General features: G+C 57.3%; 116 protein-coding genes (1 of these 116 cut by a window edge). 62 read left to right on the top strand and 54 right to left on the bottom strand.

The annotated features are described in order from the left end of the window. From AC2FHW_RS11275 to rpsD, 3 genes are all read left to right on the top strand, one after another. On the top strand, nt 1-436 hold the 3' portion of the coding sequence (locus AC2FHW_RS11275; protein ID WP_282021539.1) for a helix-turn-helix domain-containing protein. Its footprint begins 572 nt before the window's first position; only the last 436 of its 1008 coding nucleotides appear in the window; its start codon lies off the left edge, out of view; its stop codon occupies nt 434-436. A 282-nt stretch (nt 437-718) separates the two neighbouring features. Next, the gene (locus AC2FHW_RS11270; RefSeq protein ID WP_282027585.1) at nt 719-1222 is read left to right on the top strand and encodes a hypothetical protein; all 504 of its coding nucleotides are present in this window, start codon (nt 719-721) and stop codon (nt 1220-1222) included. A gap of 213 nt (nt 1223-1435) precedes the next feature. Next, on the top strand, nt 1436-2056 hold the full coding sequence (rpsD, locus tag AC2FHW_RS11265) for a 30S ribosomal protein S4 (protein ID WP_058279997.1): 621 nt from the start codon (nt 1436-1438) through the stop codon (nt 2054-2056). Between the two features lie 129 nt (nt 2057-2185). Here the strand turns inward: rpsD and AC2FHW_RS11260 are convergent, their stop codons facing one another. After that, the gene (locus tag AC2FHW_RS11260; RefSeq protein ID WP_142636466.1) at nt 2186-2647 is read right to left on the bottom strand and encodes an Lrp/AsnC family transcriptional regulator; all 462 of its coding nucleotides are present in this window, start codon (nt 2645-2647) and stop codon (nt 2186-2188) included. A gap of 103 nt (nt 2648-2750) precedes the next feature. On the opposite strand from AC2FHW_RS11260, the gene AC2FHW_RS11255 reads away from it, so the two are divergent. The 4 genes from AC2FHW_RS11255 to AC2FHW_RS11240 all read left to right on the top strand — a co-directional run bounded on the left by AC2FHW_RS11255 (nt 2751) and on the right by AC2FHW_RS11240 (nt 6950). After that, nucleotides 2751-4166: an aminotransferase class V-fold PLP-dependent enzyme gene (locus AC2FHW_RS11255; RefSeq protein WP_282027584.1), complete on the top strand. Its 1416-nt coding sequence runs from the start codon at nt 2751-2753 to the stop codon at nt 4164-4166. A 65-nt stretch (nt 4167-4231) separates the two neighbouring features. Further along, complete coding sequence (hisC, locus tag AC2FHW_RS11250) at nt 4232-5317, top strand: histidinol-phosphate transaminase (RefSeq protein WP_271949150.1); 1086 nt, start codon at nt 4232-4234, stop codon at nt 5315-5317. After that, the gene (locus AC2FHW_RS11245; RefSeq protein ID WP_271949152.1) at nt 5314-6234 is read left to right on the top strand and encodes a prephenate/arogenate dehydrogenase family protein; all 921 of its coding nucleotides are present in this window, start codon (nt 5314-5316) and stop codon (nt 6232-6234) included. The genes hisC and AC2FHW_RS11245 overlap by 4 nt, the downstream gene beginning before the upstream one ends. Further along, nucleotides 6231-6950 carry an extensin-like domain-containing protein gene (locus tag AC2FHW_RS11240; protein ID WP_282021535.1) on the top strand — a complete coding sequence of 240 codons (720 nt, stop codon included), beginning with the start codon at nt 6231-6233 and terminating at the stop codon, nt 6948-6950. The genes AC2FHW_RS11245 and AC2FHW_RS11240 overlap by 4 nt, the downstream gene beginning before the upstream one ends. Here AC2FHW_RS11240 and AC2FHW_RS11235 read toward each other — a convergent pair. Continuing rightward, on the bottom strand, nt 6947-7948 hold the full coding sequence (locus AC2FHW_RS11235; protein ID WP_142636475.1) for a DUF2125 domain-containing protein: 1002 nt from the start codon (nt 7946-7948) through the stop codon (nt 6947-6949). The two genes, AC2FHW_RS11240 and AC2FHW_RS11235, sit on opposite strands and share 4 nt — an antisense overlap. Before the next feature lie 67 nt (nt 7949-8015). Here AC2FHW_RS11235 and AC2FHW_RS11230 point away from each other — a divergent pair, with 67 nt between their 5' ends. The 3 genes from AC2FHW_RS11230 to AC2FHW_RS11220 all read left to right on the top strand — a co-directional run bounded on the left by AC2FHW_RS11230 (nt 8016) and on the right by AC2FHW_RS11220 (nt 11480). Next, on the top strand, nt 8016-8546 hold the full coding sequence (locus AC2FHW_RS11230) for a gamma-glutamylcyclotransferase (protein WP_142636477.1): 531 nt from the start codon (nt 8016-8018) through the stop codon (nt 8544-8546). Between the two features lie 69 nt (nt 8547-8615). After that, nucleotides 8616-9797, top strand: coding sequence for a biopolymer transporter ExbB (locus AC2FHW_RS11225; protein ID WP_142636479.1), 1182 nt, complete (start codon nt 8616-8618; stop codon nt 9795-9797). 3 nt (nt 9798-9800) lie between these two features. Then, nucleotides 9801-11480: a peptidoglycan -binding protein gene (locus AC2FHW_RS11220; RefSeq protein WP_271949158.1), complete on the top strand. Its 1680-nt coding sequence runs from the start codon at nt 9801-9803 to the stop codon at nt 11478-11480. 137 nt (nt 11481-11617) lie between these two features. Here AC2FHW_RS11220 and clpA read toward each other — a convergent pair whose 3' ends face one another. Both clpA and gloB read right to left on the bottom strand, forming a co-directional pair. Then, the gene (clpA, locus tag AC2FHW_RS11215; protein ID WP_142636483.1) at nt 11618-13942 is read right to left on the bottom strand and encodes an ATP-dependent Clp protease ATP-binding subunit ClpA; all 2325 of its coding nucleotides are present in this window, start codon (nt 13940-13942) and stop codon (nt 11618-11620) included. A 174-nt stretch (nt 13943-14116) separates the two neighbouring features. Beyond that, a complete protein-coding gene (gene gloB / locus AC2FHW_RS11210; protein ID WP_271949161.1) occupies nt 14117-14884 on the bottom strand; it encodes a hydroxyacylglutathione hydrolase in 768 nt (255 codons plus the stop codon). A gap of 61 nt (nt 14885-14945) precedes the next feature. On the opposite strand from gloB, the gene AC2FHW_RS11205 reads away from it, so the two are divergent. The 7 genes from AC2FHW_RS11205 (at nt 14946) to AC2FHW_RS11175 (ending at nt 21314) form a co-directional block, all read left to right on the top strand. Beyond that, nucleotides 14946-15680 carry a class I SAM-dependent methyltransferase gene (locus tag AC2FHW_RS11205; protein ID WP_142636487.1) on the top strand — a complete coding sequence of 245 codons (735 nt, stop codon included), beginning with the start codon at nt 14946-14948 and terminating at the stop codon, nt 15678-15680. Nucleotides 15681-15990: 310 nt separating this feature from the next. After that, nucleotides 15991-16551: a F0F1 ATP synthase subunit delta gene (locus tag AC2FHW_RS11200; protein WP_142636489.1), complete on the top strand. Its 561-nt coding sequence runs from the start codon at nt 15991-15993 to the stop codon at nt 16549-16551. Further along, on the top strand, nt 16552-18090 hold the full coding sequence (gene atpA, locus AC2FHW_RS11195; protein ID WP_271949164.1) for a F0F1 ATP synthase subunit alpha: 1539 nt from the start codon (nt 16552-16554) through the stop codon (nt 18088-18090). Between the two features lie 15 nt (nt 18091-18105). Continuing rightward, a complete protein-coding gene (locus AC2FHW_RS11190; RefSeq protein ID WP_271949166.1) occupies nt 18106-18981 on the top strand; it encodes a F0F1 ATP synthase subunit gamma in 876 nt (291 codons plus the stop codon). A gap of 20 nt (nt 18982-19001) precedes the next feature. Further along, on the top strand, nt 19002-20426 hold the full coding sequence (gene atpD, locus AC2FHW_RS11185) for a F0F1 ATP synthase subunit beta (protein ID WP_142636495.1): 1425 nt from the start codon (nt 19002-19004) through the stop codon (nt 20424-20426). A gap of 12 nt (nt 20427-20438) precedes the next feature. Beyond that, nucleotides 20439-20849, top strand: a complete 411-nt coding sequence (locus AC2FHW_RS11180) for a F0F1 ATP synthase subunit epsilon (protein WP_142636498.1) — start codon at nt 20439-20441, stop codon at nt 20847-20849. A gap of 114 nt (nt 20850-20963) precedes the next feature. Further along, nucleotides 20964-21314: an H-type lectin domain-containing protein gene (locus AC2FHW_RS11175; RefSeq protein ID WP_142636499.1), complete on the top strand. Its 351-nt coding sequence runs from the start codon at nt 20964-20966 to the stop codon at nt 21312-21314. A gap of 14 nt (nt 21315-21328) precedes the next feature. Here AC2FHW_RS11175 and rpiB read toward each other — a convergent pair whose 3' ends face one another. Beyond that, complete coding sequence (rpiB, locus tag AC2FHW_RS11170) at nt 21329-21781, bottom strand: ribose 5-phosphate isomerase B (protein ID WP_142636502.1); 453 nt, start codon at nt 21779-21781, stop codon at nt 21329-21331. Nucleotides 21782-21841: 60 nt separating this feature from the next. Then, nucleotides 21842-22861: a ribose-phosphate pyrophosphokinase gene (locus tag AC2FHW_RS11165; protein ID WP_142636504.1), complete on the bottom strand. Its 1020-nt coding sequence runs from the start codon at nt 22859-22861 to the stop codon at nt 21842-21844. A gap of 108 nt (nt 22862-22969) precedes the next feature. On the opposite strand from AC2FHW_RS11165, the gene AC2FHW_RS11160 reads away from it, so the two are divergent. Both AC2FHW_RS11160 and AC2FHW_RS11155 read left to right on the top strand, forming a co-directional pair. Next, nucleotides 22970-23572: a 2-hydroxychromene-2-carboxylate isomerase gene (locus AC2FHW_RS11160; RefSeq protein ID WP_142636506.1), complete on the top strand. Its 603-nt coding sequence runs from the start codon at nt 22970-22972 to the stop codon at nt 23570-23572. A 9-nt stretch (nt 23573-23581) separates the two neighbouring features. Further along, entirely contained in the window at nt 23582-24394 is an 813-nt protein-coding gene (locus tag AC2FHW_RS11155; protein WP_271949171.1) for an alpha/beta fold hydrolase, read from the top strand. A gap of 16 nt (nt 24395-24410) precedes the next feature. On the opposite strand, the gene AC2FHW_RS11150 is transcribed toward AC2FHW_RS11155, so the two are convergent. From AC2FHW_RS11150 to AC2FHW_RS11120, 7 genes are all read right to left on the bottom strand, one after another. After that, nucleotides 24411-25445 (bottom strand): threonine aldolase family protein, encoded by a 1035-nt coding sequence (locus AC2FHW_RS11150; RefSeq protein WP_271949172.1) that lies wholly within the window; start codon nt 25443-25445, stop codon nt 24411-24413. After that, nucleotides 25445-25918 (bottom strand): YcgN family cysteine cluster protein, encoded by a 474-nt coding sequence (locus AC2FHW_RS11145; protein ID WP_142636512.1) that lies wholly within the window; start codon nt 25916-25918, stop codon nt 25445-25447. Before AC2FHW_RS11145 ends, AC2FHW_RS11150 begins: the two co-directional genes overlap by 1 nt. Beyond that, a complete protein-coding gene (locus AC2FHW_RS11140) occupies nt 25915-26847 on the bottom strand; it encodes a bifunctional riboflavin kinase/FAD synthetase (RefSeq protein WP_271949173.1) in 933 nt (310 codons plus the stop codon). The genes AC2FHW_RS11145 and AC2FHW_RS11140 overlap by 4 nt, the downstream gene beginning before the upstream one ends. 58 nt (nt 26848-26905) lie before the next feature. Next, on the bottom strand, nt 26906-27349 hold the full coding sequence (locus AC2FHW_RS11135) for a MaoC family dehydratase (RefSeq protein WP_142636516.1): 444 nt from the start codon (nt 27347-27349) through the stop codon (nt 26906-26908). Nucleotides 27350-27449: 100 nt separating this feature from the next. Then, entirely contained in the window at nt 27450-28325 is an 876-nt protein-coding gene (locus AC2FHW_RS11130; protein ID WP_142636518.1) for an HAD family hydrolase, read from the bottom strand. A gap of 126 nt (nt 28326-28451) precedes the next feature. Next, the gene (locus tag AC2FHW_RS11125; protein ID WP_281972652.1) at nt 28452-29372 is read right to left on the bottom strand and encodes a manganese-dependent inorganic pyrophosphatase; all 921 of its coding nucleotides are present in this window, start codon (nt 29370-29372) and stop codon (nt 28452-28454) included. A 100-nt stretch (nt 29373-29472) separates the two neighbouring features. Next, entirely contained in the window at nt 29473-30453 is a 981-nt protein-coding gene (locus tag AC2FHW_RS11120) for a TraB/GumN family protein (RefSeq protein WP_271949178.1), read from the bottom strand. 136 nt (nt 30454-30589) lie between these two features. On the opposite strand from AC2FHW_RS11120, the gene AC2FHW_RS11115 reads away from it, so the two are divergent. From AC2FHW_RS11115 to AC2FHW_RS11090, 6 genes are all read left to right on the top strand, one after another. After that, on the top strand, nt 30590-31264 hold the full coding sequence (locus AC2FHW_RS11115; RefSeq protein WP_142636525.1) for a DUF2161 domain-containing phosphodiesterase: 675 nt from the start codon (nt 30590-30592) through the stop codon (nt 31262-31264). Between the two features lie 151 nt (nt 31265-31415). Further along, on the top strand, nt 31416-31703 hold the full coding sequence (locus AC2FHW_RS11110) for a co-chaperone GroES (RefSeq protein WP_120632017.1): 288 nt from the start codon (nt 31416-31418) through the stop codon (nt 31701-31703). Nucleotides 31704-31758: 55 nt separating this feature from the next. Further along, nucleotides 31759-33399, top strand: a complete 1641-nt coding sequence (groL, locus tag AC2FHW_RS11105; protein WP_142636527.1) for a chaperonin GroEL — start codon at nt 31759-31761, stop codon at nt 33397-33399. 239 nt (nt 33400-33638) lie between these two features. Next, nucleotides 33639-34481: a DMT family transporter gene (locus AC2FHW_RS11100; protein WP_281972653.1), complete on the top strand. Its 843-nt coding sequence runs from the start codon at nt 33639-33641 to the stop codon at nt 34479-34481. Nucleotides 34482-34519: 38 nt separating this feature from the next. After that, entirely contained in the window at nt 34520-35293 is a 774-nt protein-coding gene (locus AC2FHW_RS11095; protein ID WP_496821921.1) for an esterase/lipase family protein, read from the top strand. Next, on the top strand, nt 35290-36441 hold the full coding sequence (locus tag AC2FHW_RS11090) for an alpha-D-ribose 1-methylphosphonate 5-triphosphate diphosphatase (protein ID WP_496693885.1): 1152 nt from the start codon (nt 35290-35292) through the stop codon (nt 36439-36441). The genes AC2FHW_RS11095 and AC2FHW_RS11090 overlap by 4 nt, the downstream gene beginning before the upstream one ends. Nucleotide 36442: 1 nt before the next feature. Here AC2FHW_RS11090 and AC2FHW_RS11085 read toward each other — a convergent pair whose 3' ends face one another. The 4 genes from AC2FHW_RS11085 to AC2FHW_RS11070 all read right to left on the bottom strand — a co-directional run bounded on the left by AC2FHW_RS11085 (nt 36443) and on the right by AC2FHW_RS11070 (nt 39051). Further along, complete coding sequence (locus tag AC2FHW_RS11085; RefSeq protein ID WP_142636535.1) at nt 36443-37510, bottom strand: 5-(carboxyamino)imidazole ribonucleotide synthase; 1068 nt, start codon at nt 37508-37510, stop codon at nt 36443-36445. A gap of 2 nt (nt 37511-37512) precedes the next feature. Then, the gene (locus AC2FHW_RS11080) at nt 37513-38268 is read right to left on the bottom strand and encodes an NAD(P)-binding domain-containing protein (RefSeq protein WP_496701497.1); all 756 of its coding nucleotides are present in this window, start codon (nt 38266-38268) and stop codon (nt 37513-37515) included. Further along, complete coding sequence (purE, locus tag AC2FHW_RS11075; RefSeq protein ID WP_271949196.1) at nt 38265-38750, bottom strand: 5-(carboxyamino)imidazole ribonucleotide mutase; 486 nt, start codon at nt 38748-38750, stop codon at nt 38265-38267. Before purE ends, AC2FHW_RS11080 begins: the two co-directional genes overlap by 4 nt. Before the next feature lie 76 nt (nt 38751-38826). Beyond that, nucleotides 38827-39051, bottom strand: a complete 225-nt coding sequence (locus AC2FHW_RS11070) for a YdcH family protein (protein ID WP_037308505.1) — start codon at nt 39049-39051, stop codon at nt 38827-38829. Between the two features lie 163 nt (nt 39052-39214). Between AC2FHW_RS11070 and AC2FHW_RS11065 the strand changes: the two genes are divergently transcribed. The 4 genes from AC2FHW_RS11065 (at nt 39215) to AC2FHW_RS11050 (ending at nt 41695) form a co-directional block, all read left to right on the top strand. Continuing rightward, complete coding sequence (locus AC2FHW_RS11065) at nt 39215-39628, top strand: Hsp20 family protein (protein WP_142636541.1); 414 nt, start codon at nt 39215-39217, stop codon at nt 39626-39628. Between the two features lie 5 nt (nt 39629-39633). Further along, the gene (locus AC2FHW_RS11060; protein ID WP_142636543.1) at nt 39634-39858 is read left to right on the top strand and encodes a DUF1150 family protein; all 225 of its coding nucleotides are present in this window, start codon (nt 39634-39636) and stop codon (nt 39856-39858) included. Nucleotides 39859-39950: 92 nt separating this feature from the next. Beyond that, nucleotides 39951-40835 (top strand): PhzF family phenazine biosynthesis protein, encoded by an 885-nt coding sequence (locus AC2FHW_RS11055; RefSeq protein WP_142636545.1) that lies wholly within the window; start codon nt 39951-39953, stop codon nt 40833-40835. After that, complete coding sequence (locus AC2FHW_RS11050) at nt 40835-41695, top strand: glycosyltransferase family 10 fucosyltransferase (RefSeq protein ID WP_142636547.1); 861 nt, start codon at nt 40835-40837, stop codon at nt 41693-41695. Before AC2FHW_RS11055 ends, AC2FHW_RS11050 begins: the two co-directional genes overlap by 1 nt. 57 nt (nt 41696-41752) lie before the next feature. On the opposite strand, the gene AC2FHW_RS11045 is transcribed toward AC2FHW_RS11050, so the two are convergent. From AC2FHW_RS11045 to trxB, 4 genes are all read right to left on the bottom strand, one after another. After that, nucleotides 41753-43471: a bifunctional sulfate adenylyltransferase/adenylylsulfate kinase gene (locus AC2FHW_RS11045; protein ID WP_142636548.1), complete on the bottom strand. Its 1719-nt coding sequence runs from the start codon at nt 43469-43471 to the stop codon at nt 41753-41755. 217 nt (nt 43472-43688) lie between these two features. Then, nucleotides 43689-45359, bottom strand: coding sequence for an adenylate/guanylate cyclase domain-containing protein (locus AC2FHW_RS11040; protein ID WP_271949208.1), 1671 nt, complete (start codon nt 45357-45359; stop codon nt 43689-43691). A 60-nt stretch (nt 45360-45419) separates the two neighbouring features. Then, nucleotides 45420-45887 carry an RES family NAD+ phosphorylase gene (locus AC2FHW_RS11035; RefSeq protein ID WP_271949211.1) on the bottom strand — a complete coding sequence of 156 codons (468 nt, stop codon included), beginning with the start codon at nt 45885-45887 and terminating at the stop codon, nt 45420-45422. A gap of 4 nt (nt 45888-45891) precedes the next feature. After that, a complete protein-coding gene (gene trxB, locus AC2FHW_RS11030; RefSeq protein WP_281972663.1) occupies nt 45892-46833 on the bottom strand; it encodes a thioredoxin-disulfide reductase in 942 nt (313 codons plus the stop codon). A 225-nt stretch (nt 46834-47058) separates the two neighbouring features. Between trxB and AC2FHW_RS11025 the strand changes: the two genes are divergently transcribed. Continuing rightward, nucleotides 47059-47559 (top strand): Lrp/AsnC family transcriptional regulator, encoded by a 501-nt coding sequence (locus AC2FHW_RS11025; protein WP_142636556.1) that lies wholly within the window; start codon nt 47059-47061, stop codon nt 47557-47559. Nucleotides 47560-47675: 116 nt separating this feature from the next. Here AC2FHW_RS11025 and AC2FHW_RS11020 read toward each other — a convergent pair whose 3' ends face one another. The 4 genes from AC2FHW_RS11020 to lgt form a co-directional block, all read right to left on the bottom strand. Continuing rightward, nucleotides 47676-48458: a Hint domain-containing protein gene (locus tag AC2FHW_RS11020; protein WP_271949219.1), complete on the bottom strand. Its 783-nt coding sequence runs from the start codon at nt 48456-48458 to the stop codon at nt 47676-47678. A 726-nt stretch (nt 48459-49184) separates the two neighbouring features. Continuing rightward, a complete protein-coding gene (pgeF, locus tag AC2FHW_RS11015; RefSeq protein ID WP_271949221.1) occupies nt 49185-49943 on the bottom strand; it encodes a peptidoglycan editing factor PgeF in 759 nt (252 codons plus the stop codon). Further along, nucleotides 49940-51007, bottom strand: coding sequence for a class I SAM-dependent methyltransferase (locus AC2FHW_RS11010; protein ID WP_271949223.1), 1068 nt, complete (start codon nt 51005-51007; stop codon nt 49940-49942). The genes pgeF and AC2FHW_RS11010 overlap by 4 nt, the downstream gene beginning before the upstream one ends. Then, nucleotides 51007-51888 carry a prolipoprotein diacylglyceryl transferase gene (gene lgt, locus AC2FHW_RS11005; RefSeq protein ID WP_271949224.1) on the bottom strand — a complete coding sequence of 294 codons (882 nt, stop codon included), beginning with the start codon at nt 51886-51888 and terminating at the stop codon, nt 51007-51009. The genes AC2FHW_RS11010 and lgt overlap by 1 nt, the downstream gene beginning before the upstream one ends. A gap of 97 nt (nt 51889-51985) precedes the next feature. Between lgt and AC2FHW_RS11000 the strand changes: the two genes are divergently transcribed. The 5 genes from AC2FHW_RS11000 to AC2FHW_RS10980 all read left to right on the top strand — a co-directional run bounded on the left by AC2FHW_RS11000 (nt 51986) and on the right by AC2FHW_RS10980 (nt 55176). Then, complete coding sequence (locus AC2FHW_RS11000; protein WP_142636566.1) at nt 51986-52234, top strand: accessory factor UbiK family protein; 249 nt, start codon at nt 51986-51988, stop codon at nt 52232-52234. A 308-nt stretch (nt 52235-52542) separates the two neighbouring features. Beyond that, nucleotides 52543-53043 carry a type III secretion system chaperone family protein gene (locus tag AC2FHW_RS10995; protein ID WP_142636568.1) on the top strand — a complete coding sequence of 167 codons (501 nt, stop codon included), beginning with the start codon at nt 52543-52545 and terminating at the stop codon, nt 53041-53043. Nucleotides 53044-53079: 36 nt separating this feature from the next. Next, nucleotides 53080-53895 carry a pyrroline-5-carboxylate reductase gene (proC, locus tag AC2FHW_RS10990; protein WP_271949228.1) on the top strand — a complete coding sequence of 272 codons (816 nt, stop codon included), beginning with the start codon at nt 53080-53082 and terminating at the stop codon, nt 53893-53895. Then, entirely contained in the window at nt 53888-54226 is a 339-nt protein-coding gene (locus AC2FHW_RS10985) for a tRNA-binding protein (protein WP_271949232.1), read from the top strand. Before proC ends, AC2FHW_RS10985 begins: the two co-directional genes overlap by 8 nt. Continuing rightward, nucleotides 54226-55176: a 2-hydroxyacid dehydrogenase gene (locus AC2FHW_RS10980; protein ID WP_271949234.1), complete on the top strand. Its 951-nt coding sequence runs from the start codon at nt 54226-54228 to the stop codon at nt 55174-55176. Before AC2FHW_RS10985 ends, AC2FHW_RS10980 begins: the two co-directional genes overlap by 1 nt. Here the strand turns inward: AC2FHW_RS10980 and AC2FHW_RS10975 are convergent. Next, nucleotides 55173-55751, bottom strand: a complete 579-nt coding sequence (locus AC2FHW_RS10975) for a thymidine kinase (protein WP_142636576.1) — start codon at nt 55749-55751, stop codon at nt 55173-55175. The two genes, AC2FHW_RS10980 and AC2FHW_RS10975, sit on opposite strands and share 4 nt — an antisense overlap. Nucleotides 55752-56104: 353 nt before the next feature. Here AC2FHW_RS10975 and AC2FHW_RS10970 point away from each other — a divergent pair, with 353 nt between their 5' ends. After that, nucleotides 56105-56566 carry a hypothetical protein gene (locus AC2FHW_RS10970; protein WP_142636888.1) on the top strand — a complete coding sequence of 154 codons (462 nt, stop codon included), beginning with the start codon at nt 56105-56107 and terminating at the stop codon, nt 56564-56566. 220 nt (nt 56567-56786) lie between these two features. Here the strand turns inward: AC2FHW_RS10970 and AC2FHW_RS10965 are convergent, their stop codons facing one another. Beyond that, on the bottom strand, nt 56787-57911 hold the full coding sequence (locus tag AC2FHW_RS10965; protein WP_271949238.1) for a beta-ketoacyl-ACP synthase III: 1125 nt from the start codon (nt 57909-57911) through the stop codon (nt 56787-56789). A 166-nt stretch (nt 57912-58077) separates the two neighbouring features. On the opposite strand from AC2FHW_RS10965, the gene AC2FHW_RS10960 reads away from it, so the two are divergent. From AC2FHW_RS10960 to AC2FHW_RS10950, 3 genes are read left to right on the top strand one after another with little or no spacing between them, the layout of a single operon-like run. Further along, nucleotides 58078-58545, top strand: a complete 468-nt coding sequence (locus AC2FHW_RS10960) for a MarR family winged helix-turn-helix transcriptional regulator (protein WP_496708115.1) — start codon at nt 58078-58080, stop codon at nt 58543-58545. Beyond that, nucleotides 58542-59579, top strand: coding sequence for an efflux RND transporter periplasmic adaptor subunit (locus AC2FHW_RS10955; protein WP_281972671.1), 1038 nt, complete (start codon nt 58542-58544; stop codon nt 59577-59579). Before AC2FHW_RS10960 ends, AC2FHW_RS10955 begins: the two co-directional genes overlap by 4 nt. Nucleotides 59580-59590: 11 nt before the next feature. After that, nucleotides 59591-62641 carry an efflux RND transporter permease subunit gene (locus AC2FHW_RS10950; RefSeq protein WP_281972672.1) on the top strand — a complete coding sequence of 1017 codons (3051 nt, stop codon included), beginning with the start codon at nt 59591-59593 and terminating at the stop codon, nt 62639-62641. A 60-nt stretch (nt 62642-62701) separates the two neighbouring features. Here AC2FHW_RS10950 and carB read toward each other — a convergent pair whose 3' ends face one another. Then, entirely contained in the window at nt 62702-66046 is a 3345-nt protein-coding gene (gene carB, locus AC2FHW_RS10945) for a carbamoyl-phosphate synthase large subunit (RefSeq protein ID WP_496710469.1), read from the bottom strand. Between the two features lie 177 nt (nt 66047-66223). On the opposite strand from carB, the gene AC2FHW_RS10940 reads away from it, so the two are divergent. From AC2FHW_RS10940 to aspS, 4 genes are all read left to right on the top strand, one after another. Continuing rightward, nucleotides 66224-67351, top strand: coding sequence for an aminodeoxychorismate synthase component I (locus AC2FHW_RS10940; RefSeq protein ID WP_271949252.1), 1128 nt, complete (start codon nt 66224-66226; stop codon nt 67349-67351). Then, on the top strand, nt 67306-67953 hold the full coding sequence (locus tag AC2FHW_RS10935; protein ID WP_496821918.1) for an aminotransferase class IV family protein: 648 nt from the start codon (nt 67306-67308) through the stop codon (nt 67951-67953). The genes AC2FHW_RS10940 and AC2FHW_RS10935 overlap by 46 nt, the downstream gene beginning before the upstream one ends. After that, entirely contained in the window at nt 67950-68621 is a 672-nt protein-coding gene (locus AC2FHW_RS10930; RefSeq protein WP_496821916.1) for a CPBP family intramembrane glutamic endopeptidase, read from the top strand. The genes AC2FHW_RS10935 and AC2FHW_RS10930 overlap by 4 nt, the downstream gene beginning before the upstream one ends. Before the next feature lie 79 nt (nt 68622-68700). Further along, on the top strand, nt 68701-70476 hold the full coding sequence (aspS, locus tag AC2FHW_RS10925; protein WP_496708118.1) for an aspartate--tRNA ligase: 1776 nt from the start codon (nt 68701-68703) through the stop codon (nt 70474-70476). 195 nt (nt 70477-70671) lie between these two features. Here aspS and AC2FHW_RS10920 read toward each other — a convergent pair whose 3' ends face one another. Beyond that, nucleotides 70672-71388 carry a response regulator gene (locus tag AC2FHW_RS10920; protein ID WP_496708119.1) on the bottom strand — a complete coding sequence of 239 codons (717 nt, stop codon included), beginning with the start codon at nt 71386-71388 and terminating at the stop codon, nt 70672-70674. A 134-nt stretch (nt 71389-71522) separates the two neighbouring features. Between AC2FHW_RS10920 and mce the strand changes: the two genes are divergently transcribed. Further along, a complete protein-coding gene (mce, locus tag AC2FHW_RS10915) occupies nt 71523-71927 on the top strand; it encodes a methylmalonyl-CoA epimerase (protein WP_142636596.1) in 405 nt (134 codons plus the stop codon). 17 nt (nt 71928-71944) lie between these two features. Next, nucleotides 71945-72220, top strand: a complete 276-nt coding sequence (locus tag AC2FHW_RS10910) for a DUF1467 family protein (RefSeq protein ID WP_142636598.1) — start codon at nt 71945-71947, stop codon at nt 72218-72220. Between the two features lie 3 nt (nt 72221-72223). Here AC2FHW_RS10910 and AC2FHW_RS10905 read toward each other — a convergent pair whose 3' ends face one another. Next, the gene (locus tag AC2FHW_RS10905) at nt 72224-72922 is read right to left on the bottom strand and encodes an EI24 domain-containing protein (RefSeq protein ID WP_496821914.1); all 699 of its coding nucleotides are present in this window, start codon (nt 72920-72922) and stop codon (nt 72224-72226) included. Next, entirely contained in the window at nt 72919-73497 is a 579-nt protein-coding gene (locus tag AC2FHW_RS10900; protein ID WP_281972678.1) for a nitroreductase family protein, read from the bottom strand. The genes AC2FHW_RS10905 and AC2FHW_RS10900 overlap by 4 nt, the downstream gene beginning before the upstream one ends. Before the next feature lie 136 nt (nt 73498-73633). On the opposite strand from AC2FHW_RS10900, the gene AC2FHW_RS10895 reads away from it, so the two are divergent. Then, nucleotides 73634-73909 carry a DUF167 domain-containing protein gene (locus AC2FHW_RS10895; protein ID WP_282027577.1) on the top strand — a complete coding sequence of 92 codons (276 nt, stop codon included), beginning with the start codon at nt 73634-73636 and terminating at the stop codon, nt 73907-73909. Here AC2FHW_RS10895 and AC2FHW_RS10890 read toward each other — a convergent pair. Continuing rightward, entirely contained in the window at nt 73900-74145 is a 246-nt protein-coding gene (locus tag AC2FHW_RS10890) for a DUF8831 family protein (RefSeq protein WP_282027576.1), read from the bottom strand. The two genes, AC2FHW_RS10895 and AC2FHW_RS10890, sit on opposite strands and share 10 nt — an antisense overlap. 122 nt (nt 74146-74267) lie before the next feature. On the opposite strand from AC2FHW_RS10890, the gene AC2FHW_RS10885 reads away from it, so the two are divergent. The 5 genes from AC2FHW_RS10885 (at nt 74268) to AC2FHW_RS10865 (ending at nt 76199) form a co-directional block, all read left to right on the top strand. Further along, nucleotides 74268-74975: a M48 family metallopeptidase gene (locus tag AC2FHW_RS10885; RefSeq protein WP_271949271.1), complete on the top strand. Its 708-nt coding sequence runs from the start codon at nt 74268-74270 to the stop codon at nt 74973-74975. Continuing rightward, nucleotides 74972-75340, top strand: coding sequence for a YigZ family protein (locus tag AC2FHW_RS10880; RefSeq protein WP_142636608.1), 369 nt, complete (start codon nt 74972-74974; stop codon nt 75338-75340). Before AC2FHW_RS10885 ends, AC2FHW_RS10880 begins: the two co-directional genes overlap by 4 nt. A gap of 64 nt (nt 75341-75404) precedes the next feature. Next, nucleotides 75405-75662, top strand: a complete 258-nt coding sequence (locus AC2FHW_RS10875) for a DUF6455 family protein (RefSeq protein WP_281994965.1) — start codon at nt 75405-75407, stop codon at nt 75660-75662. 10 nt (nt 75663-75672) lie between these two features. Next, nucleotides 75673-75945, top strand: coding sequence for a DUF6455 family protein (locus tag AC2FHW_RS10870; RefSeq protein ID WP_496821911.1), 273 nt, complete (start codon nt 75673-75675; stop codon nt 75943-75945). Then, a complete protein-coding gene (locus AC2FHW_RS10865) occupies nt 75942-76199 on the top strand; it encodes a DUF6455 family protein (RefSeq protein WP_271949278.1) in 258 nt (85 codons plus the stop codon). The genes AC2FHW_RS10870 and AC2FHW_RS10865 overlap by 4 nt, the downstream gene beginning before the upstream one ends. On the opposite strand, the gene AC2FHW_RS10860 is transcribed toward AC2FHW_RS10865, so the two are convergent. Then, nucleotides 76200-76442 (bottom strand): CDGSH iron-sulfur domain-containing protein, encoded by a 243-nt coding sequence (locus AC2FHW_RS10860; RefSeq protein WP_142636614.1) that lies wholly within the window; start codon nt 76440-76442, stop codon nt 76200-76202. 226 nt (nt 76443-76668) lie between these two features. Between AC2FHW_RS10860 and AC2FHW_RS10855 the strand changes: the two genes are divergently transcribed. Continuing rightward, entirely contained in the window at nt 76669-76857 is a 189-nt protein-coding gene (locus tag AC2FHW_RS10855; protein ID WP_142636616.1) for a hypothetical protein, read from the top strand. Nucleotides 76858-76988: 131 nt separating this feature from the next. Further along, nucleotides 76989-77345, top strand: coding sequence for a diacylglycerol kinase (locus AC2FHW_RS10850; RefSeq protein ID WP_496690995.1), 357 nt, complete (start codon nt 76989-76991; stop codon nt 77343-77345). Between the two features lie 34 nt (nt 77346-77379). On the opposite strand, the gene rimO is transcribed toward AC2FHW_RS10850, so the two are convergent. Continuing rightward, nucleotides 77380-78768, bottom strand: coding sequence for a 30S ribosomal protein S12 methylthiotransferase RimO (gene rimO, locus AC2FHW_RS10845; RefSeq protein WP_496821909.1), 1389 nt, complete (start codon nt 78766-78768; stop codon nt 77380-77382). Nucleotides 78769-78864: 96 nt separating this feature from the next. Between rimO and AC2FHW_RS10840 the strand changes: the two genes are divergently transcribed. Next, complete coding sequence (locus tag AC2FHW_RS10840; protein WP_496677666.1) at nt 78865-80823, top strand: AsmA family protein; 1959 nt, start codon at nt 78865-78867, stop codon at nt 80821-80823. A 31-nt stretch (nt 80824-80854) separates the two neighbouring features. Here the strand turns inward: AC2FHW_RS10840 and AC2FHW_RS10835 are convergent, their stop codons facing one another. The 4 genes from AC2FHW_RS10835 to AC2FHW_RS10820 are packed head-to-tail and all read right to left on the bottom strand — an operon-like array spanning nt 80855 to nt 85416. Next, entirely contained in the window at nt 80855-82351 is a 1497-nt protein-coding gene (locus AC2FHW_RS10835) for a phosphomannomutase/phosphoglucomutase (protein ID WP_281994962.1), read from the bottom strand. A gap of 14 nt (nt 82352-82365) precedes the next feature. Next, complete coding sequence (gene kdsA, locus AC2FHW_RS10830) at nt 82366-83199, bottom strand: 3-deoxy-8-phosphooctulonate synthase (RefSeq protein ID WP_496821907.1); 834 nt, start codon at nt 83197-83199, stop codon at nt 82366-82368. A gap of 5 nt (nt 83200-83204) precedes the next feature. Then, nucleotides 83205-84779 (bottom strand): KpsE/RkpR family capsule polysaccharide export protein, encoded by a 1575-nt coding sequence (locus AC2FHW_RS10825; RefSeq protein ID WP_271949292.1) that lies wholly within the window; start codon nt 84777-84779, stop codon nt 83205-83207. After that, the gene (locus tag AC2FHW_RS10820) at nt 84757-85416 is read right to left on the bottom strand and encodes an ABC transporter ATP-binding protein (RefSeq protein WP_142636630.1); all 660 of its coding nucleotides are present in this window, start codon (nt 85414-85416) and stop codon (nt 84757-84759) included. Before AC2FHW_RS10820 ends, AC2FHW_RS10825 begins: the two co-directional genes overlap by 23 nt. Nucleotides 85417-85644: 228 nt before the next feature. Between AC2FHW_RS10820 and AC2FHW_RS10815 the strand changes: the two genes are divergently transcribed. Both AC2FHW_RS10815 and AC2FHW_RS10810 read left to right on the top strand, forming a co-directional pair. After that, nucleotides 85645-86232, top strand: a complete 588-nt coding sequence (locus AC2FHW_RS10815) for a uracil-DNA glycosylase family protein (RefSeq protein ID WP_271949296.1) — start codon at nt 85645-85647, stop codon at nt 86230-86232. Next, nucleotides 86225-87013, top strand: a complete 789-nt coding sequence (locus AC2FHW_RS10810) for an SseB family protein (protein WP_281972684.1) — start codon at nt 86225-86227, stop codon at nt 87011-87013. The genes AC2FHW_RS10815 and AC2FHW_RS10810 overlap by 8 nt, the downstream gene beginning before the upstream one ends. 45 nt (nt 87014-87058) lie before the next feature. Here AC2FHW_RS10810 and yghU read toward each other — a convergent pair whose 3' ends face one another. Beyond that, nucleotides 87059-87937, bottom strand: coding sequence for a glutathione-dependent disulfide-bond oxidoreductase (yghU, locus tag AC2FHW_RS10805; RefSeq protein WP_496821906.1), 879 nt, complete (start codon nt 87935-87937; stop codon nt 87059-87061). A 246-nt stretch (nt 87938-88183) separates the two neighbouring features. Between yghU and AC2FHW_RS10800 the strand changes: the two genes are divergently transcribed. Further along, a complete protein-coding gene (locus AC2FHW_RS10800) occupies nt 88184-88702 on the top strand; it encodes a YHS domain-containing (seleno)protein (protein WP_496821904.1) in 519 nt (172 codons plus the stop codon). Between the two features lie 53 nt (nt 88703-88755). On the opposite strand, the gene AC2FHW_RS10795 is transcribed toward AC2FHW_RS10800, so the two are convergent. After that, nucleotides 88756-89418 carry a J domain-containing protein gene (locus tag AC2FHW_RS10795; RefSeq protein ID WP_496789635.1) on the bottom strand — a complete coding sequence of 221 codons (663 nt, stop codon included), beginning with the start codon at nt 89416-89418 and terminating at the stop codon, nt 88756-88758. 214 nt (nt 89419-89632) lie between these two features. Further along, nucleotides 89633-90499 carry a methylenetetrahydrofolate reductase [NAD(P)H] gene (gene metF, locus AC2FHW_RS10790; protein WP_496821902.1) on the bottom strand — a complete coding sequence of 289 codons (867 nt, stop codon included), beginning with the start codon at nt 90497-90499 and terminating at the stop codon, nt 89633-89635. 93 nt (nt 90500-90592) lie between these two features. Between metF and AC2FHW_RS10785 the strand changes: the two genes are divergently transcribed. Both AC2FHW_RS10785 and AC2FHW_RS10780 read left to right on the top strand, forming a co-directional pair. Continuing rightward, nucleotides 90593-91498, top strand: coding sequence for a LysR family transcriptional regulator (locus AC2FHW_RS10785; RefSeq protein ID WP_142636644.1), 906 nt, complete (start codon nt 90593-90595; stop codon nt 91496-91498). 96 nt (nt 91499-91594) lie between these two features. Continuing rightward, nucleotides 91595-92380 carry an inositol monophosphatase family protein gene (locus tag AC2FHW_RS10780; protein ID WP_142636646.1) on the top strand — a complete coding sequence of 262 codons (786 nt, stop codon included), beginning with the start codon at nt 91595-91597 and terminating at the stop codon, nt 92378-92380. 54 nt (nt 92381-92434) lie between these two features. Here the strand turns inward: AC2FHW_RS10780 and bhcD are convergent, their stop codons facing one another. Genes bhcD through bhcA form a run of 4 tightly spaced genes read right to left on the bottom strand, consistent with a single transcriptional unit; the run spans nt 92435 to nt 96777 of the window. Next, nucleotides 92435-93415, bottom strand: a complete 981-nt coding sequence (bhcD, locus tag AC2FHW_RS10775; protein ID WP_496677675.1) for an iminosuccinate reductase BhcD — start codon at nt 93413-93415, stop codon at nt 92435-92437. A 13-nt stretch (nt 93416-93428) separates the two neighbouring features. Further along, nucleotides 93429-94592, bottom strand: coding sequence for a 3-hydroxy-D-aspartate aldolase BhcC (bhcC, locus tag AC2FHW_RS10770; protein WP_496821900.1), 1164 nt, complete (start codon nt 94590-94592; stop codon nt 93429-93431). A gap of 11 nt (nt 94593-94603) precedes the next feature. Further along, a complete protein-coding gene (bhcB, locus tag AC2FHW_RS10765; protein ID WP_496821898.1) occupies nt 94604-95575 on the bottom strand; it encodes a beta-hydroxyaspartate dehydratase BhcB in 972 nt (323 codons plus the stop codon). Between the two features lie 11 nt (nt 95576-95586). Then, complete coding sequence (bhcA, locus tag AC2FHW_RS10760) at nt 95587-96777, bottom strand: L-aspartate--glyoxylate aminotransferase BhcA (RefSeq protein WP_496821897.1); 1191 nt, start codon at nt 96775-96777, stop codon at nt 95587-95589. Between the two features lie 189 nt (nt 96778-96966). Between bhcA and AC2FHW_RS10755 the strand changes: the two genes are divergently transcribed. Beyond that, complete coding sequence (locus tag AC2FHW_RS10755; RefSeq protein WP_496821896.1) at nt 96967-97809, top strand: IclR family transcriptional regulator; 843 nt, start codon at nt 96967-96969, stop codon at nt 97807-97809. On the opposite strand, the gene AC2FHW_RS10750 is transcribed toward AC2FHW_RS10755, so the two are convergent. Continuing rightward, nucleotides 97774-98517 (bottom strand): rhomboid family intramembrane serine protease, encoded by a 744-nt coding sequence (locus AC2FHW_RS10750; protein WP_496706652.1) that lies wholly within the window; start codon nt 98515-98517, stop codon nt 97774-97776. The two genes, AC2FHW_RS10755 and AC2FHW_RS10750, sit on opposite strands and share 36 nt — an antisense overlap. 42 nt (nt 98518-98559) lie before the next feature. Continuing rightward, entirely contained in the window at nt 98560-101961 is a 3402-nt protein-coding gene (gene putA / locus AC2FHW_RS10745) for a bifunctional proline dehydrogenase/L-glutamate gamma-semialdehyde dehydrogenase PutA (protein WP_496821895.1), read from the bottom strand. Between the two features lie 108 nt (nt 101962-102069). On the opposite strand from putA, the gene AC2FHW_RS10740 reads away from it, so the two are divergent. Together AC2FHW_RS10740 and AC2FHW_RS10735 are read left to right on the top strand one after the other, a co-directional pair. After that, on the top strand, nt 102070-102552 hold the full coding sequence (locus AC2FHW_RS10740; protein ID WP_271949327.1) for an Lrp/AsnC family transcriptional regulator: 483 nt from the start codon (nt 102070-102072) through the stop codon (nt 102550-102552). A gap of 30 nt (nt 102553-102582) precedes the next feature. Further along, nucleotides 102583-103149: a tetratricopeptide repeat protein gene (locus AC2FHW_RS10735; protein WP_271949329.1), complete on the top strand. Its 567-nt coding sequence runs from the start codon at nt 102583-102585 to the stop codon at nt 103147-103149. A 47-nt stretch (nt 103150-103196) separates the two neighbouring features. Here AC2FHW_RS10735 and AC2FHW_RS10730 read toward each other — a convergent pair whose 3' ends face one another. The 7 genes from AC2FHW_RS10730 to AC2FHW_RS10700 all read right to left on the bottom strand — a co-directional run bounded on the left by AC2FHW_RS10730 (nt 103197) and on the right by AC2FHW_RS10700 (nt 111308). Continuing rightward, nucleotides 103197-105086: a PhoX family protein gene (locus tag AC2FHW_RS10730; RefSeq protein ID WP_271949332.1), complete on the bottom strand. Its 1890-nt coding sequence runs from the start codon at nt 105084-105086 to the stop codon at nt 103197-103199. A 206-nt stretch (nt 105087-105292) separates the two neighbouring features. Further along, the gene (locus AC2FHW_RS10725; RefSeq protein ID WP_142636668.1) at nt 105293-106288 is read right to left on the bottom strand and encodes an ABC transporter ATP-binding protein; all 996 of its coding nucleotides are present in this window, start codon (nt 106286-106288) and stop codon (nt 105293-105295) included. Beyond that, a complete protein-coding gene (locus AC2FHW_RS10720) occupies nt 106285-107319 on the bottom strand; it encodes a Gfo/Idh/MocA family protein (RefSeq protein WP_271949334.1) in 1035 nt (344 codons plus the stop codon). The genes AC2FHW_RS10725 and AC2FHW_RS10720 overlap by 4 nt, the downstream gene beginning before the upstream one ends. Next, nucleotides 107316-108155 carry a carbohydrate ABC transporter permease gene (locus AC2FHW_RS10715; protein ID WP_271949335.1) on the bottom strand — a complete coding sequence of 280 codons (840 nt, stop codon included), beginning with the start codon at nt 108153-108155 and terminating at the stop codon, nt 107316-107318. Before AC2FHW_RS10715 ends, AC2FHW_RS10720 begins: the two co-directional genes overlap by 4 nt. A gap of 10 nt (nt 108156-108165) precedes the next feature. After that, the gene (locus AC2FHW_RS10710; protein ID WP_271949337.1) at nt 108166-109080 is read right to left on the bottom strand and encodes a carbohydrate ABC transporter permease; all 915 of its coding nucleotides are present in this window, start codon (nt 109078-109080) and stop codon (nt 108166-108168) included. Between the two features lie 65 nt (nt 109081-109145). Then, nucleotides 109146-110399, bottom strand: a complete 1254-nt coding sequence (locus AC2FHW_RS10705; protein WP_271949340.1) for an ABC transporter substrate-binding protein — start codon at nt 110397-110399, stop codon at nt 109146-109148. 24 nt (nt 110400-110423) lie between these two features. Then, the gene (locus AC2FHW_RS10700) at nt 110424-111308 is read right to left on the bottom strand and encodes an N-acetylmuramic acid 6-phosphate etherase (RefSeq protein ID WP_271949342.1); all 885 of its coding nucleotides are present in this window, start codon (nt 111306-111308) and stop codon (nt 110424-110426) included. Nucleotides 111309-111365 lie beyond the last annotated feature (57 nt).

The raw sequence follows: 111365 nt of genomic DNA, 5'->3' as shown, positions 1-111365 counted from the left end.
CCTGCGCGGGTTTATCGGCCTGTCCGAACCCAAGCGGGACTGCGAAAGCCAGCTTGCCAATCGCTTGATCCATCGTGCGGGCGGGGATCACCTGGTTATGTCAGCGGTTGAGGCAATGCTGAACCATGTCGAAGAGCCACTCAGGATCACGGATCTTTCGAACATGGTCGGCACTTCAACCCGGCAGCTTCAGAGACGGTTTCTGAACAAGACGGGGGCAAAACTTTTGGCCACATACCGAGAATTGCGTCTGGAACGTGCGCATAGCCTGCTGCGGTTTACGGATTTGCCACAAATCGAGATTGCCACCGCCACAGGGTTTTCGTCTACAACGTCACTGAAACGTGCTTTTCGAGACCAGTACAAGACGATGCCGGAAGATATCCGCAGCCTCCGCTTTACCGGTGGAATAGCGGATCGGGGGCTGGTGAACTGACAGCTCGTGCAGTGTGCCGATTAGGGCGCACGCATTTGAAATCTAAATCCGCTGTGGTTGGCGAATCGAAAAAAGCCTGATCAGACCGAATGCAGGGCAGACCGATATTCGGGCTCAGTATGATCCTTTAAGTCTTTGAAACGCGGATTTCTGCATCCGGATTCTGATTCTGTTCTGCAACATTCTCGTGATTGCTGCAATTCCGTCCCTTTTCTGCCGGAATCGTCACTGATAAACCCTTGGCCATCGGGCAGTGATTTGTTGAGGGGTACGGGCGGTAAAATGAATACCGGGGTAAACGGTCGTGTTGCCATTTCATGGTCGCAGACAGAGATTGATGGGCTAGAGGCGGCGCCTCTGGCATTTTTAAATGTAGGGTCGGCCTGGTCCTGGCGCGGTCAGGCATCGATGCTAGCAGGCAGCGCTGAAGTTGTCGGGCGTAAAAACGCATTTGCATCAGGTACAATCGGGCGCGTTATTTCTGCCACGACTTTTTCGGATAATGTCGTCGGAACGCTCGAGCTTATGAACGGGGCGCAACGGTTTTCAGCGTTACTGGTCGTTTCCGATGATGATGAAAGCCCGTCGCTGGTGTTTGAAAGCGGCTGTCCTTCACGCGATCAGGAATTCTGGATCAGCGCATATACTCAGATCAAGCATCAGAGTGGTGAAGTTGCAGAGCAGGACGGAACTGTCGTCGCGTTTCATCGCAAGGCCACTCAGTTCCAGTACACTGGTGTCGCGAACCTACGCGCAACTGTAAACGGTGCCACTTTAGCGGACTAAATCCCGTTAGTGGTGCCGTCTTTGAATCGAATTTCAGAAAGTTTCGGTTCCTTCCGTTCGGCATGTTGACTCTGCCAGCGCTGCGGATATAAGCGCGGCTTCATTGGTGTTGGTGGCCCCCGCAAGGGGAGGCCTGTCATGAGGGAAACCTCAAGAGGACAACGCCCTTCATAGTGGCCTATTAGGGCCTCGACCTTAAGAAGGAGATCAGCCGTGACCAAACGCACGTCTGCCAAGTACAAAATCGACCGCCGGATGGGCGAAAACATCTGGGGTCGTCCGAAATCCCCGGTCAACCGTCGTGAATACGGCCCTGGTCAGCACGGTCAGCGCCGGAAAGGCAAACTGTCTGACTTCGGTCTGCAGCTGCGCGCCAAGCAGAAGCTGAAGGGCTACTATGGCGACCTGACCGAAAAGCAGTTCCGCCGCATCTATGCCGAAGCTGTTCGTGTCAACGGCGATACCGGTGAAAACCTGATTGGTCTGCTGGAACGCCGTCTGGACGCCGTCGTCTATCGCGCCAAATTCGTCGCGACCGTGTTCGCCGCGCGTCAGTTCGTGAACCACGGCCACGTCACAGTGAACGGCAAGCGGGTCAACATCCCCAGCTACCGTGTCAAAGAAGGCGACGTCATCGAAGTACGTGACAAGTCCAAGCAACTGGCCGTTGTTCTTGAAGCTGCTGCTCTGGCCGAGCGTGACGTTCCTGATTACATCGACGCCGACCACTCGAAAATGACCGCGACTTTCGTGCGCGCACCGGGTCTGGGCGATGTGCCTTACCCTGTCATGATGGAACCGAACCTGGTTGTCGAATTCTACGCGAAGAACTAATCTTCGCCGAAATCGAAATTCGAAAGGCCGCGCGGTTGCGCGGCCTTTTTCGTTTTAGGGGGCTCTGCCCCCAATCACGACCAGCCGCGATGCCCCCCGAGCAATTTTTTTGACCAAATAAAGAGCGGATCAGATTGGCAAGGGTCGTCCTTCTGCAATTGCCTCCATCGCGAAATATGAAGTTACGCTGTCCAGCTCGACTTTTTCGATGAGGCGTTGATAGACCTTGTCGTACGAAGCCATATCCTGCGTAACAACCTTGAGCTGATAGTCGTAGTCGCCGCCAATGCGGTGGAAGTCCACGACCTCTGGTATCGTCAGAACATGCCTGCGAAAGGCCTGTAACCACTCGGCCGAGTGGTGCCGCGTACGCAGCATGACGAAGACCACAAGGCTCAGCCCTAGTTTTTCGCGCGCGATTTGCGCTGTCGATCCGATGATGACGCCCTGATCATTCAGGGCCTTCAGCCGACGCCAGCAGGCGTTTTGCGACAGCCCGATGCGGTCGGCCAGTTCACGTTGGGACAGCGTAGCGTCGGTTTGCAGTTCACGCAGCAGGCGGTGGTCAATATGATCTAGATTTTTGGACATTCCAAATCATATGACACAAGATTTATGAAAACCATCTAAAAATATGCATTATATACACAACACATATCAATCATATTTATTGGGAAACTTCGGAGTCCGTATAATGACACTTTCCCAATTTCGTTCTGACATTGAAGCTGCTGTTCGTAGCGACACGTTGCGCGATGGCTTAATCGGCGAGAATGTTATGATCCCGGGGCTGCGCGGGGACATACCTTTGGTTTACGCGGATTATGTCGCGTCGGGTCGCGCATTGAAGCAGGTCGAGGATTTTGTGGCCGCGCATGTGTTGCCGTTTTATGCCAACAGCCACACCGAGGCGTCTTATTGCGGGGCCTACATGACCCGACTGCGCCGCGAGGCCCGTGCGGAAATCTCCCGGATTGTTGGCGCCGGGGAAAATGATGCGGTGATCTTTACGGGATCGGGCGCTACAGCGGGTCTCAACCGGCTGGTCAATCTGTTGGGGATCGAGGCTGCTGCACGACCAGTGGTAATGATCGGCCCATATGAGCACCATTCGAACATCCTGCCGTGGCGGGAAAGCAAAGCGCTGGTGATTGAAATCCCCGAAGCACCCGAAGGGGGTGTCGATCTGTCGGCTTTAGAGCGTGCCTTGGTTGAAAACGCGGATGCGGATCTGATCGTCGGATCATTTTCGGCCGCTTCGAATGTGACGGGCATAATCACTGATCCCGACCCGGTTACGCGGCTGCTCAAGGCTAATGGCGCTGTAGCGGTTTGGGATTATGCGGGCGGTGGGCCTTATCTGCCAATGGAAATGGGCCCGGCGGATGCGCGCAAGGATGCGATCGTGGTCTCTCCTCATAAATTTGCCGGTGGGCCCGGCGCGTCTGGTGTATTGATCGTCAATCAAAACGTTGTGCAGCGCACATGCCCCAGCTGGCCCGGTGGTGGCACTGTGAGTTTCGTGTCCCCTTGGGGGCATGACTACAGCGCCGATCTTGCAACGCGCGAAGAGGCGGGAACGCCGAATGTCATAGGCGACATCCGTGCCGCGTTGGCTTTCATGGTCAAAGATGCAGTTGGCGCAGACGAAATCGCAAGGCGCGAGGCGCTTTACAACCAGATGGCATTGGAAGGGTGGGGAGATAACCCAGGTCTGACCTTGTTGGGCGCGGACAATCCACATCGGTTGCCTATTTTTTCCTTTCTTGTTCATGACAGTAAAGGTCAGCCGGTGCACCAGCAGTTATTCACCCGGATGCTGAGTGATGTTTATGGCATTCAAGCCCGGGGTGGGTGTGCTTGTGCCGGGCCCTATGCCCATCGGTTGCTGGGTATTGATCGTGCAGCCTCGGAGCAGTTGCATGCGGCGCTTGGTGCTGGAGAAGAGTTGAAAAAACCCGGTTGGGTGCGTCTGAACTTTTCATATCTGATGTCCCAAGAGACTGTCCGCTTCATCATCGACAGCGTCAATGACCTGTCCCGGCGGACCGAAGAGTTTACTCCCTTTTACGACGCCGACCCGGCGACAGCCCGCTTCAAGGCGGCATAAGGGAATTGCCGCTTTTCTCAACGCTTTGAGACGGGTATGAGGGGCTTCTAAATACGGAGCCTCTTATGACCCAGATCACCCCTCAACCCGGCATTATGGACATCGCGCTTTATCAGGGCGGCCAGTCGAAGGTGGCGGGGGTCGACCATGTGATCAAGTTGAGCTCGAACGAAAACCCCTTTGGCCCCAGCCCCAAAGCGATCGAGGCAGTACGGGACAGTGCGGCCACCCTGAATCGGTATCCCAGTACAGATCACGCCAGTCTGCGTAAGGCCATTGGCGAACGCCACGGGCTGGACCCAGTGCGCATTATCTGCGGCGTGGGCAGTGACGAGGTGCTGCAATTCGTGGCACAGGCTTATGCCGGTCCGGGGGATGAGGTTATCTATACCGAACACGGATTTTCGATGTACCCGATCATCGCTCGGATGGCGGGGGCAACTCCGGTGATGGTGCCTGAAACCGATCGTCACGTGGATGTGGACAACATTCTTGCCGCTGTGACTGACCAGACCCGGATCGTGTTCGTGACCAATCCGGGCAATCCGACATCGACCATGATCCCCGAGGCTGATCTTATCCGACTGGCCGAAAGCTTGCCGCAGACTTGTCTGATGGTGATTGATGGCGCCTATGCCGAGTTTGTCGAAGGGTTCGACGGAGGCCGCGCTCTGGTGGATCGGTTCGAGAATGTGATCATGACGCGGACCTTTTCCAAGATCTATGGACTGGGCGGGATGCGGGTCGGTTGGGGCTATGCGGCGCAAGAGATCATTGATGTGCTGAACCGGGTGCGCCAGCCCTTCAACCTGTCGCTGACTGCGTTGGCCGCTGCCGAAGCCGCCATAAAGGACGAAGAGTACCTGACCTTTTGCCACAGCGAAAATGCACGCTTGCGGGTTTGGCTTTCGGCCCAGTTGTCCAAAATCGGCGTATCTTCGGATGCGTCCAGCACCAATTTTATTCTCGCCCGCTTTAAGGATCAGGCCGAGGCCGAAGCGTGCGACGATTACCTCAAGACACAGGGTTTGATCGTGCGCCGCGTCGCGGGATATAACCTGCCAAATGCTCTTCGGATCACGGTTGGGGACGAGGAGGCTTGTCGCCGTGTCGTTGCGGCCATAACCGCTTTCAAAGGGGGCGCCGCATGAGCCAGGTTTATGACCGCGTTGCGCTGATCGGGTTGGGCCTGATCGCATCGTCGATGTTCTGGGCGATTAAACGTGCTGGATTGGCCGCCGAAGTAACCGGCTATGCCCGGTCCGAGGCCACGCGCGACACCGCGCGCAAGATTGGCCTATGCGACCGGATCTGCGACACCGCGCAAGAGGCCGTTGAGGGCGCAGACCTTGTGGTTCTATGCGTGCCGGTCGGAGCGATGGGCGCAGTTGCGCAAGAGATTGCCCCTGTCCTGAAACCGGGCGCGACCGTCTCAGACGTGGGCTCGGTCAAGCGGCATGTCATTCAGGATGTCTCGCCTCATATCCCGCAGGGTGTACATTTTATCCCAGCGCATCCGCTGGCCGGGACCGAGCATTCCGGCCCTGAATCCGGATTTGCCGAGCTGTTCGACAATCGGTGGTGCCTCTTGGTCCCGGTTGAGGGCTCGGACCCGGAGGCCGTCGCGCGCCTGCGCTCATTGTGGACGGGGTTGGGGTCGAATGTTGATGAGATGGATGCCGACCACCATGATCTGGTTCTGGCGGTTACATCCCATGCGCCACACCTTATCGCCTATACGATGGTCGGCGTAGCGGATGATCTGCGCCGTGTGACCGATAGCGAGGTCATCAAATACTCGGCCGCGGGCTTTCGGGATTTCACCCGGATCGCGGCCTCGGACCCGACTATGTGGCGCGATGTGTTTCTGACCAACAAGGATGCGACGCTAGAGATATTGGGGCGTTTCACTGAAGAACTGTTTGCGCTGCAGCGGGCCATTCGTACAGGTGACGGCGATCAGCTGTTCGATTATTTTACCCGCACACGTGCGATCCGGCGCGGGATCATTGATGCCGGGCAGGATACGGACGCGCCGGATTTTGGTCGCGGGAAAACCAACCCATGAGGCGCGGCTGGAGCGTTCTGTCGATTGGGTGGTTGGTACTTGGTGCCACAATGGGGAATGCAACGCCATCTGAACACCTGTTGACCCTCGATGACCAACCGGTTCTGGCCTTTGCCGCTCCGGTCGGGATGCAGCCAGAGTTGCAACCGAATACGCTGGTACAGCAGGTGCTGTTCAAAAAGCGTAAGCTGCGCAAAACATCGGTCTGCGGGAATATCGAAATTCAGGGCAAGCCGGTGGGTAATGTTCCCGGCAAGATCAAAGCCTGCGGGATCAAGGAAGCGGTACAGATCACCTCAGTTTCTGGTGTGGCGCTTAGCCGTCCGTCCACCATGGATTGCGGCACAGCAATTGCGCTGAACCAATGGGTCGAGAAAAGCGTGAAGCCCACCTTCAAAAGGCGCGGTCCCGTTGTCGAACTGCAGGTCGCGGCCCACTACGCATGCCGAACGCGCAACAACCGCAAGGGTGCGCGGATATCGGAACACGGTAAGGGCCGGGCCATAGACATATCAGGTTTCAAGATGGCGAATGGCGAGGTTGTGACCGTTCTGAACGGTTGGCGCAAGAACCCGTCAAAGAAGCAACTGACCAAGATCTGGCGCGCCGCCTGCGGGCCGTTCGGAACGGTACTTGGCCCGAATGCGGACCGGTATCACCGGGATCATTTTCACTTGGACACAGCCCGGTATCGCCGTGGCCCGTACTGCCGTTAACGCAGGATCAACCGCGGGGCCGGACCAAGGGGTAGCGGGCCAAGCGCCACATAGCCCTCACGGAAGTTCAACTGCAGATCCAGCGAATCGGGATTGCCCCCCAAGCCAGCCATGAATTTCAGGGCACGTGTCACAGGGTCTACCGCCTGATCGGGCAGGGCCCCTGCGGCGTTGGCCATGGCAACCATCTCACGCCAATTTTCGGCCTTGATCGAAATCTCTCCGGTAGGAATACCCTGATCGTCTACGTCCAGCTCTCCGGCAGCGAACAGGCGCAATGCACCCCATTTCATCTCAGCCAGACGCAGGTCGATCCGGGTGGGCTGAGGTCGGCTTTGTTCCAGTGCAGATCGATCCCACGGTTTGTCAAAGGTGGCGACCATATCCATTTCCAGCGCATCGAATGTCTGGGGCAGTGTGGTGGCGGAATGCATCATGGCGCGCAGATCATCGCCGGGGGAAAAGCCATCGATCCGCGCGCTGATCGCATAGGCTTGAGGATTTTCGGTTTGCTCCATCACCAGACCAAGCGTGGTTCCCGCTGCTAGCAAATCAGCATCATTGGCAACGGACCATGGTCCGGCAGTCAGAGACATTTTCTCTAGCACCAGCGCGACACCAGGTTGCAACTGCAGCTCGGCCTGCAGGTCAGCTGCAACGATGGTCGACGTTTGATCGAAATAGGACAGCAGCTGCGGCGTTTCCGCGAAACGCAGAACCTGTCGACCCGGCCAGATCGCGGGGCTTTGGAATTCGATCCAGTCGGCGCTCCAGGCGGTGCCGTTGACCGGGTCGGCCAGAGCGGGGCTGTTCAGTCGGGTGACGTGGTTGAATGGATAGCCTGCTGTGGCTACGTCCGAAAAATCGGCCAGCCAGCCTCTTTCTTGTTGGTTGTCGAACCAAGTTGTGATCGCGTTGCGCAATCCATATCCGGCGACGAACCAATAGGCGCTCCAGATCGCAGTGATGAAAATGACTACTCGTATTAGCCCGCGCATTGCTAATGGCCCTTTTTCCCGCCTTGAAATTGATGTTTATAGGCGCAAACGGGCAAGGACCAGTGCTATGACGATGTGGGTTTTCGGATATGGGTCGCTGCTGTGGAATCCCGGCTTTCCCGTGTCCCGCAGCGAACGCGCAACCCTGAATGGATATGCGCGGTCTTTCTGCATGAGTTCGATTCATCACCGCGGAACCGAAGAGAAACCCGGCCTTGTTCTGGCGTTGGATGAACAGCGTGACACCCTGTGCAAAGGTCTGGCCCTCGCCGTCGAGGCAGGCCACGAAGAGCGTACCTTGCATGAACTGCGCGAGCGCGAGCTGATCTCGTCGGCCTATGTCGAAAAGATGCTTGATGTGCATTTGGAAACGGACGAGGTCGTAACGGCTGTCACCTATGTTATCGACGCAGATCACGTGCAGTATTGCGGGGGCATGCCGTTGGAAGACCAGGCGCAGATCATTGCCCATGCTGTCGGCGGGCGCGGTCCAAATACCGAATACCTTTATAACACAGCTGAACATCTGACCGAGATTGGTCTGCGTGATCCCGATCTTGAGTGGTTAGCGCAACGGGTGCGAAGCATTACCTCATAAACCCTTGGCGTCACCGGCAGATTTTCGGTAGATTCGCGTCAGAGCAGAAAAGAACCGGGAAAAACGCGCATGGCGCAGGCACAACAGGGCGCGAGACCGCATTTCTCGCAACCCATTCGTCAGATCGTAACGATGCTTGTGGCGATCGGCCTGGCTGGTATGGGCATCTTCATGGCGCTGCCTTACGTTTTGCCGGTTTTCTATGCAAACCCGTATCTGAACGGTTTTATCCTTCTGGTATTTTTCGTCGGCGTAATTGCCTGTTTTTATCAGGTGACACAGTTGATCGGTTCGGTGCGCTGGATCGAGTCCTTCGTTGGTGGCGTTGTTCATGAGGACGCGCGCACGCCTCAGCTTTTGGCACCGCTGGCGTCGCTGCTGCGGGACCGGGGTGCGCGGTCGCAGATCAGTTCCAGTTCGACCCGGTCTATTTTGGATTCGGTGGCCGAACGGGTCGAGGAAGAGCGTGAGATCACGCGTTATATCACCAATGTTCTGATCTATCTTGGGCTTTTGGGAACGTTTTTTGGCTTGGCCACGACGGTCCCCGCTATTGTCGACACGATCCGCAGTCTCAATCCGCAGGATGGCGAAGAAGGGCTGGCCGTGTTCAATCGCCTGATGGTTGGCCTTGAAACCCAACTGCAGGGAATGGGCGTGGCCTTTGGGTCTTCGTTGCTGGGTCTTGCCGGATCACTGATTGTGGGGTTGCTGGAACTGTTCGCGGGCCACGGGCAGAACCGGTTTTATCGAGAGCTCGAAGAATGGTTGTCCTCGATCACCCGTGTCGGCTTTGCAGCAGGCGATGACGGCAGCAGCACCGAACTGGCGGTTCTGACACCGGTTCTGGATGCAATGTCCGAACAGATGAACGCCCTGCAGGACCTGTTTTCGGCGCAGGAAGCCGACCGGGCCGAGCTGTCGGGCAAGCTGGGGCATCTTGTCGGCGCAATCGGAGATATGAACCAGCGTCAGTCTGAGACCGAGAATGTCACCGCTGCGCTGGAACGTGTCGCACTGGGGCAGGACGCTCTGCTGGATCATCTGCGGGAACAGGGGACCAGCGAAGGAATAGACGCAGAAAGCCGCATGCGCCTGCGCTCGATGGATGTTCAGTTGCTGCGTATCCTCGAAGAAATTTCAGCAGGCCGCCAAGAAAGCATGAGCGAGCTGCGCAAGGACATCGAACTTTTGGTCAAAGCTCTTACATTGCCCCGAGGCGCCGTTCGAACCGCTCCGGAAGGAGAGTAATCCATGGCTCTGTCCCGTCGCACAGGTCAGCGGTTTCAGGGGTCGGTCTGGCCGGGTTTCGTGGATGCGATGACCGGGCTGTTGATGGTGCTGACCTTTGTGTTGACCATCTTCATGGTGGTGCAATTCGTGCTGCGCGAGACGATTTCGGGGCAAGAGGATGAACTGACCGCCCTGTCCGGCGAAGTGGCGGCCCTTGCTGGTGCGCTTGGGTTGGAAGAAAGGGAAAACAGCCGCCTTCAGGCCCGGTTAGGGGCGCTGAATGCGACCCTGACGCAGGCCGAGGAAGATCTGGCGCAGGCAGAAACCAGGATCACGTCATTCGAAGCACAGGTCGCATCTCTGTTGGCCGATCAGGAGCGGTCGCTGGGGGTTATCGCCTCACTGGAATCTGAGCGTTCGGAATTGCTGAATGAACAAGAGGCCCTGAACCTGGCCCTTGCCCAAAGCCGTGCCGAGGTCGATGCCCAGGCCGAGGCCGCCCGGCTTGATGCTGCCCGCCGCGAAGCGCTTGAAGCGTTGGTGGCGGATCTGGAACAAAATGAGGCCGCGCAGGCCGCATTGGTCACCGAGCTTGAAGGCCAGCTTGACGCCGAAGAGGCCGCGCGCCTGGCCGAAGCTGCGGCGGCCGAAAACCTGCGCAATCGTCTGCAGGATGCGGATGCGGAACTGACCGCTATGACGCTGGCTCTGGAAGCGCAACGCAAGCAAGCCGAAGAAACCCTGACCCTGTTGGCCGCTGCGCAAGCTGCTAAGGCCGAACTGGAGCGGCAGTTTGGTGAGCTTGATAGTCAGGAGTTGCAGGCCCAGCTGCAAGCGGCATTGGCCGCCCAAACCGACGCTCTGACAGCGGAACAGATACAGCGCACATTGGCCGAAGAACGCGCAGCCTTGCTGGCCGTTGCGCGTGAGGCAATCTCTGCCGAGAAAGCCGTTTCAGCAAAGGCGCAGCGTCAGACTGCCTTGCTGAACCAGCAGATGGCAGCCCTGCGCGAGCAGTTGGGTGGATTGCAGGCTTTGCTGGACGATTACGAAGACCGCAACGCCGCCGCTGATATTCGTATTCAAACATTGGGTCAGGATCTGAACGCCGCACTCGCCCGCGCCGCCTCGGAAGAGCGTCGCCGCCGTTTGTTGGAAGAGGCCGAGCGCGCCCGGCTTGAGGCCGAGGCCGAGGCCCTTTCGGGCCAGAACCAAGAACTTACGGCGCAGGCCGAGGATCTTCAGCGATATCGCTCGGAATTCTTCGGTCGGTTGCGCGATGTGCTGGGTAATCAGGAAGGCGTTCGGATCGAAGGCGATCGGTTTGTGTTCTCGTCCGAAGTACTGTTCGATACAGGATCAGCAGTGCTGTCGCCCAAGGGTCAGCTTGAGATCGCCAAGGTGGCCAATATACTGCGCGGTGTCGCGGCTGAAATTCCCGAAGGCCTGAACTGGGTTATTCGCGTGGACGGCCATACCGACAATGTCCCGCTGGCCGGAACTGGCCGCTATCGGGACAACTGGGAGCTTAGCCAGGGACGCGCCTTGTCGGTTGTCCGTTATATGGTCGATGCGCTGGGTATTCCACCGCAACGTCTGGCGGCCAATGGCTTTGGTGAATTCCAACCCTTCAACCCCGCAAACACCCCAGAAGCGCGCGCTCAGAATCGCCGGATCGAATTGAAGCTGACCGAGCGCTAATTGCAGCAAGGAAGGCCCATTGTCAGAGTTGGGTGGTTTTCCGGGCGCCCCTGAGGTTTTCTTTTGAGACAGGTGACACGGCTTAGGCAAGAAAAAAGCCCGGCGTAGAAGCCGGGCTTTGATTTGATGCGCTGCTTTTAATCTGCAGTCAGAAGCGGGGGTTTGTCGCCAGGGATGCGCGGTTGATCGGGGCCAAAAATGTCCAGATCCAGCTCTCCCTTCTTGACCGAGACGCGAACGACACCGCCCTTGGCCAGCTTACCGAACAGCAGCTCCTCGGCCAGAGGTTTCTTGATGTGTTCCTGAATGACGCGTCCCAATGGGCGTGCGCCCATCTTGTCGTCATAGCCTTTGTCGGCCAGCCATTCGGCGGCTTTTGGCGTCAGGTCGATGGTCACATTGCGGTCCAGTAGCTGTGCTTCAAGCTGCAGCACGAACTTCTCGACCACCTGCAGGATGACCTCTTTCGGCAGCGGCGCGAAGGAAATGACAGCATCCAGACGGTTGCGGAATTCCGGTGTGAACATACGTTCGATCGCGGCGGTATCCTCACCTTCGCGGCGGTCGCGGGCAAAGCCGATGGCCGCCTTTGCCTGTTCTTGCGCCCCTGCATTCGAGGTCATGATCAGCACCACGTTGCGGAAGTTCACCGTGCGACCATTGTGGTCGGTCAGCTCTCCGTGGTCCATCACTTGCAGCAGGATGTTGAACACGTCCGGGTGGGCTTTTTCAATCTCATCCAGCAGCAGAACGCAATGCGGATGCTGGTCGACGCCATCAGTCAGCAAACCGCCTTGGTCGAACCCGACATAGCCCGGAGGCGCACCGATCAGGCGGCTGACCGCGTGTTTCTCCATGTATTCCGACATATCAAAACGCAGCAGTTCCACTCCCAGCGTATCCGCCAGCTGTTTCGCGACTTCGGTCTTTCCCACACCGGTTGGGCCAGCAAACAGATAGTTGCCGATGGGCTTTTCCGGCTCGCGCAGACCGGCGCGCGCCAGTTTGATGGCGCTGGACAGCGCCTCAATCGCCACGTCTTGTCCGAAGACCACCCGTTTGAGCGACTTTTCAAGGTCTTTCAGAACCTCGGCATCGTCCTTGGTGACGTTCTTGGGTGGAATGCGGGCGATCTTGGCAACAACGGCCTCAATCTCTTTGACGCCGATGGTCTTGCGGCGCTTGCTTTCAGCAACTAGATGCTGGGCTGCACCGGCTTCGTCAATCACGTCGATCGCCTTGTCGGGCAGCTTGCGGTCATTGATGTAGCGTGCTGACAACTCGACCGCGGTTTTAATCGCGTCGGCTGTATATTTGATCTCGTGATGCTTTTCGAAATAGGGCTTCAGACCGCGCAGGATTTTTACGCTGTCCTCGACCGAAGGTTCGTTCACGTCAATCTTCTGGAACCGGCGGCTGAGCGCGCGATCCTTTTCGAAATGCTGGCGAAACTCTTTGTAGGTGGTCGAACCCATAGTGCGCAGTTTTCCACCCTGAAGGGCCGGTTTCAGCAGGTTCGAGGCATCCATTGCCCCGCCCGAGGTGGCACCGGCACCGATGACGGTGTGGATTTCATCAATGAACAGAACCGCGTCTGGGTGATCCTCAAGCTCGGTCACGACCGCTTTCAGGCGTTCTTCGAAATCACCGCGATAGCGGGTGCCCGCCAGCAATGCACCCATATCCAGCGAATAGATGGTGGTTTCTGACAGGACATCGGGGGCCTCGCCAGAGATGATCTTAAATGCCAGTCCCTCTGCGATTGCGGTTTTGCCAACGCCCGGATCACCGACCAGAAGCGGGTTGTTCTTGCGCCGGCGGCATAGCACCTGAATGCAGCGCTCAACCTCATCGGCACGACCGATCAGCGGGTCGATATCGCCCGCGCGCGATTTCGCGTTCAGGTCGATGCAGTATTTCCCCAGCGCGCTTTCTTTTTGCTCGCCATCGGCGGTGCTGGCCGGAGTTTCCTCTTCTGCCTGATCCGCGCCCGATACCGAACGGCTTTCGCCGTAGGCCGGGTCCTTGGCCACACCATGGGCGATGAAATTCACCGCATCGTACCGGGTCATATCCTGTTCCTGCAGGAAATAGGCTGCGTTGCTTTCGCGTTCGGCAAAGATCGCGACCAGAACATTCGCCCCGGTCACTTCGGTCCGGCCCGAACTTTGAACATGGATCGCAGCGCGCTGGATCACACGTTGGAAAGCGGCTGTCGGTACAGCCTCGGACCCGTCAATATCGGTGACAAGGTTCGATAGGTCTTCGTCGATGAATTCCACCAGAGTGCTGCGCAATTCGTCAAGATCGACGCTGCAGGCTTTCATCACGCGGATCGCATCGGGCTCTTCCAACAATGCCAGAAGCAGATGCTCCAGCGTTGCGAATTCATGTCGCCGTTCATTCGCAGCCGCCAGGGCCGCGTGGATGGCTTGTTCTAGTGTGCTCGAGAATGAAGGCACGCGGGTGCTCCTCTGTCTTGGGTCAGAAGGGGGCGGGCTGAAGGCCGGATCCCCATCCCAACCATGTCCTCATACTATTAGAGTTTGGTTGATCAGAGCCCGGCTTCAAGGGTTTTCTTGCTCTTGACAGTCACATTTGTTGTGACCGTGGCTGTGAAGTAGGTGAAATAGGTATCAAAACCGATCTTTTCTAGCCCTGATTTCAGCAAAAATTTTGGCTGGTTCGGCGCCTGCCATACCCAGGTGCGCCTGAATCGCCGGGTCAGCAGCGCGCAGGAAGGGGTTAGTGGCCTTTTCCAACGCCAGAGTGGAGGGAACCGTAGGCTGTTGGGCGGCTCGGGTGCTGTCAATTTCTGCGACGCGTTTCTGCAGCGCAGAATTTCCTGGATCGACGGTGAGAGCGAATTTGGCGTTGGACTGCGTGTATTCGTGCCCTGAACAAACCAGCGTGTCATCCGGCAAGGCGCTCAGTTTACACAGCGATTCCCACATCTGCGGTGCGGTGCCTTCAAACAGGCGTCCACAACCCATTGCCATCAGGCTGTCGGCGGTAAAGACCACCGCGCTTTGCGGCATGTGAAAGGCGATGTGACCAAGAGTATGGCCCGAAACGTCCAGAACAAGGACGGGTTCCCCGCCGATTTCAAAACTGTCGCCGTCATTGACCTGTTGATCCAAAGGTGGCAGGCGATGTGCGTCGGCTGCCGCGCCGATCACCGTCGCCGGGTGCTGTTCCAAAATGGCCGGCAACCCGTCGACATGGTCGAAATGGTGATGCGTGAGCAACACATGAGACAAGCCCCAGCCACGTCGTTCCAGTTCTGACAGAATCGGGCCACTTTCAGGCGCGTCGATTAATGCGGTGTTGCCGCTAACCGCGTCATGCGCCAGAAATGCGTAGTTATCGCTGAGACATGGGATGGTGACGATCTCAAGAGGCATGGCCTTTTGCCCTTTCGTTGCTAGACTGCGCTCAGCTAATCCGATTGGCCAGGTGTCCGCAATGCATCTTGATGTGCAGGATCTGAGGAATTTCTACTACCGCAGCACTCTTGGTCGTGCAGCGCAGGCGGCCATTCGTGGGCGAATGATTGATCTGTGGCCCGAGGCCAAAGGTCAAACCGTCGTAGGGTTTGGCTTTGCTGTGCCGTTGTTGCGGCCATACCTGAAAGATGCGCGCCGCGTCATCGGGCTGATGCCCGGGCCGCAGGGGGTGATGCCCTGGCCTGCGGGAATGCCCAACGTATCTGTTTTGACGGAAGAGACCTTGTGGCCTATTGAAACGGGCCATGTGGACAAGCTGGTGGTGATGCATGGACTTGAAACGTCACAACGTCCCGCCGAATTGCTGGCGGAATGCTGGCGTGTGCTTGGTCCCGGTGGACGGGCGCTTTTTATCGTACCGAACCGTGCGGGGCTGTGGTCACGGACCGATCGAACGCCATTTGGATTCGGGCGCCCTTATTCTGCCTCGCAGTTGGAAAGTCAGCTTAGAGCGCATCACTTTATGACGGATAACTATTGTTCCGCCTTGTATTTGCCTCCGTCCTTCCGTCGGTTCTGGTTGAAATCCGGCAGCCTGATAGAGAAAACTGGCCAGCGTTTGCCGACGATCATGGCAGGCGGCGTTCTGATGGTTGAGGCGACAAAGCAAATCAGACCACCCAGCGGAACCGTCACCAAAGCGACAGGGCGCCGTCAGATCAAGGCGCTGGATGGCCTGCTCAAGCCAGCCTAGCGCAACGCCTGTACTAGCTTCCATCATAACGCCGAAACACGCGAAAATGGCTGCAGGAATCGCAAAACCTTGCGGTTTGGTAACATTTTTCACCCTCATCAGCCGTATAAAAGGGTCGCACCCAAGCTAAGTATCTGAAATAGAACGCTTTGTGGATAAGGTGCCCATGGTGATAATATGTTGCTAGCTGGGTTTACCTCTGCTACATCCCCGTTGATTTTGATCCCCGGCCTTATGGACGGGGTTTCTTCACGCCCCCGGGTAGCTGCCGCAACGCGAATTCGGGGCCCAAAATATCGGAAGGGTGGACGTGTCCGAACCAGCTTCGATTTCCACAGGCATCGCCGAGCGCTATGCCACAGCGATTTTTGAGATCGCTAAAGAGAATAAAGACCTGGCAGGTCTGGAAACCGGAATCAACGATCTGGCAGCAGCATTGGGCGACAGTGCCGATCTGCGCGACCTGATCGCCTCGCCTCTGGTATCGCGCGCTGAACAAGAAGGCGCGATTACAGCGATTGCCGACAAGATGGGTCTGAACGCCATCCTGCGCAACACGCTGGGTCTGATGGCGCAGAAACGCCGTCTGTTCGTTGTGCCGCAACTGGTGCAGGTTTTGCGCGACATGCTGGCCGAAGAGCGTGGCGAAGTGACCGCCGATGTCGCCTCGGCCAAGGCGCTGACTAAGACACAGATGGATAAACTGTCCAAAACGCTGTCCGAGCGTGTGGGCAAGACCGTGACAATAAATGCGACCGTTGATGAAAGCCTCATCGGCGGTCTTGTCGTTAAAGTGGGCTCGAAGATGATCGACAGCTCGATCCGCTCCAAGCTCAACTCCCTACAGAATGCAATGAAAGAGGTCGGATAAATGGGAATCCAAGCTGCAGAGATTTCTGCAATCCTGAAGGACCAGATCAAGAATTTTGGTCAGGAAGCCGAAGTGGCCGAAATCGGTCGCGTGCTGAGCGTCGGTGACGGGATTGCCCGTGTATACGGCCTGGACAATGTGCAAGCCGGTGAGATGGTCGAATTCCCCGGTGGCATCATGGGCATGGCGCTGAACCTGGAAAGCGACAACGTCGGTGTTGTTATCTTTGGTTCTGACCGTGACATCAAAGAAGGTGACACTGTTAAGCGCACCAACTCGATCGTGGACGTGCCAATCGGCAACGGTCTGCTGGGTCGTGTTGTTGACGGCCTGGGCAACCCGCTGGACGGCAAGGGCCCGATCGAATCCACCGAGCGCGGCGTTGCAGACGTCAAAGCGCCGGGCATCATCCCGCGTAAATCGGTTCACGAGCCGATGGCAACCGGCCTGAAATCGGTCGACGCGATGATCCCGATTGGCCGTGGCCAGCGAGAGTTGATCATTGGTGACCGTCAGACCGGTAAAACTGCCGTTGCTCTAGACGCGATCCTGAACCAGAAAGTGTACAACGAAGCAGCAGGCGACGACGAGTCCAAGAAGCTGTACTGCGTTTATGTGGCCATCGGCCAAAAGCGTTCGACCGTTGCTCAGCTGGTGAAGAAACTGGAAGAATCCGGTGCGATTGAATATTCGATCGTTGTGGCCGCAACCGCGTCCGATCCGGCGCCGATGCAGTTCCTGGCACCCTATGCCGCGACCGCGATGGCTGAGTTCTTCCGTGACAATGGCCGCCACGCGCTGATCATCTATGATGACCTGTCGAAACAGGCCGTGTCCTATCGTCAGATGTCGCTGCTGCTGCGTCGTCCGCCCGGACGTGAAGCCTATCCTGGCGACGTTTTCTACCTCCACTCCCGCCTGCTGGAGCGTTCGGCGAAGCTGAACGAAGATTTTGGCGCGGGCTCGCTGACGGCTCTGCCGGTTATCGAAACCCAGGGTGGCGACGTTTCGGCGTTTATTCCGACCAACGTGATCTCGATCACCGACGGCCAGATCTTCCTGGAAACCGAGCTGTTCTATCAGGGTATCCGTCCTGCTGTGAACACCGGTCTGTCGGTTTCGCGTGTGGGCTCCTCGGCTCAAACCAACTCGATGAAGTCGGTTGCCGGCCCGGTTAAGCTGGAACTGGCTCAGTACCGTGAAATGGCTGCCTTTGCGCAGTTCGGTTCCGACCTTGACGCCGCAACCCAGCAGCTGCTGAACCGTGGTGCGCGTCTGACCGAGCTGATGAAACAGCCGCAGTACTCACCGCTGACCAACGCTGAAATCGTATGCGTCATCTTTGCCGGCACCAACGGTTACCTCGACAAGATCGACGTATCCGACGTTGGCCGCTATGAAGCTGGCCTGCTGTCGCATCTGCGTGGCAAGCACGCGGATCTGCTTCAGTGGATCACGGACGAGGACCCCAAGATCAAGGGCGACGCTTCCGACAAGATCAAGGCTGCGCTGGACGAATACGCCGCAACCTTCGCTTAAGGGAGAGGCGGGCACATGCCAAATCTTAAGGATCTAAAAAACAGGATCGAGTCGGTCAAATCGACCCGCAAGATCACCAAGGCCATGCAGATGGTCGCGGCTGCAAAACTGCGCCGCGCCCAGGAATCTGCCGAAGCCTCGCGCCCCTATGCCGCACGGTTCAATGCCGTGATGGCGGGGTTGGCGGCATCGGTCGGGGGCAGCGACAGCGCCCCCAAGCTGCTCCGGGGTACGGGCAGTGATGATGTCCATCTGCTGGTTGTCATGACAGCTGAACGCGGCCTGTGTGGCGGCTTCAATTCGAACATCGCCAAGCTGGCCCGCGCCAAAGCATATGAGCTGAAGGCCAAGGGCAAAACGGTCAAGATACTGACCGTCGGCAAGAAAGGTCGCGACGCAATCAAGCGCGACTATGGCGATCTGTTCGTTGGACATGTCGACCTGAGCGAGGTCAAGCGGCTGGGTTACACCAACGCGCAGGACATTGCGAAGGACGTTTTGTCCCGTTTCGACGCGGGTGAGTTCGACGTAGCCACGATCTTCTACTCGAAGTTCGTCAACGTCGTAAGCCAGACCCCGACGGCACAGCAGATCATCCCTGCCTCGTTCGAGGATGTCGAAGGGGACGACAGCGGCGCGGTCTTTGATTACGAGCCCAGCGAAGAGGCCATCCTGGCCGATCTGCTGCCCAAGGCGGTTGCGACTGCGATCTTCTCGGGACTGCTCGAAAACGGGGCCTCGGAACAGGGTGCACGGATGTCCGCGATGGACAACGCGACACGCAACGCGGGTGAGATGATCGACAAGCTGACGATCCAGTTCAACCGTTCGCGTCAGGCCGTGATCACCAACGAGCTGATTGAAATTATTTCCGGCGCCGAAGCGCTGTAGAGACAAACCGGAGACGAAACATGGCGAATGCAAAAGGCAAAGTCACTCAGATTATCGGGGCCGTCGTCGACGTGCAGTTCGATGACGCACTGCCTGAAATTCTGAACGCGCTGGACACCACCAACAACGGCAAGAAGCTGGTTTTGGAAGTGGCACAGCACCTGGGCGAAAACACTGTCCGCACCATTGCGATGGACGCGACAGAAGGTCTTGTACGTGGTGCCGAAGTCACGGACACCGGCGCACCCATCGCGGTTCCGGTCGGCAACGCCACCCTGGGCCGTATCCTGAACGTTGTGGGCGAGCCCATCGACGAAAAAGGTCCCGTGGAAACCACCGAAACGCGCTCCATCCACCAGGACGCGCCGGATTTCGCGGATCAGGCCACTGAATCCGAAGTTCTGGTGACCGGCATCAAGGTTGTTGACCTGCTGGCCCCTTACGCCAAAGGCGGTAAGATCGGCCTGTTCGGCGGCGCCGGTGTTGGCAAAACCGTTCTGATCATGGAACTGATCAACAACATCGCCAAAGTGCACTCTGGCGTGTCCGTGTTCGCCGGTGTTGGTGAGCGGACCCGTGAAGGCAACGACCTGTATCACGAGATGATTGAATCCGGCGTTATCGTTCCCGACAAGCTGGAAGACTCGAAAATCGCGCTGGTTTACGGCCAGATGAACGAGCCTCCGGGAGCCCGTATGCGGATCGCTCTGTCGGGTCTGACCCTGGCGGAACAGTTCCGTGATGCAACCGGTGCCGACGTTCTGTTCTTTGTCGACAACATCTTCCGCTTTACGCAGGCGGGTTCCGAGGTTTCGGCTCTGCTGGGTCGTATTCCTTCGGCGGTGGGCTATCAGCCGACACTGGCGACCGACATGGGCGCGATGCAGGAACGCATCACCTCGACCAAATCCGGGTCGATCACCTCGGTTCAGGCCGTCTATGTTCCTGCGGATGACTTGACCGACCCTGCGCCGGCCACCTCGTTCGCACACTTGGATGCGACCACCGTTCTGAACCGTGCGATCTCGGAAAAGGGTATCTACCCTGCCGTTGACCCGCTCGACTCGACCTCGCGTCTTCTCGACCCGGCCATCGTCGGTGAAGAGCATTATACCGTTGCGACTGACGTTCAGCAGATCCTCCAGCGCTATAAGTCGCTGCAGGACATCATCGCGATCCTCGGCATGGACGAACTGTCGGAAGAAGACAAACTGACCGTGGCCCGTGCCCGTAAGATTGAACGCTTCCTGTCGCAGCCGTTTGACGTGGCCGAAGTCTTCACTGGCTCGCCTGGTGTTCAGGTGCCTCTGGATGTCACCATCGCGTCGTTCAAGGCCGTTGTGGCCGGCGAATACGATCACCTGCCCGAGGCAGCCTTCCTGATGGTTGGCGGCATCGATGAAGTGATCGCCAAAGCGGAAAAGATGGCCGCAGAAGCCGCCTAAGGAGCACACCTGATGGCAAACACGATGCACTTTGACCTCGTCAGCCCCGAGCGGAGCCTTGCTTCGCTCGCGGTGACTGCGGTCCAGCTTCCCGGCGCGGACGGAGACATGACGGCGATGCCCGATCATGCCCCCACCATCACCACGTTGCGCCCCGGTCTGCTAAAGGTCGAGGCACCCGAAGGGTCCAGCGAATACCTGGTCACCGGCGGGTTTGCCCAGATCAATGGCGACAGCATGTCGGTTCTGGCCGAAAAGGCCATTCCGGTCTCTGAAGTGACCCGCGCGCATCTGGACGATCTGATCGCCGAGGCACGTGCGTCGCATGACGCGGCCAAAGGCGGCGACGATCAATCAGTCGTCGACGATGCGGCCAAGCTGCTGGCCGATATGGAAGCTCTTGGGACACATATGAGCCTGTAAGTTTCAGGACATGTAGATTTAGAAACGGCCCTGCCTGTGCGGGGCCGTTTTTTTGTGGTGATTTTGGATGAAGGGCGGTCTAAGGTTCCGTAATTCTTTATAAAAGACGACAAAATGCAGACTTTTAGTACCCATCCGATTGGAATCGACCAAGGCGAAGTTGTGCTGTTCTCCGACTTCGCAGATGGCGGTGACATGTGGACAGGCGAGGGGCCGCGCGAACGACGCTCGGACATAGAATTCAGCCAGCCATTCCGTTCCGCGCCTGTTGTACAGATCAGCGTGTCACTGTGGGATGTTGATACATCTTCGGCATTGCGCGCCGAGGTCAAGGCCGAGGACATCACGCCCGAGGGATTTGCTGCGGTGTTCCGTACCTGGTCGGATACCCGCATCGCGCGCATCCGAATATCTTGGACAGCGTTCGGCGAGGTGCCACATGAGGATGACTGGGATATTCTGTGAAGCCAGCCTTGGGTTTAGGACTCGTCCGATGCCTCTATCATGGCGACCCGGTGTGCATGCCGTCCGCCTTCGAATTCGGCTGACAGGAACGCATCCACTATATCCAGCGCCTGACCCTCACCCACGACCCGGGCGCCGACAGACAGCATGTTGGCGTCGTTATGCTGGCGGATCATGCGTGCGGAAAAGGCATCCGAGCAGACACCGCAGCGAATGCCGGGGACCTTGTTGGCCGCCATCATGATACCTTGACCCGTTCCACACAGAACGATGCCAAGCTGACAATCCCCGGATGCCACTGCTTGGGCGGCGGCCTTGCCATGAACAGGGTAATGGGTGCTCTCAGGTGTCTTGGGGCCGATATCGACGACGTCCCATCCCTGGGCCGCAATATGAGAGGCAACCGCCTGGCGTAATTCGATAGCTGCGTGGTCGCTGGATAGAACAATGCGTTTTGAGGCTGTCACGGTAAACTCCGACCTGTATTGCAGAAAGAAAAGAGGCGGCCCTTGGGCCGCCGCGTTCGATCAATCCCTATGATACATCGACTCGTAGATCGGCGTCAGGGTCTTATCCTCGAACAGTGACGATACACTGGTGCCGTTCCAGATATTCAGGATCGCCTGCGTAAAGATCGGGGCTGTGGGCACGATGCGGATGTTCTTGGCCTTGGTAATTTCTTCTGTCGGCTGGATCGTGTCGGTCAGCACCAGAGATTTCATCACCGAATTGGTCACGCGTTCGACCGCAGGGCCGCTCATGACGCCGTGTGTGATGTAGGAATGAACTTCTTTCGCACCATTATCCAGCAGTACTTGCGCCGCTTTGCACAGAGTACCGGCCGTGTCGCACATGTCGTCAACGATCAAACAGATCTTGTCTCTGACATCGCCAATTACGGTCATCTCAGCGACTTCGCCGGCTTTTTCGCGGCGTTTGTCCACGATCGACAGCGGGGCGTTGATCCGCTTGGCCAACTCGCGCGCCCGGGCCACGCCGCCCACATCGGGCGAAACGACCATGATCTCGTCGAGGCTGTCCTTGAACTGATGTTTCACATCCAGCGCAAAGATCGGCGAGGCATAAAGGTTGTCGACAGGCATGTCGAAGAACCCCTGAATCTGCGCTGCGTGCAGATCCATGGTCAGGATGCGCTCGATCCCGGCGCCAGTCAGCATGTTGGCCACCAGCTTGGCGCTGATCGGTGTGCGGGCCTTGGTGCGGCGGTCCTGGCGGGCATAGCCGAAATAGGGGATCACGGCGGTAATCCGTTGGGCCGACGAACGGCGCAGCGCATCAGCAATGATGAGCAGCTCCATCAGATTGTCATTGGCCGGGTTCGAGGTGGGCTGGACGATGAACATATCTTCGCCGCGCACGTTCTCGAACACTTCGACAAAGATTTCACCGTCGTTAAACCGTTCGACCCGGGCATCGACCAGACCCTGATCGACGCCGCGATACAGGCTCATTCGGCGTGCAATGGATTCGGCAAGCGGAAGATTAGCGTTCCCAGCGATTAACTTGGGTTCGTGAAGTGTCGGCATCGGCTGAGGTCCCCGGGCAGCAATGGCAAATGTGACAGATTCGTGATGTTGACACCGCTTAGCATGGCCTTACCGTCCAGCAAAGATAACGCTGCGGAGAAAGTGAACATGGCCCAAATTGACTACTATTTTGCGACACTCTCGCCATACACCTACCTGGCGGGACTGCGCCTGGAAGAGATTGCGGCCAAACATGGTGCGACAATCAACTACAAGCCGCTTGATATCGTCGCCCTGTTCGGACGTACGGGAGGTGTTCCGCCCAAGGACCGCCATATCTCGCGCATCGAATACCGGACGCAAGAAATGCAGCGACAGTCAAAAAAGCTGGGTATGGCGTTCAACCTGCAACCGGCCCATTGGCCCACCAATGCGGCGCCGTCCTCATACGCGATCATCGCCGCCATTCAGGACGAGTCAGGGGATGTGGGGCAGCTGGTGCATTCCTTTGTGCGCGCCTGCTGGGCCGAGGAAAAGGACATCGCGCAAGACGACGTGATCCGCGCTTGCCTGGCTGACGCTGGGTTTTCCCCGGATCTGGCCGATAGCGGCTTGCTGCTCGGGGCTGAGACCTATACCGCCAATCTGGAAGAAGCCGTGGAACGCGGAGTTTTTGGAGCTCCGTTCTATATAACGGAAGACGATCAGCGGTTCTGGGGCCAAGACAGGTTGGACGATCTGGACAGGCATCTGGCCGGGCTGAAGGGATAGGACAACATAATGGCCGTTGCGCAGAACCTGCATGTCACGCAGTTGGGGCAGGGTGATCGCCCTGTGCTGGCCTTGCATTGCACCATTGCTCATTCCGGGGTCTGGGCAGGCCTAGCCGCGGCGATGAAAGGGCAGGCAAGTTTTATTGCACCGGATATGCTGTCCCATGGGCGCAGCCCGGACTGGGATCGCCAGGGGGATCTGTATGACCGGCTGACCGAAGCCACACTTGAACATCTGACCGAGCCGATGGATCTGATCGGGCATTCCTTTGGCGCGGCGATAGCCTTGCGGCTGGCGGTCGAGCACCCAACATTGGTGCGCAGTGTCGTACTGATCGAACCGGTGTATTTTGCCGTGGCACAGCAGGATGCCCCGGACCTTGTGGCGGAATACGCGCATGTTGCCCAACCCTGTATGGACGCGCTTGCATCAGGCGACGAACCTTTGGCGGCAAGGCTGTTCAACCGGTTGTGGGCCGGAGATAGGGGACCGCGTTGGTCAGACATGCCCGAAACTGCACGGGCGGGGATGGTGCGTGGAATTCATCTGGTATCCGAGGTCGAAAACGAACTGATAATGGATTCCAAAGGCTTGCTACGGCCCGAGCGGATCGCACACGCCAATATGCCGGTATTGCTGCTGCATGGCGCGCTCACCCACCCAGTGATGGTCGCGATAAACTCTGGATTGAAATCCCGTCTTCCAATGGCCGAAAGCGCCGTGATCGAAGGGGCAGGGCATATGGCTCCAATCTCTCACCCGACAGAGACCGGCGCTCTGATCGAGGCTTTTTGGAACAGACTGCCTGCCACTGCCTGAAGCTTCGGGCGCGTCGTTACAAGAGCGAGATGAACCGATCAATTTGCGCAGGCTCGATGGACCAGTCACAAACCAGCCGACAGGCCAGAATTTCGCTGTCATCTGCCCCGTCCAGCTCTGCCCCCCACAGGTGGTAAACAGCACCTGCGGCATGCAGTTGCTTGTGTTGGGCGCGTGAAAACTGGGCAAAAATCATATTCGCCTGCGGCGCGTGCAGGAAAGAGGCACCTTTGGCCCGCAATCCCTCGGTCAGACGGGCGCAGTTGTTATTGGCCTGACGGGCCAGTGTCAGCCACAGATCATCCTGCAGATACGCCGCCATTTGAGCGGACAGATAGCGGTGCTTGGAGAACAGGTGCGCCCCGCGCTTGCGGCGCAATTCGAATTCCCAGGCTTTGCTTTCATCAAAGAAGACAACGGCTTCGACGCCCATTAGCCCGTTTTTGGTCCCGCCAAAACTGACCGCATCCACGCCTGCTTTCCACGTCATCTCGGCGGGTGAGCAGTTCAACGCAACGAGGGCGTTGGAAAAACGCGCACCGTCCAAATGGACTGGCAGCCCATACTCTTTGGCCACGGCGCAGAGCGCCTGCAATTCTGACAGGGTGTAAACAGACCCTCGTTCGGTCACCTGCGTAATGGATACAGGTCCGCGCTGCGGTCCATGCACGCCGCGTGTTTCTTCGGCCAGAATCGAGCCGCGCAGCGCGTCCGGCGCCATCTTGTCCGCGCCCGGAACCAGCGTCAGCTTGGCGCCGCTGTAAAACTCGGGCGCGTTGCACTCATCCTCGTGGATATGTGCCACGGGTGAGCAGAACACCGTCTCCCACGGCTGCGCCAGCGTCGCCAACGCCAGCGAATTCGCGGCCGTCCCGGTGGCCACCAGATACACGGCGGCGCCAGGTGCCTCGAACACCCCGCGAATGCGATCCCGGACCTCATTCATCAAGGTGTCGGTTCCATAGGCCATCTGATAGCCCTGATTGGCAGCATTCAGCGCTTCCATGACCGCCGGGTGAACCGGCCCCGAATTGTCAGAGGCAAAGTACATTAGCTGGGCTCCTCGATGATATGATCTTCCCACTCCTCCAGCGGAGTTTCGAATTCGGACACGGTCCGCCCCTGCACCGAGACTCCGGCGGCATGAACGCTGTCCGGTGTGCCCGAAATCAACGGGTGCCAATCGTGTAGGGGTTTGCCCTCCCACAACAGGCGATAGGCACAGGTCTGTGGCAGCCAATAGGCGTGATCGTTGATATTGCCCGGCGTCATCACGATACATTCCGGCACAAATTGGTGGCGGATATCGTATTGGGTGCAGCGGCAACTTTCGTCATCCAGCAGACGGCAGGCGACGCAGGTCAGGGCAACCTCGCCGGTGTCTTCATCTTCCAGTTTGTTCAGACAACATTTGCCGCAGCCATCGCACAAAGCTTCCCATTCGGCTTGGTTCATGCGGGTTAGCGGTTTTCGTTCCCAGAACCTGGGGGCCAGGCCGGTGCGGTCGATCGGATCCGTTGTCATCGGTCCGCCAGCAGGCCGCGGGCCTTGTCGCAGTCGGCATCCATCTGCGCGATCAGGCCGTCCAGACCGTCAAAGGTCATCTCGGGGCGCAGGTATTCTACCAGACCTACCGACAGGGTCGCGCCATAAAGGTCACCCGAGAAGTCGAACAGGAAGGTTTCGATATTGGGGACTTCACCATTGAACATCGGTCGCGTCCCAACCGAGGCTGCGCCCTGATAGCTGCCCAGATGAGGTCCATCCAGAACATCGACCAATACGGCATAGACGCCGAATCTTGGCGGATGCAGCCCCTCAATGGACATGTTTGCGGTGGGAAATCCCAGTTCACGGCCCCGTTGTTCTCCTCCGATCACCTCGCCTTCGATCCGGTGCCAGTGACCCAGCATGGTAGCGGCATCCTGCGGGCGGCCCTCGGTCAGTGCAGTACGGATCGCAGTGGAAGAAACGACATTTTCGGACCGCTCCATCAACGGAGCGATGGTGACACCGAACCCCATCTCTTGCCCAAAGAGCACCAAGTCATCAGCGGTGCCGCTGCGGCCTTTGCCGAAACAGAAATCGGCACCGACGACGACATGCGACAGGCCGAGCCCGTCGCAGATCACGTTGCGGGCGAATTCTCTGGGCGTCAGGCCAGCCAATGCGGCGTTGAACGGCAGCTCATACAGCTTTTCGACCCCCAGTTTTGCTAACCGGTGCGCGCGGGCATTGCCGCGCATCAGGCGAAAGGGCGGGGCGTCCGGGGCGAAATATTCTCTGGGATGCGGCTCGAATGTCAGTACGCCCAAAGGTGCACTCGGCGCGGCGCTGCGGGCCAGTTCGATCACAGATTGGTGGCCGATATGAACGCCGTCGAAATTCCCGATCGCCACGCTGGCGCCGCGATCTTGGGGTTCGATGAATTGGAGGTCACGAATGATGCGCATAGCGACTGCCTAGCGGGACAGGCGCGCTTGTTCAAGGGTCTGAGACCCCCGGAAACGCTCAGTCGAATTTGCGCGACGGGGCCAGCACCATGGCTTCGCCCACCAGCACCTTCTTGCCATCCACTGCGCAGTGACAATCGAGCTTGACCCGACGCTTGGCAAAATCAATGTCGATCACCTTGACCTCGGCATAGACCATGTCACCCGGGCGAACAGGAGCGAGAAACTTCAGCGACTGCCCCATGTAAACTGTGCCGTGGCCCGGCAACTGCTCGCCGATCACGGCCGAGATCAGACCCGCGGTCAGCATCCCATGCGCAATGCGCCCCTCGAAGATCGTGTCGCGGGCGTAATTGTCGTCCAGATGTACGGGGTTTCTGTCGGTCGACACCTGAGCGAACATTTCGATATCCTCGTCCGTCACCACTTTGCGAAGGTGACGGGACATGCCCATCTCGATGTCTTCAATACAGATCGTGCCGCGTGGAAGATTATCCAACATGTTGCCCTCACTCGAATTCATCGGGCAACAAAAAAATCAAAGTCACCCCTGTTGGGAAACTTTATTACTTTGCAACTGCAGAAAATCAAGCCTTTTTTGACTACCTAAGGCGGCCGATCGTATAGGTCGGGTTTATCTTTTCCTTTTGAATATAATCAGTTAGGGATTCATGATGCGGATGTGCCTCGGTTTTTGTCTCGGCTGCGGCTAGCCCGCCCGAGATGAAAAGAGAATCAATGCCTTCCCCCATTCCCCCCAGAATGTCGGTGTGCGGACCGTCTCCGATGACAAGAATGTCCCCATCGGGGATGTCGTGGCCAAGTTCCTGCAACCTGCGGCGGGCAAGATCATAGATCGGCGGATGAGGCTTTCCGAAATATAGGCTTTCGCCACCCATTTCCGTATAAAGCCTGGCCAATGCACCAGCGCACCACTCCCGAACCTCGCCGCGGTCCACCACAATATCGGGATTGGCACAAAGCAGCTTCAGCCCCTTTTGTTTGGCGTACAGGAAATCAGCGCGGTTCACAGACGGATCGGCCATGGGATCGAAGGGGCCACAACAAGCAATGCCCTCTGCCTCGGCCAGCGGCACGCGCTCGATATGAATCGGGTGGTCCAACAACTTCAGCGGTTCAAAGAATCCCGCGTCCCGCTGCCATTCGCCCATGAAATAGACCTTTTCGCCCACTGCGCCACGGAACATGGCCGACCGGGCCGAATCTCCGCTGGTTGCAATCGTGTCATAGGCGTCGTCTGGGACATTGAATTGCGCCAGCTGGGTAGCGACGCCAGCACGCGGCTTGGGTGAGTTTGTCACCAGGACAACAATGCCGCCTTGCGCGCGATAGGCCTGCAGGGCCGCAACCGCTTCGGGGTAAGCCGTGATACCATTGTGAACACAGCCCCAAAGATCGACGAACAGGGCCTTATACCGGCTGGAAACCTCGGGCAATGCGTGGATGATCTGCGTCATGATGGGGCCCCATTGATCTGGAAAGAGTGTCGTTTGAGCCTAAGACAGTGCGTGTGGTGTTTGGCCAGTAAGGGCAATGCCTAGCAAAAAAGGCGCCCGATCAAGGCGCCCTTGGTGATTTTGGGATCAGACCTTGAGGTTCGGAATGATCTGCTTCTTACGGCTCATGATCCCGGGCAGAACGACCGCGTCGCCATCAACCGAAGCGCCAAAGCTTTTCTCGGCCACGGCTTTGACCAGATCGTTGGGAACCAGCAGGGTGGCTTCTTCGTTCAGAATATCGACCACGAACAGCAATACCTGATCGACACCGTCCTCTTTGGCTACGTCGGCCATCGACGCCGCAAGGCTGTCTTTGCGGTCCAGCACGACACCCGGTGCTGTGGTTTCCAGAACCGAAACGCGGAATTTGGTGCCGTCGACTTCGTATTCCTTGCTGTCCATCCGGATCAGCTCGGCGTCCGAGAATGAGGACACATCTGATTTGGCCGCGAACATTTCTGCAGCATAGGCCGAGACGTCCAGACCCAGATCCGCGGCCAGTTTTTCGGCCACCGCGCGGTCATGCGCGGTTGTGGTGGGCGAGCGGAATTCCAACGTGTCCGACAGGATGCAGGTCAGCGCCGCGCCTTTGATGGCATCGGGCATTTTGGCGGCATCGTCGCCGATCATGTCGACCATGATAGTGGCGGTGCAGGCCAGCGGCCGCACGGTGATGTCGATCGGGCCTTTGGTTTCCAGACCGCCGACCAGTTTGTGGTGGTCGATAATGGCGCGGATATCGGCGCCGTTGATGCTGGCGGGCAGCTCGGCGGGGTTGTTCGTGTCGACAATAACAACCGGTGCGTCAGCCTCTACGTCTGTGATGATGCGCGGCTTGGGCAGGTCCCAGTGCTGCAGCATAAAGGCTGCTTCAGTGTTGGGTTCGCCCAGCAGGACAGGCTCGGCCTGTTCGCCTTTGATTTCGTTCATGTACCACGACCACAGGATCGGCGAACCGGTGGAATCAGTGTCGGGGGATTTATGTCCAAATACGAGGGTTGTCATTTCAGCGTCCTGAGGAGAGTAGATTTGGGCGCCTTATAGGGTGGTCTGGCACACTTGTCACCCGCCCCTGCGTAAACAGCGACGAAGGGTAAGGCCGGGCCTAGAAAGCGGCACGTTTCAGCGTGTATCCAGCCTGTTCCAACTGGTTCAACAGACCATGGTCATCGCCCAAATGTCCGGCGCCCACAGCAATGACCACCGTTTGGTCCTGAATGGCCAATATGTGCTGCATCCAGTTGTTGTTGCGCCCGACTAGAAGTTGCTGTTCGAAACTAGACCACTCTTCGTCGAAGACCTCTTGTGACAGACCGGATGTTTCAAGCCCTTGTAGTCTGGCAAATTGGATGATCTCTGCGTGCTTTTCTTCCAGATAGGCATTGACCATAGTCGCCAGCTGATCCTCGCTGCTTTCAAAGGCACTGGCCATGCGGATCAGTGATTGCACCTGCTTTTCGATCGGGTGCTGGTCAAACATCGCCATCAGATCGTCAATCTGCTCTAAAGAGTACTGGGGGATGTCATGGGCTTCGGCCATGTCGGTCAGGCGCGCGTCCATTCCATAGCTGGCTTCCGGATTCTCGGTCATGCATGGGGGGACACCCAGCATCATGCTCAGAAACCAGGGGCGCATTTTTGCAGCCATCCAACTGGGGATGCCACGCTCTGCCAGGCCGCTGGACAGGGCGGCCCAGTCCTCTTCCGGCATCAGCTCAATCAGGGTGGGACCTGAGGTTATCAGAACAGGGCTGAGGTCTTTGGCCAATTCCTGTTCAAATGCAGTCATTTCGTCCTGGGTCACTTCGAAATAGAACGCATCCGCCTGGCTGAGTGTCGGTTCCAGCCTTTCTGTGACGGCGTCCATACGCGGGTCGTTTGTGTGCAGCGTTCCTATCAGATGCAGAACTGTATCGCCTTTTGTCGCGATCCAGTGATTTCCTTCCGGGTACGGGAAGTCGGCCAAAGCCTGCTGCAAATCAGCTTGCGCCTCTGGACTTAGGTCAGACCTCAGGTCGCGCCCCTCGCAGGCCGCTTGGGCCGAGAAAGGTACCAGCAGACAAGCCAAAAAGATCAAAAAACGCATCGTACCATCCTGGTTGGATCAATCCCTATATGGGGTGCGACCTTGCCGGGGCCAAGGCCGGTGTTCAACCTGCCTGGATGGACACTGACCTGATCTGTGTCTGGCATTCCACAGTAATTCGAATAGCATGAGCCACATGGACCGCGAGCAGGATCTCTACCCCCCAATCAAGGCGCTGTTAGAGCGTCAGGGCTATACCGTCAAAGGCGAGGTCGGTGCGGTCGATGTCATGGCTGTTCGTGAGGGTGAAGAGCCTGTGATTGTAGAGTTGAAGTTGCGTTTCTCATTGGCGCTGTTTCACCAGGCAATCACCCGACTGAAGGTTACTGAAAATGTCTATATCTGTGTTCTCAAGCCCCGCGGACGCACGGCCAGGCGGGCGTTGAAGGACAACACGGCGCTATGTCGAAGGTTGGGCCTTGGCCTGATAACTGTTCGGGCGGATGGCGTTGTCGAGGTGCATTGTGATCCTGGGCCCTACGCCCCGCGAAAAGACAAGGCCAAAACAGCGCGGCTGCTGCGCGAGTTTGACAGGCTTGAAGGTGATCCGAACGCAGGCGGCGCCACACGCCACGGCCTCGTCACCGCCTATCGTCAGGATGCTTTGCGCTGTGCGGCGCATCTTGCAGAATGTGGTGCCACAAAAGGGGCAGATGTTGCTAAGGCAACCGGTGTTTCGATTGCGACCCGGCTGATGCGCGAAAACCATTATGGCTGGTTCGACAAAATTGCAAAAGGTGTCTACGCCTTGTCGGAATCCGGACAAGAGGGTCTGAAGCACTGGGCCTATAGCTGGGATCAGCCTGACTGAGTCCCAAGGATAAAAAATTCTTCACGCTTGTTGACTCAGGGATTTCGACCCCCTAGCTATACGCCGTTATCACTCGCAAGGGTCGAGTGCTAACGCCTCACCGCAAGGTGAGGGGAGGATAAATAAACTTTGAGCCCAAGGAGCTGCAAAGATGGCATTGAAACCGCTTCATGACCGCGTGTTGGTTCGCCGTACCGAAAGCGATGAGAAAACCGCTGGTGGTCTGATCATTCCAGACAGCGCAAAAGAAAAGCCCAGCGAAGGCGAAGTTGTTGCGACCGGCGAAGGCGCACGCAAGGACAGCGGCGAGCTGATCGCAATGGCTGTAAAAGCTGGCGACAAGATCCTGTTCGGCAAATGGTCGGGCACTGAGGTTCAGGTCAACGGCGAAGAGCTGCTGATGATGAAAGAAAGCGACATCATGGGGATCATCGAGTAAGCCCACGCGCTTCCTCTGATCTTCATCCCAATACATTTTCTCAAGGAGAAACGACATGGCTGCTAAGGACGTCAAGTTCGACACCGATGCCCGTAACCGCATGCTGGCAGGTGTGAACATCCTGGCCGACGCTGTCAAAGTGACCCTGGGCCCCAAAGGCCGCAACGTGGTTCTGGACAAATCTTTCGGCGCACCGCGCATCACCAAAGACGGTGTTTCGGTTGCCAAGGAAATCGAACTGGAAGACAAGTTCGAAAACATGGGCGCGCAGATGGTGAAAGAAGTCGCCAGCCGCACCAATGACGAGGCCGGCGACGGCACCACCACCGCAACCGTTCTGGCTCAGTCCATCGTCAAAGAAGGTCTGAAGCAGGTTGCAGCGGGCCTGAACCCGATGGACCTGAAGCGCGGCATCGACCTGGCAACTGCCAAGGTTGTTGAAGGCATCAAGAACGCCTCGCGTGAAGTCAAGGACTCGGCTGAAGTTGCTCAGGTTGGCACCATTTCTTCCAACGGTGAAACCGAGATCGGCCAGCAAATCGCAGACGCGATGCAGAAGGTCGGCAACGAAGGTGTTATCACCGTCGAAGAAAACAAAGGCCTGGAAACCCAGACCGATGTTGTCGAAGGCATGCAGTTCGACCGCGGCTACCTGTCGCCTTACTTTGTCACCAACGCTGACAAGATGGTTGCAGACCTCGAAGACTGCATGATCCTGTTGCACGAAAAGAAACTGTCCTCGCTTCAGCCGATGGTTCCGCTGCTCGAGCAAGTGATCCAGTCGCAAAAGCCGCTGCTGATCATTGCAGAAGACGTTGAAGGCGAAGCGCTGGCAACTCTGGTTGTAAACAAACTGCGCGGCGGCCTGAAAATTGCTGCTGTCAAAGCACCGGGCTTCGGCGATCGCCGTAAGGCCATGCTGCAGGACATCGCAATCCTGACCGGCGGTCAGGTCATCAGCGAAGATCTGGGCATGAAGCTTGAGTCCGTGACCATGGACATGCTGGGCACTGCCAAGAAAATCGAAATCACCAAAGACGAAACCACCATCGTCGACGGTGCTGGCGAAAAAGCCGAGATCGAAGCGCGTGTTGCTCAGATCCGCACCCAGATCGAAGAAACCTCGTCGGACTACGACCGTGAAAAGCTGCAAGAGCGCGTTGCCAAACTGGCAGGCGGTGTTGCTGTTATCCGCGTCGGCGGCATGACCGAAGTTGAAGTGAAAGAGCGTAAGGACCGTGTGGACGATGCTCTGAACGCGACCCGCGCTGCTGTTCAAGAAGGCGTTGTCGTGGGCGGCGGTGTTGCTCTGGTTCAGGCCGGTAAAGCACTGGACACTCTGCAAGGCGCAAACGCTGATCAGGACGCAGGCATCAACATCGTTCGTAAGGCAATCGAAGCGCCTCTGCGCCAGATCGCTGAAAACGCAGGTGTCGACGGTGCGGTTGTTGCGGGCAAAGTTCGCGAAAGCGACGATGTGGCATTTGGCTTCAATGCGCAGACTGAAGAATATGGTGACATGTTCGCATTCGGCGTGATTGACCCGGCCAAAGTTGTCCGTACCGCATTGGAAGATGCAGCGTCGGTTGCCGGCTTGCTGATCACTACCGAAGCAATGGTTGCTGACAAGCCGCAGAAAGATGGACCTGCTGGCGGCGGCATGCCCGACATGGGCGGCATGGGCGGCATGATGTAAAACGTCGAATTCGCTTAGGCGAATTCCGGCGGCCCCACAGGCGCTTGGCAGTATAGCCAAACTGCCCAGAGGGGAGCTGCAGAGCTAAGGAACGGGGTCGCCTTCGGGCGGCCCCGTTTCGTTTTGGCACGCCGCTTATAACTGAAACTGTGGCTCAAACTGTTCCGAGGTCGACGGTCTAACCGGTCCCTTCAGGAAAGTGAGTACCCAAACCGGTGTGAAACCGATATCGGGTTGATATGCGACTGTTCCTTCTGACCGCCCTCACCATGTGCGCCTTTGCAGCGAACTCCATTCTGAACCGGATGGCCGTTGAAGGCGGCGATAGCGACCCGGCGGGGTTTGCGGTTATGCGCGTTCTGGCAGGGGCGCTGATGCTGGCGGTGCTGGTTCTGATACGTGGCGGCAGCCTGCCGTTGCGCAGCCCTCGCCGGTTCATTGGCGCTGGCGCCTTGTCGCTTTACATGATCGGGTTCTCGATCGCCTATCTTACACTGGATGCCGGGCTGGGCGCCTTGATCCTGTTTGGGGTAGTGCAAATCACGATGTTCGTGGCCACTGCCGTGACTGGAAATTCACCGACACGACAGCAACTTCTGGGGGCGGCGATTGCATTGGGTGGCCTCGCCTATGTGCTTTGGCCGTCGGGCACGGTTCGCGTGGACCCGGTCGGAGCCGCTCTGATGTGCGCTGCCGGGATTGGCTGGGCAGCATATTCTCTGGCGGGACGGTCCGAGCCAAATGCGCTTGCCGGTACGGCGGCGAATTTCGTCATTGCCCTTCCGGTGACGGCCGGAGCTTTGCTGCTGCTCGGCGGAGGTTGGCAGATGACGGGCACCGGTTTGCTACTGTCGGCAATATCCGGGGCGGTCACTTCGGGGCTGGGATATGCGTTGTGGTACCGTGTTTTGCCCCAACTGGCACCGACCGTTGCAGCTGTGGTGCAGTTGAGCGTGCCCGTGATTGCTATTCTGGGCGGTGTCCTCTTGCTGAGCGAAACAGCAGAGGCCCGGCTTTTGATTGGCGCAGCGCTGGTGTTGGGCGGCATCGCGCTGGCGGTGCTGCGACGTCAGCGGGGGTAGGGCTTTCATCAGCGGCGCTAAGGCATTATCTGGCGCTTATGAAAATTCTGATCGCCCTGCTTATCTTTCTGCTCCCCGCCGCGGCCAGCGCGAAATGCGTGGTCTTGTTGCATGGTCTTGCGCGGACCGAGGCCTCTTTCACCGTGATGGAGCAGCTGTTCAAGTCACATGACTATTCGGTTGTGCGCCCGGGCTATCCCTCGACCGAGATCGGTATTCCCGAACTGGCCGAACAAACCATTCCTGATGCCTTTGCGTCTTGTGGCGATGACACTGTCAATGTGGTGGCACATTCGATGGGCGGCATTTTGTTGCGCTATTGGCTCAAGGATCATAGCCCGGAAAACCTGGGTCGTGTCGTCATGCTGGGGCCGCCCAATCAGGGCAGCCAACTGGTCGATGAACTTAGCGCGTGGGAGGTGTTCGGCTATCTCAACGGACCTGCGGGGCTTCAACTGGGCACAGGTGCCGAAGGGATTCCGGGTCGTCTACCGCCGGTGGATTTTGAACTGGGTGTTATCGCAGGCGAGCACTCATTAAACCCGGTGTTTTCTTCACTGATTGATGGGCCTGATGACGGTAAGGTTTCGGTTGAAAGCACCAAGGTCGAAGGAATGACTGATCACCTGGTTCTGCCGGTGACCCACACGTTCATGATGAACAATCCGCGGGTCATGGCTCAGGCCCTGCACTTCATCGAATTCGGCCAGTTCGACCCGCAGATCACCTGGCTTGACGGGGTGATGGAAGCTATTGACGAGATCTGCATCGGACAGGATTGCTCGGAACCTGACTCGGAGTCCACGCAATGACCGCATTAAGCCTGACCCTGACCGGTGCAGAGGTTCTTCTGCCCGACGAGGGGCTGACGGATGCCGATCTGTCTATTGCCGATGGCGTGGTTCAGACAGGCCCTGCCGGGCGGCAGATCAACCTATCAGGATATCTGGTTCTGCCCGGTATTATCGACCTGCATGGTGATGGGTTTGAACGGCACATCGCGCCCCGTCGCGGTGCCATGAAGCAGATGAACGAAGGGATCCTCTCGGTCGAGGCTGAACTGGCGGCCAATGGCATCACCACAGCCGTTCTGGCCCAGTTTTACAGTTGGGAAGGTGGGGTGCGCGGGCCTGAGTTCGCAGGGCAGGTGTTTGATGCCATTGCGGCAGTCAAGGACCACACCGTCACCGATCTGATGCCCCAGCTTCGGTTCGAAACGCATATGCTGGACAATTACGCCGGACTGGCAGAAAAGATTGCGGCTTGGCAGGTGCCCTATGTCGTGTTCAACGACCACCTGCCGCATGACCGTCTGGCTGAGGGGCGTAAGCCCCCGCGTCTGACCGGACAGGCGCTCAAGGCCGGTCGCAATCCCGAGGTGCATTTCGAAATGCTGCTGTCGATGCATGCTCGCCGGGATGAGGTGTATACCGCACTGGATGTACTCTGTACTGCTTTGACAAAGCAGGGCGTCCGGATGGGCAGCCACGATGACGCCACAGCCCAAACTCGCGCCGATTGGCGCGCGCGGGGCGCGCGGATTTCAGAGTTCCCTGAAACGCTGGAAGCCGCCGAGGCCGCCCGCACCGCCGGGGATCACATCATCCTGGGATCGCCCAATGTGGTGCGCGGCGGGTCGCATAAAGGGAATGTTAGCGCGCTGGACCTGATTGCGATGGGGCTGTGCGATGCACTGGCCTCGGATTATCACTATCCCAGCCCGCGCCGGGCAGCCTTGATGCTGGCCAAATCCGGCCTTCTGGACATGGCGGGCGCATGGGCGCTGGTGTCGTCAGGGCCAGCCCGCGTACTTGGGTTGCAAGATCGCGGCACGCTCACCCCCGGGCAGCGTGCCGATCTGGTCATTCTGGAGGCAGATACAAACCGTGTCGCGGCAACGCTGGCTGCCGGGCGCGTCAGCTATATGGCCGGGGATATCGCCGCGCGGTTTGTCGGCTGATTTACCGCGTGATGCGGTTAAAATGACCCATCTTGCGGCCTGCCTTCACCTCGGCCTTGCCATAAAGATGCAGCGCAACATCACGTTCGGTCGCGAGTTCAGGTACGCGGTCCATATCGTCGCCGATCAGGTTCTCCATCACCACGTCTGAATGACGCTGCCCGTCGCCCAGAGGCCAGCCTGCCACGGCACGGATATGTTGCTCGAATTGATCCACCGCGCAGCCATTCTGTGTCCAATGGCCCGAGTTATGCACGCGCGGTGCGATCTCGTTCACGATCAGACCCTGCGGGGTCACGAACAACTCGACCCCCATGACGCCGACATAGTCCAAGGCGTTCAGGATATTTGCCGCCAACAGGATCGCATCTGTGCGCTTTGCTGCGGGCAGGCGGGCAGGGACGGAGGTGGTATGCAAAATGCCATCGCGATGCACGTTCTCACCGGGGTCGAAACAGGCGACCTGACCATCCAATCCGCGCGCGGCAATGATCGAAACCTCATGGCTGAAATCGACAAAGCCTTCCAGGATCGCAGGCGCACCCGCCATGTCTGCCAGAGCAGTTTCAGCGTCATCGGGGCTGCGTAGCCGGGCCTGTCCCTTGCCGTCATAGCCAAATCGGCGGGTCTTCAGGATGGCAGGGGTGCCGATCTGGTCAATCGCAGCCTTCAGGCTGTCCAGATCCGTGATATCGGCGAAGGGTGCGGTATTCAGGCCCAGCCCTTGCAAGAAAGCCTTTTCGTTCAGTCGATCCTGACTGACCCGCAGCGCCTCGCGCCCCGGGCGGATGGGGCGGTGGACTTCCAGAATGTCCAGTGCTTCGGTGGGGATGTTCTCGAACTCATAGGTGATGACATCGACTGCTTCGGCAAAGGCCTTGAGGGCCTCGGCATCATCATAAGAGGCGGTGGTCACACGATCCGCCACATGACCCGCAGGCGGGGTCGCACCGGGTTCATAAATATGCGACACAAAACCCAGCCGGGCTGCAGCAACGGACAGCATACGGCCCAGTTGACCGCCGCCCAAAATCCCGATTGTCGCGCCGGGGGCGAGCATTTCCACCATTCTCAACTCTCCAAACGTTTGCCAATAGCGCCAAGTGCTGCGTGCAATACCTTGTGCGCGCCCTGATCTTGCAGGGTCTGTGTCATTTGCAGGCTCAGCGTGCCGTCAGTGGCCAGCGCATCGCGTTCGGCCTCTAGGCGGCCTGCGGCCTTCTTATCCATCGCGTGCAGAAAGCCCGATACCAACTGGGTGGTGTAGAATTCGGCCCCGGCTGCGTCTCCGGTTGTGTCTCCCAGCCAAGTTGCTCCGGTCGCCATCAGGTCCAGAAGGCCAGGGACCATGGCGCAAATGGCGAAATGTGCGTTTAGTGCCGCCTCATCTGCGACCTTGATCACCGGGTTTTCCGGTGCGAACAAATCGACCAGCAGTTGATCGTTGCCGAAAGCGACAAGCGGGCAACCACCGGCTTCCAAAAATCCCAGCGGAATGGTTTGCACGATTGCCGGCGCCGGAGAGCAGAGCTCGGTTAGTTCATCTTTCGAAACTGCTGCCATGACCGAGACGATCTGATGGTCGGATCGAAACGTTAAGGCGGCCAGAACGTCCGCAGCGATATGTGGGCGCAGGCACAGGAACACGATCTCGGATGCATCAATCACGGCCTGTGGCGTCGTGACAGACACACCCAGTTCAGCCTTTAGCGCGGTTGAAACCTGGTCATTGCGTTCTGTCACGGAGATCTCGTGCCCTTTACGGGCCAAAAAACGCACCATCGGGGCCGCAATATGGCCCGTGCCGATGAATCCGATCCGGCTCATCCCTCGGGTTCTTCGGGGATTGAGGCCGATAGCGCGTCGCGCCAGGCATCCAGCCGGTCGGCCAGAGCGTTATCCTGCAGCGCCAGAATGCCAGCGGCCATCAATCCCGCATTGGCACCGCCTGCCGACCCGATCGCCATAGTCGCAACCGGAAACCCTTTGGGCATCTGAACAATGGAATAGAGCGAATCGACGCCAGACAGTGCCCGCGTCTGCACCGGAACGCCGATCACAGGAACGCGTGTTTTCGAGGCCATCATACCCGGTAAATGCGCGGCCCCGCCGGCCCCTGCAATGATCACCTGCAATCCGCGCGAGACAGCAGTCTTGCCATAGTCCCACAAGCGATCTGGGGTGCGGTGCGCTGAAACGATGCGTTTTTCATAGGCTACGCCCAGCTCATCCAGAATATCTGCGGCTTCTTTCATCGTGGACCAGTCTGACTGGCTTCCCATGATGATCCCCACTTTAACGTCGCTCATCCGCTTGCGTCCCTGCCTTCCAAAAGAGCGCGAACTATAGCCAAATCCGCCTTTGTGGCAATGCGGTTCAGATGTCTCAGGCGATGATATCCGGGGTCAGGCGGTCTTCGATCAGGCGAATGATGTCTTTCAGGCGCAGTTTCTGCTTTTTCAATCGTTTGATCGTCAGTTGATCCGAGGTGCCAGTGGCCTGAAGCGCCTCGATTGCTTCGTCAAGATCACGGTGTTGACGGCGAAAAACTTCCAGCTCTACCCGCAGAACCTCATCAGTTTTCATCGAAAGATCGGTGGGCGCGTTCATTGGCGACTCAGAGTTGTTGTGGTGCTTGTCACACAAGATAGTGTGTCAGGCTTGATCCGGCCAGACCTTGTGGACATCGCTGTATATTCCCATATTCTATTATACGCGGTTGCCAGAATGGGGCCGCACAACACGTCGCTTTGGCAATAAAGGACGAAAATACGTGTCTAAACTTACTCTGGGCTCATACCCGCATCTTTTGGGGTTCGAGCAGTTGGAACGCCTTCTGGAGCGGTCTGCAAAGGCCGGAAATGAGGGGTATCCGCCCTATAATATTGAACAGACCTCGAATTTTTCCTACCGCATCACCCTGGCTGTGGCTGGGTTTGCAGAAGAGGACCTGTCGATTACCATCGAAGATCGACAGTTAGTGATCCGGGGACGTCAGCGCGACGACAGCGAAGGACGTATCTTTCTACACCGTGGGATCGCGGCACGTCAGTTTCAGCGCATGTTCGTGTTGGCCGATGGGGTCGAGGTTGGCGAAGCGATCATTGAAAATGGCCTGCTGCATGTGGATCTGACCCGCGCCGTGCCCGAAACCGTGGTGCAAACGATCAACATAAGAAAGGGGTAAGAGCAATGAATACACCGTTTGAAATCAACGCCGAAGGCGATCGGATCGTCTATGTCAAAACAGTTGAAGTCGCCGATCTACCTCGGGAAGTTCGCGAACAGGCCGGAGATCTGAGCCTGCTATATGCGGTACACGATGCTGATGGCCAGCAACTGGCACTGGTTGCTGATCGCAAGCTGGCGTTTAACCTGGCGCGCGAGCATGATTTTTCGCCGGTGGCCGTGCACTAAAGCGACCTCCGTACGTTTTCCTCGTGACATCCATGGCCTGTCGGGCGAGACAGTCGAACCTATGATGGTTCGAATATCGGAGTGCACGATACATGAATTGGTTCGACTTTGACTGGGTAGACGCCTTCAGCGATCGCGCCTTTGGTGGCAATGGGTGCGCTGTTGTTCATGGTGGGGCAGCTCTGTCCGAAGACGTCTGCATGGCCTATGTGCGCGAGACGTCCTTGGTTGAATGCACCTTTACTGGCCCGTCCGATGTGGCCGATTTCCGGGTTCGTTATTTTCTGGCCAGTCGCGAAATCCCCTTTGCCGGGCATCCCACGATCGCAACCGTAGCTGCAATGCAGTCCAGAGGAATGCTGCAAGGCAATACCCTGACGCTTGAAACCGGTGCGGGGATCGTTTCGATCTGCATCAGCGGTGATGAAATCGAGATGACGCAGATTGCACCACAATTCGGCGCCTATGTTCCCGCCGAGCTGGTCGCCTCTGCCATCAGCCTGCCCAAAGAGGCGATCATCTCGCCGCCGCAATTTGTTTCTACCGGGCTGCCCTTCTGTGTCACTGTTCTTCGTGATCACGACGCCCTGCGCGCGGCAAAACTGGTCGAAAGGCCTTTGCGCGAGATTGCCGAAAAGGCGGGCTTTTCCGGCTCCGATATGGCCGAACCTTTTCTTGTAACGCTCAAAGGCGCGACCAAAGCAGGCGATACATTCTCAAGATTGCTGTTGGCCCCGCCCAGCCCGCCCGAGGATCCGTTTACCGGATCTGCCACTGGTGCGATGGCGGCGTATCTCTGGAAACATGGGCTGATGCCAAAGGACGTTTTTATTGCCGAGCAAGGCCATGATATGGGGCGCCCCGGTCAGGCGACTGTTACCCGAGCTGGTCCATCGGATGCGATGACAGGCATCAAGGTCGCCGGTCGCGGGCATATCCTGATGCGGGGTCAGGTTAATTTGCCAGATGCCGGATGATGACAGAACCTGCAATCGCCATATTGCCCTATGGGCATCGGTTAGGGCCGAAACTGGCCACGGTTCCTTTGTCGGAACTGACCTGGCCCGAAGGTTGCCCGGATCGTCTGATCGGAAAAACAGTGGGCGATCTTGCGCACACGGACCATCTGATCATGTACCCCAATTCCACCGTACATTTGCGTCTTCGTCGGGGAACACGTGCGCGGATATCTTTGATGATGGGAGAACCTTCGGCCATCCATGCTAAACATGATCGCATGTTGCGCTATACGTGGCGGCGGTTCTTCCGGGTGCTGACCTTTCATGATGTTTTGTTGCAAGGTATCCCAAACGCCGTGTTTCTGCCTTATGGCGTGACGATGGTTCCTGATTGGCAAGAACTTTTGGTTGAGAAATCTAAATCCTGTTCTCTGATCGCCTCGGCCAAACGTGATCTCGAAGGACATCAGCTGCGCCATTCCGTGATCGACTGGGTTCGTGAATCCGGGGCAGATGTCGATATTATGGGGCGTGGCTATACTCCGTTTGACTTGAAGTCTGACGGGCTGGCCCCATATCGCTATTCGGTGGTGATCGAGAATGTGCGGGAGCGGAATTACTTTTCGGAAAAGCTGACAGACGCGATTTTGTGCTCGACTGTGCCGATCTATTGGGGCTGTCCCAATATTGGTGATTTCTTCGACACATCCGGGATGGTCCTGTGCGATTCCGAGGCCGACATTCGGAGTGCGATTCAAGCCGCTTCGGTCGATGACTATGCCGCGTGTCTAGATGCCCTGCGGGCCAGCCAGTCCAAAGCGGCGGAATTTGGTGATTTCGAAGGACGCGCTGTCGCCGCCATTCGGGCAGAACTATAATCCAATAGAAAAAGGCCCCCGGAAACCGAGGGCCTTTTGCTTGATTCTTTGCGCAGGTTACGATCCGGCGATCAAACCCATGCTTTCCAGCTTGAGCAGAACCTGGTGGGCACAGTTGTCTACGTCCACATTCTCGGTCTCGACGCTCAACTCAGGATTGGCAGGTACGTCGTAGGGATCGGAAATTCCGGTGAATTCCTTGATCTTGCCTTCACGCGCCAGCTTGTACAGGCCCTTGCGGTCGCGGCGTTCGCATTCTTCGATGCTGGTGGCCACATGAACCTCGCAGAAAGCGCCAAACGCTTCGACATCTTCGCGGACGGCGCGGCGGGTCGTGGCGTAGGGTGCGATTGGGGCACAGATAGCGATGCCGCCGTTCTTGGTGATCTCGCTGGCCACATAGCCGATGCGGCGGATGTTCAGGTCGCGGTGCTCTTTCGAGAAGCCCAGTTCCGATGACAGGTTCTTACGAACAATGTCACCATCCAGCAGGGTCACCGGACGACCGCCCATCTCCATCAGCTTTACCATAAGCGCGTTGGCGATGGTCGATTTGCCCGAGCCGGAGAAACCGGTGAAGAATACGGTAAAACCCTGCTGACTGCGCGGCGGTTTGGTCTTGCGCAGTTCGGTCACAACCTCAGGGAAGCTGAACCATTCGGGGATTTCCAGGCCTTCGGCCAGACGGCGGCGCAGTTCTGTGCCGGAGATGTTCAGGATCGTGACGTTGTCTTTGTCGGCGATCTCGTCATTCGGTTCGTATTGAGCGCGTTCCTGCACAAAGACCATGTGCTTGAAATCGACCATTTCGACGCCGATTTCATCCTGGAACTGGCGGAACAAATCCTGTGCGTCGTAGGGGCCATAGAAATCTTCGCCGGCTGAGTTCTTGCCGGGGCCTGCGTGGTCACGGCCGACAATGAAATGCGTGCAGCCGTGGTTGGCGCGGATCAACCCGTGCCACACCGCCTCGCGCGGGCCTGCCATACGCATCGCCAGGTTCAGCAGTGACATCGAAGTTGTCGAGGCCGGGTACTTGTCCAGAACAGCCTCATAGCAACGTACGCGGGTAAAGTGGTCCACGTCGCCCGGCTTGGTCATACCAACAACCGGATGGATCAGCAGGTTGGCCTGCGCCTCTTTGGCGGCGCGGAAGGTCAGTTCCTGATGCGCGCGGTGCAGCGGGTTGCGGGTTTGGAACGCAACAATACGGCGCCAACCCAGCTTGCGGAAATAGGCGCGCAGCTCGTTCGGTGTGTCGCGGCGAGCGCGGAAGTCATAGTGAACGGGCTGTTGGATACCAACAACAGGACCGCCCAAGTAAACCTTGCCCGCAGTGTTGTGCAGGTAGTTGACCGCCGGGTGAGCATCGTCATCTGCGCCAAAGACCTTTTCCGCCTCGCGCGCCTTGTTCGGCGTCCAGCGGTCGGTCACAGTCATGGTGCCCAAAATGACACCTTCTTGGTCGCGCAGTGCAATGTCCTGACCCAGTTTGATGCCCTCAGCGAAGTCTTCGCTGACATCCAACGTGATTGGCATCGGCCAAAGGGTGCCGTCGGCCAGGCGCATGTTTTCGACGACATTGTCGTAATCGGCCTCGCTTAGGAACCCTTTCAGCGGGTTGAACCCGCCATTCATCAGCAGTTCCAGATCACAGATCTGACGAGGGCTCAGGTCCCAGCTTGTCAGGTCGGCAGCTTCTACTTTCAGTTTCTGTGCGGACTCGTACGAAACATAAAGTTCAGAGATCGGCGCCAGATTGCTTAACATCGTCATGGGAATTCTCTTGTCGAAGGATGGATTGGCCAGTGATTCAGGGGCGTTTGCCGGGCATGTGCCCCGGCGGCCGGGTGAAGTCCAGATGGATTTATGAAACAAAGGACGATATGCGCGGTTTTTCTCCGGATTGGAAGGATTTTCCACATTTTGACGCGAAACCCGACGACAATCCCTTGGATCAAGGCCAAATAGACCGGTTTGAATGAGTGTGTTCTCAGGCGGCAATCTTGGGGCTGAGGTCGGATGCACGTTCGACCGGCAGGGCAGAAATTGGCCTTGTTACCCCACGCAACTGGAAGGGGCGCAGATCGTTCTGCCAACCGTCATGCCCCGCTGCCTTCAGCAGATCGCCCGAAACCAAAAGCTCGACACCCAACCCCTTGGTCTCGGCCTCCAATCGGCTGGCGACATTCACGGCGTCGCCGATAATCGTGCGGCTTGCAGTGCCCACGGCGCCGATTTCGCCCAGAACCAGATCGCCCAGATGTAACCCCATTCCAATGCGGATAAGCGGGCTGCCCTCGGTTTCGAGTTGCTCGTTGAACCGTTGCAATGCGCGGCTGACATTGGCTGCAGCTTTCATCCCGGCCCGTGCTGAACTTGCAGCATCGGTGGTTTCAAACACTGCCAGCAGCCCGTCACCCATATACTTGTCGACCACACCCCCATCCGAGGTGATGGCTGGTACGATGGCGTCAAAGAACCGGTTGAGCAGGAAAACGATGTCATAGGGCAACTGCCCGGTGGTCAGTGCCGTGAACCCACGCATGTCCAGAAACAGCACCGCCAGTTTACGTTCCTGCCCCTGACTGGCATGGGCGCGATTGCGACCGCTACCGGGATTGTACATCCGAAAGGCCGTGATTGGCTCGGTCGGGCGGATCTGACAGGCCAGGCGTGCGCCTTCGGGTGCTTTTACGGCAGCCAAGCTGCGGGCCTCGATCTCACTGGGGACGGGGAGCTGATCTGCACCATTCTCGACAATAACGCGACAGGTGGTGCAGCGCCCCTTGCCACCACATAGCGCAGTGTGGGGAATGCCGTTGGCCTGAGAAATCTCAAGCAGAGTCATGCCTTTTTCGGCCACAATTTCGGGGCCTTCCACATATTTGATGCGCACCGAATGCCGGCGTCGCAAAATTTTGCGCACCAGAAACACAAGCAATGTAGCGCCAACCGCCAGCCCGAATGCAAGCAGCGTATCTTGCCTCACACCCATCAGAGCCTGAAATGCCTCGGGCGATGGCCAGTTGTAATGTTCTATATACTGATCGCGCAGAAACGGGTCGGCGAAATCAGCCCAGATGCGTCGGCCCTCTGTCAAAAGACCTGCCAGAGCGAAAGACGGAATGAACACGGCGAGCCCGATCAAATAAGGTAGCGTCCTTTGCCACCAGGATGTCAGGCGCAGCCACATGTGAAGACCGATGCAACTGTGGACCCAAACCACCAGCAAAAGTAGGCTTTGTGTCCAGATTGCATAGCTGGGCCACATTAGCGCGATGATATAACCCATCTCATCATTAACCCCGAAAACTGAATGTGCGTATCGGGTGTGAACAAGGTGCGAGATCAGTTGCAGTGGAATCACAAATCCAAGCACCACCTGTAGCCCCAGACTGAAAGGCATTCGCATGGTTCTGCGCTGAGCTAACGAATACAGCGCCAGCCCAAAATGCACGAGCAAGGCCAGATATAGAATCGCGCTGCCGATGTTATTGCGCGTAATGACATGGCGGCCTTTCTGCATTCCGTGGAGATAATCAGTATGAAACAGTCCCAGACCGATATTGATGAAGTGAAAGAAGGCAAAGATGAACAGGATCAGGCCGCTCATGATCCTCAGCCGGGTAGCCCACCCGCCTTGCCATAGTACGCTTTTCACTCGGTTCACCTGTGTTCGTTTTGCTCGCATCTCAGAGTCTGTAACGGCGCAGAGCGGGGGTCAAGCGAAGCCTCTATGCCCCGGCAACCAGGGATGCGGATCCCCATCCAGGCACACTACCTCTGGCGAGGTGCTAAACAAAACCGCATGACTGAGTTCTGGCCGGGATCGCGAGCTGTATAGCAAGCCGTCGGCGCCTTTGGCGCGGGCGTCATCCGAAAATAGCCAGGTGGGTGAGGCGCCTTCTTTTTCGTGGGTATCCTGCCACACGACCGAGGCTTCGCTGCGCCCCCGCAGATCTACCAGCCGAGCGCCGGTGATCCGGCATTTTTGAAGAATGCGTGGTGGATCGGATGGGCAGACATAGCGTTTGATGGCTACTTCGGCACCCTCAGCGCTCAGCGAAGAATAAAGCGCGAATTGGCCCGTATAATGAAAACGCCCCTCTGGCGCCCGTGCTGGGGCCAAAGGGGCGTCTATCTGTGAGAGGAACAGAATTCTCCAGATCGGGCCGGAGAATTCGATCACCTGATTAATCCTGCTCGGCCAGGAACCGTTCAGCATCCAGCGCGGCCATACAGCCCATCCCGGCGCTGGTAACGGCTTGACGGTAGATGTGATCTGTCAGGTCTCCGGCAGCAAAGACACCTGGAATGGAGGTTTCTGTGGAGCCCGGTTTGGTGATCACATAGCCGCCCATATGGGTTTCCAGCGAGTCCTTGACCAGCTCATTCGCGGGTGCGTGGCCGATGGCGATGAAAACACCTTTACAGGGGATTTCGCGAATCTCACCGGTTTTCACATTCTTGACGCGCACGCCTTCGACACCCAAAGGCGCATCGGTTCCGATGACCTCGTCCAGTTCGTGGAACCACAGGGGCTCGATCTTGTCGTTCTTCATCAGCCGATCCTGCAGGATCTTTTCGGCGCGCAATTCATCGCGGCGATGGATCAGGGTGACCTTGCTGGCAAAGTTGGTCAGAAACAGCGCCTCTTCCACGGCGGTATTGCCGCCGCCGATTACAACGATCTCCTGCCCGCGATAGAAGAACCCGTCGCATGTGGCGCAGGCGGAAACGCCAAAGCCTTTGAACTTCTCTTCCGAGGGCAATCCCAGCCATTTCGCCCGCGCGCCAGTGGCCAGAATGACCGCATCGGCAGTGTAGATGGTGCCGCTGTCGCCCTTGGCGGTGAACGGGCGTTTCGAGACATCCAGATCGCTGATGATGTCGCCGATGATTTCGCACCCCATCGCGGCGGCGTGCTCCTGCATCTTGATCATCAGATCAGGACCCTGAACCTCGGTAAAGCCGGGATAGTTCTCGACCTCGGTGGTGGTCGTCAGCTGCCCGCCCGGTTCGATGCCCTGAACCAGTATCGGTTCCAGCATCGCACGGCTGGCATATACGCCCGCAGTATAACCGGCAGGTCCTGATCCGATTATCAGAACCCTGGTGTGTTTTGTTTCGGCCATGATACCCCCGACTCGATCTGCCTGATACGGGCCTGCGGCCCCTTGGCGAATGGATATAGCGACCCCCTTGAGGCGCTTAAAGCCCCTTCGTGCCGTATCGGAGAATCCGTTTCACAACTCGCGCTAGAAAAATACCTGGAAAACCAAAGAATATTGCGCAAACGCGAAACATTATTGCGCATCCCTTGGGTGCTGATATAACAACCGAAAATTCAGGAGCTTTTTATGGTCGCGACACGGCTGGACGAGATTGACCGCAAGATTCTGGCAGAATTGCAGGCAGACGGTCGCATGACCAATGTAGAGCTCGCGAAACGTGTGGGAATTTCCGCGCCTCCGTGCCTGCGGCGCGTGCGCACATTGGAAGACTCGGGCCTTATCCGCGGATACCATGCGGAAGTGAATGCGCGTGAGTTGGGTTTTGAGGTTCAGGTCTTTGCAAGCGTCGGATTGGAAAGCCAAGCCGAAGCCGAACTCAGCGCATTCGAGGAACGCTGCCGCGAGTGGCCACTTGTCCGTGAATGTCACATGCTGAACGGCGAAGTGGATTTTATTCTGAAATGCGTCGCTCCTGATCTCAGCAGCTTTCAGCAGTTTTTAACAGGCGAGTTGCTGACCACGCCAAACGTGGCCAGCGTTAAAACCTCACTTGTGATACGCGGCGCTAAGGACGAGCCCGGTGTACCGTTTGACGTCCTGGAAGAACGAATGAACCGGACGGCGTAAAGCGCATCCTTTTGTGACGGCTGGTGCACGGCGGCAAAATCGCCGTGACAACCAGAAACAACACCCAACTAATTAAAATCTGCATAAAGCCCCCACTTTGCAGTACTGGTTAAAACTCAGGCAGTGATTGCGTCCACCTCTCCATCTCCGGCACGCGGTAACTGCAGCGGGCCAAAGTCATTCAGCGATTCTACATGCTCGAACAAGTTCAAATAGATTGAGCGAAGCGAATGGCTGATCATCCGAACCGCATTTACGCCTGGATGATATGATTCAAACTGTAATCCGTCTACCTTGATAACCGAATGGCGTTTCAGACAGATGTGAAACAATTCGATTGGGGTAGGCGGTAGCATCTCGATGACGCCCATCCCGTCTTGAAACTCGTGTGCGGGCGTCAAAACAGGAGATCCGCCATACAAGTGCCGCAGATGTGCTGGGGTGCCTAACAGACGCGCAGCCGGACCGACAGTCACGCCTGACATCGGTTTTTGCATTCCGAAGGTATCCGCCATGATGCGTGTCAGCGGGCGCGTGCGACCACGCGAGTCTTCGCGCCCGGGGATCAAAGTAACCGAGCCCTTCCAGACCACGGTTTCCGAAGTTCCATTCTGGGTCAAAACCGTATCGCCAGGTAAAAGATCTTCGATCGCTATCGGCCCGTTTTCGGTTTCGACAAGCGAACCCCGCGTAAAGGCACAAAACGCATCCTCGAACATGGGCAGCGCTGGCGCGATGTGGCGGGTTTGGGATACCTCGCCATTGCTCAACAATGAACTGACCTCATAGCGCCGCAGCTGCGCTTTTTGTTTTGTTGTATTTCTTGGAATCTCGCGCAGCATTGTCGACGTATCGACGGCGTTTCTGGCGGCGCGGGCCAAAGAATGTGGAATAGTCATACTAATTCCGTCCCCTCAAACATCCGCTCAGGAAGGCTGAACCCCCGTACAGGCCCGCCTGATCGGTTTTCTTTGTCTTGAATGCTATGGCGACTTCGAGACGTCGGCTGTAACGGCCGCGCGGTGCGATGGAATTTCGCAAACTCTTGGTCAACACATTGACCCCCCAGACAAACTCACAACTCGCAGACGAAAATTGTCTACGCACACAAACTCCTAAACACATTCACAGAAAGCGTCTGTGAAGCGCCACACACCGGATCGGAGCACCCCCGCTGTGTGTCTTGACCCTCAAAGCCGGCAGAATGGCTTTGGTAGGCCTGTCTAATCAGCGTCGCGAAGCCAAACGGCGCGCCACACTGGCAGAACGGCTGGAAACCCGCTTCCACGGCATCTCCAGTTTTTGCTCTCTGGACGCTTTCAGAACAGCGCTGAGAAAGCGGGATCTTTGTTTCATCCTGTTGTCCTACTCGTTCAAGGCTTAGTGCCTAACGACCCAATCTGAGCCTAACGTGTCGCCATATTGAGGCGGCCATAAGGCTGACGCGGGTTGAATCTGGGACAAAAGAAAGTTGGTTGTTTCCTTTTCTTAATCTAGCCGCGCTCACATTCGGAAATATGCAGATAACCATCTGAGAGAGGGCAATAAAACCTAATTTTGGCGACTCATATAGACACAACAAATGTGGCGAAAAAGCGGCGATTTCGCCACAATCAGGACGCGCGTCACAGTTTGATTGCGGAAATCAGGCGGCCGTAGTCGGCTTCTTTTGCATGAACCGATCGGCGGTACGAATAGAATCTGTTCGGGTCCGAATAGGTGCAATGACGAATCCACTCTGCATGCCCGACACCAGCCTGACGTAACCGGTGCAGCCCATAGGACGGGAGGTCAAATTGCATCCGATCACCCGTTCCATTTGCGAAGAATCGCAGGTTTTCTGATGATTCAGTGGCAAATTCTTCTAGGAACTCGGGTCCGACCTCATACGCAGTTTGAGAGATTGTGGGCCCTATGACAGCCACTGTATTCTCGCGCCGTGCTCCTAGCGCCTCCATGGAGTCCAACGTGGCCTCAAGCACACCGTCTAGCGCGCCGCGCCAACCCGCATGTGCAGCTCCTATCACTTTTGCGTGGGTGTCGGCAAAAAGAACAGGTTGGCAATCCGCCGTGAGGATGGTCAGCGCCAGCCCGGGATAGGCCGTAACCAACGCGTCTGCTTTAGGCTTTTCCCCGTCGATTGGACCATCAACAGTTATGACCGTCGGTGAATGCACCTGATGCACCCCGATAAGGGATCCGGGATCGACCTCCATCGCATCCGCTACGCGGTTACGGTTTATCGCGACAGCCTCGGTCTGGTCAGATGATCCATGACCGCAGTTGAGCCCTGCAAATATCCCGGATGAGGCCCCGCCTCGGCGGCAGAAAAAACCATGGCGTACGGATGACAAGAGATCCGAAGTCAGAATTTCCAGCGTCATGATTCCAGTCCCGGTGGTAATGCGGCATAAGATGGGTACAGGCCCAGTACTTTGAACAGGTTTCCCATTTCCTCTGGGTGCGTCAACCGGCGATGTGCGGCTACTAACGCCTCAAGCTTGGACCCGCTGAGTGGTTTCGCCAATGCTTGCGCCCGCGCAGTGATGCCCAGCCGTTCCAGAAAAACGCCTTGGGGTGTCAGGCGCGAATGGGCGCAGCCTGCCGCTCGCGCTGCGCTCGCTAGAGGTTCGAAGTCCACATGGGCGGTCAGATCAGCTTGTCCGGGGCTGGAAAGCGGGTCTATCGGCTTGTGGGCATGTAGCGCCTGAAAAGTATCCCCAAGCGAATGCCAGTCGCCATAATCCAGGATCAGTCCGGCCCCGCCATGTGTCGCGATCCGTCCGGCGATCACAGTGATGATCGGTATGGCCGAAGGGCAAAGCTCGACCAGATCCCCATCCTGCGTGTCCTCAAGCCGGTTCTTCAAAGCGATCTGTGGCGACCGCGGCCCCAGGCCAAAAGCCAGTGATTCGTCCTTCATCCCGATCAAACGTTCCCGCCAATCGCTGTCATCGCGGATGAATTGGCGAATGGGCAGGGCGTCAAAGAACTCGTTTGCCACCAGAAAAAGCGGGGAATCGGGTAGATCGGTGACCGATGTAATCCAGCGTGGAGCATAGGCATCCAGCGTCTTTGCCTGAATGGCGCGCAGGGTTGGTGAGGCCTCAAGCAGTACAATATCTGCCGCCGGGTGAAAGCCATCCACGCCCTGTGTTGCACGCAGCATGTCAGCCATCAGCGTTCCGCGCCCGGGACCCAGCTCCGCTAGCGTGAAACGGCCCGGACGCCCCTGGTCAATCCAGCATTGCGCAAGGCTGAGCCCGATTAGTTCGCCAAACATCTGGCTGATTTCCGGGGCGGTGATGAAATCGCCCTGCGGGCCAAGGGGGTCGCGGGTGGAGTAATATCCCAGTGTCGGGTGCAGCAGGCATTCGGTCATATAGTCGGCTACACTCATCGGGCCGTCTTGTGCGATACGTGCCTGTAAGAGGTTGGCGAGGGTCATCACTTGGCCTTAGCGCGTGATGCCAGCCAAAGGCCAAAGGCAATCATTGGCAAAGACAGTAACTGGCCCATGGTCAGGCCGTAGCCGCCCATTTGCCAGGCAAGTCCAAGCGGATTTCCGGCCGAAACAAACTGTGCATCGGGTTGCCGGAAAAACTCGACAATGAAACGCGATGCGCCATAGCCCGCCATAAACACGCCTGTGACCAGACCGGGCCGTAGGAAAGCGTGGCGCCGATAGGCCAACCACAAGAGCAAGGCACCCAGCAGCAACCCCTCAAGCGCGGCTTCGTAAAGCTGAGAGGGGTGGCGGGCGCAAAGACCAATAACCGTCGGGCAGTTTTGGGCGGCAGGACCAGGGAATACAAAGGCCCAGGGCAGGTCGCTGGGCCTTCCCCACAGTTCGGCGTTGATGAAATTCGCGACACGACCCAATAACAGCCCAGGCGGCACGGTATGCGCGATCAGATCAGCAAGCGGCAAAATCGAAATTTGGTGACGTCTTGCATAGATATATGAGGCCACGACGACGCCTAGCAATCCACCGTGGAAGGCCATGCCGCCCTGCCAGACCATCAGAATTTCGATCGGGTTCGAAAGGTAATAGGCTGGTTGATAAAACAGCACGAACCCAAGTCGCCCGCCCAGAATCACGCCCAGAATGATCCAGGTGATCAGATCCTCAAGCTGGGCGGGTTGCATAGGTGGCGCCTTGTCGGGCCACAGGGCGGGGCGCTTTAGGGCGATCACCCCCAGGCGCCATGCAATCACAATCCCAGCGATATAGGCGAGGGCGTACCATCTAAGTGCGAACTCCATCCCGAACAGCGAGATCGAGAAAAGTTCGGGCGACAGATCGGGGAAATTCAGAACAGCCTGCATGTGCGTCTCATTGCCCGGGCTTTGAGGGTTAAGTCAACCTTGAGCCTGCGCCAATCATTCCCCATATAGAGACCAACCGCCAAATCGGAGGATAACCATGCAAACCCGCAACAAGATTCTGGATGATGTTTCCCAACTCATGACCAACGCCATGGGTGTTGCCCAAGGCGCAAAGGACGAGGCGGAGAACGCCATGAAGTCGATGATCGACCGTTGGCTGGCTGATCGCGATTTCGTCACACGCGAAGAATTCGACGCTGTCCGTGCCATGGCTCAGAAAGCGCGCGAGGAAAACACAGCGCTCGAGGCGCGCATTGCAGCGTTGGAAGCCAAGCTGGGCGAATAATCCCCCGCGAAATTTTCGAAAAAAGACAAACGCCGCGCAATCCGGTTCTGGGTTGTGCGGTGTTGTGCATCATGCCGTCTTGCGGGAATTAATCAAGACAAAGCTGCATCTGATGCCAATATTTTGATCCCCGTTGCCAGCTATCCACAACTTATTGCTGTTATCCCCAAAAATGGGGGTTGTCAGGCCACCACCCACAGCGCACCATATTTAGTACAGGCCTATGGGGGAAGCCCGGCTTGTAGAGCAGGCAACTAGCGCTGGGGCGCTGCCAGCCCCGAAGTGCTAGAAATTAGTGAGGTGGCATTATGGCCCTTTCCGAGCAGTTTCTTGAAGAAGACCTTCATCCAATCGACATTGTTGAACATCTTGCCGAACATCACGATTGGGACTTTGATCGGATCGGGGATGATCAGATCGCAATGGCTGTCGAAGGACAGTGGCGCACCTACTCGATTACGCTAGCCTGGTCGAATTATGACGAAACGCTGCGTATGGTATGCTCGTTCGAGATGGAGCCACCTGAGGCGCGCGAGACCGAGCTTTATGAACTGCTGAACAAGATGAACGATCAGTGCTGGGCCGGGGCCTTCACATACTGGGCCAATCAGAAGCTGATGGTTTACCGGTACGGTCTGGTTCTTGCGGGTGGTCAGATGGCCAGCCCGGAACAGATTGATACGATGATCACTGCAGCGGTCCTGAGCGCCGAGCGTTATTATCCCGCGATCCAACTGGTCACATGGGGCAACCGTACCCCGGAAGACGCGATGCAAGTCGCCATTGCAGAGGCCTACGGCCGCGCGTAAAGCTTTGCCCCGAGCCAAATAAGCGGAGGGGCAATCATGGACATGTCACGCGTCGCCGAACAGGGGCTGGTGCTTTTGGGATGCGGAAAGATGGGATCGGCCATGCTTGCCGGGTGGTTAGAGCATGGCCTTCCTGCCTCGTCAGTCTGGGTGATTGATCCTTTCCCGTCGGATTGGCTGAAATCGTCGGACGTCAACATCAATACCCCGCTACCCGAAGCGCCTGCGGTAGTGCTGGTCGCGGTAAAGCCACAGATGATGGGCGATGCACTGCCCGCAATTACAGCCCTGGGCGGTGGGCGCAGCCTGTTCGTGTCGGTGGCGGCGGGCACCTCGATCTCAACATTCGAAGAGGTGTTGGGCCAGAAAACACCAATCGTGCGTGCCATGCCGAACACCCCGGCGGCGATCCGACAGGGAATCACGGCGTTGATTGGAAATTCTGCTGTTTCGGATGCGGATCTGGCCCTAGCCGAAAACCTGCTATCTGCGGTCGGTGAGACGGTCAGATTGCAGGATGAGGCGCAGATTGATGCCGTTACCGGGCTGAGCGGGTCCGGCCCTGCCTATGTATTCCACCTTATAGAAACGCTCGCTGCTGCGGGTCAGGCTCAGGGCCTGCCACATGATTTGGCGATGAGGCTGGCCAAGTCCACGGTCGCCGGGGCAGGGGCCTTGGCCATGGCGTCTGACGAGGACCCTTCGCAACTGCGCGTCAATGTCACTTCGCCTAATGGAACCACGCAGGCCGCGCTTGAGGTCCTGATGCACGACGAATTCGGTTTTCCCGACCTGCTGCACCGCGCTGTTAAAGCCGCAACTGATCGGTCCAAGGAGCTGTCTCGTGAGTGAAATTACATTCGACGATTTTCTCAAGGTCGACATTCGCGTCGGCGAGGTTATCCGCGCCGAGCCCTTCCCCGAAGCGCGCAAGCCAGCGATCAAGATGTGGATCGATTTTGGACGAGATATCGGCGAGCGGAAAACCTCGGCCCAGATCACTGCGCATTATGATCCCGCCTCATTGGTGGGCAAGCAGGTGATGGCGGTGGTAAATTTCCCTCCACGCCAGATCGGCAAGTTCCTGTCCGAAGTGCTTGTTTTAGGATTGCCCGATGAGACTGGTGAGATCGTCCTGATCGGGCCGGATGGCAAGGTTCCAACCGGTGGGCGGATGCACTGATGCGTGTGTTCATTGCCCGACCGATGACCGCCTCTGTCGCAGCACGTGCACGCGCAGAGTTTGACGCAGAGATGCGCAGTGAAACCTTGCCGATGTCACTCAAGGAAATGGGGCATGCGCTGTCCGAATTCGATGTGGTGGTGCCGACCTTGGGCGACCTGTTTTCTGCCCAGATCTTTGCTGAGGTGCCGGAACCGCGGTGCAAACTGCTGGCAAACTTTGGGGTTGGGTATAATCACATAGATGTGGAGGCGGCCCGTCAGGCCGGAATCGCGGTGACCAATACGCCGGGTGCTGTCACAGATGCGACTGCCGATATTGCCATGACATTGCTGCTGTCCACGGCCCGCCGCGCCGGAGAAGGCGAACGGCTGGTACGTTCAAACCTTTGGCAGGGCTGGCACCCGACACAGATGTTGGGCCATCACGTGACCGGCAAACGGGTCGGCATTGTGGGCATGGGGCGCATTGGGCAAGCCATCGCGCGACGTTGCCACTATGGGTTTGGTATGCACGTCGCCTATCAATCGCGCAGTCCAAAGGAGTTAGAGTTTCCGGCGGATTATGTCTCAGACCTCAAAGCTTTGGCTGCCGGTGTCGATTTCCTGATCCTGGCTGTGCCGGGCGGTGCCGAAACCCGGCATCTGATCAATGCGCAGGTGCTGCAGGCGATGAACGCTGCTGCCATCCTGATCAATATTTCTCGGGGAGAGGTATTGGATGAATCGGCCCTGATTTCGGCGTTGCAAGAAAAGCAAATCGCGGGTGCGGGTCTGGATGTCTACGAATTCGAACCCGCAGTGCCGCAAGCTCTGATAGATTTGCAGAACGTGACCCTGTTGCCCCACCTGGGTACCGCGACTGAGGAGGTCCGCAGCGCTATGGGGCACATGGCGCTAGATAATGTTGCGGCCTTTGTTCAGGGGCGCCCGCTGCCAAATCCGGTTTAGGTGCCCACGGCCTCGCGCCAATGCCTGCGGCACAGCGAGACATAGGTTTCGTTGCCACCAATTTGGACCTGAGCACCTTGGGTGATGGGATTTCCATTCTCGTCCTGACGAATCACCATTGTTGCCTTGCGGCCGCATTCGCAGATCGTGCGAACCTCACGCATCTCATCCGCCAGCGCCAGCAAGGCGGCCGATCCGGGAAACAGCCGGCCCTGAAAATCGACCCGCAACCCATAAGCCAGCACCGGCACGTTCAGGTCATCTACGGCGCGGGCCAGTTGCCAGACCTGATCTTCGGTCAGGAACTGGGCTTCGTCGATAAAGACACATGCAATTTTGCCTTGCGCCAGACGGGCTTCGATCATGGCGAAAACATCATCATCGGTGTCAAAAGTATCAGCCTCGGATGATATCCCAATCCGCGAGGCAATTTTCCCAGCACCGGCGCGCCCATCCAATGCAGCCGTCATCAGGTAAGTATCCATGCCGCGCTCGCGATAATTATGCGAGGCCTGCAGCAACACGGTCGATTTGCCCGCGTTCATAGTCGAGTAGTTGAAGTAAAGTTTTGCCATGGCTCGGGTCTAATTCGCCAGCCCCGCCTGGGCAAGCCATCTCATGTGGCGAAATGAGCGACGCCGCCGTTGTCCAGTTAGGGGATGAGCTCACGCTCTTTGGGGATGGAGCCCCTGCACTCACAACAGCGACGCCTTCGGCCTATAAGCGGCCTAAACGAAGCGGGGCTAATATGTGCCCCGCTATCACTCGCTACCGGCATTATTGCCGCCACTCACTCACAAAACCCTCGCATATCTGAGGGATAGCCAACATATCGCATTTCAATTATGAATCAGGTATGGGAAATTTCATTTCCCTTTCCCCCGCAATGGCAGATGTAGTGGGGAAGGCAGGTAGCAAAGGTAAAAACATGGCAGATATCGGGGCCTATCTCAAAAAGCACACCGAAGCGTTGGTCAAGGACGTTGGAATTGAGTCCGCGTGCGAGATCACGGGTAAATCCAAAGCCACGCTTGGCCGATATTATTCAGATAATGCAGAGCATGCTGATCGGTTCATGCCGGTTGATGCGGTTGCACGCCTTGAAGCGGTGGCCAACTTTCCGCATGTGACGTCGGCGTTGGCCGACCTCAAGAACATTACGCTGTCATATGATGGCCGCAACACGGACGCTCCTCGCACCGGAGGTGTGAATTCGGATGTCATCGCGTTGAGCCAACGCTTTGCCATGCTTATGACCGAATATCAGTCAGCTATCGAAGACGGTATCATCACGGTGAACGAGGCCAAACGCCTGTTGAAGGAAACCAGCCTGCTGCAGCATGTTCTGATCGAGATGAAGCTGCACCTGGAAGAAGAAAGCGTGAGCTGAGGCAAGGGAAGTTGCGTGTCTTGATCCAGTTTGGTGTGCGTACCGATACTCATGACATGCTAGGTCAAACTTGACCCGATCTGAACGCTCGCATGCTGGGGCTTTTGCCGCTTGCCGCCGGACGGGGTGATGCCAGTGCTGAAACAAGGATCAAACAACCAAGCAGGGTAGAATAAGCCCGGCTTTCTTGTACGAATTTGTGGTTGCGCGGAGTGTTGTCTTAACCGTGCCGTTTCACGATTACCGAACCCACGGAATACCCTGCTCCGAAGGAACAGATAAGGCCGATCTCGCCATCGGTGAAATCGTCAGAGTATTTCGAAAATGCGATGATCGACCCAGCCGAGGACGTGTTCGCATAGTCTTGCAGGATGTTTGGCTGTTCTCCGGGGGCGGGTTCGCGGCCCATGACTTTTTTACCGATGAAATCATTCATCGTTTTGTTCGCCTGATGCAGCCAAAGACGTTTGAGATCGGCGTTGCTGATCCCTTCGGCGTCCATGTGATCGGCAATGTGCTTGCTGACCATTGGAAGAACCTCTTTGAACACTTTACGGCCGTTTTGCATGAACTGCATATCGCGGCGGTCGGTCAATCCCTCTGGCCGAGTGCGACGCAGGAAGCCATTATTGTTTCGGATGTTGTTGGAAAAATCCGTGGCGCAGCTGGTCGACAAAATCTCGAAATGCGGTCCGGTCGCATCCTCGATCCGTTCGATCACGGTGGCCGTTGCCACGTCACCAAAAATAAAGTGGCAATCTCGGTCACGCCATTCCAGGTGGCCCGTGCAAATCTCGGGGTTTACCACAAGCGCACATTTTACCGAACCGGACCTGACCATATCCGCCGCCGCCTGAATGCCGAACGTGGCCGAAGAACAGGCAACGTTCATGTCGAATCCGAACCCTTTGCATCCCAGCGCCTGCTGGATCTCGATCGCGATTGCAGGATAAGCCCGTTCATGGTTCGAAGCCGCGCAGATTACCAGATCAACATCGTCCCCGTTGCGCCCAGCCTGTGCCAGCGCTTTCTTGCAGGCGTCAACGGCCATTTCGGTCATGATGCCAGGTTCATCGTCAGAGCGCTGACGAAACAGCGGGTGCATCACGTCGGGATCCAGAACGCCCGCTTTGTCCATCACATAGCGGTTCTCGATTCCGGAGGCCTTCAGAATGAACTCTTCAGACGAATGCTGCATCGGTTCAACGTCACCAGCGGCAATCGCATCTGCGTTCTGGGTGTTCATCTTGTCGGCATATGCATTGAAGGCCGAAACGAGCTCGGCATTCGTAATGACATTATCTGGCGTGAAAACACCCGAGCCGGTGATTGCTGGCGTATACATGTTGGGTCCTGGATTTCTGGATTCACCCAAAATGCCGTTATGATTGGTATTGTTCAAGAGAGATTGACCCGAGGGAATGTTAAGCTTGGTTGGAAATTGAGCTTCAGTTCTTGAATAGTTCGTTTTTCGAAGTATATACGCGTCAAATTCTGCAAGGAATCATCCCATGGCCCATGATCATAACACTCTGTTGCATCGCTTAAGCCCCGAGATGCAGGCGATGATGGGTGTGTATGCGCTCTATTGGAAGCTCGAGGAGAGCTTCGATGCCATCGAAATAGAGCTGAGCCATCAGGAATGCCATATGGTGATCAAATTGGATCAGCCCAGGCGCATGGGCGTTTTAGCGGCTGACATGCTGTCAGTTCCTTCGACAATCACGTCGACCGCCGATGCCTTGGAAAAAGCGGGCTATCTGAGGCGCGAACGCGACCCTGAGGACCGCCGGGCATGGCTTTTGGTTTTGACCGAAAAAGGCACAGAAACACGCCAGATGCTTGTGGCCCAAGCGGGCGCCCTGTTTCAGCGCGCGTCCGGACTGACCAAAGATGAAACGGCAGAATTCGCAAGACTGGCCCGGAAGATCCGGGAAAACATACTGAAAACTGGAATTCCCGAGGGACTGAAGAAATGAAACTGATCTCTGCTTTGGGCGTGGCCCTGACCATTCTCTCCAGCTCAATCATGGCTGAAGAAGCTGCCAAGCCGGTAAAGCTGATGGTGGTAAAGGAAACCACACCTGGGTTCACACGTCAGTTCTTTGGTCGCGTCGCTGCGCGGCAAACGGTTGATCTGGCCTTTCAGGTGGCTGGACAGATCATTGAAATGCCAGTGGCTGAAGGATTTGTCATCCCCAAGGGTGAGCTGATCGCCGAGCTGGATCGCGAGCCGTTCCAGCGCCGCTATGATCGTGCCGTTCTGCAGAAAGATCAGGCGGATCGGACCCTGGCCCGCCTGTCTCGGCTGCGGGGAACTGCGGCCAGCCAAGTGGCTGTGGACGACTCTGAGACTGCGGCGCAACTGGCTGATATCGCTGTGCGTGACGCGCTATACGACCTGGAACAGGCGACATTGACGGCACCGTTTAACGCGCTGGTGTCCAGCCGGGCGGTCGAGGCCTTTACCACTGTTTCCGCAGGTACTCCGATCGTGCGCATCCATGATATGTCCGAACTTCGGATTGAGGTCGACGTACCCGAAATTTTGTTTCAACGGTCAGGCCAGCAGGATGACATCACCATCACCGCGAAATTTCCGGTGAGCGACGAAGTCTTCCCGCTTCAGATCCGCGAATTCGATGCTGAATCTTCAAGTGTCGGTCAAACCTTCCGCATCCAATTTGGCCTGACACCGCCTGAAGGGCTGCAAATTCTGCCTGGTTCGTCGGCTACTGTGACCGTTCGGGTCAAGGACCAGAAACGGGGGATCTTTGTTCCGCCTACAGCCATTGTGGCCGATGTCGAAGGGGCGCTGGGCGTAATGGTGTTTTCTCCGACTGGGGCTGACCAAGGGACACTGCGCCGCGTCCCCGTTACCATCGAGCCCACGGAAACCGGTGATGTCAACGTACTGGACGGCCTAAGTGACGGGGAAGAAATCGTTGTCGCCGGCGGCGACGTTTTGATTGACGGTCAGGTGGTGCGCCGCTTTACCGGCCTTGCCAACTAAGGGGCGGATTGATGAACATCGCACGCGCATCCATTGATCGCCCTATCTATACATGGCTGGTCATCCTGATCGCCTTGTTCGGCGGCATCTGGGGATTTCTGTCGCTTGGCCGTCTGGAAGATCCAGCCTTCACAATCAAAAACGCCGTCATCGCTACCCAGTATCCGGGGGCAACGGCTGAACAAGTGGCGCTGGAGGTTTCAGAGCCACTGGAATCCGCCATCCAGCAGATGGGCGAGGTCAAGACAATCACATCAATGAACCAGCCCGGTTTTTCGCTGATCGAGGTCGAGATTAACTCAGCCTATGATGGGACCGAGCTACCGGAGATCTGGACCAAATTGCGCGCCAAAGTCCGTGACGCCTCACGGGAGCTGCCATCGGGGGTGGGTGAACCGCTGGTCAATGACGGGTTTGGCGATGTGTTTGGCTTGTTTTATGCGGTCACGGCCGAGGGCTTCTCGGACGCTGAAAAACATGAGCTTTCCACATTTCTTCGGCGCGAACTACTGACGGTTGACGGTGTCGCGGATGTCGAGGTGATGGGGCTGCCGCAAGAGGCGATCTTTATCGAACCCGACCTGTCTATTTCGGTGAACCAGAACGTGCCTCTGCAGGCGCTTACCGACGCGATTACAAATGCGGACTCGGTAAACTCGTCGGGGTCATTGCGATCAGAAGATGGCCGGACCGCGATATTAACCGCCGAAGGGTCCGATACGGTTTCCGCCATAGCTGGCCTTTCTGTTGGATCGCAGGGCCAGGTTATCAACCTGTTCGATATGTCGAATGTACATCGTGGTCGCCTAACCGATCCCAATGTCATCATCCGGTTCAACGGGACCGAAGCCTTCACTCTGGGTATCGCTGGGCTTTCGACTGATAATATCGTTGAGGTCGGCAAGCGTGCTGACGCGAAATTTGCCGAGTTGGATTCTCAGATCCCCTATGGTGTCGAAATCCTGCCGATTTACCAGCAGCACGTCGTTGTTGAGCAGGCATCGAACGATTTTCTGGTGAACCTCGCGCTGTCGGTCTCTATTGTTGTTGCGGTTTTGGCGCTGTTCATGGGTTGGCGCGCGGCTGTGGTTGTGGGAACAACTCTGTTGCTGACCGTGGTTGGCACGTTGTTGTTCATGGCATTGTTCTCGATCGAGATGGAACGAATTTCGCTGGGCGCTTTGATCATCGCGATGGGTATGTTGGTGGACAACGCCATTGTGGTGGCCGAAGGAATGCAGATTGCAATGCTGCGCGGCAAGAATTCGCGCGATGCGGCGGATGAGGCTGCGGCCAAAACGCAAATCCCGCTGTTGGGAGCAACGGTGATTGGCATCATGGCTTTTGCCGGGATTGGTCTTAGCCCTGATGCGACGGGTGAGTTCTTGTTTTCGCTATTTGCTGTTATCGGGATATCGCTGCTGCTGAGCTGGACCCTGGCGCTGACGGTGACTCCGATGCTTGGGCACTATTTCTTCAAGCAGGGCAAAGAAGGTGAAATTGATGCCTATGGCGGGATCATGTTCCGTGTTTATGGCGCGATCCTAAACTGGGCGCTGCGGTTCCGTTGGATGGTGATTGCAATGCTGGTGGGCATTACGGTGGTCTGTTTCGCAGGATTTGGCTTGGTCAAACAACAGTTCTTTCCAGACTCGAATACACCGCTGTTTTTCGTGCATTACAACCTGCCGCAGGGCACACCCATTGCGCGCACCGCCGAGGATATGGCTGTTTTCGAAAACTGGCTGGCGGATCGGGACGATGTGGTATCTGTCACGACATTTGTTGGGCAAGGAGCAACTCGTTTTTTGTTGACCTACTCTTCGGAAAAACCGAACCCCAGCTACGGTCACATGATCATCCGGACGGAAACATTGGATGACATTCCGGCTTTGCGGGCGGATCTCGAGGCGTTTGGCTCGGCGCAGTTCCCCGAAGGCAAGTTCCGCACCAAGCGGCTGGTCTTTGGTCCTGGCGGCGGTGATCCAATTCAGGCCCGTTTCTCGGGAAGCGATCCGGCGGTGCTTCGGCAACTTGCGAATGAGGCTGTGCAGACGATGCGCGCGGCCTCGCCCAATGCGCTGAACGTCTATCACGACTGGCGCGAACAAGGGCTGGCTGTCCAGCCAATTTATGCGACCGAACGGGCGCAGACCGCTGGGGTGTCGCGCGAAGATATCGCGGCGACTCTGCAATTCTCGACCGATGGGATCACCGGTGGTGTGTTCCGCGAGCGCGACCGTCTGATTCCGATCATCTTGCGCCGCCCGGTGGACGGGGATTATTCGATCGTGGATCAGGTTGTATTCTCGGACCAGTCGCAGAAATTCGTACCGATCGAGCAGATGGTCGACAGGTTCGAATATAAGGCACTCAATACGCTGGTTCACCGCCGGGATCGTGTGCTGACCATTACGGTAGGGGCCGACATCCCGCCGGATTTGACAGCTGCGCAGGTTCATTCCGAAGTCCGCACAGCCATCGAAAGCATGGAGCTGCCAGCGGGCTATCGACTGGAATGGGGTGGAGAGTTCGAGAATGCTGGCGATGCAAATAAAAGCCTGGGTCGTCAGTTGCCGTTGAGCCTGTTGATCATGGTTCTGATTTCGGTGCTGATATTCAACGCCATTCGTCAGCCGATCATTATCTGGCTGTTGGTACCGATGTCGGTAAACGGAGTGGTGATCGGTCTGCTGGGCACGGGTCTGCCGTTCACATTTACGGCGCTACTGGGACTGCTTAGCCTATCGGGGATGCTGATCAAGAATGGTATCGTTTTGGTCGAAGAGATCGATTTGGTACGTGCAACCGGGCAGGGGCTGCGTGAATCGATCATCGAGGCTTCGGTCTCGCGTTTGCGCCCGGTGATGCTGGCCGCAATCACGACGATTTTGGGTATGGCTCCGTTGTTGACGGATGCGTTCTTCAGGTCGATGGCGGTGACCATCATGGGTGGTCTGGCCTTTGCCACGGTCCTTACCATGGTGGCGGCCCCCGTGTTCTACATGGTGTTCTTCCTGCCGGAGGAACGGCGCAAGAAACCACCGCAGCCGGTTGTCTAAATGAAAAACCCCCGGTCATGGACCGGGGGTTTTGCTTTATTCTGGTGTAGTGGGAGAAGGTCAGCCTTGCAGGGACCTGACCTCGACATCACCTTCGGCCTGCGCCTTTATCGCCAACGCGGCAGCGTGGCTGGCGGCGGCGGTGGTGAAATATGGGATCTTGTCATAGAGCGCGATGGACCGGATGGCCTTGCTGTCCTCGACCGCCTGTGCACCTTCGGTGGTATTCATCACCAACTGTACCTGACCATCTTTAAGCATGTCAGCCACGTCGGGGCGACCTTCGTAGACCTTGTTGACCAGATCACAGGCAATACCGTGCTCGGCCAGCCAGCTTTGCGTTCCGCGGGTGGCGACAAGGGCAAAGCCCTGTGCGGCCAGAACCTGTGCGGCCTCAAGCATGGCAGGCGTCTTGTCGGCATCCTTGATCGAAATAAACGCACGTCCCGAGGATGGCAGCACCATTCCCGCACCCATCTGTGCTTTGAGGAAGGCGCGGGGGAAGTCGCGGTCCCAGCCCATGACTTCTCCGGTCGAGCGCATCTCAGGCCCCAGAATAGTGTCGACGCCGGGGAACCGGGCGAAGGGCAGCACCGCCTCTTTCACCGAGAACCACGGCATATCCGGGTCTGCCAGTGTCATCTGGTCGGCGATCTTGGTGTCGTCCACGGTCTTGTAAGCCGGGCGCAACGGGAAATCCGCGAGCTTCTCGCCGGCCATCACACGCGCGGCGATGGAGGCAATGGCGCTGTCCGTGGCTTTGGCCACAAATGGCACGGTGCGTGAGGCGCGCGGGTTGACTTCGATCAGGTAGATATCGTCATCCTTGATCGCAAATTGTACATTCATCAGGCCGACAACGTTCAACGCCTTGGCCAGCTTGAAAGTCTGATCCTTGATCCGGCTAATCACCTCTTTCGACAGCGAGTAGGGCGGCAGCGAACAGGCGCTATCGCCCGAATGCACGCCAGCCTCTTCGATATGCTGCATGATGCCTGCGACATGTACGTCCGTGCCGTCGCACAGGGCGTCGACATCCAGTTCAACCGCGCCCGCCAAATAGCTGTCCAGCAGCACGGGGCTGTCGCCCGAGACCACCACGGCCTCGTTGATATAGCGCCGCAGCTGGTCCATATCGCGCACGATTTCCATCGCGCGGCCACCCAGTACATAGGACGGGCGGATCACTAGCGGAAAGCCGATATCCTCGGCGATTTTCAGCGCCTGCTCGTCGGTCGAGGCAATGCCGTTATTGGGCTGTTTCAGGCCCAGATCGTTGACTAGCGCCTGGAAGCGTTCACGGTCTTCGGCCAGATCGATGGCGTCCGGCGTGGTGCCGAGGATCGGGATGCCTTCCTCTTCCAGCGCATTTGCCAGTTTCAGCGGGGTCTGACCGCCGAACTGCACGATTACTCCGTGCAACGTGCCGTTTTCTTGTTCCTTCGTCAGGATTTCCATCACGTGCTCGAAGGTCAGAGGCTCGAAATACAACCGATCCGAGGTGTCGTAGTCGGTCGACACGGTCTCGGGGTTGCAGTTTATCATGATAGTTTCATAGCCCGCTTCAGTCAGTGCGAAACAGGCGTGACAGCAGCAATAGTCAAACTCGATCCCCTGACCGATCCGGTTCGGGCCGCCGCCAAGGATGACGACCTTTTTGCGATCGCTCGGGCGTGCCTCGCACTCAACATCACCCATCATAGGGGCTTCGTAGGTCGAGTACATATAGGGCGTCTGCGCCTCAAACTCGGCAGCGCAAGTGTCGATGCGTTTGAACACTGCGTTAACACCCAGATTGCGGCGGGCGCGGCGTACATTGCCTTCGTCACGGCCTGTCAGGTTGCCCAAGCGCGCATCGGTAAAGCCAAGCATTTTCAGCCTGCGGATGCCTTCTTCGGTCACCGGCAGGCCGTCTTTGCGCAACTGACGCTCGGCCTCGATGATCTCGCGGATGCGGGCCAGGAACCAAGGGTCAAATTTGGTGACCCCAAAAATCTCATCATCGGTCAAACCATGACGCATGGCCTGCGCGATGGTGCGCAGACGGTCGGGGGTTTGCTTGCTGATCGCTTTGATCACCGCGACTTTGTCACTGACCTCGTCCCAGATACCAACGTTCAGGCCGGGGATTTCCACTTCATCAAAGCCAGTCAGGCCGGATTCCATCGAAGCCAGCGCCTTTTGCATCGATTCGTGGATCGTGCGGCCAATGGACATGGCCTCACCCACCGATTTCATCGCCGTGGTCAGGTAAGGTTCAGAGCCGGGGAACTTTTCGAACGCAAATTTCGGAATTTTTGTCACGACATAGTCGATGGTTGGTTCGAAGGAGGCGGGCGTGACCTTGGTGATGTCATTGTCCAGCTCGTCCAGCGTATAGCCAACAGCCAGTTTGGCCGCGATCTTCGCAATCGGGAACCCGGTCGCCTTGGACGCCAGCGCGGACGAACGCGACACGCGGGGGTTCATCTCGATCACGACCATCCGGCCGTCTTCGGGGTTGATCGCCCATTGTACGTTCGAACCGCCAGTCTCGACCCCAATCTCGCGCAGAACGGCGATGGAGCCGTTGCGCATGATCTGGTATTCTTTGTCGGTCAGTGTCAGGGCAGGGGCCACAGTGATCGAGTCGCCGGTATGCACACCCATCGGATCGATATTCTCAATGGAACAGACGATGATGGCGTTGTCGGCCGTGTCGCGTACCACCTCCATCTCATACTCTTTCCAACCCAGCAGGCTCTCATCGACGAGGATTTGGTTTACCGGCGAGGCATCCATGCCCGAGCGGCAGAAGTGAATATAATCCTCGCGGTTATAAGCCACACCGCCGCCGGTGCCGCCCATGGTAAAGGCGGGGCGAATGATGGCAGGCAGGCCGATGTCTTCCAGATCGCCCAAGGCAATCTGGACGCCAGCATCAAGATCGGTGGAGCCGTCGTCGCGCTTGGGGGCGGTAACGATGGTGGCCTTGGGGTTTTCGATGCCCAGCCGATCCATCGCTTCGCGGAATAGTTTGCGGTCTTCGGCCATTTCGATGGCGTCGCGGGTCGCACCGATCATCTCGACACCGAACTCGTCCAGTACGCCCATCTCTTCCAGTGCAAGTGAGGTGTTCAGTCCGGTCTGCCCACCCATTGTGGGCAACAAGGCGTCGGGGCGTTCCTTCTCGATGATCTTGGCGACAACTTCGGGCGTGATCGGCTCGATATAAGTGGCATCAGCCAGACCGGGATCGGTCATGATTGTCGCCGGGTTTGAGTTTACCAGAATGACCCGGTATCCTTCTTCGCGCAGGGCTTTGCAGGCCTGTGCGCCTGAATAGTCGAATTCGCAGGCCTGACCGATGACAATGGGGCCCGCCCCGATGATCATGATCGACTGGATGTCGGTTCTTCTCGGCATAGCCTGTTTCCTTCGGTTAACTGCGAGTCAGGGCACCGCCCGCGTGCCCAAATTGTTCTGCGTTATAGGGACCGCGCCAAAAGGTTCAAGAGGTATCGGAAACAGGGGCGAAATTGCCGCTTTCCCCTCTTTCCCTTACCGCCGTATTGTCTATACCGCGCAGCACGACAAATGAGGATGCACGTGCGTATTCGTTTTGATCAGGGGCCGGCCGGATCGGGAACTTATTTCGAACGGCCAGACCGGGTGTTCCGTGCAGACAATGCGGAGGACGTGCCACAGGCTTTGTCGGCGCTGGATGAGGCACGCGCGGATGGGGCCTGGCTGGCCGGTTATGCAAGCTATGAGCTTGGATATGCGTTGGAACCCCGCCTGTTGGACCGTATGCCTGCTGACCGCCGCCTGCCACTGCTGTGTTTCGGCGCCTATGATGCGCCAGGCCAGTGCGATCTGCCCGCACCCCTAGGCGGTGTTGCCGAATTCACACCGCGCTGGGACGAGGCAAGATATGCACGCGCCTTTCAGCAGGTCCACGATGCGATCGGGGCCGGGGATATCTATCAGGCCAACCTGACGTTCCCCATTGACCTGACATTGCAAGGGGATAGCGCCGCGCTTTATGCGGCGTTGGCTGTGGGCCAGCCGGTCGGTCACGGAGTGCTGGTTCAGCAGGATGGTTTGCCCGATTTGCTCAGCCGCTCGCCAGAGTTGTTCTTTCGCACCGGTGCAGATCGGACGATCGAAACCCGCCCGATGAAGGGCACACAACCCCGCAGCGAAGACATGGCCGAGGACGCGCGCCGCCGCGATTTCTTGTCGAGAGACGAGAAGAACCGCGCTGAAAACCTCATGATCGTTGACCTTCTGCGCAATGACATCAGCCGGGTTGCGCTGCCGGGGTCCGTGAAGGTACCCGAGCTTTTCAAGGTCGAAACATATGCAACCGTGCATCAGATGATCTCGCTGGTGCAGGCACAGCTGCATCTTGGGGCAGAACTTTCCGATATCCTAAACGCTTTGTTTCCCTGCGGCTCGATCACAGGCGCGCCCAAAATTCGCGCGATGGAGATTTTGACTGATCTCGAACCCTGGCCACGCGATATCTATTGTGGTGCTATCGGCTGGGCCGCGCCAGACGGGCGATCCGAGTTCAACGTGGCTATTCGTACGCTGATGGTCGAGGGCAACAAGGCCACGCTGAATGTGGGTGGGGGTGTTGTCTGGGACAGCACAGCCCCATCCGAATATGAGGAAGCGCTATGGAAGGCACGTTTCGCCCACCAGCTGACCCTGACTTCCGTCTGATCGAAACGCTGGCATTCCGGCCAGAGAGCGGGTTTGTGCGTGTTGGAAAACACCTGGCCCGGATGGAGCGTTCGGCACGGGCATTGGGGCTTCCTTTCGATGCAGGGCGCGCGATTGCAACGCTTGACCAAGTTGCGGGTTCAATCTCGTTGCGCTGTCGATTGACGATGGACATCAGTGGCGGGTTTGGCGTGACAACTGGTGCACTGGCGGATAACCCGTCCGTCTGGCGGGTCGCAGTTTCCAATACGAGGCTTGCCGCCTCTGATATCTGGTTGCAGCACAAGACGACGCAGCGCGATGTTTATGACCGGGCCCGGGCGGCACTGCCCGAGGGCGTAGATGAGTGGCTGTTTCTGAATGAGCGTGACGAAGTGTGCGAGGGCACCATCACTAACATCTTTCTGGACATGCCCGATGGTCGTTGCCTGACGCCGCCCTTGTCCTCCGGTTTGCTTCCCGGGATCTTGCGCGAAGACTTGCTGGAAAATAATAAAGTCAGCGAGGCGGTGCTGACCATGACCAACCTGCAAAGCGCGGAAAGGTTCTGGATGGGCAATTCCTTGCGAGGCCTGATCTGGGCAGAATTGGCGGTACTGTGAACAGGCAAACCGATTGGGCTGAAGCCGCAGCATCTTCCCGTTGGTTGCGACTGGAATTCGGTTTGTTCTTCGTCGCCATACCTGTGCTGATCGCCGTACTTTTCCCGCCAAACTGGATGTTTCCATCGCTGTTTACCTTTACGGCCATCGGGATCGTGTTGTTGCATTTCACGCACGGATTTGCTTGGGCTGAATTGCGATATAACTGGCGCAACTGGTCCTGGTCCGAAGTCGCCGGCTTTGCTGTGGGAATGACACTGTTTTGTGTTGCGCTAGTACGACTGACCCGTCTCGAAGCTGCCTTTTTCCTGTTGCACAACCAACCCGAGCTGCTGGCGATGATTTGGGTGTTTTACCCATTCGTTTCCGCCCTGCCGCAAGAGCTGCTGTTCCGGTCGCTGTTCTTTCGTCGCTACCACGCAATCCTGCCCAATGGACGCACAGCTTATCTGCTGAATGCATCGCTCTTCTCGCTTGCGCATCTGATGTATTGGAGCTGGATCGTAGCTCTGATGACATTTGCCGGAGGGTTGCTGTTCACCTGGGCCTATCGCAAACGCGGATCGTTTTTCTATGCGGTTCTGCTGCATGCCATCGCGGGGAACATCATCTTTGCGGTGGGTCTGGGCATCTATTTCTACTCAGGCAACGTGCAAAGGCCGTTTTGACGGTGCGACTTGCCTTGACTTTCCCAGTCTGACGCGGTGTATCGGCCCGACCAATTCTGCGCCCGAAGGGATATGATCCATGCACGCCTATCGCAGCCACACCTGCGCCGCTCTGACTGCCGCCAATGTCGGTGAAACCGTTCGCCTGTCTGGCTGGGTGCATCGGGTCCGAGATCACGGCGGCGTTCTATTCATCGACCTTCGCGATCATTTCGGCGTCACACAGATTTTGTGCGACGGCGACAGCGCGGCATTCGCCGAACTGGAAAAAGTCCGCTCGGAATGGTGTATCCGTATCGATGGCACAGTCAAAGCGCGCGCCGCCGATCTGGTGAACGCGAAATTGCCCACGGGCGAGATCGAAGTTTACGTGCGCGAGTTGGAAGTACTGGGCGCCGCTGACGAGCTGCCCCTGATGGTGTTCGGCGATCAGGAATACCCTGAGGAAACGCGCCTGCGCTATCGTTACCTGGACCTGCGCCGCGAGGCGATGCAGAACAACATGACCCTGCGTTCGGACGTTGTCGCCTCGATGCGCAAACGCATGTGGGATCAGGGCTTCCGCGAGTATCAGACGCCGATCATCACCGCATCTTCGCCTGAAGGCGCGCGCGACTTCCTTGTGCCGTCGCGTTTGCACCCGGGCAAGTTCTACGCGCTGCCACAGGCCCCACAGCAGTTCAAACAGCTGATCATGGTGTCGGGTTTCGACAAGTATTTTCAGATCGCGCCCTGCTTCCGTGACGAAGACCCGCGTGCCGACCGCTCGCCCACCGATTTCTACCAGCTTGACCTTGAGATGTCGTTTGTCGAACAGCAGGACGTGTTCGACACGATCCAGCCGGTTCTGACCGGTGTGTTCGAAGAGTTCGGCGGCGGCCGTAAAGTCGATCAGGACTGGCCGCAGATTTCCTACAAAGATGCGGCGCTGTGGTATGGCAGCGACAAGCCCGATCTGCGGAACCCTATCAAAATGCAAGTGGTCTCTGACCACTTCCGCGGGTCTGGCTTCGCGATTTTCGCGAAGCTGCTGGAGCAGGAAGGCACCGAAATCCGCGCCATCCCCGCGCCGACCGGTGGTAGCCGTAAGTTCTGCGACCGCATGAACGCCTTTGCTCAGAAAGAGGGTCTGCCCGGCATGGGCTATATCTTCTGGCGCGATCAGGGCGAAGGGATGGAGGCCGCCGGTCCACTGGCCAAAAACATTGGTCCTGAACGGACCGAGGCGATCCGCCAGCAACTGGGTCTGGGCGTCGGAGACGCTGCGTTCTTCCTGGGCGGCAAACCGAAAGCCTTTGAAAAGGTGGCCGGCAGGGCGCGCGATGTGATCGGTGATGAACTGAACCTGACCGAGAAAGACCGCTTTGCCTTTGCCTGGATCGTCGATTTCCCGATCTATGAGCAAGACGAAGAAACCGGTGCGATCGACTTTGAACACAACCCCTTCTCGATGCCGCAGGGCGGGATGGAGGCGCTGAACGGCAATCCTCTGGACGTGCGCGGTTATCAATATGACCTGGCCTGTAACGGATACGAGCTGGTCTCGGGCGCGATCCGGAACCACAAGCCCGAGATCATGCTGAAGGCTTTTGAGCTGGCTGGCTACGGCGCGGATGAGGTGAAATCCCGCTTTGGCGCGCTGTTCAACGCCTTCCACTATGGCGCCCCGCCGCACGGTGGCTGTGCAGCTGGTATCGACCGGATCGTGATGCTTTTGGCCGATGAAGCCAATATCCGCGAAGTCATGATGTTCCCGATGAACCAGCGTGCCGAGGATCTGATGATGCAGGCACCGTCCGACCCGGCCTCGGACCAGCTGATGGAGTTGGGCCTGCGGATTATCCCTCAGGACTGATAGAAAACCTGCCACAGTCGCCTGTGGCGGTTTTTTTCTGTTTTCAACCCATTTCCAATTCTCTGTTAGCGGGTTTACAGGAAATGGTCCTTTTTCCTCTCGCGGCTGTTCCGAATGTCACGCGCGCTGACGCGTGTCTGTCTGTATGCCCACAGACAAAGGAGCGATGCGGTAATTAGATATGCGGTTGTCACTTCAGATAGCCTCGCGCTGTTCCAGACGGGCCTGCACTATTCCCGCAACTTGGGCTGTCAGAGCGGTGATGGGCATACCTGCGGCGCGTGAGGCTGCCAACTGCTGGGCGGCTTCGGCCAGAACCGTATCTTCCGCATCACGGGCAACGCCGCGCAGGAATTGGGCCGCATAGTCCAGTGACCGGTGGTCATTCGGTCCGGCCAGAACATCGGCGATATGTGCCATGTCGTCCTGATAGGCCATAGGATCGGGGCATATCACCTCATCCCGAACGGCGTGGAGCGTGGAGGGGCGGCGGTCTTCAGGTAGACAATTCAGAATAGACGACTGGAAATAGGACAGTGAGTTAAGCGGTTTGGCAAGAAACCCGTCCGCGCCAACCTCTGTCGCAAGGGTTTCTGAATTGTCGTCGCCTGACATGCCCAGGATCGCTCCGATCCGGGGCGTAGTCATGGCCAATTCGGCAATCAGATCAGCACCAGAGCCATCGGGTAGTCCCATATCCACCAAGATCACAGAAGGCCGATAGATTTGAAGGTGGCGTCGGGCGGATTTCAGGCAATCGGCTCGCCTGATCCGCGCACCCGAATGCAAACACATTAACCGGATGGCGTCGCAGGCATAGCGGCTGTCCTCAACAACCAAAATGGTTTGTCCCAGCAGCGGCCGCGTGGCCGTTGGCTGTGCGGGTGCGGTGAAGGGGCTCGAATCGTCCATGGGAGAACTCCTATTCAGCAGATGCTTCACGCTAGGAACTTCTGGCTAACACGGGGTTAACGGCAATTTGGCGCACTTGTCCTTTGCCTGATCTGTCCCCATAACCGCTGCAACACAGAAGTTAGGAGAGTTCCATGATTGGCCGCTTAAACCACGTTGCCATTGCCGTCCCTGATCTTATGGCGGCGTCTGAACAGTACCGCAGCGCTTTAGGTGCCAAGGTTGGCGCGCCGCAGGATGAACCTGATCACGGCGTTACTGTGGTGTTCATTGAATTGCCCAACACCAAGATCGAGTTGCTTTATCCTCTGGGCGATGACAGCCCGATCAATGGTTTTCTAGAGAAGAACCCCGCCGGCGGAATCCATCATGTCTGCTATGAGGTGGAGGATATCATTGCCGCGCGTGATCACCTGAAAGAAACCGGCGCCCGGGTGTTGGGTAGCGGTGAACCCAAGATCGGCGCGCACGGGAAACCGGTTCTTTTCCTGCATCCCAAAGATTTCAACGGCTGTCTGGTCGAGTTGGAACAAGTATAAACACCGGAGGTGTACACATGACGATCACTGCAGGACTGGTTCTGTTTGCCGTCATCTGGTTCATGACGCTTTTGGTGATTCTGCCGATCCGCATCAAGACCCAGGGTGATTTGGGCGAGGTCGTTCCCGGCACCCATTCAGGGGCCCCGGAAGTGCATCACATGAAGAAAAAGCTATGGATCACCACCGGGGTGTCGGTCGTGCTCTGGGCTATCATTGCAGGGATCATTATTTCGGGCGTGATTTCGGTACGGGATTTCGATTGGCTAAATCAAATGGAACCGCGAAACTAAGCTTCAGGGCGTTGGCCCTGACAGCTTATGAAAGATATGCGTGAATGTAGCAGCTCCGATAATCGGGATCACAAGATTCACCAGCGGAATAGACAGTGGGATGGCCATCAACGTGCCCGCAAGCCAAATTGTTGACGAATGTTGTGCCCGCAGTTTTCGCGCGCCCTCACGCCCGATACGGCGCATGGCTGCCAGCGTAAAATACTCACGCCCCAGCAGAAATCCGTTCATCGCCCAAAAGATAAACGGGGCCAGTGGCGTGAAGATCGCATAAAGGATCAGCGCCAGAAGGTTGGCCACAATCAGCACACCCATAAAACCAAGCGCGTCAGTGATCGCATCGCCTATCGGGATGCGTGGAACCGCGGGCAGGCTCGGATAATGCCTGTCCTCTACAGCTTGTGCGACATCGTCCAGAAACACAGACGTGATGGCTGAGGCGACGGGAATCATCAGAAACACTGGCAGGATCAGCACCAGGAAAATGCCGGAATAGCTGAGGACGTCATTCAGCCAGGGAACTGCACCAATGAATGGCAGCGATATCTCGTCCCCTGACAGCCGGTTGATCAGACAAATTGCACCGGCGCAGGCTGCGATCAGCATCAGGATGGTCAGGCCGATACCTCGCAGCAGAACCCCGCGGAATTTCGGGTCTCCGATCTGACCAAGCGCTGAAAAAAAGGCGTTGAGGATGATCATTCTGTGACCCATTCGGTCAGGGCATCAACATCCGGGCGGGGGCGTTCGGGCGGGGTCGAGCCCTCGGTCGCGATATGGATCAGACCGGCAACCCGTTCGTTATCCTGCAATTCAAACGCCTTGCGACAGAATTCCGGATCGTGGGTTTGCCAGCCAGACAACCAATTCGCGCCCCATCCTGCGGTCAAAGCAGCGTTCAGCAAAGCAAGGCAAACAGCCCCGGCAGAATAGGTCTGCTCGATGGCTGGAATCTTTTCCGAAGGCTTCTGAACCTCGATCACAGCGACGGCGAGATGGCCTAAATCGAACTGCCCGCGCGCTTTTTCAATGTCTTGAGGGGATTTGCCAAGCGCCTCACCGCATTCCTGCGTTAGCCCTGACAGGCGCCCCATTGCGCCTTTTTCAAGCACGATGAACCGCCAGGGTTCCAGTTTTCCGTGATCCGGGCTGCGGGCTGCTGCGGTCAGCAGGGGCATCAGCTGCTCACGGTCGGGGGCTGGTTCAATCAACGTTTTGGCTGGGCGCGATCGACGGGTCTGCAGAAACTCAAAAGCGGCCGGATTCTTCAAGGACATATGTTAACTTCCTTTACATAGGCTGTCTGTATCTGGTTGAACGTCTGGCGAGTTTCAAGTGCAATCGGCTGGACCAGTTGGATCAATTTCATTCCCCGCCCAACCGTGCAAGGGTCTTTGTTAACAGAAGGTGCCAATGGGAAAACCGAAACTAAGAAATCTTCCAGACCTGAGCGACCGTGTTGCACCGAATGCTGAGATTGCGGTCAGGGTTACCCCGAAAGCCGCAGCAGACAGGATTTTGGTTCGGGACGGAACGATCAGAATATATATCACTGCACCGCCCGAAAACGGCAGGGCAAATGAAGCCACACGTGAGCTTCTGGCGGTGGCGCTGGGGGTTGCTCCGTCCGCACTGATCCTGAAGCGCGGCCAGACATCGCGCGAGAAAGTCTTTGTGTGTCAAACCTGATCGGGGGTTTCGCGAATTTGGTAAACACCTTCGGGCAGATCCAGTGCCGCAGCCAGATCACGAACCTGTTCGGGCGAAAGCGTAATCTTCTGAACCTGGTCAGTGCGCGGATCCAGTTGTTCCAGCGTTACGCATTCTGCAAAATTGTTAATAACCACATCCTCGTTCAAAGGCTTTTCGCCTTCGTCCACCAGAGTTATGACCGTCGAGTCGAATTCATGCTCAATCGAAAACATGTGTCCAGCTTGCCGGGCGGAACATTGCAATGCAACCCGTTCTCGGGAAATCGTCCGGTGGCGAACCGCCTTGTGTCGGGCTATGTTCGACGAAAAGGCATGACCGGACCAAAGGAAATAGTATGCGTCGCCTGATCTTGATGATATTTGGTCTGGTTCTGTCGGCCTGTGACACCGGTTCGTTACGCGTTCAGCCGGTAGAGGAATGGCAACAACCTTCAACTGATTTTCAGGTCGATGTGCTGACCTTTCGCGAAATCAGTCAAAGGGTCGGGGATGTGGCGCGCGCAGAGTGCAAGCGGCGCAGTAATGTCAGCAACTGCGATTTTTCGATCGTGGTTGATCTGAACCCTCGCGCACCAGCAAATGCTTTTCAAACCTTGGATGACGACAATCAACCAGTCATAATCTTCACCCGCGCGATGATTCAATCGGTGGAAAACGCCGATGAACTGGCCTTTGTGATGGGGCATGAATCTGCTCATCACATCCTGCGCCATATTCCCCGCCAGTCCGAAAACTCACGAGAAAGCGCCGCGATTTTTGGCGAGCTTGCACGCATAGCGGGGGCAAATGACGCCGATCTTGAACAGGCGCAGAAGCTGGGCGCGCAGGTGGGTGCCCAGATATATGTCAAGGACTTTGAACTGGAAGCGGACCGGTTGGGAACGATCATCACGCACCGGGCAGGTTATAATCCCTTGTTAGGAGCCCGCTATTTTGCCCGAATTCCTGACCCGGGCGATCGTTTTCTAGGCACCCATCCACCGAATGCTCAGCGCGTCGAAATTGTTTTGGAAACCTCACGGCAGCTTGGGCTGACACAATGACGGGACTGAAACGGTTGGGGGTTGTCTTGACGGACCGCGGATCGAAATATGCCGTGTCCGGCGCTTTGGTCAGTTCCCGGGACGAGGTGGCAGCTGTCCTGCAGGACCTGAAATCTGACAAAAGCTATGCCAAGGCCACGCACAATACCTGGGCCGCAATCCTGCCTACTGGTGCGCTCAAGGCGGATGACGGGGAAAGCGGTGCCGGAATGGTGATTCTGCGCATGCTGGAAAGGGCCGAACTGAGCGGTCATATCGTCATTGTCACTCGATGGTATGGCGGAAAAAAGCTGGGCGGTGATCGATTCCGACGGGTGCAGGATGCAACACGGGCTTATCTGGACGAACTGGAATTGGGACTTTGACCTGCGTCAAGGCTTGGGCTGTTTCGTATTGCTAGTCTGATCGGACAAAGCGAAACGGAAAGGAATGCCAATGCCCGATCGCGAAACGCTTAGGCATCATGCTGGTCTTTTTGACCGTATGGCTGGCAAGCTGGGGGTGGATCTGCAGGAATCTGCAATCGCTGGACATATATCGGTGGATCAGATTACCGATGCGGTTCTGCGATGCACCGATTGCCCGAACCCGGGCCATTGCCAATCATTTTTGAATCAACCGGTTCTGGCAGCGCAGACCCCCGAATATTGCCGGAACCAGGATTTGTTAAGCAAGTTGATCCCTTAGGGGGGCCGCAATGCCGCGCCTTGGACACCTCATGACCCATTTGCGCCTTGTGTTGAGGATGGGGCAAGCGACGGGTACGGATATTGTGCGGGCCCACAATAAAGGTCGGCTAAGTCAGGGAGACTGGGCTGAAATGATCCGCCTGTGTCAGGGATGTGGCTGGGCGGCTGCCTGCCCGGATTGGATGGAAAGACATCCAGATGTTGCAGGAGCACCGCAAACCTGCCCGAACAAACATCAATTCGCCGCGTTGAAAGTAATACAAATGCAGGAATTGGGATGAAACACGCTGTACTGGGCGACGTGGAAAAGCACTTTTGGCTAACTCGATCCGTTGCCCGATGCCTTAAGATCTCGTTGACCGAAGCCATGTCCGACGGGCGGTTGAGCCCGGATGAATACGCCGAGATGGTAACGCGTTGCCGGGCCTCGGACTGTCACGAGAAATGCACGATATGGCTGGCGGCGCAGCAATCTGATCCCCGTTCAGCGCCCGGGTTCTGCGTAAATAGCCAGGTTTTCAACCGGCTGAAGTGATCAGATCTTGGAATGTGTCCCGTCGCAAAACGGAGGGTTAGCGCAGTTTTTACAGCCGCAGAAGAAGAGTTTCTTGCTGGTATCAGCCGTGAACTTGACCGGTTCAAAGCCGGTTCCTTTGTGAGATCCATCACAAAATGGCTGCCGATTGGACCGGCCGCACGAGCACCAGAAATAGCTTTTTCCTTCGGTTACTTCGATTGGATAGGGCGCTTTTTGCGCAATGACTGGACCTTCTGGCATCTGGTTTCTCCGTTCGCTGACTTTCCCCAGTCTATCGCCTGAACAGATGTGCCGAAAGCAGTAGCTGCCACGCGGCACCCATTCCATAGGCAATCCCCCCGGCATGGTTTTGCCTGCTTTCGCAAACGCGCTGTTGATTTTATTGCAAAATTACCAACCACACCGTATTGTGAAGTCGGCCCCATGTTCAGGGCAATAACAGAAATTAATTAGAGGAATGACGGACATGAAACTCAAATTTGCTGCCGTTAGTGCGTTTGCCCTGGTTCTGGCTGCTTGCTCGCAACAGGAAGAGCCGACACCGGTATACATTACCCCAGATTATGACAAATACGGCACGCCGAGCTGCCCGGCAGGGACAGATCTGGCGACGACCGAAGCAGGTCAGACCGTATGTAATCCGACTGCTCAATAAGATTTTCGCGGGCGGATTCCGACATAGCCGCCCGCACAATCGAACAAAAAAGCCGCCCTATGGGTGGCTTTTTTATTGCCTGTCATACGGTGTTAGGGTTTCTGTTTGACCTATTGAATTACCGAGGTCGCATGAGAAAACTTGTCACCCATCTAAAGGACCGCATCCGCTGGAGCTGGCAGGGATTGGCTGCCACTTGGCACAGTGAATACTCGTTCCGCGCTTGGGTCTGCACCAATCTTGTTTCTGCGGGTCTGGCCCTGTGGCTGCCCCTGAGCGACGGCGTTCGGGCTCTGATACTGGTGATCGGTCTGTTGGTTCTGGTGGCTGAACTGTTCAACACGGCGATCGAACGGGCGGTGGATCATACTTCGACCGAACACAATCTATTGGCCGGGCAAGCCAAAGACGCCGCCAGCGCTGCGGTGGCACTGACTGCTTTGGCTGGCGGATTGGCCTGGGTTATCGGGCTGTTGAGCCTTTTTTGACTGCCGCTGGGTCGGTCAATTCAGGTAGGTGTGGTTAGCGAAGCTTGCCCCATAGATCATATTCCCCGGCCTCGTCCACCTCGACCGAGACAATGTCGCCCGGCTTCAGGGCCTCAAACCCCTCGTCGATGAACAGATTGCCGTCAATCTCGGGCGCATCTGCGGTGGTGCGACAGGTCGCGGCCTCATCGTCGATATCATCCACGATGACTTGCAGGGTATGGCCGACCTTGGCGGCCAGTTTGGCCTCGGAAATCGCCTGAGCCTTTTCCATGAACCTTTCCCATCGGTCTTGTTTGACATCGGCAGGCACATGGTCAGGAAGGTCGTTGGATCGGGCTCCTTCGACGTTCTCGTACTGAAAGCAGCCGACGCGATCCAGTTGCGCCTCGTCCATCCAGTCCAGAAGGGTCTGGAACTCAGCCTCGGTCTCGCCGGGGTAGCCCACGATAAAGGTGGAACGAAGCGTGATATCAGGACAGGTCGCGCGCCAGGCGGCAATCTCGTCCAGTGTTCTGGCGGCCGCAGCAGGGCGGGCCATGCGTTTCAAAACATCCGGATGTGCGTGTTGAAAAGGGATATCCAGATAGGGCAGCACGTTGCTGCCCGCATCCGCCATCAGCGGGATCAGTTCACGTACATGCGGGTAGGGATAGACATAGTGCAGACGAATCCAGGCATCCAACTGACCCAATTCACGCGCCAGATCGGTGATATGGCTGCGGACCTCACGGTCTTTCCAGAGATTCACATCGTATTTCCGGTCCAACCCATAGGCCGAGGTGTCCTGAGAGATCACCAGCAATTCGCGCACACCGTTATCGACCAGCTTTTCCGCCTCGCGCAGAACAGCATGCGCCGGACGGCTGGCCAGTTTGCCGCGCATGTCCGGGATGATGCAGAACTTGCATTTGTGGTTACAGCCCTCGGATATCTTGAGATAGCTGTAGTGGCGCGGCGTCAGTTGAACGTTGGCTGCAGGCAGCAGATCCACGAAGGGGTCGGGATCAGGCGGCACGGCCTTGTGTACCGCATCCAGCACCTGCTCGTACTGATGTGGTCCGGTGACGGCCATGATACGGGGGTGATGCTCGCGGATGTAATCGGGTTCGGCCCCTAGACATCCGGTTACGATAACCTTGCCGTTTTCCACCAAAGCCTCGCCGATGGCATCCAGAGACTCCGCCTTGGCGCTGTCCAGAAATCCGCAGGTATTCACAATCACGGCATCCGCGCCTGAATAGTCCGGCGAGATGCCGTATCCTTCGGCCCTCAGGCGCGTCAGAATCCGCTCGCTGTCGACCAAAGCCTTGGGGCAACCCAGCGATACCATGCCGATGGTCGGCTGGTTCGGACGTGGTGTATCAGTGATCCGGGCAGCAGGTGCCAGGTCGGGGCGGAGGTTTGGCGGGTTTGTGGTCATGGCGCGGCATATAGTGGGGAAAGCTTCCCCTTGCAAATGCGCTGCCGTCTTTGAATGATCTTTTTATAGCGTGCCAAATAAGTCGGAGAGCAGAAAATGAAATGGCTAATGCGCATCCTGTTCCTTTTGGTGGCTGTGGTCGGTCTTGTCATCGGCGCGTTGCTGCTGATGCCGGGCGACAAGTTGGCGACCATTCTGGCCGAGCAGGTCAAGGCACAAACCGGGCGTGATCTGAAACTGTCGGGGGGCGTTAAGCTGTCCTTCTGGCCTGTGCTGGGCATGGAAACCGGGGCGGTTTCCTTCGGAAATGCCTCGTGGGCGGGGTCTGAGCCGATGCTGAGCGCCGAAAGCCTGGCGGTTGGGGTCGATACCTTGGCCATTTTGTCCGGCGATGTGCTGATCAAACGGATTATTGCCGAGAATCCGACCCTCAGACTTGAACTGTCAGACGGGCGCGGAAACTGGGAGTTTGACACGGCCGTCGCCCCGACAGCCAGCGGCTCGGGTGGATCAAAACCGGCCGATGCATCGCGTGCGGTGACACTGGAGCATCTGAAACTGACTCAGGCGCGTCTGATCTTTGTTGAAAATGGATCGGCCCGATTTGATGTCGCAGATGTGGATTTGTCTGCTAGTTGGCCAGCAGTCTCGGCCCCCATGGTTCTGGATGCACAAATGCCGGTTCCGGGCGGTGAGGCCCGCGTGGATATCAAGATACCCGACTTGCCGGCCTATGCCACGGGCGCGGCATCCGAGATTGAACTTGCACTTGCGGCCCCTGGTGGTGACATCGGATTTGACGGGCGCGTCAACCTTGCCGGAGAGATGGACGGCAAGCTGCAGTTGAAAACCAAAGACACGGAAAAAATGCTGGCCGCGTTCGGTCAGGAGGGCGTTGGAGTGCCGCACGGGTTGGGCCGCGCTGCGAATGTGTCGGGGCAAATGACTTATACCAGAGATGGCCGCATATCTGTGCGCGATCTGGTGGCTTCACTCGACAGTAACCGTTTTACAGGCGAAGTTGATATTGTAATTTCCAACCCGCCACAGATCACTGCTCGGTTGGATGCCAGTGATCTTGATCTTTCTCGCTATAATCAAAGTGGTCAGACGGTCTCGTCCAGTTCCAGCGGTTCCGGCGCGGGTGCTGCCTCGGAGGGGTGGTCAAGGGAACCGATCGACGCCTCGGCGCTGGCTTTGGCCAATGGTGAAATTCGACTGACAGCCAAATCTATCGCGCTGCCCGAGCTGACGCTTGGCCCCAGCGACCTGACAATGCGGCTGGACCGGTCTCGGGCTGCATTGGAGATGAACCCGGCAACCTTGTTTTCCGGAACGCTGAACGGGCAGGTGGTGGCCAATAATCGGAATGGGTTGTCCGTTGGCGGCAAGATAAAGGCCAAGGGCATTGACCTCAAACAAGCTCTGACAGCCTTGGTCGGGGTCGAGCGGCTGTCCGGGACCGGGTCAGGATCATTCGAGTTTCTGGGCGTTGGCCAGAATGAGAATCAGATCATGCGTTCTCTCAGCGGTAAGGGCCGCTTGGATGTAGGAAAGGGGCTGATATCGGGCTTTGACCTTGATCGTCTGATGGGACGAGGCAAAGGATCGGGTGGCACCACCGTGTTCAACAGCCTGACGGGTAGCTTCACCATTGATCAGGGCGTTTTGCAGAACAACGATTTGTTGATGTCGCTGGACAATTTCCGCGCGGATGGCAAAGGAAAAGTCGGGATCGGAGCGCGCAATATCGACTATCTGTTCACGCCGGTCGCTCTGCGTGCGAATTCGGGAGAGGGCCTGTCGGTTCCGGTGCGTATAGTTGGACCATGGAGCAATCCGTCGATCAAGCCGGACCTGACCAAGGTGATCGAAGCGGCTGCCGGAGGAAAAGTCAAAGAGCTTGAGGATGATGTCAAAAAGAAAGTCATCGACAAGATAGGCGGCGATACCGGTACGGCCGGGACTGACGGTGACAGCGTCGAGGATGCGCTGAAGAACAAGCTTGAGGACGAGGCCAAGAAAGGACTGCTTAAGCTGTTTGGCGGAAATTGAAGTGTCGGGGCCAGAGCCCCGACACCAACGCTCAGATGGTCTGGTCGTAATCTCCGACACCAGGTTCGGTTCGGATGACCGCGTCGATATCCGCAAAAATGGCACGCATCTCTTCTTCGCTTTCGCTGCTTTCGCAGACGACCACCAGATTGGGCGTATTCGACGAGGCGCGCACCAACCCCCAGCTGCCATTGTCCAGAATGACTCGGGCACCGTTGACAGTGACCACTTCCTTGATCGGGCGACCTGCAAGCGTCTCTCCGGCTTCGGATTTGGCGACCAGCTTTGCGACCAAACGGTCGAGTATGTCGTATTTCTCGGTATCCGCTGCATAGGGGGACATGGTCGGTGTCGACCATGTTTTCGGTAGTGCCTTTCGCAGGTCGGACATGCTTTGGTCCGGGTTGCGGTCCATCAGTTTACAGATCTCAACCGCGACGCGCATGCCGCAATCATAGCCACGGCCAATCGGTTCGGCCAAAAAGTAATGCCCCGACTTTTCGAACCCAGCCAGCGCGTTGATCTCTTTGACTCGCCGCTTCATGTGGCTGTGGCCGGTTTTCCAATAATCTGCCTTGACCCCGCGGGCCTTCAACTCGGGGTCGCTGGCAAAAAGGCCGGTTGATTTCACGTCGGCGACAAAGGTGGCATTGGGGTAAATCTTGGCCAGATCGCGGGCCATGATCACGCCGACCTTATCAGCAAAAATCTCCTCCCCCTCGTCATCCACAACGCCACAGCGGTCACCGTCACCATCGAACCCCAGCGCCATGTCGGCACCGCTGGCTTTCACGGTATCGGACATGTCGTGCAGCATTTCCATCGCTTCTGGGTTCGGGTTGTAATGCGGGAAAGTATAGTCCAGCTGGTTGTGGCTGGGCACGACTTCGACCCCCATGCGTTCAAAGATTTCCGGGGCAAAGGCGGATGCGGTGCCGTTCCCTGTGGCACAGACCACTTTGAGAGGCCGGGATATTCTGAAATCGCCGACCAGATCGTCGATATAGGCCTCTTTCACGCCATCAACGAATTCGTAGGACCCGCCAGGGTGGGTCTGCCCTTCGCCATTCAGAACAATGTCTCGCAGCTCTGACATCTCGTCCGGGCCATGGGTCAGGGGACGTTCGAACCCCATCTTGACCCCGGTCCAGCCATTTGGATTGTGGCTGGCCGTGACCATGGCCACGGCTGGAACGTCCAGATGGAACTGAGCGAAATAGGCCATCGGGCTAAGCGCCGGACCGATATCCTTTACCTGAATTCCCGCCTGCATCAGGCCCAGGATCAGGGCATTTTTAATGGCCAGAGAATAATCACGATAATCATTGGCTACAGCAATCACGGGTTCAATCCCACGCTTGCGCATCTGTGTGCCCAGACCCAACCCCAGTGCGGTCATGCCCGGCAAGTTGATCTCTTCTGGATATTTCCAGCGGGCATCATATTCGCGAAAGCCGGTTGGCTTGATCATTGCGTCGCGCAGAAAGCTCCAGGTGTTCGGAGTCACCTCGGGGTTGGGTTTGGTCATGGGAATACTCTTGTTCAGATTTGGATAGGGTTGGCCTTGGCCAACGCATCAAAACGCATCAATGTATCGATGAGCTGCGGCATCTGGTCCAATGGGATCATATTAGGACCGTCGGAAGGTGCAGTATCAGGGTCCTGATGGGTTTCGATAAAAACCGCACCGATGCCAAGCGAAACCGCAGCGCGGGCCATCACAGGCGCGAATTCTCGCTGCCCACCAGTAGAACCACCCTTGCCGCCAGGCTGCTGTACCGAGTGTGTGGCATCCATTACGACCGGGTATCCCGTTTTGGCCATCTGCGGCAGGCCGCGCATGTCAGCGACCAACGTATTATATCCAAACGAAGTTCCGCGTTCTGTCAGCAGGATGTTTGTGTTCCCAGTGCTTTCTACCTTGCTCACGATGTTGCCCATCTCCCATGGGGCTAAAAACTGTCCTTTTTTGACATTAACCGCCTTGCCGGTTTCGCCAGCTGCGAGCAGCATATCTGTTTGTCGGCATAGAAAGGCAGGGATTTGCAGCACGTCCACAGCCTCGGCCGCAATCGCGCACTGGGCTTCGGTATGTACGTCTGTCAGCACTGGAATGCCCATGGTTTTGCGGATGTCATCCAGAACCTTGAGCCCTGTGTCTATTCCCATACCTCGCGCACCCGACAGTGAAGTTCGGTTCGCCTTGTCATACGAGGCTTTAAAGACGTACTGCGCCCCGGCGGCGTCGCAGGCCTCTTTCATTTTTCCTGCGATCATTTGAGCATGATCGGCAGTTTCCAGTTGGCAGGGACCGGCGATGATCGTCAGCGGAAGATCATTGCCGACCGTGAGATCGGAGATTTTTACATGTTTCATGTGTCTTACGAGGATACCTGTTCACGAAGGACCGACGCGGTAAGCGAGATCATCAGGTAGATACCAGCAAACAACAGGAAAGCCAAAATCGTATTTTCGAACTTGCGCGGATAGCTGGGTTCCTGACTGGGAACAGGATTGACGGAAACCGTCAGATACCGAACCTGACGATTGGCTTCGGTCCTGGTTGTCTCCATATGCTGCATAGCTGATTGCAGGATCATATCCCTAGCGGCCAGATCGGCCTGTGCCATCTGAATCCGAACACTCAGCCTGGCCAGCGAATTCTCGCCGGCAGAGACATCCAGCATTTCGGCGTTCAATTCCTCCAGCACAACCGTAAGCCGTGCGATGTCGGCCTGTGCGCCATCCACCTTGGCTTTGTTTGGGCGGCGATTGTCCAACAAGGCTGCAAGCTGCAGTTCTTTGTCCTGAATAAGCGTCTCGATTTCGTTTATGCGGCCCCGCAACCCGGCAATGACGCTTTCAGGGTCAAGGATTGCGCCTTGCAGCTGAAGCTCGATCAGGTCTTCCTGAGCTTTCTTGCGTTCTTCCTGAGCGCTTACAAACCCTTCCCGGGCATCTTTCATCTGGTCTTCGCGTTTCTTTTCGGTCAGCGCGTTTACCCGTTGCTCGGCATAGGAAATCAGTTCTCGTGAAAACGCGGCCGAAGTCTGGGGGTCAGGTGTCGCCACCTCCATCCGGATCAGGCCATCGGTCGGGTCATATCCGACCGTGATCATGCGTTTGTACAGCTTGTAAGCCTCTTCGAGACTGGCGTCCGGGGACAATCGCTGAATGGGGTCGATCCAGTCCTGTTTGAACACATCAGCGAAACCGGCCTCTGTGTCCAAAAGTTCAAGCGCATCTTTCGATTCTAGAAACTCCTGGGTGGCAACCGAATCCTGCGTGGTCGCAAATTGGGTCCCTGCCAGAAGCCCTCCGATAGAGCCCGCGCCCCCGTCCGCCTGAAGGATCAGAAAGGCAGAGTTGCTGGCGTACATTGGGGTCGCGATCCGATAGAAATAGAGACCCACGACAAAGGTAGGTAGCAGGACAAAGGCCGCAAGCCGTGCAAACAGAGCGAACAGTTTGCGACGGCGGCGGCGGGCGATGTCCCTCTGAATCTGTCCGATTTCACGTTCACGCCGCTCGGCCGGGCTCATCTCCGGTCCGGGCAAGTTCTCTGGTGCATCTTTCACGGTCTGGGGCAGGTGGATCGTGATGCGATCATTCGTCTGCTCGTCCGAAGTTTTCTTTTCCGAGGCAAGGTTCAGCAGACTGGAGCGTTCAAACGGATCAATTCCCTTTTTGCGCAACAACCGAACTGCATCATAGTCCGAAGTCGCCGCAAGACCGTTTTTCTGGGCAAGACGACGTGCCACCCGCAGTTGGCGGCCGGTCAGTCCTTCGCGTTTGATAGCGTCGATCTCGGTCCCTACTGGCGGTTCATTTTCTGGGCCGGGCGCCTTTGTGGCCTGGCGAATACGCGAGATCGCGTCTTCGCGCGTTTCGGCATTTCCCGCAGACCGCCGTTTGCGGCGCCAGTTGTATTTATCAGCCCTGGGTTTGGTAGTCATATAACTGCTTTGCCTCTTCCAAGGTTTCGAACAAGTGAAGCTGACCATCCACTAATACCGCCGCCTGACGCGCGAATTTTTCAAGCAGGGCCGGGTTGTGAGAGACGATGACCAGTGTTGTCGTGCGCAGCCGTTCCTGCAGAATGTCGCCTGCCTTTTTGTTGAATTCAACATCCGTTGTGGCCGGCATCCCTTCGTCGATGAGGTACATGTCGAAATCCAGAGCCAGCATCAACGCGAATGTGAACCGCGACCGCATACCGGATGAATAGGTCGCCAGCGGTTGATTGAAATATTCACCCAGGCCACACAGCCAACTGCAATATGCCTCGACATAGTCCGGGTCCATACCATAGATCTTGGCGATATAGCGCGAGTTCTCCAGAGCCGACAGCTTGTTTGAAACTCCGCCGGTAAATCCCATCGGAAAAGAGACGCGGCAGGATTTGCGAATGACCCCTTCGTCGGGTTTCTCTAGTCCGGCCATCATGTTGATCAGGGTGGTTTTCCCGGTACCGTTCGGGGCCAGAATACCGATGGATGTGCCAAGTTCGACGCGAAAAGACACTCTGTCCAGAATCACCTTTCGGCGCGTCCCGGTCCAAAAGGACTTGCTGACATTTTCAAACTCAAGCATCCAAGGCCTGCGGGTTTATCTTGTTGTTGCGCCGTTCGGATCGGCGAAAGAACGGTACCTCTACGGCGCCATATAGGCCACATTATGTCGAATTATGAAACAAATGATCAATGCGTTCCGGGGGTCGTTTTTGGTAATGTGACTTTTGCATCTGTTGGCGTCTGGATGTGTGTTACCTATCTTGCTTTCAGAACACCAACCATCTGATGCGGCACTGATTGCGATCTCATGAACCCACTCGAAAAAGAAATAGAGGCCTGCCGTATTTGTGCTGACCGATTTGCGGCAACTGAAACCGCGCATGAACCAAGACCCATTGTCTGGTTCCGCAAAGACACGCCCATTTTAGTCTGTGGTCAGGCTCCGGGGGCACGAGTGCATGCGTCGGGTCGCCCTTTTACCGACCCTTCCGGTGATCGGCTTCGGGCGTGGTTGGGTGTTGATGAGGAGCTGTTTTATGACCGTTCACGTGTCTCGATCGTTCCAATGGCGTTTTGCTTTCCCGGCTATGATGCGCGCAAGGCAGATTTGCCTCCTCCGCCAGTATGCGGTCAGACTTGGCATGATCGGGTCATGGCGGATCTTGGGCCTGTGCCGTTGACCATTCTTGTCGGGGGGCACGCCCATAGATATCACCTGAAGTCACGTGGGTCAGTCACCGAAACCGTCCGCAACTGGCGGGACTATGCGCCGCGGATCTTTGCCTTGCCTCATCCGTCCTGGCGGAATACGGCATGGATGAAGAAAAATCCGTGGTTCGAAGCCGATCTGTTGCCGGTTTTGCGTGCACGGGTGCAAGAGGTTCTGAATGACTGAGATTTCGGCTCTGGACGCCGCCCATGCCGCGGCTGAGGCCGCTCCGCAGGATGATGCGGCCCGTCTGCGTTTCTTTGAGCGGCTGGCTGACAGTGAGCTGTTCCTGATGCTGACGGAAGAGGCAAAGAACGAGAATATTTCGCCCGAATTGTTCGACGTGGCAGACGGGCGTTTTGTGCTGGCTTTCGATCGTGAAGACCGGCTGGCCCGCTTCGCAGACCGCCCGGTGCCCTATGTTGCGCTGTCGGGGCGGGTTTTATCGTCTATGTTGTCGGGGCAGGGGATCGGGCTGGGGTTGAACCTTGAAGTTGCCCCGTCCTCGATGTTGATCCCGCCCGAGGCATTGGGCTGGTTGGTGGAAACTTTGCAGCATGGTCCCGAAGAGGTGCAACAGCACCTGTCCGAGTTCCTGGCTCCATCGGGGTTGCCCGACGAACTGCTGACAGCTTTGGACGCCAAGCTGGCTACGGCCATTGGGTTGGCGCAAGCCGCCTATCTGGTCAGCACCAAAACGGCTGAAGGTGGTTTCGGGCATTTGCTGGGATTTGTCGATGCCGTCGAAGGGGCAGAGGCAGCTCTGGCTAAGGCCGCGTCCGAAGCGCTTACCTTTTCCGGGGTCGAAGCTGGGGCAATGGACGTAGGTTTTTTCAAATCAAGTGACACGGCCGCAGCGTCTTTGGCGCGGGTGGGTTTGCGGTACGATCTGCCGCAGCCTGAGGCACGTGTGAATGCGCATATCGCTCCTGGGCGCGATCCGGACAAACCGCCTTTGCTTAAGTAATGGCAGAATGGGGCTTCGCAGATTGATCCGCGAAGCCCGGTTTGTTTACTCGGCTGCCGGCTCTAGCTTGTCCTGTGTACGCGTTTCAAAGTCGCCAGCCTCGTGGCGTTCGTGAAGCTGTGTATGCTTTTCGCCGAAGGCACGATTGACCATGCGACCGCGTTTCACGGCGGGACGGGCGTCAATCTCCTTGGCCCAGCGCATGACGTTCTTGTAGGATTCGACGTCCAGGAACTCGGCTGCGCTGTACAGGCGCCCAAGAACCAGTTGTCCGTACCAGGACCAGATCGCGATATCGGCGATAGAGTAATCCTCGCCTGCGATATAGGTTTTCTCGGACAACTCCCGATCCAGAACATCCAGCTGCCGCTTGGTTTCCATGGCAAAGCGGTTGATAGGATATTCCCATTTCTCGGGCGCATAGGCGTAGAAATGGCCAAACCCGCCACCCAGATATGGTGCACTGCCCATTTGCCAGAAAACCCAGTTCATCACCTCTGTCCGTTCGGGCCCGGATTCGGGTAGGAAAGCGTTGAACCTTTCAGCCAGGTGAAACAGAATCGAGGCACTTTCGAACACGCGCACAGGTTTTTCACCGGACCGATCCCACAGGGCAGGGATCTTAGAGTTCGGGTTGGCCTCTACAAAGCCCGAACTAAACTGATCTCCCTCGCCGATGTTGATCAGCCAGGCGTTATACTCGGCCTCTTCATGGCCTAGCGCCAGAAGCTCTTCCAGCATGACGGTTACTTTTACCCCGTTCGGAGTAGCAAGCGAATAGAGCTGCAGAGGATGGCGCCCAGCAGGCAAATCCTTGTCATGAGTTGCCCCCGCAATCGGGCGGTTGATATTAGCGAATTGTCCGCCGTTTTGGCTGTCCCATGTCCAGACCATAGGGGGCGTATAGGTCGATTGCTCGCTCATTTATTGCCTTTCTCAGCAAAGTTCGGGTGAATTATCCGTTCGCTTGAACAGCTAATATTGCAAAGGGCAAAGTCCAACCCTGCCTGTTGGGAAGATTTTGTAACATTCAGTGCAAAAGACTTCACGTTTTCTCATTCGATGTCACAGCGACGCGAGCGGGACTGCGTTCGATCGAGGAATCACCTATTCTCTGCACAGCCCCGTATTCCGGGCCGATCATCCATCCAATAAAAAAGGACCGCCCTTATGAAACGACTTGCCTGGACCTTAGTTGCGACCTTGGCATTTGCCATGCCTGCCCTTGCAGGAGATCAGTATGTGGACGGCACCGGCTATGCGGTGTCGGGATATGACGTGGTTGCCTATCGCAGTCTGGATCAGGTTGCTGTCGGTCAATCACAGCCCGAAGCCGTCCGCGGAAGGTCAGATATTACGGCCGAATACAACGGCGTTACCTGGGCATTCTCGACCGAAGAGAACCGGGACAAGTTCATGGAAAACCCTGCTTATTATGCGCCGCAATATGACGGTCACTGCGCCTATGGCGTGTCACGCGGCGGCAAGGTGCCTGCGAACCCGAACCTGTGGCGGATTGTTGATGACAAGCTGTATCTGAACATTACCGATGTGGTTGTCGGGTTCTTTGAAGAAGATATTCCCGGCAATATCAATCTGGCTGAAGGAAACTGGCCGGGCATCGAGGCCGACGGGGCCTCCAGCAGCGTGATCCCGAAGTTTACCTCCGAAGGCCCGGTCACAAACTGAGAGTTCTGCAACGGATGCAAAGCCCGGCATTGATTTGCCGGGCTTTTTGTTTGTCATCCGGCCAACCAGTACTCATCCTGCGTTTGCTGGTCGGCGTTGAATCTGATCCGCACGCTGCGGGCGCCCGGAAATTTCTTGGTCGCAAGCGCAACGGGTACGACAACTTCGCCAGTGCCCGCATCTTTGGACTGAAAGCTCAGAATCTCTGTCTTGACGCGCTTGGAGCCAGCGAGAACACTCGTCGGCAATGCGACGCGGTTAGCACCTTCGCAGACAGGTGCGGAAATGAAATAAGTCAGGTTGCGGCCATGCAAGCCGACAGCGTCCGGAATGTGGTCAGCATCTTGCAGGCGATCCGCATCTTGACTGTCCACCGGGGTGTCCTGCAAGTGGGGCAGCGCCGTATTCAGCATTGCACGACAGGCATCAATATCTTGGGTTTCCAGCTGAATAACGCGTTTGCGCAATCGGGGGCGGCGTGGTTTCCCCGCCGCCGAGCCCGCCAGACCTTTCCCGGCCAGCCCCTCGCTGCGCAGCAAATCATAGGCCGCCTTGGCGTTGGCCAAGGCCGCACCGTCTCCGCCATTCTTATCGGGGTGGGCTTCGAATGCGATGTCGCGCCACGCTTCTCGAATGTCATCTGAACTGGCGCTTTGAGCCAGACCAAGTGTGCCGAATGCATTGGCGCGGGCACTAACCTTGTCAAAAGGTTCCATACTAAATTCACTCATAAACAAACTATACGGTCCCACAATGAATGGGCGGCTGCTAAAGTCAAATTTGTAACAGAATTGAACGGTTTACCGCGACAATGAATAAGGCTTCAGTTGGATTGTTCAAGTGGCCCCTGTTAGGCAGGGCAATCCCAACTTGTTCCACAAAAACACCCGGGGTTTTGGCCCCGGGTGCACAGTCTGAAACAAGCGGATATCAAGCGACGTTCTGAAGCTCGGCCTTTGGTGTGACTCCAAGGGCAAAGCACACATCCCGGGTCAGTTCCGGCCGGTTCAGGGTGTAAAAGTGGAGCTTGTCTACTCCGCCCTCGATCAGGTCTGAACAAAGTTCTGTGCACAACGCGGTGGCCAGCAGGTCTTCGCGGTCGTCACGAATGGCCTTCTCAAAGGCATTCTCGATCCAATCCGGAATATGTGTCCCGCATCTGCGTGCAAAGTTGCGCGCCCCTTTCCAGTTTTCGATTGGCAGGATGCCCGGAACGATGGGCTTGTCGATCCGTGCCTTTTCACAGGCATCGCGGAAGCGGAAAAAGGTCTCGGCCTCAAAGAAGAACTGAGTCAGGGCTTCGTCGGCCCCAGCGTCCAGCTTGGCCTTTAGCCAATCGACATCGGCGGAAAAATCCCGTGCTTCCGGGTGTTTGTCTGGATAGGCGCCAACACGGATGCTGAACATCTCGGTTTCTGCCAGTGCTTCGATCAATTCGACCGAGTCCGCGAACCCTTCCGGGTGCGGCGCGAACCGATCCTGACCCTTGGGTGGATCGCCGCGCAAAGCGACGATGTTCTCCACGCCCGCCCGAGCAAAGGTATCTGCGATTTCCAGTGTTTCCTGACGTGACGCATCCACACAAGTCAGATGTGCAGCAACAGGCAGGCCAGAGGACTTGTGCAGTGTGGCCACCGCATCGCGCGTCAGCTCGCGCGTGGTGCCCCCCGCGCCATACGTGACAGAAACAAAGCGCGGTTCAAGCGGTGCCAGTGTTTGCACCGTATCCCAAAGGCGGAATGAAGCCTCAAGTGTCTGTGGCGGGAAAAATTCAAATGAAACTTCTGGTCTTGTCATCTCGGCCTCACGGGTGAAATCTCTGACCCTTGTGCCAGCTTACGCATTGTGAGACAAACTCATATTATTCAAGAACAACATGAGTTTCACACAATGCATATCGAATTCCGCCACCTGCGTACGATCAAGGCGATCCATGAATGTGGCGGGCTTGCCCGTGCCGCAGATCAACTGAACATCACTCAATCCGCGTTGAGCCATCAAATCAAAGGCCTAGAGGATCAGGCCGGGGTCGAATTATTCTTGCGCCGGTCCAAACCGATGAAACTTTCGGCGGCCGGTTTGCGGCTGTTACGCCTGGCCGAGCAGATCCTGCCGCAGGTCGAGGCGACACAGCAGGAGTTCTCTTCTTTGCGCGACGGGCGCACGGGCCGTATGCATATCGCCATTGAATGCCACGCCTGTTTTGAGTGGCTGTTCCCGGTGCTGGAATCCTTTCGTAAATCCTGGGGCGATGTGGATGTCGATATCCGCCCCGGCCTGGCCTTTGATGCCTTGCCGGCTTTGCAAAAAGAAGAGGTCGATTTGGTCGTTTCCTCGGACCCAGAAGATCTGCCCGGTGTCGAATTCATCGAACTCTTTGACTATGACGCGGTGTTTGTCGCGGCTTCGACACACCCGCTTGCCCAGAAAGAGTTCATTGAGGCCGAGGATTTTCGCGGCCAGACCCTGATTACCTATCCGGTCGAACGTACACGGTTGGATGTATTCAGCCAGCTGCTGATCCCTGCGCGGGTTGAACCGGCCGCAATCCGGCAGGTTGAGCTGACCGCTGTGATCCTTTTGCTGGTCGCGTCGAACCGGGGGATATCTGTGCTGCCGGACTGGGTCGTGCGTGAGGTGAAGTATAATTCCGACTATGTTACCCGCCCGCTGACTAAGGCGGGCATTACCCGTCGCCTTTATGCTGCAGTGCGCACCGAGGACCTTGAGAAACCCTTTGTGCAAGAGCTGATCAAGCTGGCCAAAACCGAGGCGCGCAAGCTGCAGGAGCAATAGGCACAAAACGCGGGTCTGCTATGCGTATCATTCCTCTTGGCAAGGGCGCATTGCCCCAGTATACGCGCGGTTTGACCGGACAGGAGCCTTTGGACAATGGTTGGCAGTGCAAACCTCAACATCATGATCAAAGCCGCGCGCAAAGCGGGGCGTTCACTGGTCAAGGATTTTCGTGAAGTCGAGAACCTTCAGGTGTCGATGAAAGGCGCCGGGGATTTTGTGTCCAAGGCAGACATTGCAGCCGAGGCGATCCTGAAAGAGGAACTGCTTGGCGCGCGCCCGACCTATGGCTGGCTGGCCGAAGAGGGCGGCGAGATTGCCGGCGAAGATCCCACCCGCCGCTGGATTGTGGATCCGCTGGATGGCACCACGAATTTTCTGCACGGCCTACCGCACTGGGCGATCTCGATCGCGTTGGAACATAAAGGCAAAATTGTTGCCGGTGTGATCTATGACGCCGCCAAGGACGAGATGTTCTTTGCAGAAAATGGCGAAGGCGCATGGATGAACGACACCCGTATCCGCGTTTCGGGTCGTCACCGCATGATCGAGTCGATCTTTTCGACCGGGCTGCCTTTTGGCGGACGGTCTGACTTGCCAGCGACCCTGCAGGATCTGGCACGTCTGATGCCAGTCTGCGCCGGTGTACGTCGGTGGGGCGCGGCAGCGCTGGACATGGCTTATGTTGCTGCTGGCCGGTATGAAGGCTTTTGGGAACGCCGTCTGAATGCCTGGGATGTTGCCGCCGGGATCATCATCGTGAAAGAGGCCGGTGGCTTTGTGCAGGCTTTGAACCCGGAAGGTAACGTGCTGGAGGACGGCGAGGTCATCTGTTCCAACGAGCCCATCTTTGATCAGTTTTCCAAGGTCATCCGGGGCTGAGCCAGCAACAGACAGGTCAAGCAAGCGCGCCCGATTGAGGCGCGCTTTTTCGTTTCAGAGGGTCGCGCGCTGGGCTAGATCCGCCTCTTCAGCCAATCGTGCAGCGACTGAGGCGACTGCAAGATCCTGCAACCCGACCCCGGTTCCATCAAACAGAGTGATCTGATCGTCGCTTGTCCGACCGGGGTGGTCACCATTGATGACGGCGCCGATGGGCGCGATTGCATCCTCGGTCAAGGAGCCAAGGCTGATGGCATGTTGGGCCTCGCCGATTGTCACGGACTGGGCGACCTCGTCGGTAAAGACAGTCGCCGCAGCGACGAGATCCGCGTCAACCTCCTGTTTGCCTTTGGTGTCGGTGCCCATGCAAGCCAGATGCGTGCCGGGCTTGATCCAGTCTTTCATCAAGAGCGGCTCAAAAGCCGAGGTGATGGTGATGATCACATCCGCCTGTGCGCCAAGCTCCTGTTGGCTGACGGCCTCGAATTCCAACCCAACCTCAGTGGCCACAGCTGCAAGGCGGGGCAGCATGTCGGGATGCGGGTTCCAGGCAATGACCTTTTCGAAGTCGCGCTGTTCCGCCGCCGCCCGCAGCTGGAAAGTTGACTGATGTCCGGCCCCGACCATACCAAGTACTCTTGCGTCTTGCCGCGCCAGATGCGCGATCGAAACCGCCGAAGAGGCCGCTGTGCGCACCGCTGTCAGGTAATTGCCCCCGACAAGCGCGGACAATCGCCCGGTATCGGGGTCGAACAGAAACACCGTGGATTGGTGGTTGGTCAGGCCCTTCGCCGCATTGCCCGGCCAGTATCCACCGGATTTGAGGCCCAGCACCTGACCGTCGCGGTCAAATCCCGATTTGAACCCATAGAGAGCGTCGGCATGGCCCAAAGCCTCGCGGATAACGGGAAAGTTCCACGCGCCACCTTTAGCCATCGCACCGAACACAGCCTGTACAGCGTCAAAGGCCTGCTGGCGTCCTACCAGTTTCTCGCACAGATCTTCGCCTACAATCAGCAGGCCGTCGCTTTTCATAACATCCCTCATCTCAATAGGCTTTCCCGCGGGCCGAGACCGGCCACAGGGCTTCGACTTTGCCGCCCCGTACGCCCACATACCAATCATGGACATTGCAGGTGGGGTCACAGTGGCCCGGCACCAACCTCAGCTTGTCATTGACCTTCAGTACGCCGTCTGGATCCCCGATAACCCCATGCTCGTCCGAGCACTTGAGGTATTCGACATCATCACGCCCAAACACAAAGGGCAGGCCGCTATCGACCGATTGCGCCTTGAGGCCGGCGTCGCAGATGGCCTTGTCTGCTTTGGCATGGCTCATGATGCTGGTCAGGATGAACAGCGCATTTTCCCATTCTCCCTGATCAATCCGCTGGCCGTTCTGATCCAGAATCCGCCCATAATCCGCGTCCATGAAGGCGTAAGAGCCGCATTGCAATTCGTTGTAAACGCCCGAGTTACTTTCGAAGTAATAGGAACCGGTGCCGCCGCCCGAAACCAGTTCGCACTCGATCCCTTCTGCTTTCAACCCGGCGACAGCGTCTTCGACCATGGCAATGGCAACATCCAGCTTCTCTTTACGGGCCTCATAGGTATCGAGATGTTGCATCGCACCCTGATAGGCCTGAATGCCGGTGAATTTCAGATTTGGCGCTGCTTGCACAGCTTTGGCAATCTCGATGACCGCCGGTGTCGTGGTTACACCACAGCGCCCTGCGCCGCAGTCGATCTCGATGAACACTTCCAGTTCTGTACCGTGACGCGAAGCGGCAGCCGACAGGTCGGAGATATTGTCGATATCGTCCACGCAGACAATGATACGCGCGCCGAAATTGGGCAGCCGTGCCAGTCGGTCAATCTTGGCCGGGTCGCGCACCTGGTTGGATACAAGGATGTCCGTAATGCCGCCACGGGCAAATACCTCGGCTTCCGACACTTTCTGACAGCAGACGCCGACCGAACCGCCCAACCGCTCCTGCAGCTTGGCCACATCGACCGATTTGTGCATCTTGCCATGAACACGATGGCGCATCCCATGGGCCTTTGCGAAATCGCCCATCTTTCGGATGTTGCTCTCTAGCGCGTCCAGATCAAGGATCAGGCAAGGCGTCTGTATCTCGCTTTCGTCCATGCCGATCGCGGCAGGGATGTCGAAACCGACCTCGAGGTCTTCAAAATTTACGGTCTTGTTCATGTTGTTTCTCCTTACCCTTTCAGCCAGGGCAGTTTGTCCAAGTCTACATTGCCACCGGTCACGATGACGCCAATGCGCTTGCCTCGGAAAACCTCTGGGTTCTTCAAAATGGTTGCCAGAGGAACCGCCGAAGATGGTTCCATCACCACGCGCAGGTGCTTCCAGGTCAGTTTCATCGCTTCGATGATTTCCTCTTCCGAGGCGGTAAAAATATCGGTCACGTGGTTGGATACGAAATGCCAGGTGTTTTCTTTCAGGGGCACCAGCAGCCCATCCGCGACTGTCTTGGGGGCGTCATCTGCGATGATATGACCGGCCTTGAAGGACCGGTAAGCGTCATCCGCCTGTTCCGGTTCCGCTGCATAAATTGCGGTCTCGGGCGCAAGGTTCGAAACCGTCAGACAGGTGCCTGAAATCATGCCGCCACCGCCGATGGGCGCGATAACGGCGTCCATACCACCAGTCTGTTCCAGCAGTTCGGCGGAGCAGGTGGCCTGACCGGTAATCACACGCGGGTCGTTATAGGGGTGAACAAATTCGCCACCGGTTCTGGCCTGAACCTCGGCAAATGTTGCTTCGCGCGAGCTTGTCGAAGGGTCACATTCGGTGATTGTACCGCCATATCGGCGAACTGCATCCTTCTTGGCCTGCGGGGCTGTGCGCGGCATGACCACATTGCACGGAATACCGCGGCGGCCGGCCGCATAAGACAAAGACAAGGCGTGGTTGCCGCTGGAATGCGTGCAGACACCCTTGGGCATCAAATGGTCTGCAAGGCCGAATACAGCGTTGCAGGCCCCACGCACCTTAAAGGCCCCGGCTTCTTGGAAATTTTCGCATTTGAAGAACAGCTGCGCGCCGGTCAGTTCATTCAGGTGGTCCGAAGCCATGACCGGAGTTCGGCGGATATGCGGTTTGATCCGATCATGCGCGACACGCATGTCCTCGATCGTCAGATCCGCGGCAGAGGGGTGATCCAACATTGTCATTCTCCTTACGCCGCGGCCTCGGTTCGGTTGCCGGGTGTGGCGCGAAAGTGTTCCTGGGCTGCGGCGACGCCAGAGCCCAACGTGATCGGATAGCTTAGATCGGCCATTGCCATCTCGATCGTACAGAGTCCGGACAGGACCATCGCATCTGTCAGACTGCCCAGATGCCCGATACGGAACGCCTTGCCGTGCAACTGGCCCAAGCCAACACCAAAGGACATCCCGTAGGTGTTAAAGGCATGGTCGGTCAGAATGTTGCTGTCGAACCCTTCGGGCACGTAGATTGCGCTGACCGTGTCCGAGTAAAGGTCTGGCGATTGAGCAACCAGTTCCAGCCCCCAAGCATCGACGGCGCGCCGGACGCCCTCGGCAAGCCGATGATGACGGGCGTAAACATTCGGTAAGCCTTCTTCAAACAGCATCTTCAGGCTTTCACGCAGTCCGTAGATCAGTTGCAGAGGTGGTGTATAGGGAAACCCTCCGGTCGCATTGGCCGCCATCATATCCCGGAAATCGAAAAAGGTCCGGTGCAGCTCTGCGGTTTCCATCGCGTCCAGCGCTTTCTGGCTGACGCAAAGGATGGCCATGCCAGTGGCCAGCATGAATCCCTTCTGCGATCCCGAAACCGCGATGTCGACGCCCCAGCGGTCGAACTCGAACGGTACAGAGGCCAAAGAGCTGACGCAGTCCACCATCAAAAGCGCCGGATGATTGGCGGCATCCATCGCCCGCCTTACAGCCCCGATATCCGAAAGCACCCCTGTCGCCGTCTCATTATGAGTGACCAGAACGGCGCGAATTTCATGCGCTTTGTCCCCACTCAGAACAGTCTGAAATTGGTCAGCGGGAGCGCCGCTGCCCCAAGGGCAGTCGATGACCTGAACGTCAAGCCCGTGACGTGTGCACAGATCAATCCAGCGGTGGCTGAAAACGCCATAGCGCGCAATCAGGACCTTATCACCTGGGCTGAGCGTGTTGGTGATTGCAGCCTCCCATCCACCTGTGCCGCTGGCGGGAAAGGTAACGATCTGTGCCGCAGCCGTATCAAAGACCTTCTTGGTGTCTTCCAGTACGGGTGCAAATGTCTGGACAAAGTCCGGCGCGCGATGATCCTGCGTCTGGACCTGCATGGCAAGGCGCAATCTATCAGGTATGTTGGTCGGGCCGGGAATGAAAACCGGGTTTTGGTTCGACATGGCTTGTTCCTCTGCTTTGGAGATAAGTGTCCGGGAAAAAGCTGCATTACGCAATTTTCTTGAAAAATATTTTCATTTATTTAAGATAAATATTAAGCTACTGATATATTAAACTTTTCCGTTTTTCATTTTTACGTGCAGGAAATCCGGACGCGAGAAACTCTGGACAGCTGAAAGGAAATGCCTGGGATGGAAACGCAGAAAAGGCCACGCGGCAGACCAAAATCGCTGTTCAAGGAAAGCTCGGCCGGGACCATGCAATCGCTGGATCGGGCGCTTAGCGTTTTGACCACAGTAGCCAGTCTGGAACGCGCAGCACTCAGCGATTTGGCGCGCGAAGTTGATGTGCCCACGGCCACAACACACCGAATTCTGGTGACGCTGCAGAAGCACGGTTTCGTCGCCTTTGATGAAGAGCGTCAAGAATGGATGATCGGGATCGAGACTTATCGCACCGGAGCGTCCTTTCTACGCCGTAATGGTGTTATCGAAATCGGAAGGCCCATTTTACGCCGGCTGATGCAGGATAGCGGCGAAACGGCGAATCTGGCCGTTCCGGACGGGGCCGAAGTGGTGTTTGTGGGGCAGGTCGAAACGGCCAATCCGATCCGGGCCTTTTTTCCACCGGGCGCGCGGACACCGATGTATGCCTCGGGCACCGGTAAGGCGATCTTGGCCGCGTTGAACGAGGCTGCATTGATCAAAGCGCTGGGCACGTTGGACACAAAGGTCTTCACGCCTCAAACACTGGTGCCCGGCGATGCACTGCAAAGCGATCTGGATCAGACCCGGGCCCGCGGGTGGTCGCATGATCGGGAGGAACGATACGAGGGGATGTCATGCATCGGTGCGGCCATCTTCAACGACCGGGGGGAACCCTGTGCGGGCATTTCCGTATCTGGCCCTACCGCCCGGTTCAGCACTGAACGCGCGCCGGAATTGGGCCGATTGGTACAAGCCGCCGCGCAAGAGATTACCTTGCTCAGCGGTGGGCGCTTACCGGCGCGGGATGCGGGGGATGCGGGATTGTGACAGCTTGTATTTGTGCTCTGGATGGGGCGGATGCCCATGGGTGCGGTTCCAATAGTCACTCGCGCCGCGCCGCAACCAAAGGGGTATGCACAAGAGCAAACCAACAAGGAAGCCCCCGGTATGGGCCCAATAGGCGACGCCGCCCTCGTCGGGGTTGCTGGACAGGCTCCCAATGAACTGCATACCCAGCCACACGCCTAGCATGACAAACGCCGGGATCGAGAAGACACGGAAATAGATCACCAGAACAAGCAGGATGTCCACGCGCGCTTTGGGGAACATCAACAAATAGCCACCCATGACGCCAGCTATTGCGCCAGACGCACCAATCGTAGGAACCAGAGATTGTGGCGCTGTGACGACGTGGATCAGACCGGCCCCGATACCCGCGGCAAGATAGAACAGCAGAAAGGGCAGGTGGCCCATTTCGTCTTCGAGGTTGTCGCCGAAGATCCACAGGAACAGCATGTTTCCTGCCAGATGCATCCAGCCGCCATGCAGGAACATCGAGGTCACGAGGGTCTCAAGCGTGTAACCGTCCGTAACCCGGGCGGGCACCACCGCATAATCGGTATACAGCTGGGTGATCAGTCGCTGGTTCTCCATGCTTCCCGCATAGCTGAGGAAAATCAGGATATTCGCTGCCATCAACAGATAGATGACATATGGGGTGCGCCCCGAAGGGTTATGGTCACGAATTGGAAACATGGTGCGACGCTGGGCGGTTGGCTGCCCAGCGTCAAGGCCTGTTTAGGCCGCACCCCCCAGCAATGCGGCATTCCCACCCGCAGCAGTGGTGTCGACACAGACATGTCGTTCTCCCAGAACGCGGGTGCGATCTGGTTGGCCGGGGATCAGAGGGATGATTGGGCCTGCACGCCGGGACAGATGACGCTCGATTTCCTGACCGGTTGCGTCGTCGCCCCACCACAATACGCCCGAGAAGCCAGTCAGGATTTCAAGCCGGTGCAGGTCTAACGCGCCGATAGCAGTTATAGCCCGCCCGCCCAGTGCTTTGACCGCGTTGGCCTGCGCTTGTGCGGCTTCAACTCCGGGGCCCATACACAATAGCGGTGCGCGTGAGAATTCACTCAGGCGGTTCGATTCACCCGTCGGACCGGGCAGCAACCGCGCCTTGATCTCAGCAGATTTTCCTTCTGGTAATGGTAGATCGGTCATATCGGTGGACCATTGCTCGGGACTGACCTTCCGGTCCGGGGCGCAGAAACGGGTCAGGTAGTTCGGCCCACCCGCCTTTGGGCCGGTCCCCGACAGGCCCTCGCCGCCAAAGGGTTGCGATCCAACTATGGCGCCGATCTGGTTGCGATTGACGTAGATGTTTCCGGCATGAACAGCTTCGGTGATGTGCTGAACGCGGTCGTCGATCCGTGTGTGCAGGCCAAAGGTCAGCCCGTATCCTGTGGCGTTGATATCGGCGATGATCTGATCCAACTCTGAGGAATTGAACCGCACTACATGCAGGACGGGGCCAAACACCTCGCGCTCCAACTCGGCAATGCCGGGGATTTTGATAAGGGTTGGGGCGATGAACGTGCCGTCACCAGGGACGGACATCTCTTTCAGGACACGCCCTTCGGACCGTGCCAATGCGATGTGATCGGCGATGCCGCGACGAGCATCGTCGTCAATCACCGGGCCGCAATCGGTTGAGATAGGCCAGGGATCACCAACCAGCAGCGCATCCATAGCCCCTGTCAGCATGGTCAGAAGATCATCGGCAATGTCTTCCTGGACATAGAGACAGCGCAGGGCCGAACATCTTTGCCCCGCTGATTGGAACGCGCTTTCGATGATGGACTGAACCGCCTGTTCGGGCAGGGCGGTGCTGTCCACGATCATCGCATTCAAGCCACCAGTTTCCGCGATCAGAGGCGTTCCCGGCCGCAAGTTTCCGGCCATGGCAGCACGGATTTTCAGGGCGGTCCCGGTCGAGCCGGTAAAGGCCACTCCCGACACCCTCGGGTCCGAGGTCAGGGCTGCGCCCACCGATGGACCGCCCGGCAGCAACTGTAGCGCGCTGCGTGGCACTCCGGCCTCGTGCAGCAATTCAACGGCGCGATGCGCGATCAATGGTGTCTGCGGTGCGGGCTTTGCCAATACCGCATTCCCAGTGGCCAAAGCGGCGGATAATTGACCGGTGAAAATGGCCAGCGGAAAGTTCCACGGGCTGATACAGGTGAACACACCCGCTGGTTCTGCGTCGGGTATATTCGCCGCATAATAGCGCAGGAAATCTACCGCCTCGCGCAGTTCGGCGACTGCATCGGGCAGGGACTTACCAGCCTCACGGGCCAGCAGGGCGAAAAGTTCACCGAAATGGGTCTCGTAAAGGTCGGCGGCGGCATTCAGAACCTGCGAGCGTTGATCTGCCACTACCTGCCAGGGGGTGGCTGCAGTCAAAGCAAGCTCGACATCTTGTGCGCTGGCCGGGGCAACGGCACCGGGGCGATCCCGCGACTGTGCGGGGTTGACGATGGGCTGATCGTCATCGGGCCGCGCATCGCCGGACAACAACGGGCGCGCATACCAGTGATGCGTCCGAAACGCGTCCCGCGCGGCGTTGACCCGGTCCAAAGTGGGAATGTGCCGCAGGTCAAACCCCTGCGAATTGGGCCGCTCGGGTTGAAACAGCTCGGGTCCGGTTGGAATGGCGCGCGCCGGTTCGAGGAGAGTGAGAAACGGATCGGCCGCAACCTCCTCTGGGGGAACAGTATCATCCACGATTTGGTTCACGAATGAAGAGTTTGCACCATTCTCAAGCAGTCGCCGCACCAGGTAGGCCAGCAAGTCACGATGGGCCCCGACAGGCGCATATATGCGGCAGCGTGTGTTGTTTGCGTTCTTAACCAGATGGTGCAGGGTTTCTCCCATCCCGTGCAGCCGCTGAAATTCGAAAGGCTGATCAGTTGCCATTTGCAGAATTGTACTGACCGTATGGGCGTTATGGGTGGCAAACTGCGGATAGATCCTGTCGGTCATGCCCAGCAATTTTCGCGCATTAGCAATATAGGAGACATCGGTCACGGCCTTGCTGGTAAACACCGGAAAACCCTCTACGCCTTCAACCTGAGCGCGCTTGATTTCGGTATCCCAATAGGCGCCTTTGACCAGCCGCACCATCAGTTTGCGGTCATAGCGCTCGGCCATTCCATAGAGCGCGTCCAGAGCGATTCCAGCACGCGGACCATAGGCCTGAACCACAATTCCGAACCCGTCCCATCCTGCGAGTGCAGGCTCGGCCATCACCGCTTCGATGACCTGCAGGGACAGCGACAGGCGGTCGGCCTCTTCGGCGTCGATGTTCAGGCCCATGCCAGCGGCTTTGGCCAAAAGGCACAGAGCGCGCAGGCGCGGGACAAGCTCGGCCATCACTCGCTGTTCCTGGGCCAACTCATACCGGGGGTGCAGTGCTGACAGCTTTACCGAGATGCCTGGATTGGCGCGAATGTCATCATGGGTGCAGGCCTCTGCAATGGCGGTGATGGCACGGGAATAAGACAAATGATATCGGGCCGCGTCGGCCTCGGTCCGTGCGGCTTCACCCAGCATATCGTAGGAATAGGTATAGCCCTTGGCCTCCATCCCGCTGGCACGTTCCATGGCCGACTGGATGGTCTCGCCCAGCACGAACTGACGACCCATTTCCTTCATTGCGCGCCCGACGGCCGTGCGGATAACCGGTTCACCCAGTCTTTTGATCGCACCTCGCAGGGCACTGACAGGCGAGGGCTTGCCGTCGTCGAGGACTTTACCGGTCAGCATCAGCGCCCAAGTCGAGGCATTCACCAGCGGCGAGGAGGATTGCCCAAGATGCTTGCCCCAGTCGGACGGCGCGATCTTGTCTTCGATGAGAGCATCGATCGTGTCGGCATCCGGCACGCGCAGCAGCGCTTCGGCCAGACACATCAGCGCCACGCCCTCATCGGTAGACAGGCCATATTCGGCCAGAAACACCTCCATCATGCCCGGCGATGTACTGGATCGAATATCACGCACAAGCTGGGCGGCTGCCGCACAGATTTGGGCGCGATCAGTTTCAGACAGCGCGGCATGATCGATAAGATTGTCGAGAACGGCGGTTTGATCAGCGTAGGTTTGGCTGTCGATATGGGTGCTCAGGCTGTGTGACATGAATCCTCCAGGCTTTTGTTGAATATAATGTCGATTTCTCAGGACGATTGCCGTATTTTTTAATTCATCTGGTCGGATGGACTGTTTTTAGGGGATAATGCCGTGCAAATGAGCTTTCCGGATTTGGATCGGTTTGATCGAGCGATCTTGGCGATTCTCTCAGAGGATGGGCGCATATCAGTTGCCGACCTAGCGCGGCGGATCGGGCTGTCGAAATCCCCAACCCAGGCACGTCTAAAGCGACTTGAGGCTAGCGGGGTGATCACCGGGTATCGCGCCTTACTGGACCCGATCCGACTGGGGCTGGACCATGTGGCTTTTGTCGAGGTGCGCCTGACCGACACGAGAGAGAAGGCACTGGCCGAGTTTAACACCGCAGTCCGCAAGGTGCCCGAAATCGAGCAAGCCCATATGATCGCGTCGAATTTCGACTATCTGCTGAAAATCCGCACTGGTTCAATGTCGGAATACCGCGCCGTTTTGGCTGAGAAGATATCCTCGCTTCCGCATGTGGCGAATACCTCGACCTTTGTGGCGATGGAGGCAGTTAAGGAAACCGTTGTTTCAGGCGCTTTGGACAGGGTGGGTTGACGAATTGCGCGAGCGCGTCACCATACGCGTATGAAGCGTTTTGTGTTCCCTCTGCTAGTGTTGGCGGCCCCTCCGGGTGTCGCCTGGTCTGAAGAATGCCCGTCCTCGCCGGATCATACCGAAAGCATCTCGGCCGTAATCGCGCAAATTCAGGATGTTGGAAACGAGGCCGAAGCCCAGACATTTTCCAATCAATTATGGGAGTTCTGGACCGATGCGCCCGACGCTGTTGCGCAGGCCGTTCTGGACCGGGGCATGACCCGCCGCAGTGGCTGGGACCTTCGGGGCGCCATCGAGGAGTTTGACAAGCTCATCGAATACTGCCCGCACTATGCCGAGGGGTACAATCAGCGCGCCTTTGCATATTATCTTAGCCAGGATTTCGCATCTGCACTGCCGGATCTGGACAAGGCGATCGAGCTGTCTCCGAACCATGTCGCGGCGATCAGCGGGCGCGCCCTGACACTGCTTGGCTTGCATCGGATCGATGAAGCCCGTGCGGCACTGTCACATGCCTTGGAGCTTAACCCCTGGCTGTCCGAGCGCCACCTGATGGCTCCGGGCGGACCGTTGGAGCCGCCGGGTAAGGATATCTGAGGAAAAGACGTCCCCGACCCATATGACCGGGGACAATCTGGAACAGCTTAACCGACCAGCCCGTTATCGGTGCGCTTGATCGTGATCACCGATGAGCGCGGCGTGCCACCATCCGGCCATTCGCTGCCGGGATGCTGAATGCCGACAAACATGGTGCGCAGATCGCTGGACCAAGCCAGCCCCGTGACCTCACATCCTTTCGGACCGGTCATGAAACGGGCGATTTCGCCAGTGACCGGATCGCCGACCAGCATCTGGTTGTTGCCGTGGCCTGCAAAGTCTTCTTCGTTGTCGTCGTTGCCGTCGGTCTGGATCCAGACCAGACCAGTCGAGTCAATGGTCATTCCGTCGGGTGAGTTGAACAGGTTGCCCTCGTTCACATTGGCCGACCCGGCGCGGGCGTCAGAGTGCACCGTCGGATTTCCCGCCATGACATAGAGATCCCAGACGAACGCGTCGGCTGCGTGATCGTCATCGGCGGGTTTCCAGCGGACAATCTGGCCATATTTGTTGGCCTCACGCGGGTTGGGGCCGTTGGTCGACGTATCATCACCCCCGGCATTTGGTTTCACGCCGCGGTTCTTGTTGTTGGTTAGGCAGCAATAGGCTTCGACCGCTACCGGGCTGGACGCCACCCATTCAGGGCGATCCATGGTCGTGCCACCCGCCTTGGATGCCGCCAATCGGGTGAAGATCGCAATATCCGCCGCATCCATGCCGGTTGCATCCGGCGTCAGCGGCAGCCAGGTGCCTGTCATGTCGTCATCGAATTTCGCCACATAAAGCGTGCCGTCGTTCAACAGATTCTGGGTTTCGCCGCCGGGCTGATAGGTGCCGTTCGAGACGAATTTGTACAGATACTCGCCCCGCTCATCATCACCCATATAGACAACCACGCGGCCATCAGCGGCCAGAGTCACCTCGGCATTCTCATGCTTGAAACGGCCAAGACCGGTGTGTTTGACCGGGGTGCTGTCCGGTTTGGTCGGGTCGATTTCAACGATCCATCCCACTCGGTGCGGCTCGTTTGGGTTTTTGGAGGTGTCGAACCGCGGATCGAACAGTTCGTAGCCATTCCAGCTTTCGGCTTTGACGCCATAGCGCTTGAAGCCGTCCGCGACCTTTTGATCGTAGCTGGCGTTTTCGTCGCTGGACCCGAAATAGCCGTTAAAGTTCTCTTCGCAGGTCAGATACGTGCCCCAGGGCGTCTTGCCTGCACCACAGTTGTTCATGGTGCCCAGCGAGGTTGTGCCGGTCGGGTCGGCCTCGGTCTTCAGCAGGTCGTGGCCGGCAGCGGGGCCGACGATGTTCATCTCAGTGTTGTGGTGGATGCGCCGGTTGAACGGGCTGTCCTTGACCACGGACCAACCTTCGCGGCCTTCGGTGATTTCCATCACGGTCACACCCTGCAGGTTCTGCAGTTTGCGCACGTCGTCAGCACTGGCCGGAACACCTTCCTGCGCAGCGGGCAGGTTGATCTTGCCGTTGGGATATTCGTGATTGATCGCGATCAGCTGGTGGCCCTGGAACGTGAATGTATGCATCCCGTCTGTATTCTCGCCAAATATTCGGTCCGAGCTCTCGACCGGACCTCCCTCGGCGATGTCATAGCCATCGGCATCCGAAAACAGCGGATCGCCCCAGCGCATCAAGATTTTCCACTCAAACCCTTCAGGCACATGGACGGTGCCATCAGTTTGTGCGGGAATCGGGGTGAAGGCGAACCGGGATGCTGCCTGTGCCTGCGCCGAGGTCGAACCAAGTAGGCCAGTACCCATCGCAGCCGCGCCAGAGCCAAAGGCCACGACACCCGCCAGAAATCCACGGCGGGAAATTGCGCTTTCGACAACGCGGTCAAAGTCGTTTTCTTCGGGGCGGGGGAAATGCAGCTCGTCCCAATCGTCGGCGGAAAGTGTGGTAGGGTCAACGTCTTTCATGGATTGCTCCTGGCTGTCTGTGAAAAGTCGATGAAACGGATTTAGGGGGCATTTGTGACAGGGTAATAACAGCACCATTAACAATGGTGCCGGGATACTCAGGAAACAGATAAACTTTGGATGCGTTAGGATACGCCGATTGGATCAGTCCGTCAAAACGGGCTGATGACATCTTGTTTTTATTGGTTTTTTGCCAGGAAAAGCGGTCAGGTAAGGCGCTGACCGTCCGCAGTGAACCGATAGGCCTTGTCCGGTGAATAGGCGAAACGCAATTCCTGCCCTTCGGATATCGCATGCTGGCCAAACAGCCGGGCGGTTATGGCGTGTTCATTGATCTGCGCGATGACATTTGTGTCTCCGCCCAACTTTTCGACATGGCTGACACGCGCGGTGAGTGGTCCGTCATCTGCAACAAACAGGTCCTCGGGCCGGATGCCAATCGTGTTCTGACCGCTTTCGTTCAGCAACCCCTGCGGCAAGAAATTCATTGACGGAGAGCCGAGGAACCCTGCTACGAACTGGTTCGCGGGATTGTTATACAGTTCCATCGGGCTGCCGATCTGTTCTACCCGGCCGTCACGCAGAACAACGATCTTGTCGGCCAGGGTCATGGCTTCGGTCTGGTCGTGGGTAACATAGATCATCGAGGCGTCCAGTGCTCGGTGCAGGTTGGCGATCTCGATTCGCGTATTCATGCGAAGCGCGGCATCCAGATTGGACAGAGGCTCATCAAACAGGAACAGTTTGGGTTCGCGCACGATGGCGCGGCCAATGGCAACCCGCTGACGCTGACCGCCTGACAGTTCGGACGGGAAGCGGTCCAGATAGGGTTCCAGGTTCAGCATCCGGCTGGCTTTGGCCACGCGGCCTTCGATTTCCGATTTGGGCTGCTTTTCCTGCTTCAGTGCAAGGGTCATATTGCCCCGAACGCTGAGGTGGGGATAGAGCGCATAGCTTTGGAATACCATCGCAATGCCGCGCTTGGATGGCGGCACCAGATTGACCTGCTGCCCGCCAATGTTGATCTCACCGGACGATGCATCCTCGAGCCCGGCAATCACCCGCAACAGGGTGGATTTGCCACAGCCCGAAGGGCCGACAAAGACGACAAACTCGCCGTCTTCGACTTCAAGCGTGATGTCTTTTAGGACATGCACATTGCCGAAGGATTTATTGATTTTGTTCAGCGTCAGGGCGGTCATGTCGCTTGCTCCTCAAAGGAAACGGGCTGGCCAGTGCGGATGCTTTCATCTGCGGCCAGGCAAATGGCAAGGGATTGGACAGCGTCATTCATATGACGCGTCAGGTCTATGTCTTCGGCGATGGCGCGCAGCATATAGCCCTGTTCGGCATCGCATAGTTCCTGGTGACCGGGTTCACCGGGCATGTCGATTGTGTGGTCGCCTTGCGGTGTGTGGACTAGCAGACCGCCAACCTTTGTGTGGCCGTCGATATCCGCCGAGGCGCCCTTGTTCCCGTCGGTGATCGAGACCGAACCGTTGGGCGACACTATATCTTTCACGAAGAATGCGGTTTCCGACATCATCGGGCCCCAGCCGGCCTCATACCAGCCGACCGAGCCGTCATTGAAAACCACCTGAAATTGCCCGTAATTGTACATGTCGGGCGCGATCTCATCGGACAGCCGCAGACCCATTCCGTGGACACGGACGGGCCGGGCATCAGTGATCTGGCACATCACATCGACATAGTGAACGCCGCAATCCACGATGGGCGAGGTGGTCTGCATCAACGCTTTATGCGTCTCCCATTCCGCACCGTTGGATTGCTGGTTCAGGTTCAGGCGGAATACATAAGGCCCACCCAGTTTGCGGGCCTCGGCAATCAGCCGCACCCACGAGGGGTGGTGGCGCAGGATGTAGCCAACAACCAGCTTGCGGTTCAGTCGGATGGCGGTTTCGACCACGCGCCGCGCATCAGCGACATTGGTGGCCAGCGGTTTCTCTACAAAGACATGCGCCCCGGCTTCCATCGCCGCACAGGCATAATCCGCATGGCTGTCGGAATAGGTGGCGATCACGACCAGATCCGGGTTTGTTTTGGCCAGCGCGGTTTCGAAATCGGAATAGGCCGGGTATTCGGCAAGATCAGGGTACTCAACGTGCCCCGAGCGGTTCACCAACGCCACGATCTGGGCGTCGGGGTGATGGTGATGGGCCAGCGCGTGGCTGAACCCCATATTGCCAAGACCTGCGATCAGAACACGTGTCATTTGACAGCCCCTGACGTGATGCCGCGGATCAGCTGGCGTGAGAATATGACATAGAGAACCAGGACCGGCAGGATTGCCATCGACAAGGCTGACAGGACCGCGTTCCAGTCGGTGACAAATTGACCGATAAAGACCTGGCTGCCCAGCGTCAGGGTCTTGGTCTCCTCAGCCGGGGCCAGGATCAGCGGGAACCACAGATCGTTCCAGATCGGGATCATGTTGAACACCGCCACCGTCGCCATGGCGGGCCGCACCAGTGGCAGCACCAGTCGGAAGAAGATCGTATATTCCGACAGCCCGTCGATGCGCCCGGCGTTTTTCAGATCGTCACTGACCTGCCGCATGAATTCGGACAGGATGAACACTGCCAGCGGCAAACCCTGTGCCGTATAGACCAGGATCAGCGCCCAAAGTGAGTTCACCAACCCGGTCGCCACCATCATCTCAAGGATTGCGACAGTGCCGATGCGGATCGGAATCATGATCCCCAGTGCCAGATACAGGCCCATCAGCAGGTTGCCTTTGAACTGGTACTCGGACAGCGCATAGGCCGCCATGGCACCGAACAGCAGGATAAAGAACAACGACGCCACGGTGACGATCATCGAGTTCTGAAAGTAAAGGAAGAAATCCCCCTGCTTCATCACCGTCTCATAGCCGATCAGCGAAAAACTGTCTGCGTTGGGCAGGGCCAGCGGTTCGCGAAAGATCGACCGGCGGGTTTTGAAGCTGTTGATCAGGATCACAAAGACCGGGAACAGAGCGATCAGCGTATACAGGATCAGCCCAGCGTGCATCGCTACGGTGTTGAGGGGGTTATGGCGTGCTTTGTTCATCACTTGGCCCTCACAGTTGATACCGGCGCATCCGGGTCTGGATGCCGAACAGATAGATACAGACGCCCACCAGGATGATTGCGAACATGGCCCCGGCGATGGCGGACCCCATATGCGGGTCGCCCAGCTGCAACTGGAAGCCAAAGAAGGTGCGGTACATGAAGGTGCCCAGAATATCGGTTGAGAAATCCGGCCCCGCCAGCGCGCCTTGTGAGGCATAGATCAGGTCGAATGCGTTGAAATTTCCCACAAAGGTCAGGATCGAGATGATCCCGATCGAGGGCAGGATCAGCGGTAGTTTGATCTTCCAGAAGGCCGAGGCCCCGGTGATGCCGTCGATCTCTCCGGCCTCAAGGATTTCTTCGGGGATGGTCAGCAGGGCGGCATAGATCAGCATCATCGGGATGCCTACGAACTGCCAGACCGAGATCAGCGCCAGCGTGGTCAGTGCGTATTCCTCTTTGCCCAGCCACGGTGCAAAGAGGGACTTAAGCCCAACAGCATCCAGCATCGAAGGCGCAATGCCCCAGATCGGCGACAGGATCAGTTTCCAGGCAAAGCCCACGATCACAAAGCTGAGGATCGTAGGAATAAAGATCGCCGAGCGATACAGGGCAGCAAACCGTAGGCGGGGGTGGCTGAGAAGGGCGGCCAGCGCGATGCCGATCGGGTTCTGAACCAACATATGGATCAGGAAGAACCAAAAATTATTACCCAGAGCATTCCAGAACTGATCCGACCAGTTGGGATCGAAAAACAGCGTCCGGAAATTCTGCAATCCGACAAACACGCGAGCCTGATCAACCTCTGTATACAGTGCAAGGCGCAGCGTGTTGAACAGCGGGAAAATCATCACAGCGGTATAGACGAGTATGGCAGGTGCCAGAAATACAACGATATGCCAGCGGATGCGGGGGCGGGTCATGGGATTGCTTTCAAAGGGGTGTCGGAGTTACCCGGGCGGTCGGCACCGCCCGGGTATGGATCAGCTTACTGATGCGGAGCGTACCAGGAGGCCAGGCCTTCCTGCAGTTCGGCACCCAGTTCCTCGGGGGATTTTGCGCCTTTGATGGCGGCAACCGAAGCGCCCCAGGTATCGTTTTCAAGGTTCGGTGTGCCACGCGACAGGATTTGATAGGTCGAGCGGATGGTCGATTCACACTCTTCGCGCCAGCCTACGATTTCCTTGGCCAGCGGGTCCTGCAGCTCGACCGGAGTGTTCGAGAGCGGGAAGAAGCCAGGCAGGGCGTTGCCGAAGATTTCGGCGAATTCCGGGCTTGCGACCCAGGCCAGGAACGTCTCGGCAGCTTCGGGATTCGCGGTGGCCGCATTCATACCAATGCCAATATCCGTGTGGTCCGAGATATAGCAGGTATCGCCCGCATTCTGGACTGGCGGCTTGAAGGCACCCATCTCAAAATCGGCCTGCGCGTTGAAGCCCGAAATTTCCCAGGATCCCGCAGGATAGACGGCCGCGCGACCCAGGGTAAAGATGTTCTGGCTGTCGGGATAAGTCTGCGCCTCATATCCGTCACCCAGATAAGCGCCCCAACGGGCCAGGGTGGCATAGGGGGCGGTCCAGGCTACATCGGTCAGCTTTTGCTCGCCCGCGATCAGCGCCTGGCGGCCCTCTTCGCCTTTCCAATAGTTCGGACCGATGTTGTTATAGCCCATAGTGGCGGCTTCCCACTGGTCGTTGGTGCCCATCGCCATCGGGATATAAGTGCCGTCTTCCTTGATCTTGTCGAGGGCGGCAAAGAACTCGTCCTCGGTAGTGGGAACTTCGATACCCAGTTCAGCAAACGCGTCCTTGTTATAGATGAACCCGTGGATCACCGACGCCATCGGAACGCAGAAACTGGCCGAGCCGTCATCCGTTTGCCAGGCCGACTTGGCGACATCCGAGAAGTTGTTCATCGCTTCGACACCGGACAGGTCGCTCAGATGACCGGCCTCATACAGGGCCAGCGATGCGTCGAACGGGCGACAGGTGATCAGGTCACCCGCCGAACCCGCATCCAGTTTCGAATTCAGTACGGCGTTGTATTCCGCTGGGGCCGAGGGTGTGAATTGCACTTTGATGCCGGGGTGTTTGGCCTCAAACGCAGGGATGATCTGGTCCTGCCATAGGGTCAGGTCGTCATTTCGCCAGCTTTCGATGGTCAGGGTCACATCTTCCGCATAGGCAGCCGACGCCATCAGCGTCGTGCCCAGCAGAGCAAGTTTCAAGCTATTCTTGGTCATCCATATTCTCCCGATTGATGGTTATTATTCTATGGCCAGTGCGGCCGTTAGGATTCCGTCTGATGTTCGTAGGCGTTCGGTGGCTTCGGATGCCGAAACACCTTTTGCGGCGACAAGCACGGCGGGCTTCACATCACCGCGTGTTGCTTCCAGTGCGCGCTTTGCTGCGTCTGTGTCCACCTCGGCAATGCGGGTTACGATTCCGGCCGCGCGGGCGCGCAGTTTGTCATTGTCCGCGCGCAGGTTGACCATCATGCCGCCATGTACGTGGCCAAGGTCCAGCGCCATCAGCGACGACAGCATATTCAAAGCGATCTTTTGCGCCGTTCCCGCGCCCATCCGCGTTGATCCCGAAATCAGTTCGGGCGGGGTGGCTAGCAGGATCGGGATGTTGGTCTGTGTCAGCAGGGGACTGTTGGCGTTATTGGCGATGCCGATCAAGGTCGCGCCTTTTGCACGGGCGATGCTTGCGGCTGTCATCGTGTAGGGGGTCGACCCGCTTGCGGATACGGCGATCACCGTGTCCCGGGCTGACAAACTGTTCAGCGCTTCACGCAGGTCACCGTCGGCGTCTTCGGAATCACCCGGCATCTCGACACCCGTCGGAAGACCACCAGCCATATGGATTCGCAACTGGTCTGGCGTGATCGAGAATGTTCCGCCCAGCTCTTGCGCGTCAGCCGCCGCCATCAAACCGGACGAGCCTGCCGCAACATAGTGCAACATGCCGCCCGACCGGAGCGTCCTGGCCATCGCAGCGGCGCCCAATGCAATAGCCTGTGTGGCCGAGCGCACCGCCGCTGCCGCAGCGATCTGCCCATCGGCCAGCAACAGCGCCGACCCTGTCAGGTCTTCGCGGCTCAGGCTGGTGGCGTCGCGGTGCAGTTGTTCGGTTGACGGCAGCGTCAAGAGAATCCCCTCCCAGGTTTCCCGATTACAATACCTATTTAATACCACCTGTCCAAC

The organism is Ruegeria sp. YTSA108 (assembly GCF_059610185.1).
Note: the sequence above shows the minus strand (reverse complement) of the source record. Positions and strands in the feature narration are given on the sequence as shown.

Bases quoted from the DNA above. Each gene is read 5' to 3' on its own strand.
- AC2FHW_RS11270 (WP_282027585.1), top strand. From the start codon at position 719: ATGAATACCGGGGTAAACGGTCGTGTTGCCATTTCATGGTCGCAGACA.
- AC2FHW_RS11260 (WP_142636466.1), bottom strand. From the start codon at position 2,647: ATGTCCAAAAATCTAGATCATATTGACCACCGCCTGCTGCGTGAACTG.
- AC2FHW_RS11255 (WP_282027584.1), top strand. From the start codon at position 2,751: ATGACACTTTCCCAATTTCGTTCTGACATTGAAGCTGCTGTTCGTAGC.
- hisC (WP_271949150.1), top strand. From the start codon at position 4,232: ATGACCCAGATCACCCCTCAACCCGGCATTATGGACATCGCGCTTTAT.
- AC2FHW_RS11245 (WP_271949152.1), top strand. From the start codon at position 5,314: ATGAGCCAGGTTTATGACCGCGTTGCGCTGATCGGGTTGGGCCTGATC.
- AC2FHW_RS11240 (WP_282021535.1), top strand. From the start codon at position 6,231: ATGAGGCGCGGCTGGAGCGTTCTGTCGATTGGGTGGTTGGTACTTGGT.
- AC2FHW_RS11235 (WP_142636475.1), bottom strand. From the start codon at position 7,948: ATGCGCGGGCTAATACGAGTAGTCATTTTCATCACTGCGATCTGGAGC.
- AC2FHW_RS11230 (WP_142636477.1), top strand. From the start codon at position 8,016: ATGACGATGTGGGTTTTCGGATATGGGTCGCTGCTGTGGAATCCCGGC.
- AC2FHW_RS11225 (WP_142636479.1), top strand. From the start codon at position 8,616: ATGGCGCAGGCACAACAGGGCGCGAGACCGCATTTCTCGCAACCCATT.
- AC2FHW_RS11220 (WP_271949158.1), top strand. From the start codon at position 9,801: ATGGCTCTGTCCCGTCGCACAGGTCAGCGGTTTCAGGGGTCGGTCTGG.
- gloB (WP_271949161.1), bottom strand. From the start codon at position 14,884: ATGCCTCTTGAGATCGTCACCATCCCATGTCTCAGCGATAACTACGCA.
- AC2FHW_RS11205 (WP_142636487.1), top strand. From the start codon at position 14,946: ATGCATCTTGATGTGCAGGATCTGAGGAATTTCTACTACCGCAGCACT.
- atpA (WP_271949164.1), top strand. From the start codon at position 16,552: ATGGGAATCCAAGCTGCAGAGATTTCTGCAATCCTGAAGGACCAGATC.
- AC2FHW_RS11190 (WP_271949166.1), top strand. From the start codon at position 18,106: ATGCCAAATCTTAAGGATCTAAAAAACAGGATCGAGTCGGTCAAATCG.
- atpD (WP_142636495.1), top strand. From the start codon at position 19,002: ATGGCGAATGCAAAAGGCAAAGTCACTCAGATTATCGGGGCCGTCGTC.
- AC2FHW_RS11180 (WP_142636498.1), top strand. From the start codon at position 20,439: ATGGCAAACACGATGCACTTTGACCTCGTCAGCCCCGAGCGGAGCCTT.
- AC2FHW_RS11175 (WP_142636499.1), top strand. From the start codon at position 20,964: ATGCAGACTTTTAGTACCCATCCGATTGGAATCGACCAAGGCGAAGTT.
- AC2FHW_RS11165 (WP_142636504.1), bottom strand. From the start codon at position 22,861: ATGCCGACACTTCACGAACCCAAGTTAATCGCTGGGAACGCTAATCTT.
- AC2FHW_RS11160 (WP_142636506.1), top strand. From the start codon at position 22,970: ATGGCCCAAATTGACTACTATTTTGCGACACTCTCGCCATACACCTAC.
- AC2FHW_RS11155 (WP_271949171.1), top strand. From the start codon at position 23,582: ATGGCCGTTGCGCAGAACCTGCATGTCACGCAGTTGGGGCAGGGTGAT.
- AC2FHW_RS11150 (WP_271949172.1), bottom strand. From the start codon at position 25,445: ATGTACTTTGCCTCTGACAATTCGGGGCCGGTTCACCCGGCGGTCATG.
- AC2FHW_RS11145 (WP_142636512.1), bottom strand. From the start codon at position 25,918: ATGACAACGGATCCGATCGACCGCACCGGCCTGGCCCCCAGGTTCTGG.
- AC2FHW_RS11140 (WP_271949173.1), bottom strand. From the start codon at position 26,847: ATGCGCATCATTCGTGACCTCCAATTCATCGAACCCCAAGATCGCGGC.
- AC2FHW_RS11135 (WP_142636516.1), bottom strand. From the start codon at position 27,349: ATGTTGGATAATCTTCCACGCGGCACGATCTGTATTGAAGACATCGAG.
- AC2FHW_RS11130 (WP_142636518.1), bottom strand. From the start codon at position 28,325: ATGACGCAGATCATCCACGCATTGCCCGAGGTTTCCAGCCGGTATAAG.
- AC2FHW_RS11125 (WP_281972652.1), bottom strand. From the start codon at position 29,372: ATGACAACCCTCGTATTTGGACATAAATCCCCCGACACTGATTCCACC.
- AC2FHW_RS11120 (WP_271949178.1), bottom strand. From the start codon at position 30,453: ATGCGTTTTTTGATCTTTTTGGCTTGTCTGCTGGTACCTTTCTCGGCC.
- AC2FHW_RS11115 (WP_142636525.1), top strand. From the start codon at position 30,590: ATGGACCGCGAGCAGGATCTCTACCCCCCAATCAAGGCGCTGTTAGAG.
- AC2FHW_RS11110 (WP_120632017.1), top strand. From the start codon at position 31,416: ATGGCATTGAAACCGCTTCATGACCGCGTGTTGGTTCGCCGTACCGAA.
- groL (WP_142636527.1), top strand. From the start codon at position 31,759: ATGGCTGCTAAGGACGTCAAGTTCGACACCGATGCCCGTAACCGCATG.
- AC2FHW_RS11100 (WP_281972653.1), top strand. From the start codon at position 33,639: ATGCGACTGTTCCTTCTGACCGCCCTCACCATGTGCGCCTTTGCAGCG.
- AC2FHW_RS11095 (WP_496821921.1), top strand. From the start codon at position 34,520: ATGAAAATTCTGATCGCCCTGCTTATCTTTCTGCTCCCCGCCGCGGCC.
- AC2FHW_RS11090 (WP_496693885.1), top strand. From the start codon at position 35,290: ATGACCGCATTAAGCCTGACCCTGACCGGTGCAGAGGTTCTTCTGCCC.
- AC2FHW_RS11085 (WP_142636535.1), bottom strand. From the start codon at position 37,510: ATGGTGGAAATGCTCGCCCCCGGCGCGACAATCGGGATTTTGGGCGGC.
- AC2FHW_RS11080 (WP_496701497.1), bottom strand. From the start codon at position 38,268: ATGAGCCGGATCGGATTCATCGGCACGGGCCATATTGCGGCCCCGATG.
- purE (WP_271949196.1), bottom strand. From the start codon at position 38,750: ATGAGCGACGTTAAAGTGGGGATCATCATGGGAAGCCAGTCAGACTGG.
- AC2FHW_RS11070 (WP_037308505.1), bottom strand. From the start codon at position 39,051: ATGAACGCGCCCACCGATCTTTCGATGAAAACTGATGAGGTTCTGCGG.
- AC2FHW_RS11060 (WP_142636543.1), top strand. From the start codon at position 39,634: ATGAATACACCGTTTGAAATCAACGCCGAAGGCGATCGGATCGTCTAT.
- AC2FHW_RS11055 (WP_142636545.1), top strand. From the start codon at position 39,951: ATGAATTGGTTCGACTTTGACTGGGTAGACGCCTTCAGCGATCGCGCC.
- AC2FHW_RS11050 (WP_142636547.1), top strand. From the start codon at position 40,835: ATGACAGAACCTGCAATCGCCATATTGCCCTATGGGCATCGGTTAGGG.
- AC2FHW_RS11045 (WP_142636548.1), bottom strand. From the start codon at position 43,471: ATGACGATGTTAAGCAATCTGGCGCCGATCTCTGAACTTTATGTTTCG.
- trxB (WP_281972663.1), bottom strand. From the start codon at position 46,833: ATGGCCGAAACAAAACACACCAGGGTTCTGATAATCGGATCAGGACCT.
- AC2FHW_RS11025 (WP_142636556.1), top strand. From the start codon at position 47,059: ATGGTCGCGACACGGCTGGACGAGATTGACCGCAAGATTCTGGCAGAA.
- AC2FHW_RS11020 (WP_271949219.1), bottom strand. From the start codon at position 48,458: ATGACTATTCCACATTCTTTGGCCCGCGCCGCCAGAAACGCCGTCGAT.
- pgeF (WP_271949221.1), bottom strand. From the start codon at position 49,943: ATGACGCTGGAAATTCTGACTTCGGATCTCTTGTCATCCGTACGCCAT.
- AC2FHW_RS11010 (WP_271949223.1), bottom strand. From the start codon at position 51,007: ATGACCCTCGCCAACCTCTTACAGGCACGTATCGCACAAGACGGCCCG.
- lgt (WP_271949224.1), bottom strand. From the start codon at position 51,888: ATGCAGGCTGTTCTGAATTTCCCCGATCTGTCGCCCGAACTTTTCTCG.
- AC2FHW_RS11000 (WP_142636566.1), top strand. From the start codon at position 51,986: ATGCAAACCCGCAACAAGATTCTGGATGATGTTTCCCAACTCATGACC.
- AC2FHW_RS10995 (WP_142636568.1), top strand. From the start codon at position 52,543: ATGGCCCTTTCCGAGCAGTTTCTTGAAGAAGACCTTCATCCAATCGAC.
- proC (WP_271949228.1), top strand. From the start codon at position 53,080: ATGGACATGTCACGCGTCGCCGAACAGGGGCTGGTGCTTTTGGGATGC.
- AC2FHW_RS10980 (WP_271949234.1), top strand. From the start codon at position 54,226: ATGCGTGTGTTCATTGCCCGACCGATGACCGCCTCTGTCGCAGCACGT.
- AC2FHW_RS10975 (WP_142636576.1), bottom strand. From the start codon at position 55,751: ATGGCAAAACTTTACTTCAACTACTCGACTATGAACGCGGGCAAATCG.
- AC2FHW_RS10970 (WP_142636888.1), top strand. From the start codon at position 56,105: ATGGCAGATATCGGGGCCTATCTCAAAAAGCACACCGAAGCGTTGGTC.
- AC2FHW_RS10965 (WP_271949238.1), bottom strand. From the start codon at position 57,911: ATGTATACGCCAGCAATCACCGGCTCGGGTGTTTTCACGCCAGATAAT.
- AC2FHW_RS10960 (WP_496708115.1), top strand. From the start codon at position 58,078: ATGGCCCATGATCATAACACTCTGTTGCATCGCTTAAGCCCCGAGATG.
- AC2FHW_RS10955 (WP_281972671.1), top strand. From the start codon at position 58,542: ATGAAACTGATCTCTGCTTTGGGCGTGGCCCTGACCATTCTCTCCAGC.
- AC2FHW_RS10950 (WP_281972672.1), top strand. From the start codon at position 59,591: ATGAACATCGCACGCGCATCCATTGATCGCCCTATCTATACATGGCTG.
- carB (WP_496710469.1), bottom strand. From the start codon at position 66,046: ATGCCGAGAAGAACCGACATCCAGTCGATCATGATCATCGGGGCGGGC.
- AC2FHW_RS10940 (WP_271949252.1), top strand. From the start codon at position 66,224: ATGCACGTGCGTATTCGTTTTGATCAGGGGCCGGCCGGATCGGGAACT.
- AC2FHW_RS10935 (WP_496821918.1), top strand. From the start codon at position 67,306: ATGGAAGGCACGTTTCGCCCACCAGCTGACCCTGACTTCCGTCTGATC.
- aspS (WP_496708118.1), top strand. From the start codon at position 68,701: ATGCACGCCTATCGCAGCCACACCTGCGCCGCTCTGACTGCCGCCAAT.
- AC2FHW_RS10920 (WP_496708119.1), bottom strand. From the start codon at position 71,388: ATGGACGATTCGAGCCCCTTCACCGCACCCGCACAGCCAACGGCCACG.
- mce (WP_142636596.1), top strand. From the start codon at position 71,523: ATGATTGGCCGCTTAAACCACGTTGCCATTGCCGTCCCTGATCTTATG.
- AC2FHW_RS10910 (WP_142636598.1), top strand. From the start codon at position 71,945: ATGACGATCACTGCAGGACTGGTTCTGTTTGCCGTCATCTGGTTCATG.
- AC2FHW_RS10905 (WP_496821914.1), bottom strand. From the start codon at position 72,922: ATGATCATCCTCAACGCCTTTTTTTCAGCGCTTGGTCAGATCGGAGAC.
- AC2FHW_RS10900 (WP_281972678.1), bottom strand. From the start codon at position 73,497: ATGTCCTTGAAGAATCCGGCCGCTTTTGAGTTTCTGCAGACCCGTCGA.
- AC2FHW_RS10895 (WP_282027577.1), top strand. From the start codon at position 73,634: ATGGGAAAACCGAAACTAAGAAATCTTCCAGACCTGAGCGACCGTGTT.
- AC2FHW_RS10890 (WP_282027576.1), bottom strand. From the start codon at position 74,145: ATGTTTTCGATTGAGCATGAATTCGACTCGACGGTCATAACTCTGGTG.
- AC2FHW_RS10885 (WP_271949271.1), top strand. From the start codon at position 74,268: ATGCGTCGCCTGATCTTGATGATATTTGGTCTGGTTCTGTCGGCCTGT.
- AC2FHW_RS10880 (WP_142636608.1), top strand. From the start codon at position 74,972: ATGACGGGACTGAAACGGTTGGGGGTTGTCTTGACGGACCGCGGATCG.
- AC2FHW_RS10875 (WP_281994965.1), top strand. From the start codon at position 75,405: ATGCCAATGCCCGATCGCGAAACGCTTAGGCATCATGCTGGTCTTTTT.
- AC2FHW_RS10870 (WP_496821911.1), top strand. From the start codon at position 75,673: ATGCCGCGCCTTGGACACCTCATGACCCATTTGCGCCTTGTGTTGAGG.
- AC2FHW_RS10865 (WP_271949278.1), top strand. From the start codon at position 75,942: ATGAAACACGCTGTACTGGGCGACGTGGAAAAGCACTTTTGGCTAACT.
- AC2FHW_RS10860 (WP_142636614.1), bottom strand. From the start codon at position 76,442: ATGCCAGAAGGTCCAGTCATTGCGCAAAAAGCGCCCTATCCAATCGAA.
- AC2FHW_RS10855 (WP_142636616.1), top strand. From the start codon at position 76,669: ATGAAACTCAAATTTGCTGCCGTTAGTGCGTTTGCCCTGGTTCTGGCT.
- AC2FHW_RS10850 (WP_496690995.1), top strand. From the start codon at position 76,989: ATGAGAAAACTTGTCACCCATCTAAAGGACCGCATCCGCTGGAGCTGG.
- rimO (WP_496821909.1), bottom strand. From the start codon at position 78,768: ATGACCACAAACCCGCCAAACCTCCGCCCCGACCTGGCACCTGCTGCC.
- AC2FHW_RS10840 (WP_496677666.1), top strand. From the start codon at position 78,865: ATGAAATGGCTAATGCGCATCCTGTTCCTTTTGGTGGCTGTGGTCGGT.
- AC2FHW_RS10835 (WP_281994962.1), bottom strand. From the start codon at position 82,351: ATGACCAAACCCAACCCCGAGGTGACTCCGAACACCTGGAGCTTTCTG.
- kdsA (WP_496821907.1), bottom strand. From the start codon at position 83,199: ATGAAACATGTAAAAATCTCCGATCTCACGGTCGGCAATGATCTTCCG.
- AC2FHW_RS10825 (WP_271949292.1), bottom strand. From the start codon at position 84,779: ATGACTACCAAACCCAGGGCTGATAAATACAACTGGCGCCGCAAACGG.
- AC2FHW_RS10820 (WP_142636630.1), bottom strand. From the start codon at position 85,416: ATGCTTGAGTTTGAAAATGTCAGCAAGTCCTTTTGGACCGGGACGCGC.
- AC2FHW_RS10815 (WP_271949296.1), top strand. From the start codon at position 85,645: ATGAACCCACTCGAAAAAGAAATAGAGGCCTGCCGTATTTGTGCTGAC.
- AC2FHW_RS10810 (WP_281972684.1), top strand. From the start codon at position 86,225: ATGACTGAGATTTCGGCTCTGGACGCCGCCCATGCCGCGGCTGAGGCC.
- yghU (WP_496821906.1), bottom strand. From the start codon at position 87,937: ATGAGCGAGCAATCGACCTATACGCCCCCTATGGTCTGGACATGGGAC.
- AC2FHW_RS10800 (WP_496821904.1), top strand. From the start codon at position 88,184: ATGAAACGACTTGCCTGGACCTTAGTTGCGACCTTGGCATTTGCCATG.
- AC2FHW_RS10795 (WP_496789635.1), bottom strand. From the start codon at position 89,418: ATGGAACCTTTTGACAAGGTTAGTGCCCGCGCCAATGCATTCGGCACA.
- metF (WP_496821902.1), bottom strand. From the start codon at position 90,499: ATGACAAGACCAGAAGTTTCATTTGAATTTTTCCCGCCACAGACACTT.
- AC2FHW_RS10785 (WP_142636644.1), top strand. From the start codon at position 90,593: ATGCATATCGAATTCCGCCACCTGCGTACGATCAAGGCGATCCATGAA.
- AC2FHW_RS10780 (WP_142636646.1), top strand. From the start codon at position 91,595: ATGGTTGGCAGTGCAAACCTCAACATCATGATCAAAGCCGCGCGCAAA.
- bhcD (WP_496677675.1), bottom strand. From the start codon at position 93,415: ATGAAAAGCGACGGCCTGCTGATTGTAGGCGAAGATCTGTGCGAGAAA.
- bhcC (WP_496821900.1), bottom strand. From the start codon at position 94,592: ATGAACAAGACCGTAAATTTTGAAGACCTCGAGGTCGGTTTCGACATC.
- bhcB (WP_496821898.1), bottom strand. From the start codon at position 95,575: ATGTTGGATCACCCCTCTGCCGCGGATCTGACGATCGAGGACATGCGT.
- bhcA (WP_496821897.1), bottom strand. From the start codon at position 96,777: ATGTCGAACCAAAACCCGGTTTTCATTCCCGGCCCGACCAACATACCT.
- AC2FHW_RS10755 (WP_496821896.1), top strand. From the start codon at position 96,967: ATGGAAACGCAGAAAAGGCCACGCGGCAGACCAAAATCGCTGTTCAAG.
- AC2FHW_RS10750 (WP_496706652.1), bottom strand. From the start codon at position 98,517: ATGTTTCCAATTCGTGACCATAACCCTTCGGGGCGCACCCCATATGTC.
- putA (WP_496821895.1), bottom strand. From the start codon at position 101,961: ATGTCACACAGCCTGAGCACCCATATCGACAGCCAAACCTACGCTGAT.
- AC2FHW_RS10740 (WP_271949327.1), top strand. From the start codon at position 102,070: ATGAGCTTTCCGGATTTGGATCGGTTTGATCGAGCGATCTTGGCGATT.
- AC2FHW_RS10735 (WP_271949329.1), top strand. From the start codon at position 102,583: ATGAAGCGTTTTGTGTTCCCTCTGCTAGTGTTGGCGGCCCCTCCGGGT.
- AC2FHW_RS10730 (WP_271949332.1), bottom strand. From the start codon at position 105,086: ATGAAAGACGTTGACCCTACCACACTTTCCGCCGACGATTGGGACGAG.
- AC2FHW_RS10725 (WP_142636668.1), bottom strand. From the start codon at position 106,288: ATGACCGCCCTGACGCTGAACAAAATCAATAAATCCTTCGGCAATGTG.
- AC2FHW_RS10720 (WP_271949334.1), bottom strand. From the start codon at position 107,319: ATGACACGTGTTCTGATCGCAGGTCTTGGCAATATGGGGTTCAGCCAC.
- AC2FHW_RS10715 (WP_271949335.1), bottom strand. From the start codon at position 108,155: ATGAACAAAGCACGCCATAACCCCCTCAACACCGTAGCGATGCACGCT.
- AC2FHW_RS10710 (WP_271949337.1), bottom strand. From the start codon at position 109,080: ATGACCCGCCCCCGCATCCGCTGGCATATCGTTGTATTTCTGGCACCT.
- AC2FHW_RS10705 (WP_271949340.1), bottom strand. From the start codon at position 110,399: ATGACCAAGAATAGCTTGAAACTTGCTCTGCTGGGCACGACGCTGATG.